Source organism: Nonlabens sp., from assembly GCF_018401815.1.
GTDB lineage: Bacteria > Bacteroidota > Bacteroidia > Flavobacteriales > Flavobacteriaceae > Nonlabens.
In genome coordinates, this window is the sequence record NZ_JAGYKG010000003.1 from 230,686 (window position 1) to 346,028 (window position 115,343).

Below are 115,343 nucleotides of genomic sequence, written 5' to 3' on the forward strand. Positions count from 1 at the left end.
AAGCACTTGAGGGAACTTACAATGCCGTGGCTCCCAATCCTGTGAGAAACAGGCCCATGATGGAGCTTATAGGAAAGGTTGTAGCTAAGCCTTTGTTGTTACCTAATGTGCCTAAAGTTATCATGAAATTAATGCTAGGAGAAATGTCTTCCATAGTTCTCGCTAGTCAGCATGCGAGTAGTGAAAAAATCCAAGAAAACGGTTATCAGTTTCTCTATCCAGATCTTGAAGGAGCATTAAAAGAGTACCTTAAGTAAAAACAGTAGTTCCTTGACCAGACCCCATCCTTTTTTAGGTGCTCCTTTCTTTTTTCTAATTATCTGAACAACTCCAACACCTTATGTTGCTTGATTGAAGCTGATGTGATTACCATAAATAGGATTATAACTGTTTTTTTTTAGTAGAAGTTCTAGATCCTGTGTACTATGTATTTCTAATTAGGCATACTCGGCAAACCAGTTGTATAATTACCGATATTTGTTTGAGCTTTTTTAAAGCTCCTGTATTCTGTAAATCGATACTTACCGTAATTCCTTACAGAGATTCTTACTTGTCTGATGTTTTTTTTTACGCACCTCCTTTGGTTGGTAATGCTGCAAACATTTTACTTGTTCTTTCATGTCAGAGGTATTTTAGCAGCTTTAAGCGATCACTAACTGTTCGTGTTTGAAAGAGGAGAGACCCGTATAGAGATCCATAAAATCAGGTTAACAAGCTTTTGTGAATAAGGAGTACTTAGTGAATCCAGTTCTCGATCATACATAAAAAAGCCTTACTATTAATGATGGCAAGGCTTTTATGAAAAATATACTGTAGGTAATTACTTAGTAGCTACTAAATTTACGGTTAGTTTAATATCATCAGAAATTGCTTTGTCAGCGACGATATCTGTAAAAGTGCTAGAACCGTACTGTATCCCCCAGTCTGTTCGATCAATGGTGAATTCTTCACTAGTCAACATCATTTTATTCCCGTCGTATTTTACAACTACAGGAAAAGATACGTTTTTAGTAACATCTTTAAGCGTAAGATTTCCTTCTAACATAGTTTTAGCTCCTGCAGTACTTAATCCTGTTACAACAAACTTTGCTGTAGGGAATTTAGGAGTGTTAAAGAAATCTGTTTCTTTACCTTCTACAGTTCCTTCTAAGTGAGATTTTAGATTTGATGCAGCTTCTCCTTGAAGATCAGTTACTTCAATAGAGGTCATGTCTATGGTAAACGTTCCACTTTCTACGGCTTCAGCATTCACTTTTATCATACCGCTGGATAGGGCTATGTTACCCGTGTGGTCTTCGGTAGGTTTGGAGCCTACCCATGCAATATTAGATACTTCTGTATCTACAGTATAAGTAACTGCTTCCATAGTAGCTTCTGCAGCTTCAGCTTCAGCTGTGGCATTTACTTCGTTTTGGTTGTCTTTACAAGCAACAGTAAATGCGATTACCGCTGCCATACTTGTGATTTTTAATAAATTGCGTTTCATGTTTAAGTGTTGTTTATTTGATACAAAATTACATGTATATACAAATAAGTAAGTTAAATCTATATTAATTAATTGTAGTGACATTTTGACACAACGATTGGTATGGCAGCACTTTTGCCTTAACGCGGCTAGGCAGGTGAAGATGATTGTGACTATTGCGCTTTCGCGAAAGCGTAAACATTAGAAGCACCTCTATAAAAATGTGTTGAATTTATTTAAAATATACCGTCAGAAAATGGCAAAGGAAAAACAAGAGAAGAACTTGAAAGAGCAGGAAGCACCAGAAATAATGGAGCAAGAAACAGAAGAGATTCAAGAAGAAGTACAGGAGGAACGAAGTGAGCTTGAAATTCTTGAAGAGCAATTGCAAGTAGAGAAAGATAAATTCCTACGTCTCTTTGCAGAATTTGAGAATTTTAAAAGACGTACCGCAAAAGAACGTATGGAACTTTTTAAAACTGCTGGAGAAGGGGTTTTAAAGGACATGTTGCCAGTGTTAGATGATTTTGACAGAGCGATGATCGAGATCAACAAATCTGAAGATGAACAACTCACCAGCGGTATTAAATTAATTTCAGGTAAACTGCGCAATACTTTAATTAATAAAGGCTTGGAAGAGTTGGAGGTTAGAGCGGGAGATACTTTTAATGCTGATATACATGAAGCAATTACCCAAATACCAGCACCTAGTGATGATATGAAAGGTAAAATCGTAGATGTGATTGAAAAAGGATATAAATTAGGAGACAAAATTATTCGTTTTCCAAAAGTAGTGATAGGACAATAATTATGGCAGATTTTTATGATGTATTAGACATTCAAAAAGGAGCAACTGCTCCAGAGATAAAGAAGGCCTACAGGAAAAAAGCCATTCAGTACCACCCAGATAAAAACCCAGGTGATGCAACTGCAGAAGAGAACTTTAAAAAAGCTGCAGAAGCTTATGAAACCTTGAGCGATCCTCAAAAGAAGGCGCGGTATGACCAGTTAGGACATCAAGCATATACTTCCGGAGGTGCTGGCGGATTCGGCGGTGGTTCTGGAGGATTTGACATGGACGATATTTTTAGTCAATTCGGGGATATATTTGGTGGCGGTGGCGGCGGATTCTCTGGTTTTGGAGGATACGGAGGTAGTCGTGGTGGACAGCGCAGGGTAAAAGGTAAGGATTTACGTATCAGAGTGTCTCTTACGTTAGAAGAAGCAGCAAATGGGGTTGATAAAAAAGTAAAAGTAAAACGCAAAAAGCAAGCTCCGGGAGTCACTTATAAAACTTGTAGTACGTGTAATGGTAGTGGTCAAGTAACCAGAATTCAAAATACTATTTTGGGACGTATGCAAACGGCAGCGCCATGTAATGCATGTGGTGGTGCCGGGCAAAGCATTGATAATAAACCTGATGGAGCTGATGCTCAAGGGTTGGTTGCTAGTGAAGAAACCGTAACTATTCAAATCCCAGCAGGAGTAGAATCAGACATGCGTCTTAAAGTGTCGGGAAAAGGCAATGATGCGCCTGGAAATGGAATAAGTGGTGATCTGTTGGTAGATATTGAAGTAAAACCTCATGCAGAATTACAAAGGGAAGGAAATAACCTTCATTACGACTTATATGTAAGTGTGCCTGAAGCGATCATTGGTACTTCAAAAGAAATTCAAACGGTTACAGGTAAGGTACGTATACCTATAGAGGCAGGAATTCAAAGTGGCAAAATATTAAGATTACGCGGTAAAGGAATGCCTAGTCTCAATGGTTACGGAACTGGGGATCTGCTAGTACATGTCAATGTATGGACACCCCGCAGCTTAACTAAAGAGCAAAAGGAATTTTTTGAGAGCATGATGACAGACGCTAATTTTGAACCAGCTCCAGAAAAAGGTGACAAATCTTTTTTTGAAAAGGTAAAAGACATGTTTTCTTAAAGAAAACTTAATGATTTAGAGAAATTTGTATATCTTTACGTTAACAAAAGGTCAACCAACCCTTTGTTATTTTTCTTTTTCATAGCAATTTTTCCCACCTCTTGTTGAAACAAGAGGTGGGTTTTTTTATGGCATTTTTTTATGGATATGATGAGATGCAGCGGCATCCTATCCTATTCTTCTTTTTATCATGACCTTTTGATAAATTTTCCTATTAAAATATTCTAAATACTTAGTAATACCATATCCTTCTTGTTAATTTAGCGCAATTATTTACTTCATGGGAAACGCGCTAGAAGCTATACATATAAAAAAGGATTATGGAAATTATACAGCACTTAATGACGTGTCTATTTCTGTTCCTAAGGGAAGTGTTTATGGATTGTTAGGTCCTAATGGGGCTGGTAAAACATCACTAATCAGAATTATTAACCAGATCACCATGCCAGATGAAGGCCACATCTTGCTCAATGGGGAACGATTACAACCCCGACATATTGAAGATATAGGATACATGCCAGAAGAGCGCGGTCTTTACAAGTCAATGAAAGTAGGAGAGCAGTGCATTTATCTCGCTCAATTAAAAGGATTAACTACAACCCAGGCAAAAGAACGATTGAACTATTGGTTTGAAAGATTCGAAATACAAGACTGGTGGAATAAAAAACTTCAAGAACTTTCTAAAGGAATGGCTCAAAAGGTACAGTTTATAGTAACCGTGATGCACGAGCCTAGTCTGTTGATTTTTGATGAGCCGTTTTCTGGATTCGACCCGGTGAATGCCAATCGTATTAAAGAGGAGATTTTAAAACTGCGAGATGATGGAGCAACCATTATCTTTTCTACACACCGTATGGAAAGTGTTGAGGAAATGTGCGATCATATTGCATTGATCCACAAATCAAATTTAGTGCTCGAAGGTAAATTAAGTGAAATCAAACAACACTATAGAGATCGCAACTACGCGGTGTCTTTGATATGTGAAAATATTGATATGGCATTTCAACAAATCCCATCAGAATTCAATCCTCAACCTATAGTTTTATCTGGTTTAGATCACACCTTAGATGTGCAAATTAAAATACCCAAAGAAGTAGATGTGTCTATCGCATTAAATCGATTACTACAACTAGGCGAACTCACCCATTTTAGTGAGGTGATACCAAGTGTGAATGATATTTTTATTAAAACGGTACAGCAGCATGGATAAACTGTGGCTTATCATAAAGAGAGAATACCTTAATAAGGTAAGGAATAGGACATTTATCATTATGACGTTTGTAAGTCCGGCACTATTTGTTGGTGTAGCGTTATTGATAGGATGGTTGACGAGCATCAACTCTGATACCACCAGAAAAATTGCGGTACTCGATCAAACAGATTATGACTATGCAGCACTTTTTAAAGAGGATGACCGAAGTGAATACATACATCTAGTAGGTGTTTCTAAAGAAGCCGCAATTGCTGCTAGTAAGAAGTCAGATTACTATGGATTGCTACTTATTGAAGCCAGAGAAGGGCAGTTGGCAACTATTAGCTTTTATTCTGATGATTCTCCTGCCCAAGGGTTTTTAGAGTCTATTGAACACAAAATCAACCAAAAAGCTACTGCAAATAATCTAGAAGATGCTGGGATCAATCTTACTATTATTGAGCAACTTACTGTAAATAAGGAATTGCAGTTACAAGACTTTGCTGGTGAAAAAACCAGTAAAATGTCGGGATGGATTAAAATCGCAGCAGGTGGAGCCGCAGGATATTTATTAATGATGTTTATCATTATATATGGTAATATGGTAATGAGATCTGTAATAGAAGAAAAGACCAATCGCATTGTAGAAATTATTGTAAGTAGTGTAAAACCTATTTATTTGATGATAGGAAAGATTACAGGTACTTCTCTTGCAGGAATCACGCAGTTTTTGATTTGGGTGTTTGTAGGCTTTATTCTCATGCTCGTTGCCACTACTTTTTTAGGAGTTGATGCTTTTTCAAATCCAGCAAATGCAGATGTGATGCTCCAAGCCCAAGACATGAGTAAGATGGAATTAATTTTTAACGACATCGCTCAGCTTCCTCTTTTGAAATTATTAGTATGTTTCTTTATATACTTTATGGGCGGTTACTTCCTATATGCTTCTATTTATACGGCTATAGGTGCAGCTGTTGATAATGAAACAGACACACAACAATTTATGCTGCCAGTCATAATTCCCTTAATGCTGGCGATATATGTAGGCTTCTTTTCGGTAATGGATCATCCTCACGGAACTATTGCCGTTATTTTTTCATATATTCCGCTTACTTCTCCTATAGTGATGTTGATGAGAATACCATTTGGTGACATTGCTTGGTGGGAGATAGCTTTAAGTATGTTGTTGTTGTATGCAAGTATTATAGGTGTTGCGATGCTTGCAGCAAAGATTTATAGAATAGGAATATTGATGTACGGTAAAAAGACCAACTGGAAAGAACTTTATAAATGGTTGCGTTACTAATTATGGAAATAGATTGGGATAAAATAGAGGAGTTTTTCACCTATCCTATAGTAGGATCAAGAAATTCAGAAGGGTTTCATTTTGATACTTGGATGCTTATCCTAGCTGTTTTTGCGATTTTTGTTACCACTTTAATATTAAGGGGAATTAAAAAAGTGATTACCCGAAAAATGGATACTACAGATAAATTAAAGTTTGATAGTGTTTTTAAGTTTTTTAATTACCTGGTTTATATTATAGTCGTCATCACTGTATTTCATTCTAGCGGAGTACAACTTACGGGACTTCTAACGGCCAGTGCTGCCTTATTTGTGGGGCTGGGTTTTGCCTTACAAGACTTGTTTAAAGATATTATTGCAGGAATCACCATTCTTACAGACCGATCTGTCTTAGTAAATGATGTGATTGAAATGAATGGTAAAGTGGGGCGTGTTTTTGAGGTCAAGCTTAGAAGTACTAGAATTGTTACTAGAGACGATAAGATTTTAATTATCCCTAATCATCTCTTTATGTCAGAGTCTGTTTATAACTATACTCAAAATCACCCAAAAACTAGGGAGCATGTGCTAGTAGGCGTTGCTTATGGAAGTGATACAGAGTTAGTAGAAAGGCTTTTGGTGAGTTGCGCAGTTCAGCAAAAAGGAATTCTTAAAAGTCCAGAACCATTTGTAATGTTTAATGATTTTGGTGATAGTTCTTTAAATTTTGGGATTTATTTTTTTGTAAAAGACTCCTTTGCAGAGCCTCGAATTAAAAGCGCTTTGCGTTTTGCTATTGACAAAGCCTTTAGAGAAAATGGGGTTAGCATTCCTTTTCCACAAAGGGACTTACACATTATTTCTCGATCCTCTGTCAATGAAGAATCTAATACTATCAAGGATGAAGAGTCACCGATATGATTAAAATCAGGTACGATAGTGGTGTTTGTTTTCGCTTTCGCGAAAGCGTTCTGCTAAGGAACCGATTGATTTACAGCAGCGTATAGTTAGTTCCTTCAGCGTAAATCTGAAAATAGCTTTAAAAGATGTCGAGCTTTGTAAATGTGCCGCTTAAAGTAGGTGAAGGAACTTATATCGTACCATTTCTAAATGATATCGTAAAAGAAAATGTTTAATTTGCTGATTTTTGATCGAATGCTTACGAACGTTTTGAAATAGGTGGAGGTTATTCTGTAACAAGAAGCGCATATTTAATTAAAAGTAAAAAAATAGAGGAGGTGGCGGCAAGCCGTGGCGGCTCGTAGTTAGGGTTCCATATGCCACCACTGCAGTCCAACTGTTACCATTGCCTTATCTCAATTAGTTCATAGTGGTAAATGGATGGTGGTGCTTTGCTTTGGGAGCCACTAAAATGAATTTAACATACAAGGTCAATGATTAAAGTAACCTTCAACGCTGAGCTAGATGGGATGTATGTTATACAGCTATTTAAAACAAGGAGCCTACCCCAAGAGGTGCAGCTGGGAAGGTTGTTAAGACAGTTGACAGGATTGGTCCAGGATAGGATATATTTTTATGTAACATATTTCAGCTTATATTTAGGCAGTCTATACTTTTATAAAAGACATGGGTTGGAGAGATACTAATACTGATGATGTAGTCGCGCTCAATTATAGCAACACATTTTACTCATGACTAGAATTAAAATTTAAAATTTAATAATGGCAACTATTCTCCTTATAGAAGATGAAAGCGCAATACGTCGCGTGTTAGGTAACATCTTAACTGAAGAAAATAAAGATTACGTGGTAACCGAGGCTGTTGACGGTCTTGAAGGAATAGAGCTCATTAGAGATAATGATTATGATCTGGTCCTTTGTGATATTAAAATGCCGAAAATGGATGGTGTTGAAGTTCTCGAAGCTATGAAGAAAATAAAGCCAGAGATTCCTATAGTAATGATTTCAGGACATGGAGATTTAACTACTGCTGTAAACACTATGCGATTAGGTGCTTTTGATTACATTTCTAAACCCCCAGACTTAAACAGACTTTTAAATACAGTGCGCAATGCTCTGGAAAAGAAAAGTCTTGTCGTAGAAAACAAACGCCTTAAGAAAAAAGTAAGTAAAAATTACGAAATGATAGGGGACAGCGAGTTGATCTGGATCATTAAAAATATCATCGAAAAAGTCGCTCCTACAGACGCTAGAGTTCTTATTACTGGTGAAAATGGAACAGGTAAAGAACTTGTAGCGCATTGGTTGCATGAAAAAAGCAATCGTTCCAACGGGCCTTTTATAGAGGTGAATTGTGCCGCTATTCCTAGTGAGTTAATAGAAAGTGAACTTTTTGGGCATGTAAAAGGCAGTTTTACTGGAGCTAATAAAGACCGTGCAGGGAAGTTTGAAGCTGCAAATGGCGGAACGATTTTCCTAGATGAAATAGGCGACATGAGTACAAAAGCTCAAGCGAAAGTGCTTCGAGCACTTCAAGAAAATAAAATACAACGCGTAGGTAGTGACAGAGATATTAAAGTAGATGTTAGAATCCTTTCCGCTACAAACAAAGATTTAAAACAAGAAATAGAAAACAAAAAGTTTAGAGAAGATTTATACCACAGACTTGCTGTTATTCTTATTAACGTACCTCGACTTAACGATAGGCGAGAAGATATTCCTCTTTTAATCAATTATTTTGCAGAAAAAATAGCAAAAGAACAAGGGACACCAGTTAAAAAGTTTAAGGATAAGGCCATCCAATTGCTACAAGAATACGACTGGACAGGAAACATACGCGAGTTGCGCAACGTTGTAGAACGTTTAATTATTTTGGGAGGTGATCAAATTAGCGAAAAAGATGTACAACTTTTTGCTAGTAAATAAATACTTATAAGCTTTAAAAAATGAATAAAATATACCCCATAGGATTACTTGTTTTAATAGGTTCCGCTTTCGCGAAAGCGCAAACCTTACCAACTTCAAAGTCAGATTCACTGATGTTGAGAAGCATCTATGACTTCAACCTTACAGAGTCTAAAAGTTATGAATGGCTGGATTATTTATCGAACACCATAGGGGGCAGGTTGTCAGGATCTCTGCAAGCAGAACGAGCAGTATCTTATACCGAAAAGGAGCTTAAAAAATTTACAGACAGAACAGAGTTACAATCCGTACTAGTTCCAAAATGGACCAGAGGCACGCCAGAATTTGCTTATATACAGCTGAATGATCTTTCTACGATCAACGTAAATGTATGTGCGTTAGGAGGGTCTATTCCAACTAGAGAATCTGGGGTGAAGGCTCCGGTAATTGAAGTGACTTCTTTACAAGAGCTGGAAAAGCTAGGAAGAAAACAAGTAGAAGGTAAAATTGTTTTTTACAACCGACCTATGGATCCTACAAAAATTCAGACGTTTGAGGCCTACGGGGGATGTGTGGATCAACGATATAGTGGTGCAGAAGAAGCCGCTAAATACGGTGCTGTTGCAGTAATCGTTAGGTCCATGAATTTGAAACTAGATGATTACCCGCATACAGGAGCTATGAGTTATGGTGATGCAGCTGTCGAAGATTATATTCCAGCAGCTGCGATCAGTACAAATGATGCCGAAAAGTTGCACACTTACCTTGCCCTCGATAAGAATTTACAGTTTTATTTAAAACAAGATTGCACCATATGGGGGGATGTCGAAAGTCATAATGTGATAGGAGAAATTAAAGGAAGTACCTACCCTAACGAAATAATTATCGTAGGAGGTCATTTGGATTCCTGGGATTTAGGTGATGGTAGTCATGATGATGGTGCTGGAGTAGTGCAGTCCATGCAAGTATTGCATACCTTAAAAGCATTGGGTTATCAACCCCAACGCACGATACGAGTAGTTCTTTTTATGAATGAAGAAAATGGATTAAAAGGTGCTCGAGAATATGCAAAACAAGCGGTGATTAAAAAGGAGAATCACATTGTTGCTTTAGAAAGTGACTCTGGAGGTTTTACGCCCAGAGGCTTTAGTTTTGACACTAGTGATGATCAAATGAAAATTATAGCATCCTGGAAGCCCTTATTTAAACCGTACTTGATTCATTATTTTGAACAGGGCGGTAGCGGTGCAGATGTTGGACCTTTAAAAGCTCCTGGAACAACTTTAGCAGGCCTACGACCAGATTCTCAAAGATATTTTGATTTTCATCACGCAGCAAGTGATACCTTTGACGCGGTACATAAGCGGGAGTTGGAATTAGGAGCGGCTACCATGACTAGTTTGATCTATCTTTTTGATCAATATGGAATAGTTGATAAAAGGTTGGATTAGAGAGCATGTGTATGGCACATTCGCTCTACTTTTACGCCTTTTGATAACTCATTATGGCTTTAAAAGATTACACTAAAGAATTTCCTAAAAACCTCCATATAGCGGTACCTATTATGGTAGGTCAAATTGCCCATCTTTTAGTCGCCTTAGCAGACAACATCATGGTAGGGGAGCTGGGTGCTGCGCAGCTAGCAGCGGTGTCATTAGGTAATACCTTGATTTTTATAGCTCTTTCGGTAGGAATAGGTTTTTCATTTTCGGTCACACCACTTGTTGCAGAGGCAGATGCTCAGGGAAATACACACAGAGTAAGCGCTGTTTTTCATTTAGGTTTTTTGATGTCGTTGGTCATGGGGGTTTTGTTAACGCTTCTGATGTTCCTCAGTGAACCCATACTTTATATGCTTGATCAACCTAAAGAAGTTGTTGATTTAGCCATACCTTATATGCGTTGGGTAGCACTTTCCTTAATACCCTTAATGATGTTTCAGGCGGTAAAACAGTTTATAGACGGTCTTTCTAAGACTACCTATTCCATGATCGCATCTATAGTAGCCAACATTATTAATGTATTGTTGAATTACGTTTTTATCTATGGGAAATTTGGGTTTCCGAGGTTAGAAGTGGAAGGAGCAGCGATAGGAACATTTGTGGCAAGGATATTAATGTTTTTAATACTTACTGTTTTACTTTTTTTTAATCAAAAGTTCAGAGGTTATTTTTCTTTATTAAAGAATTATTCTTTTGGGGTCATAACTAAACTATTTCATCTGGGGCTTCCTACAGCGCTTCAAATGTTGTTTGAGGTTTCGCTCTTTACTGCTGCCATTTTCTTATCGGGTACATTAGGTACGAATAGTCAAGCGGCAAATCAAATCGCATTAAACTTATCTGCATTGACCTTTATGATAGGAGTAGGTTTAGGAGTAACTGCTACTATTAGAGTAGGTAATCAAAAAGGACTTGGTCACTTTTCAGATTTAAAGAGAATTGCTAGTTCTCTATTTCTGTTGACCTTTATGTTTGAATTGGTCTTCGCCTTTTGTTTTTTGTTCTTTAGGAATCAATTGCCCTATATCTATATAGATAATATAGACGTAGTTGAATTGGCTTCAAACATTTTAATAATTGCGGCATTCTTCCAATTAAGCGATGGATTTCAAGTAGTGTTATTAGGGGCTTTGAGAGGCTTTCAAGATGTCTGGATTCCCACGTTTATTTGTTTTATAGCGTATTGGATAGTTGGATTTCCATTTTCATTTATTTTGAGTACCTATTATGACTTTGGAGTTCAAGGTATATGGATGGGGTTATTAATTGCTTTATCGCTTTCGGCTGTTTTAATGTATTTAAGATACAGGTATTTATTGAGCACTTATGAAGTCACAAAGAAGTAAGGATACGTGACAATCCTAGTTCAGAAGGTTTTCATCGGTTTCATTTTTACATTTTTTATAATTAGTTACCTGTAAATGAGCTTATTGTTTTTTATTTCAAATTATTTTGATTTTATCATTATAAAAGTTTGGTTGGTAAGAGATGTCTAGCATTTGCACCTGGCTTAGGAAAATACAAGGATGTTTAATTGAGGCAAATGTTCTTCAAAGCTGAAAATCAACAACAACAAAATCTCAACAGGATTTTGGTTTTAGATTTTGTAAAGATGTTCATTGAGATATTGATTGACAGCACAAATTAGTTATCGCTTTAAGTGATAAATTATAGTTATATAATAATAAACTTAGATAAGCACAAATGCTAATTATAATGGGAAAACGTTATTAAATGATCTTTAAAAGATTCTATCGATGAAGAGTTTGATCCGGCTCAGATAATCGCCAGCGCACAGGCTTAATATGTCGAGGGGCAGCATTCAGCGCCTTTCCATGATGATGGTGACCGCGCATAAGGCAAATGCAGCAGCACCCACTTCATTACTGAGATAGCCTGAATAGTAATTTAATAACACCCCATAGTATTATTGAGTCGCATGGATTTGATAATTAAAGGTTACGGTGGGCTAGATGAGTAAGGTGTCCCGGATATTTTTTGTGATGGTGAGGTGTAAGAACACATGGCTGGCTGAGTAGGTAGGGGTCCCAGGATCCCCCACACTGGTACTGAGACACGGACCACTCCTGCGGAGGTGTTATAGGTCATTGATAAATGCATGAGACTAATCCAGCCATGCCGCGTGTAGGTAAAGACGGCTCTATGGGTTGTAAACTACTTTTGTACAGGTGGAAGAAACCCTTTACGTAGAGAGTTGACGGTACCGTAAGATTAAGCACCGGCTGAACCCAGGCCAGCAGCCGCGTAATACGGAGGGTGCAAGCGCGTTATCCGGAATCATTGTTTAAAGGGTCCGTATGGGCCATGTTTTCAGCGGTAGCAGGCCAGTAACCTGGCACGCCATTGATACTAGTCTTGAATTGTGAAGTGGTTAAATGGTGTGTGGGGAAGCGGTGGAATGCTTAGATATTGTTAGAATAAGTCGATTTGCGAAGCGCAGATCATCAACAATATACGACGCTGATGGATTATGCTTGGTAGTAATGTGATTAGATACCCGGTAGTCCACGTGTAAACGATGGTTACCAGCTGTTCAGGTCAGATTGAGTAATGAGCGGCCAAGCGAAAGTGATAAGTAACCCAATTGGGGAGTACGTTCGCAAGAATGAAACCCAAAGGAATTGATTTGGGCCCGTGCAAGCGGAGGCATGTGGTTGAATTGATGATACGCGAGAACCACTGTGGCCAAATGCAGGCTGATAGGCTGGAAACAGACTTTCGACAGAACTCGAAAAGGTGCTGCACGTTGTCGTCAGCCTGTGCCGTGAGGCACAGTTAAGTCCTGAGAACGAGCGCAAACCCTGTTACAGCCACAAAGAGTCATGTCGGGGACCTAGTGAGATCGCTTGCAAACCGGGGAGGAAGGTGGGGATGACGCCAACCACTCACGCTCCACATGTCCTAGCCACACGTGCCATGTTTGCAGGGATAGAGGAGCAAAGCACTCGGTGAGAAGGGAGCGAATCTTCAAACCCGCATTCAGCGTCTGATCAGTCTGCAACTCGACTACGTGAAGCTGGAACGCCAGTAATCAAAATATCAGCCATATGATGCGTGAACATGTCCCTGGCCTTGCGCCACACCCGCCCGCCGCTTCATGGAAGCTGGGGTGCCCAAGTCGGTGACCGCAAGGAGCTGCCTAGGGTAAAACCTTGGTAATCAGCTATGTCAGACAAGGTAGCTACCGAAGGCGCTGAAACATCTCCTTCTGAGTTTGAAATAACGAAACTACAAGAGTGATGTTTTAAAGATTTACTTAATTAGTGTGTGCTTATTTATTTCATATTATGAATTGCCAACATAGAATCGGCGAGGTTTTGTCTGTCGATTTAGAGTCTCATAGCTCAGCTAATTAGAGCGCTACACTGATAATGTAGAGGTCGGCAGTTCGAGTCTGCCTGAGACTACTTTTTATGTGGTTGTTTACCATATTTTGTTCATTTAAACAATTATGGGAAACTTTAGATGTTGAGATGATATTCAGTATTCATAATTTTGGATTTACTTCTAAATTTCTGAAATGGGGATTGGCCTAGCTGATAGAGAGTGCCCTGCCTTGCACGTGCAGGTCACTGGTCTGACCTGATATTCCCTCCACAGGTGTATTTTATACAAACGTTCATTGGTTATATTAAAAGATTAACGAGTAATGATTAATTTCTATGTATTATATAGTAAAATAAAATAGGCTTTACCCCTATCGTTGGGGGTAAATTGAATATCATAAGCAAAAATTATACGTATGGGGAATGCCTAGGCCTCAGAGGTGAGCGCGGCTGGGACGGATAAGCTGCGATACAGGGATCGCACATGTGAATTGATCCGTAAATTTCAAATGGGGCAACCTGCATATTGAAGATATATCATCCGTAAGGCTAAACCCAGAATCATTAAAGACCTAAGTAGCCAGAGGAGAGAAAACAACAGTGATCTGGCCAGTAGTAGCGAGCGAACGCGAATAGCCCAACCAATGATGTTACGGCATTGTTGGGGTTGTAGGACCGTAATATTTGATGTGCAATGAATAGGAATCTTTGGAAAAAGAACCAAAGAGGGTATAGTCCTGTACTGGTAAGCTGTACGCCATTGATAGCGGCATCCTGAGTAGTGCGGGCGTGAAACCCTGTATGGAATCAAGGGGACCATCCATACGCTTAATACCCGGTGAGACCGACAGTAACCAGTACCAGGAGGGGAAAGGTGAAAAGAACCTGAATAAGGGAGTGAAATAGATCCTGAAACCACATGGCCATAAAGGAGTCATGGAGCCCTGACGTTAAGTCAGGTGACGAGTGCCTTTGCATGGATGGGAGAGCCCATTACTACTGTTGTTAGTAAGTATGATTTCAGATCCAGCCAAGTGAAAGCGAGTCTGAATAGGGCGTATAGTTGGGGCAGTGGTGACGCGAAACCGTGTGTGATCTACCCATGGCAGGGTAAGCTGTAGTAACATACAGTGAAAATTCGGAACCAGTTGACGCTGAAAAGCCTTCGGATGACCTGTAGGGGTGAGCGCCAATCAAACTCGAAATAGCCTGTACTCCTCGAATGCATTTAGGCAGCGTTAATTGTTTATAGAGGAGAGCTACTGATCACGTGTGGCTTCACCGCCTACCAATTCCTGACAAACCTGAATGCTAAAATAGTGGTTAAGGTGAGGGCAGAAGGGTATAAGTGTCCATGTCCGAGCGGGTAACCCAGATCAGCTTTTCAAGGTCCATCAAGGCAGAAGTTGACAAAACGAGGTTGTACTGCATAGACAGCTAGGGATGTTGGCTTGGAAGCAGCCATTCATCAAAGAGGGCAACAGCCTACCAGTCGAGCGGTACGGAAGGATGGCACCGGCATAGCCATACTACCGAAGCAAGGAACTGAAAAAGAGTGGTAGGGAGTAATTTGCACGTGTTGAAGATGATTCGTGAGAGTTGCTGATGGAAACAAATGTAGCATAAAATGATAAGGAGTGAGAAACCCTCACCGAAAGACCAAGGCTTCCCCAGCCATGCTAATCGTATTGAGGTTGGCCGGGTCCCAACGCGCACCTGGCTAAAGTGATAACAGGTTAATATCTTCAAAATTTGCCCAACAAAAGTGACGGAGGTGTGAATCCAGGTACCGACGGAATAGTACGTTGAACTAATTTTTAAGATTGAGAGAAAATGGTGAGGTTAATAATTGATTGATAACTAGAGGAGCAACTTCCGTAAGAAAAATAAGTGAAGCAGCCCACCAAACTGACACAGGTGCTGGGATGAGAATCTTATGTGGTCGAGTGATCGCGCATAAGGAATTAGGCAAATTGATTCCGTAACTGGGAGAAAGGTCCCCATAGTTTATATAGGGCAGGAAAAGATCCAAGCGACTGCTATCAAAAAACATGGTAATTCTGCTAAACCCAGACATGAGTAGGGCCTGACACCGCCCGGTGCCGAAGCAAGGAGAGAGGCTTACTCCCCCGCCGCTTTTACCAGGCGAAGATCTCAATCAGTCTCTGGTAAATATGCGCCGTAACTATAACGGTCCCATGTGAAGTGAAATCCCTTGTCGGCAAGTTCCGACCTTTCTGCACGAATGGTGTAACGATTTGATACTGTCTCAGCGATATCGGGAATTGTAGTATCGGTGAAGATGCTGATTACTCCACATGGGACGGAAAATCTTCGTGTACCTTACTATAGCTTAGTAACACTCTGATGTCGTGTGGGATAGGTAAGACATCGTGGAAGCATTATCGCCAGGTAGCAGGAGTCATTGCTGAAATACCACCTTTGCTTATTTGAACGGCAACCTTCTGCCAAGCGGAGCACGTTTGCGGGTAGTCGGACTGGGGTGGTCGCCCAAAAGAGTAACGGAGGCTTCTAAAGTAGTACCCCAGCACGCTTGAATCGTGCGTAGAGTGCAATGTGGCATAAGGGTGCTTGACCAGGTGACACACAGGCCGATCAGGGTTGGAAACAAGTGAGCATAGTGATCCGTGGTCTGTACAGCGCCACTGCCCAAAGATAAAAGGTACGCTGGGATACATAGGCTGATCTCCCCAAGAGCTCACATCGATTGGGGTTTGGCACCTCGATGTCGGCTTCCACAACCCAAAGGCTGAGAATCCTGGCAGTTGGGCTGTTCGTCGCATTAAAGCGGCACGCGAGCTTAACAGAACGTCGAGATGTCAATCTCCCATCTGCAGGGGGTGGAAATCTATAATCTGGATCTTTAGTATGAGAGGACTGAGTTGACTGACTGCTAATCACCAGTTGTTCCAAGCCAGGAGCATTGCCAGTAGCTACGTCGGGTGGATAAGCGCTGAAAGTACAGAGCAGAAACGCATCACAAGATGAGATTTCTTTAAAGGGTCGTGGAGACTACTGGCGTTGATAGGTCACAGTGTAAAGGCAGTACGTTGGCAGCTGACATACCACCACCCGTGTTTAGGTATTCAAATCTTTTTATTTACTTGTTTATTTCAATATGTCAACTTATACAGTTGACGTAATGCCAGCTGAACCATTACAGGGTTATAGCGATGGGGCCCACCTCTACCTTCCGGAACAGGTTAGTTTCCATTTGCGCAGATGGTACTGCTATTTGTGGGAGAGTATGTCGCCGCCTTCTTTTTAAACCCTTGTCCTAACGGATGAGGGTTTTTTTATGCCATAAATCAAAGCATCAACCAAAAATGAATTGCTGTAAATGAGGCTAGTCAAACGGTGGTTCCAATTACCTATAGGTTTCTAATTTTGCAACCTATCTGATAAAGTGGGTATACCTCTGGTTCTTTTGGATCTGCTTCAGTTGCTATCTTAATTTGTAGTTCTGTAGGCGATCGAATTGACGGAAGTGGTCAACATGTCTAGATATGTTGTTTGTTCTTTGAGAATTGAATTTTTTTAGAAGGGGTTTCCCAGGTTGTTCATAATATAAAATTACCTTACCTTCTGCATAGCAGAAGATCACCTCGTATGGATCGACTCCTTTAAATTCTGGACAATAAATAAATAACCTCCTTGTCTAGAGGATAGGTTTTTTTATACTGTATTAAGCTATATGTTGAGGGATCACTTGTGCCTTTTCTGGTTGTTGTAGCAGTGAATCATTTGTTATCTTATTGTTGGTTTCTTATGATAACGGGTGTTTAAGAATTCTAGTCTCCTACGTAAAAGACGCTTCGTGTCTTTGCTTATTTATTCCCAATAAGTTTTAGGGAGGTGTAGGGTTGTTATAGAAGTTGGTGTATGCTCATGCATAAGGCCTAGGATACACCAACTTTTATTAATTTTTGGAACACTTACTTAAATAGAGGGAAGTTCTTGGCTATTTGGTTCACCTCGTTACCAAGCTCTTCTATTGGTGGGTTTTCTTTATTACTGATACACCTGTCGATAATGTCGACAATCTTAACCATGTCATTTTCTACAAATCCTCTCGTAGTTATGGCTGCGGTACCCACTCTGATACCACTAGTTACAAATGGAGACTCTGTATCAAAGGGAACCATGTTTTTATTTAATGTGACATGTATTTTACCCAAAAGTTCTTCAGCTTCCTTACCGGTGATTTTTTTATTTCTCAGATCGATCAACATCATGTGATTATCGGTTCCTCCAGATATGATGTGATAATCTCTTTTTACAAATTCTTGAGCCATCACCTGGGCATTTTTGTTCACCTGATGAATGTATTGTAAAAACTCATCGGTCAAAGCTTCTTTAAATGCTATTGCCTTTGCTGCAATAATGTGCTCCAATGGTCCCCCTTGATTACCGGGAAATACACCACTGTTTAATAAACTGGACATCTTTTTAAGTTTTCCATTTTTTAATTTTTCTCCAAATGGATTATCAAAATCTTTCCCCATGATGATGAGACCTCCTCTAGGTCCTCTAAGGGTTTTATGTGTAGTAGTCGTACAAACATGAGCATGTGGTACGGCGTCCATAATGACCCCTTTTGCTATAAGTCCTGCAGGGTGAGCAATATCTGCCAATAGGATGGCGTTTACTTTGTCTGCAATTTCTCTAAATCTTTTGTAGTCAATGGCTCGGCTATAGGCTGATGCTCCTGCTATAATCAATTTGGGTTGCTCCTTTACAGCAATTGCTTCAATTTTATCATAGTCTAATAATCCGGTTTCCTTTTCAACACCGTAAAATGAATTTTTGTAAATTTTTCCAGAAAAATTAACAGGCGACCCGTGTGTTAAATGACCACCATGAGAAAGATCAAAACCCAATATTTTATCCCCAGGATTTAAGCAGGCATGATAAACAGCTGTGTTGGCTTGAGAACCCGAATGAGGTTGAACGTTGGCGTACTCAGCATTAAAAAGCTTTTTAGCTCTTTCAATGGCGATGTTCTCAATTTCATCAACCACTTCACATCCACCATAATACCTTTTACCAGGGTAGCCTTCAGCGTATTTATTAGTTAAAATAGAACCAGCAGCTGCCAGTACATCATCACTTACGTAATTTTCACTAGCAATTAATTCGATACCTTGTGTTTGACGAATTCTTTCTTTTTCAATAAGATTGAAAATTTCTTGATCCTTATGAGCCATTTTTGAACAAATTTAGATGACAAAAATAAGCTACTTATGCTATCATCCAATTCTTATATAATATATTTGAACATACTTTTTAACAAGAAATCAAGATCATATGGCTACTAAAACTAACGACCCAAAAAGAAACTCTTGGATAGGATATAATAGAGATACTCATTTCCCTATTCAAAATATACCCTTTGGTGTTTTTCTAACTAGAGACAACGTCATTACTATAGGTACCCGTATTGGTGATTATGCTATTGATTTGGGGGCACTTCAGGAAATGGGCTATTTTGATATGGTGCCTCTTACCGATGATATGTTCATGCAGGATACCTTAAATGATTTTATATCAGATGGTAAAAAAACGTGGAGGCTCGTTAGAAATAGAATTGGTGATATTTTCGATAAAAACAATCCCGAATTAAGAGATCATAAAGAACATAGAGATAGAATTATTTTTGCTATGGACGAAGTGGAAATGCAACTACCTGTGCTTATAGGTGATTATACCGACTTCTATAGCAGTAAAGAGCACGCCACTAATGTAGGTACCATGTTCAGAGATCCAGATAATGCGTTGCTGCCTAATTGGTTGCATATGCCTGTAGCGTACCACGGGAGATCCAGTTCCATCATTCCATCAAATATTCCTATTCATAGGCCACAAGGTCAAACCATTACTGCTGGTTCAGACCAGCCTGTTTTTGGCCCTTCTAAGCTGCTTGATTTTGAGTTGGAAATGGCTTTTATCACCACAGATGCTAATAGCTTAGGACATCCCATTCCCGTAAAGGAGGCCGAAGATTATATTTTTGGTATGGTAATGCTTAATGACTGGAGTGCTAGGGATATTCAAAAATGGGAATATGTGCCATTAGGGCCCTTTCTTGCAAAAAATTTCGCGAGTGCTATTTCTCCATGGATCGTAACTTTAGAAGCTTTAGAACCTTTTAGAACAGAAAGTCCTAAAAGAGAAAGGCCTGTATTGGATTATCTGGATTCTAAAAAGAACAGTAGTTTTGATATTCATCTAGAAGTAGACATCACTCCTCAACAAGGCCGACCTACCACCGTATGTAAATCTAATTTTAAACACCTGTACTGGAACATCTCTCAACAATTAGCGCATCATACTGTAAACGGCTGTCCAGTTAATAGTGGTGATTTGATGGGTAGCGGAACTATTTCGGGTCCGACACCAGATTCTTATGGTTCGATGTTAGAGTTGAGTTGGAGAGGAGAAAAACCAGTCCAGCTTAATGACGGCACAGAACGCAGGTTTATTGAAGATTACGATACGGTAACCATGAGAGGGTATTGCCACAAAGGAGATTTAAGAATCGGATTTGGAGAAGTGTCCAATAAGATCCTGCCTGTATATCAGCCTAAATCTAAATAAATGAAAAGAGTATGCATCCTTTTAGCTGTTGTCATCTTTGAAGTTTCCTGCAGTAGCGTTAAAAAAACAGAAATCGCTATCAATGAAGGGGATTACGATCAGGCGATCAACATTGCCGTAGATAACTTAGTGTCGGGTAAGAACTCCAAAAGAAATCAAGAGGTTATCCCACTTCTAGAGAGGGCGTTTAAAAAAGCAACAGAACAAGATCAAATGCAACTTAAAAGATGGCAATTAGATCCTAATCCTGCGGTGTTAGAACCTATTTATGAAACCTATCTAAGAATGGATAGGCGACAAAATAGAATACGGCCCCTATTACCACTTCAAGTATTAAATCTTAATCGAGTAGCGCTATTTGAGTTTCAAGATTATAATTCAGAGATTTTATCTTCTAGAATGATTCTCAGTGATTATTTATTGGATACTTCTAAAAAAGCGTTGGCAGTTGCTAACATAATGGAATCTAGAAAGGTGTATAATGATCTTAAGTATTTGGATAAGATCAATCCTAACTTTAGAGATACACGCGCTTTGATACAACAAGCCTTAGAACAAGGAACACATTACATACTTGTAGGGTTGCAAAATCAGTCAGAGACGGTATTGCCCGTAAGGCTAGAGGAAGAATTACTCAATTTTTCGACGTATGGTATTAATGATCAGTGGACCCAATATCATAACAATAAGATCAATGCGCTAGATTACGATTATCATCTGGACATCATCATCGATAGAATTGTTGTTTCTCCCGAGCAGGTACTTCAAAAAGAATTGGTAAAGGAAAAAGAAATCAAAGACGGCTTTATTTATGAGTATGATGCTAACGGAAATGTTAAAAAAGATAGTCTTGGAAATGATATTAAAAAAGACAAATTCATAACAATCAAGGCAAATGTGATTCAAAACACCCAATTAAAGGAATCTAACGTCAATGCAATAGTTCAATTAAAAGATAAAAGAACACTTCAAATTGTAGATCGATTCCCAGTGAGCAGTAGTTTTGTGTTTACCTATATGTATGGTTCCGTATATGGTGACAGAAGGGCTTTGGAGGCAAATTACCTAGAGACTCTGAATCCGCAATCGGTGAACTTCCCACCAGATGAACAAATGGTTTATGATACAGGAGAAGACCTTAAGTTCAAGATAAAACAGATTTTAAATAGGCTGCAGTACCATTAGCTTGGTGATTCCGCTTTCGCGAAAGCGAGCTAAAAAGAAAGATCACATCCATGGCAGTCTTAAGAAATACTTCACAATTCAACTCCTATCTTTGAAAAGATCCAAAATCAATGAGCTTGAACCATAAACCTTATCAATCTATTAAACATTTCTCTGCGTTACTGTCAGATTATCTCGATGAAAAGGAGCTGTTAAAATCATTGTATCACAGGTTTCCTAAAATAGAGAACTTTAACGATCAGATTTTAGAAAAACAATCTGAGTGGAGCAATTCACAGGAAAAGAGAGAACTCTTATCTGACGTATTATTAGATCAATATGCGTTTATTGAGGATAAGCAGGAGAGTATTCAAAATATAACATTACTTAGGGATCAAGCAACCTATACCGTAACTACTGGACATCAACTTAATTTGTTCACCGGGCCGTTGTATTTTTTGTACAAGATTATTTCGACCATTAATTTATGTCAACAACTTCAACAGGAGTATCCTGCTTTTCATTTTGTACCTGTCTACTGGATGGCTACCGAAGATCATGATTTTGAAGAGATACAGTATTTTAATTATAGTGACAAAAAAGTAGTTTACAATCGTGAGGCCACAGGTGGAGTAGGAAGGTTATCTACTGACGGATTAGAGGATGTTTTGGCTGTCTTTAAAGATCTTTTAGGAAAACATGATCACGCTCTAGAGGTGTTAAGCCTTTTTAAAAAAGGATATGTAGAACATAAAAACCTTGCAGATGCTACTAGAGCGATCGCCCATGAATTGTTTAAAAAAGAAGGTTTGGTGATCATCGATGCCGATAATGAGCGGTTGAAGTCCCTAGCAATACCTTATTTTAAAGAAGAGCTGGTTTCAAAAGCTAGTTTTAATGCAGTTAGTAAAACACTAGAAACCTGGCCAGATCAATATAAAGTACAAGTCAATCCTCGAGAGATCAATTTATTTTATTTGACAGGCGACTATCGCAAACGCATTATAGAAAAGGATGGGACCTACCATATAGACGAAATAGGAATAAGCTTTACCCAAGATGAAATTCTTAAAGAATTAGAAACCTACCCAGAACGTTTTTCGCCTAATGTCATTATGAGGCCTCTTTATCAAGAAGTAATACTACCTAATTTATGCTACATAGGTGGAGGAGGCGAAATAGCGTATTGGTTAGAATTAAAAGGGTATTTCGATTCACTACAAGTTACCTTTCCGATCTTATTATTGCGCAACTCAGCTCTTTTAATAACAAATAAGCAATTGGATAAGTTGGAGAAGATGTCATTAGAAGTTTGGGATCTTTTTGAAGAAGATCACACGATCACCAACCAACTTACTCATAAAATCAGCGCTATAGAAATTGATTTTTCTGAGCAGAAGCAGCATTTAAAGCAACAATTTGTTGCGCTTCACCAGCTAGCAACTCAAACAGACCCCTCGTTTGAAAATGCAGTAAAAGCTCAAGAGCACAAGCAAATAAAGGGGTTAGAACATTTGGAAAACAGGCTGTTAAAGGCTCAAAAACGCCAATTACAGGACCATCTAGAAAGAGCACTACAGCTTAAAAAAGAACTTTTCCCTAACGGTAGTTTACAAGAAAGGCACACTAATTTCTCTGTTTTGTATCAAGAATACGGACCAGAATTTATCCATAACCTCAAAGAACATTTAGATCCGCTAGATTTAAGATTTACCCTTATTCAACTTTAATTGACGCACCACTTCTGTGCCTATTGAACTGGGTAAAATTCTTTTGAAAACACGTTAACAAAAGTGTTTGACATCTATAGGGTTTAGTTATTAAAAAAGTAAATTTGCTCATGCAACACGACAAGATATTAATAGTAGACTTTGGATCGCAATACACGCAGCTCATTGCGCGCAGAATAAGAGAGTTAAACATCTATTCGGAAATCCATCCCTTCAATAAAGTACCATCTAACCTAGATGACTATAAAGCAATAATTCTTTCTGGAAGCCCTATGTCGGTTAGGTCTGAAGCCGCTTTCCATATCGATTTGAATGAGATAAGGGGCAAGAAACCACTTTTAGGTGTTTGTTATGGAGCACAGTATTTGGCTCATTTTCACGGTGGAGAGGTCGGTGCTTCCAGCACCAGAGAATACGGGCGTGCCAATCTTTCTTTTATCCAAGAAGATCCATTTTTAGAAGGAATAGAAGTGGGAAGTCAGGTGTGGATGAGCCATAGCGATACCATTAAAAGATTGCCAGAAAATAGTGTGTTACTGGCGAGTACGCATGATGTTCAAAATGCGGCCTATAAAATGGAGGGGGAAATGACTTATGCGATACAGTTCCATCCCGAAGTGTATCACTCTACTGATGGAAAAAAGTTATTAGAAAATTTCTTAATCAATATTGCTCACGTAACTGCAGACTGGACACCTGATAGTTTTGTTGAAGAAACCGTAGAAAAATTACAAAATCAACTTGGTGAAGATCGTGTTGTCTTAGGGCTTTCTGGAGGAGTAGATTCTTCGGTAGCAGCCATGTTACTGCATAAAGCTATAGGTAAAAACCTCTATTGCATATTTGTGAATAACGGTTTGTTGCGTAAAAATGAATTCACTCAGGTGCTTCAACAATATGAAGGTATGGGTTTGAATGTAAAAGGAGTTGATGCTTCGGCACGATTTATGGAGGCTCTGGCTGGAGAAAGTGATCCAGAATTAAAACGCAAAGCTATAGGACGTGTTTTTATTGAAGTTTTTGATGATGAAGCACATGAAGTCAAAGATGTAACTTGGCTTGCTCAAGGTACTATTTATCCAGACGTCATTGAAAGTGTCAGTGCCACTGGAGGTCCTAGCGCTACCATTAAATCACATCATAACGTAGGTGGGTTGCCTGATTTTATGAAGCTTAAAATTGTAGAACCTTTAAAGGCATTGTTTAAAGATGAAGTACGTCGAGTAGGGAAGTCTTTGGGAATGGCGGCAGAACTTTTAGGAAGACATCCTTTTCCAGGACCAGGTCTTGCCATTAGAATATTAGGAGACATCACGCCAGAAAAAGTAAGCATCCTACAAGAAGTAGATGCCGTTTTTATCAATAACCTTAAAAAATGGGACCTATACGATAAGGTATGGCAGGCAGGTGCTATTCTCTTACCGGTCAATAGTGTAGGAGTTATGGGAGATGAACGAACCTATGAAAAATGTGTAGCTCTTAGAGCTGTTGAGAGTACCGATGGAATGACTGCTGACTGGGTGAACCTACCTTATGAATTTTTACAAGCCACTAGTAATGAAATAATAAATAAGGTAAAAGGCGTTAATAGAGTGGTGTATGACATCAGTTCAAAACCACCAGCAACTATAGAATGGGAATAATAAGAATATGAAATATATAGTAGTTATCGTTTGTATGTGTTTCGCTTTCGCGAAAGCGAATGCCGCATGCATGCAAAATTACCAACAGCATATTGTAGCGCAAGGGGAAACGATTTATACACTAACAAGAATGTATAAGGTCACTTCTCAAGACTTGTTATCGCTTAATCCAGATTTAAAATCTGGATTGAAATATGGTCAAGTCCTTTTAATTCCAGCTCCAAATAAGGTGCTTACACAACGTAAAATTAAAAAGTATAAGAGTCACCATGTAGGTCGTAAAGAAACGCTATACAGCCTTTCTAAAAAATATGAAATAACAGAGCTCGATATTAAAGAATCGAATAAAGAACTGTATTCTAACCCCCTGAGAAAAGGAGATCGCATTCAAATACCGGTTTTTGAAGATGTAGAAATTTCCCTGTCTAAAATCAAAGAAGTGGTATCAGATCCTGCAAACTTACCAGACGGTAAGTACCTAGTGAAGCCAAGCGAGGGAATGTATCGCATCGCTTCTAAATATGGTATTAAAGTAGATTCCCTTCACCAACTCAACCCAGAAGTAGGGGCTTTAAGACCTGGGATGATATTAAATGTACCTAAGAATGTTTCTTTGATTACTTCAGAGGATAAGGACAATCAAGGGCCGGTAACACCAGCTATTGAAGATAATCAAATGATGCAATATGTGCTACCTAATAACATGAGTATGTATTTGCTTAAAAAGGTAGCCGGTGTAAGTGAAGATTCTTTGATCTCTCTGAATCCACAATTAAAGGAAGGACTACAAGAGGGGATGAGCGTTACTATTCCTAATCCTAACTATGGAAAGGTCACAGATTTGAAACTAGAGACTTCTGGCGTTGCTAGGTTAGTAGATAGTTTGAACAATTTTAAAAAGCAGCGACTTGCCATCATGCTTCCCTTCTCTCTCCAAAAAATAGACGAAACCACTAGTGATCGAGATAACTTAAAAAGCGATCGTACGATGCGTATTGCACTAGATTTTTACAGTGGTTTGAAGATCGCGATTGACAGTGCCAATGCTTTGGGAATACCTGTTATTTATGACGTTTTTGATACTCAAAAAAATATTCAAACCACTCAGAATATTTTAAAACAAACTGATTTTACCGAATATAACACTGTCATTGGCCCTTTGATGTCTGTTAATGTGGTAGAAACCGCCAAGGAGCTAAAGGATAAAGGTATTCCTGTTATTTCTCCCTTAACCAATACAGAAGTTAGGTTATACCGCAATCTGTTTCAAGCACGACCTAGTGACCAGGTGCTCAAGGAAAAACTCCAAGAGTATTTGGCAACATATGCTGTGGGTAAGAACGTTATTATCATTACTGATAACGATCGTCCCGAACTTAAAAAGGAATTTACCTCGATCTTACCCGGTGCAACCGTCTTAGTTCCCAATACAGACAAAAACTATATTTATAGTGCGGAATATAGTAAAAAATTAAAATCAGACACAGAAAATGTTATTGTACTAGCTATAGAAAATGAGGTTTTAATTACCGATGCGGTAGTAAATTATGCTGCAAAAACAGCTGCCTATCAAATAACCATGTTTGGTTTAGAGAATTTTGAAGATATGGGCTTATCTAACACAAAATTAGCGAGTCTTAATTATATATTTCCCCGCATGTTTAAAGAAAGCGATACTACCAACTCCTTTATCGAGAAGTATGTTTCCATTCATAAGATCACCCCTAACTCTTATGCAACAAGAGGTTTTGATGTAACACTTGATGTTATTTTTAGGCAAGCAAGCGCCGCTGATTTATATGAAAGCGCCTTTATAAATGCTAAAACGCAGATGACCGAGAATAAATTTGATTATTCCAAAAAGTTCTTTTCTGGGTTTTACAATGATGCTATTTATATGTTACAATATCAAGAAGACCTGAGTATAAAAGAGCTACATATTAATGGATTACAAAAGAATTATAAGTAATGACTTCTATTGTAACCTATCAAGGTGATCTTAGGTGTGAATCAACCCATTTAAAAAGTGGTGATTCCTTTACTACCGATGCTCCTTTGGATAATCATGGCAAAGGTGAAGCTTTTTCTCCTACAGATACTGTAGCAACAGCTCTAGCAAGTTGTATGCTCACTGTAATGGCTATTAAAGCAGAAGAATTGGGAGTGAACCTTCTTGGGAGTGCGGCAAAAGTGACCAAATTCATGTCGTCAAGTCCTCGTCGTATTGCTCAAATAGATGTGGAACTGGAGATGAAGGGAACTTGTGATCAAAGGACACAATTGATATTAGAACGAGTGGCAAATACGTGTCCAGTGCTTAATAGCTTGCATCCTGAATTGATTAAAAATATTATTTTTAATTGGGGTTAAATGAACGTAGTACTTTTTTGTTTTTCATTCGTTCTCTTTTTCTTTACTGATCCAGTAGAAAAATTCACTTATAAAGAACGCCCACAACTTTCTTGGAGTGATTTTAAAGGACTACCACCCCAAAATACATCACATGCTGCTAGTGTCAATAGCGGAATAAGCTACCTTCTTACCACCACAAAAAGTGACGGGGACTTATTGATTGATGTAGCTGTCACCACTAGCTTCTATCCTCAACTGAGCTGGAAAAAGAATAGCAATGAAAACAATCCCAGCCTTTTAAAACACGAACAGGTGCACTGGGATATTTCAGAATTATATGCTCGGAAACTAAGAGCCGCCTACAAAAAGTATATTCCCAAAAAAAATATAAAGAAGGAAGTTGATGGAATATTTCAAAAATTGGAAAACGAACGTCAGCAAACACAACATGCTTATGACCGAGCAACTAAGCATGGATTACTAAAAGAGGCACAAGAAAAATGGTCTGCTCAAATTAGAGAAGAACTTTTTAAAACCAGCTTAGAAGCTTAGGGTATTAAAGTTCAAAATATGCTGTAAACGAGGTGATGACATGTGGCACTTCATTTATTTCAAAATTAAGAGTTACTTGAAACCCTTTAAGGTGTTTATAAATATGTAGCCTTCCTTTTCTGATGTTATACAAGCCAGTCGAACCGCGACAAAAGCACATCCTACTAAAACTCACTTTTGCCTCAGTTAATAACTCATCCGTTAGTTTCAATTCATTGACATTGTCATCGATTTCTATAAATATTATTTCTGAATAGGAGTCATCTGCCAGTTGAGGATCTTCGTTTTTGCTGTATTCAAATTTTAATACGAGTCTGCCTTTAGCAGACTTTAATTGATAATAGCTATTTTTAAATTCGTCTTCCAGAACCAGAAGCGCTGTGTCTTTTAACACTTCAAAAGAGCAACTCCCTTCTGTGGGACATTTGTACAGCGCCACCAAGCTGTTATCTGAGACGTTCTTGGTTTTGCAAGAAGTCAATAAGATCCACATAAATACTAGTTGACAGCAAGTGCGCATGACTTAAGAATTTAGATTTTGAATGTTTATGGTTGAGTGGTTTTTTACTTTTTAGCTAAAGTACTTCTTGTACTCGATGCATTGCGATAGTCAAATGATCAAAAACTACTTCCCAAAAAATTGAAAGAGATCAACCAAGTTGCCCTCGCAAATGCTATTAAATGTGATCATTTTCTCTTATCATTGTGTTTTAAAAATAGTTCTATGTTTCAAAATTATCGTTGGTGCCTGTCCATACTTGTATTAAATCTGAGTATGGTCGTTCCTAGTATGGCGCAAAATACAAAAACCTCTTGGTCTTCGGTCAGTGTTTCTCAACTACAAAATGATCCCTTATGGTCCAGAAAATCTGAGCCTACTATTGCTACCTATTATAGGGTTGATATGGAAGCACTGAAAAACAAGTTAGCAGATGCCCCACAAAGAGGTGCTAGTTCCAACCCTTCCAATACGATTATTGGATATCCCACTTCTAATGGAATCGAGTTTTTCCAAGTAAAAGAAGCCAGTGTTATGGCTCCAGAGTTACAGGCTACTTATTCCGATTTTAGATCTTATGTAGGTCAGAGCATTAGTGAGCCGACCAACCAAATTAGATTTTCAATTACATCTCAAGGATTCCATGGGATGCTGTTCTCTCCTAAATTAGGGACAGAGTTTGTTGATTCATATACCATGAATAATGCTTCAGTGATTGTTTATAAGAAGAAAGATCTTGTTGATTTAGGAGAACGATGGGAATGTCATGTAGACGAAAATTTAGGGGCAAGTCAACGATTTTCAGGTCCAGAATCACCTATAGATCTGAAGAATGCTAATGATGGTATTTTAAGAAATTTTAGGTTAGCCATTTCTACCACTGTCGAATACTCAGATTTTCATTGGATGAGAGCAGGAATTCCAGCAACCGCTTCAGATGCTGATAAAAGAATGGCAGTAATGGGTGCTATGGTAGTCACTATGACCAGAAATAATTTTATCTACGAGCGTGATTTGAGTATAACGATGACTTTTGTAGCAAATAACGATCTTTTAATTTCTATTGGATCTGATAATTTTTCCAATACCAATCCAGGGGCCATTCTAGGAGAAAATCAAACGGCTATAGATACCACTATAGGGTTTGCTAACTATGATATAGGTCATATTTTTTCTACTGGTGGTGGTGGTTTAGCTTCTTTAGCATCCCCCTGTACCAGTAGAAAAGCTCAAGGAGTAACAGGAAGGAGTGCCCCAATTGGCGACCCCTTTGATGTTGATTTTGTAGCTCATGAAATAGGCCACCAAATGGGAGCGCCGCATACATTTAATGGAGATGCTGCAAATTGCGCCGGAGGCAATAGATCTGCAAATAGCGCATATGAACCGGCGAGTGGAACGACGATCATGGCCTATGCAGGAATCTGTCCTCCTCAAAACATTCAAAACAACAGTGATGCATACTTTCACCAAACCAGCTTACTCAGTATATTTAATAATGTGTTTAATGGTCTCAGTACATGTGCACAACTAAATATCACAGGAAATGCGCCTCCTAACGCAATTGCCGATGCTGATTATACCATTCCTTTAGGGACGCCGTATAGATTGGTAGGGAATTCTACTGATACTGATGGGACATCTACACATACCTATACCTGGGAACAATTTGATTTAGGGCCTGCCGGTATACCCCTTGAAAACAACTTAAATGGCCCTCTAGTAAGGTCTTTTGAAGGTACAAATGAACCAGTAAGAATTATTCCTAGATTAGAAGATATTATCGCCTTTGGCGGTAATTCTACCCAGTGGGAAAAGCTTCCTTTTGCAACAAGACCTATGAATTTTGTGCTCACCGTTAGGGATAACGACACCAGAGGTGGGCAGACCGATGCAGACCAAATGACCATCCAGGTGGATGCAAATGCAGGTCCATTTAGTGTAACCTCTCCTGGTAATAATGGAACCGTATGGCTACCTAACACTACAGAAACAATTACCTGGAATGTCGCAGGAACTAATGCTAATAGTATTAATACCTCCTTTGTAAATATCATATTGTCTACTGATAGTGGTAGGACATTTGACACCGTACTTGCCAGTAATGTACCCAATACAGGTTCTTATGATCTGTTGGTACCCAGTGGTATTGTCGCTCCTAATTGCAGACTCATGGTAGAAGGTGCTGGAACTATTTTCTTTGCCATTAATAATGTGGATTTTAATATTAATGCAAGTGTTCAAACGGTTTGTACTACCTATCAATCTGGAATAGTAAACACTGCCATCCCAGATAACGATAGCAATGGAATTAGCGCTACTATAAATGTTCCTGTAACACAAAATGTAGCAAGTATCAAAGTTGGTGTAGATGTGTCTCATACGTATATTTCTGACATGATCATAGGTATTTCTAATCCTTCTAGCAGCAACCTTGCTTTGGTTTGGAATAGAGAATGTGCCAATCAAGCGGGTTTGAATGCTACCTTTGAAGATGGAGCTCCTGCGATACTTTGCAGGCAGCCAACTGTAGGTAATTTTAATCCATCAAGTACCTTTTCTGTTTTTGACAACTTGCCAGCAAATGGGGATTGGACGTTAACTGTTAGTGATGATGCAGTCCAGGATTTTGGTACACTGAATAGCTGGTCTATAGAAGTTTGTACCTTAATGGTGACTCCATTGAGTAATGAGTCTTTTGAGCTAGATGATGTATCCATTTATCCCAATCCTAGCAGAGGTAGCTTTACTATTCTATTTGATCATGCTTCAAGCAACCTAGTGGAGCTTGATATTTTTGATTTAAGCGGTAGATCTGTTTTTAAAAGATCCTATGAAACTTATTCAGGCTTTAATCAGAACATTAATCTAAATGACGTTTCTTCAGGGATGTATCTTGTTCAAATTAAGGATGCTAACAGATCTATTACTAAAAGGATTGTTATAAAATAAACAGCTGTGCAACCTCAATTATAAAAGCCAGTACCTACGTACTGGCTTTTATGCCTCTAAGCATTTCTTTTTTAGGTTAAAAGTTCTCGTTTCTCTTAGACAAAACACCTATTTTTGCATCTGTTTTTAAAATTGTTAAAACAGAACTATGGCACATGCAAAGTACATATTTGTAACCGGTGGGGTAACTTCTTCTTTAGGAAAGGGAATTGTCGCCGCTTCTCTAGCAAAATTACTGCAAGCCAGAGGTTTAAGAGTGACTATTCAAAAGCTTGATCCGTACATAAATGTCGATCCAGGAACACTGAATCCTTACGAGCATGGTGAGTGTTATGTCACAGAAGATGGTGCTGAAACAGATCTTGACCTAGGTCATTACGAGCGTTTCCTCAATGTAACTACTTCTCAATCCAATAATGTCACTACGGGTAGAATCTATCAAAGTGTCATCAATAAAGAAAGACGTGGCGAGTTTTTGGGTAAAACCGTGCAGGTCATTCCTCATATTACGGATGAAATCAAAGAACGAATTCAATTACTAGGAAAGTCTGGAGACTATGATGTGGTCATCACAGAGATAGGTGGAACAGTAGGTGATATTGAGTCCCTTCCTTACATAGAAAGTGTACGACAGCTGCAATGGGAGCTTGGTGAACACAATTCCTTAGTGATTCACTTGACCTTGATCCCTTATTTGAGAGCAGCAGCAGAGTTAAAAACAAAGCCTACTCAGCACAGTGTGAAAACACTTATGGAAAGTGGAGTACAGGCGGATATTTTGGTGTGTCGCACAGAATACGAGCTTTCTGATGAGATACGTACCAAGCTGGCGCGTTTTTGTAATGTAAAACAGGAAGCGGTGATTCAGTCTATTGATGTGGAGACCATCTATGATGTTCCTAATAAAATGTTATTGGAAGGACTTGATCGTGTGGTGATTAAAAATCTTAAAATTGAGACAAAGGACCAACCTGACTTAAGAAGCTGGAATGAATTTGTCCAGAGACATAAAAACCCTAAGAGTACCGTGACCATTGGATTAATTGGAAAGTATGTAGAGTTGCAAGACTCTTATAAATCCATATTGGAAGCATTTATTCACGCAGGAGCAGCTAATGAAGTAAAAGTTAATATTGAATCCATACACAGTGAATATTTAGAAGTTAAAAATGTAGCAAAAAAATTATCTCATCTTGATGCTGTTCTCGTGGCACCAGGCTTTGGGGAACGAGGGGTGGAAGGTAAGATAGAAGCGGTACGTTACGCTAGAGAGCACCAACTACCATTTTTTGGTATTTGTTTAGGAATGCAAATGGCGGTAATTGAATACGCTCGCAACGTTTTAGGTATTCAGGATGCCAATTCTATAGAGATGGATGAGAACACAAGTAATCCAGTTATTTCCTTGATGGAAGACCAGAAAACTATTCTCGACATGGGTGGAACGATGCGTTTGGGTGCTTGGGATTGCCAACTTTCAGGAGGGAAGATCAGAGAAATATATGGCAGTAACGCAATAAGTGAGCGTCACAGGCATCGCTATGAGTACAATAATGAATACCGTGAGCAACTCGAACAAGCAGGTTTAATGACCACAGGTGTCAATCCTAAATCCAATCTTGTTGAAACTATAGAGGTGGAAGATCATCCTTGGTTTATTGGAGTGCAGTACCATCCAGAATATAAAAGTACGGTGGCCGCACCACATCCGTTGTTTACTTCATTTGTAAAGGCTGCAGCAGCCTATAAAAAAAATAAAAAATAAGTGAGTTTTTCCGCTTTCGCGAAAGCGAGAAAATTACAAACTACAGTTACACTATTAAATTAATCGCCTGACAGGGCAAAAGTATGGAAGAGAAAAAGACGGACTGGAAAAGCATGCTAGGATTAGCACTTATATTTGCTATAGTGGCATTTATGCTTTTCAGAAACCAAGCAGAGAAGAAGCAAGTTGAAGAACCTACACCAGCTACAGAAATAGCAGCTGAAACCCCGTCTACATCAGTAATTCAAAATGAGCTTCCAGCGACTCCAGTTGCATCAGAAGGTGAGGTTATCGAATTTAACAACAACCTTGTAGATTTTAAAATCAATACAAAAGGCGCACTGATCAACGAGGCTTTGTTAAAAAACTTTAAGACCTATGATTCGCTACCCGTTTATTTAGTAAAAGGAGGCGACCATAAGTTTGATCTGGAATTGATGACTAAGGATGGTCGTCAACTGCATACACAAGACTTGATTTTTACTCCTGTGATTTCTCAAAATGGGGATAATGACGTCCTAAGTCTTAAAGCAGATGTTGGAAATGGAGGTACTATTGAATTTCGTTATGAGTTGAAGCCCGACGATTATATGGTGGACTTCAATATTCGTTCGCAAGGACTTGCTCAAGCTGCAAATACCTCGGAAGAAGTAGCATTGACTTGGGAATTACAAGCATACCGCCGTTCTAAAGGTATGGATAACGAAAGCCGTTACACCGAAATCAAATTTGAATACGACGACGGAAGTGATGACTATACCGGTCAAGGAGAAACCGCCGAAGAAGAAGCAGAGCGTATTACCTATATCGCGTATAAAGAACATTTTTTCTCTTCGATTTTATTGACAGATACTCCTTTTAAAAGTGGCGTATTGCAGTCCTACAACAATTTTTCTGCAAATGACCAACAAAACGAGTTGACTAAAAGATTCACTTCTAAATTGCAGTTGGAGTACAATGGCGGCGAGTTGGCTTACAACATGGATTGGTATTTTGGACCCACCGATTACGATATTCTGGATGGATATGGGCGCAACCTTGATGAGGTAGTAGATTTAGGTTGGGGGATTTTTGGAGTGATTAATGAATGGGCGATCAGACCTTTATTTACGTTACTAAGTAGTCCAGAAAAAGGATTGGGCATTCCGTATGGGATTGCGATCATTCTGTTGACCATTTGTGTGAGACTGGTATTGTCTCCTGTGTTGTATAAGAGTTACTTGACTCAAGCCAAAATGAAGATCCTGCGACCTGAACTGAATAAGATTTCAGAGAAGTATAAGGATAATGCCATGAAAAAGCAGCAGGAAACCATGAAGGTTCAAAATGAGGCAGGCGCGAGTCCGCTGAGTGGTTGTTTGCCGGCGTTGTTACAAATGCCCGTTTTCTTTGCGCTGTTTAAATTTTTCCCGACCGCATTTGAGCTGCGACAAAAAAGCTTCCTTTGGGCAGACGATTTATCCAGTTATGATGAAGTTGTTACATTGCCATTCAAAGTTCCTTTTTACGGAGATCACGTTAGTTTGTTCCCTATTTTAGCATCGATCTCCATATTCTTTTATATGCAAATGACTACAGGTCAGAGCATGCAAGCAACTCAGCAACCTGGAATGCCTAACATGAAGTTTATCATGTATTTATCTCCATTGTTCATGCTAGTGTTCTTTAACAACTACGCTAGTGGATTATCACTTTACTATTTTGTCTCTAACTTAATTACCATAGGGATTATGTTAGTAATCAAGCATGTGATTATTGATAAGGATAAGGTTCTTGCTAAAATTGAAAAAGCAAAAGCCAAGCCTAAGAAAAAGAAAAGTCGTTTTGCAAGTAAAATGTCTCAAATCATGGAGCAAGCGCAAGCGCAACAAGAAGATAAAAAGAAACTCAAGTAATATTTTTCTTGATTAACATTCTTAAATCCTCAATCTTTTGATTGGGGATTTTTTTTGGTTTAAAATTAAAAGTACATTTAAATTAAGGAAAACCGTAGAGTAATAGAATGGAGATTGATTAAAGTTGAGTTGATATTCTATTTTAAAACAGGAAAAGTTGCAGCTTGGAGTTTTTAAAAATATTAGATGTCGAAGACTAAAAAAATAGGTAAAATTATACTAGTTATGATACAGATCATTAATTAAAAAGAGTAATGGATTCATACAGCTCGTTGATCGATTAATGGACTGAGAGCAATAATATGAAAATAACTAATCATCATATGGAATCATATTTAAAAGTTGGTGGAGATGTGGATCACCTTCAACGTATGGGAACACCAGAAGAGAAAACTCTTGAAAATCAAAAAATCATGGGAGTAATGGATGAATTAATTTACGAGCTAAAGCTGCTTAAAGGTAAACTTGCCTCAACAGAATATGTTAAAGAAATTGAATTTAAACTTAAAAACCTTTGCACAGATGAAGCCGTAATCACCAAGATTAAAAATTCAAAACCATTTAGGTAAAAAAAATAGCTTTATTTTAAAAAACATTTAATTACAAACTTCCCGAACCTATTTAGATAATGCCAACACAAATAGTTGGCTTGTCAAATTCAAATAGCTTTCAAATAATAAAAAATAGTTACTACCAGCTGCCTACTAAAATACTGCCTACTGATTCAAAACTGCCTAGTTACTTCAATTCCTTCTTCAAGAACCTAGCCGTATGACTCGTTTTATGCTTTGCAACTTGTTCTGGGGTTCCTTTGGCAACTATAGTTCCTCCGCCACGCCCACCTTCTGGGCCTACGTCTATTATATAGTCGGCTATTTTGATAACGTCCATATGGTGTTCAATGACCAGAACGGTAGTTCCTTTATCTACTAGCTGATTCAAGACATCCATAAGCACTCGTACCTCTTCAAAATGAAGTCCAGTGGTAGGCTCATCTAATATATAGAATGTGTTTCCAGTATCCCTTTTAGAAAGTTCGCTGGCTAGTTTGATGCGTTGTGCTTCTCCCCCAGAAAGTGTGGTAGATTGTTGTCCTAAAGTAATATAACCCAGTCCAACGTCTTTTATGGTTTTAGGTGGAACATAAAACAGTTTCTTATAAATTTTATATTAAATAACCCTTATAATGATACAAAATTGATTTATATTTACCCTTATAATATAACATTTTAAGTTATGGGTGTTGAAAGTAATTTTAAAAGAAATTTATTAACCGATTTAAACATCTGGAAAAAGAACGAAAATCGTAAACCATTAATTTTAAGAGGAGCAAGACAAGTAGGAAAGACAACATTAGTCAAACAGTTCTCTAATAGTTTCTCAAATACAATTCATTTGAATTTGGAGAGAAAAGAAGATGTCTATTTTTTTGAAACTTTTAATGACGTGGAAACTATTATCAATGCATTGTTTACTAAGTATCGTATTTCATTTGATAAAAAAAAAGAAACGCTTTTGTTTATAGATGAAATTCAAGAATCGGTTGATGCCATTTCCTTACTACGTTATTTTTACGAAGATGTTCCAGAGTTACATGTCATAGCAGCTGGGTCTTTATTGGAGCATGTAATGAAAAATGTCAAAAGTTTTCCTGTAGGTCGAGTTCAGTATTTGTACCTACATCCTTTTAATTTTGTGGAGTATTTGAATGCAAAATCGCATACTGGAGCTGTAACTTCATTAAATGTAATACCTGTTGAGGAATATGCTCATTCCACATTACTCAAATTATTTAATGAATATGCGATAATAGGAGGAATGCCAGAAGTGGTAACAACTTATATCCATACAGAAAGTATTTCAGACCTCGCTTTAGTTTATGAAAATATATGGGAGACCTATAAAAATGATGTCGAGAAATATGCTAGTAATAAAACAGAGGCACGAGTAATCAATCACATCATGTCCACGGCTAGCTCTTATGTAGATCAACGCATCAAGTTTCAAAATTTTGGTAATTCTAATTACAGGTCGAGAGAAGTTGGTGAAGCATTACGTAATCTAGAGGACGCTAAAGTGATGCAGCTTATTTATCCCTCTACTAACGTAACTCCACCAATACTATCAGATTTTAAAAAATCACCTCGATTGCAATTTCTTGATACAGGACTTGTAAATTATGAGCTCAACATACAAGCCGATATGCTAGCTTTTGATGACTTAAGTGATATGTATAAAGGAGCAATTATACCTCACCTCATCACACAAGAAATGATATCTTTAAATACCTATAAAAATAGAAAGCCAAATTTTTGGGTAAGAGAAAAAGCTCAATCTTCCGCAGAAGTAGATTTAATTTATAATTATAAAGGCATCGTATTTCCTATCGAAATTAAATCAGGAAAAGTAGGGAAACTACGCTCATTACATCAATTTGTAGACAGGTCTTCACATCCATATGCCATACGTGTTTATGGGGGGAAATTTAGCATAGAAGAACATAAAACAATCAGTGGTAAATCTTTTTACTTAATGAATCTACCATACTATTTAACTACTTTAATAGAGTCCTATATGGCTTACTTAATAGAGATAGTTTCGCAACAAAACCTCGAAGAATAATACCAAAATATGTTTTGAGCAAAGTGAAGCTAGAAGATAAGAAAATAGGTGTAGTCTAATTTCTTTGGAGTTCATTTCATTCTTTTTTTTATAACTGTTTAGATTAAAAATCACCTATTTAGCTAAGCTCCTTCTTCAAGAACCTAGCCGTATGACTCGTTTTATGCTTTGCAACTTGTTCTGGGGTTCCTTTGGCAACTATAGTTCCTCCGCCACGCCCACCTTCTGGGCCTACGTCTATTATATAGTCGGCTATTTTGATAACGTCCATATGGTGTTCAATGACCAGAACGGTATTTCCTTTATCTACTAGCTGATTCAAGACATCCATAAGCACTCGTACATCTTCAAAATGAAGTCCAGTGGTAGGTTCATCTAATATATAGAATGTATTTCCAGTATCTCTTTTAGAAAGTTCGCTGGCTAGTTTGATGCGTTGTGCTTCTCCCCCAGAAAGTGTGGTAGATTGTTGTCCTAAAGTAATATAACCCAGTCCAACGTCTTTAATGGTTTTGAGTTTCCGATAAATCTTTGGGATCGCTTCAAAGAAATCTGTAGCTTCATTGATGGTCATGTTGAGGACATCGCTTATGGATTTTCCTTTATAACGTATCTCTAGCGTTTCTCTGTTGAATCGTTTCCCTTGACAGGTTTCACAAGTCACATAAACATCAGGTAGAAAATTCATTTCTATAACTCTAAGTCCGCCACCTTTACAAGTTTCACAACGCCCACCGGTAACATTAAAACTAAAGCGACCTGGCTTATAGCCTCGTATCAATGCTTCAGGGGTTTTGGCAAAAAGGGATCTAATCTCGTCAAAAGTTTTGGTATAAGTGGCGGGATTGGATCTGGGCGTTCTACCTATAGGACTTTGATTGATATCTATGACTTTATCACAATTGTCCAGTCCTTTGATGCTTTTATACGGCATGGGGATCTTTACTCCATTAAAGAAATGCGCATTCATAATAGGGTAGAGCGTCTCGTTGATTAAAGTAGATTTACCACTTCCAGAAACCCCTGTAATTCCTATCATTTGTCCTAAGGGAAGGTCTATAGAAACGTCTTTTAAATTGTTTCCCGTACAGCCTTTTAAGGATATGTACATTCCATTTCCTTTACGACGTGTCTTAGGAACTGCAATTCCTCTTTTACCGTTCAGGTATTGAGCGGTAAGTGTATCGTGTTTTAATAGTTCTTCGGGTGTACCTTCACTAATGATTTCACCACCGTATTTTCCAGCTCGAGGTCCGATATCGATGACGTGATCTGCGCGCAGTATCATGTCTTTATCGTGCTCTACAACAATGACAGAATTACCGGTATCCCGCAAAGAGATAAGTGAGTTGATCAGTTTTTCATTGTCTCTTTGGTGCAAGCCTATACTTGGCTCATCCAGTATATACAGCACGCCCACGAGTTGCGAGCCTATTTGTGTGGCAAGTCGTATGCGCTGTGCTTCACCACCAGACAGCGATGGAGCACTTCGGTTGATAGATAAATAATCCAAACCTACATCCAGTAAGAACTGTAATCGTTCTCTTATTTCTTTTAATAACTCTGTAGCTATTTGTTCTTGCTTTCGCGAAAGCGTCGCGTTTAACTGATCAAACCAGTCTACCAGCGCTACGATGTCCATATTGGCTAGTTCCGCAATATTTTTTTCGTTGACAAGGAAATAAAGCGACTCTTTGCGCAATCTCGACCCCTCACAATCTGAACAGGTGACGTTATCCATAAATTCTTTTGCCCAACGTTGAAGACTGGTACTGTCGTTATTCTTATAGGTTTGCTCTATAAAAACGGCCAATCCCTCAAAGTCTATTTTGTAATTGCGTTTAACACCTAGGTTCTTACTGTCCAACTCCAAGCTTTCTTTACCTCCGTACAAAATCATTTCAATAGCTGCGTCAGGAACTTTTTCTAAGGCATCTGTCAGTTTAAAATCAAACTTTTGTGCGATCAATTCCAGTTGCTGATAAATCCAATTTTTCTTATTGTCAGGATAAGGTGCCAGACCACCTTTGGCAATTGAAAGACTGCGGTCAGGAATGATTTTGTTTTCGTTGACTTGGTACAAGGATCCTATACCATTACACTTAGGACAAGCCCCTTTAGGGCTGTTAAAGGAGAAGTTATTAGGTTCTGGTTCAGGATAGGAGATTCCGGTTTCTGGGCACATTAACGTACGAGAGAAAAAACGACCCTCTTTCTCACCCTGAGGAACAATCATCGTGATGTCGTTACCGTGATACATAGCCGTTTTTATAGACTCATCCAGTCTTTTGATATCTTGTTCAGTACCGCCTACTTCTAACCTGTCGATGACGATTTCAATGTCGTGGACCTTGTAGCGATCTAGCTTCATACCTTTCATAAGGTCTAGAATCACGTTATCCACACGTACTTTAATAAAACCTTGTTTGGCAATTTGTTCAAAGAGCTCTCGGTAATGACCTTTTCTGCCACGTATCACAGGCGCCAAAATAGTGATGCGCTGACCCTCGTATTCTTCAATAATAAGATCGCGTATTTGCTCATCACTATAGCTTACCATTTTCTTACCCGTGTTGTAAGAATAGGCATCGCTGGCACGGGCGTAAAGCAACCTTAGAAAATCATAAATCTCTGTAATAGTTCCTACGGTACTCCGCGGACTCTTACTCGTAGTTTTTTGCTCTATGGCAATCACAGGAGAAAGTCCGTCTATTTTATCCACATCTGGACGCTCCATCCCGCCTAGGAACTGTCGGGCATAAGCACTAAATGTTTCAATATAGCGACGTTGCCCTTCAGCATAAATGGTATCAAAAGCAAGTGATGATTTACCAGAGCCAGAAAGACCCGTAATAACGACCAGTTGTTCTCGGGGTATGTTTACATCAATGTTCTTAAGATTATGAACACGTGCGCCTTTTACCTCGATGATTTCGTCAGAATATGCCATAGTTTTTTACAAGAGCGCGAAGTTACCTATTTAAGCACTATATTTTATTTAAAGCTACCTTAAAATCTAGTAGAGCGTTTTGGAATGTAACAGCAAAATAACACCCATCTCTTGTCGAAGTAAGAACAATGGGGCTTGCTGGAATCAGTCTCGGTTTTGAGTCTCAGTCTCAGTCTCAGTTTTCAGTAGGTAGTAGGCAGGTTGATTTGCGAGCAAGCTCACCAATTGGAGTAGGCAGTAGTCTATAATTGTAGCTTTTGAAATTATTTTCCTCACTTGATGCGGAATCAGTCTCAGTCTCAGTTTTCAGTAGGCAGGTTGCATTCCAGTAGGCAGTGGGCAGTATGCTATAATTGTAGCTTTGGAAATTATTTTCCGCACTTGATGCAGAATCAGTCTCAGTCTCAGTTTTCAGTAGGCAGGTTGCATTCCAGTAGGCAGTGGGCAGTATGCTATAATTGTAGCTTTTGAAATTATTTTCCTCACTTGATGCGGAATCAGTCTCAGTCTCAGTTTTTAGTAGGCAGGTTGATTTGTGAGCAAGCTCAGCAATTGGAGTAGGCAGTAGGCTATAATTGTAGCTTTTGAAATTATTTTCCTCACTTGATGCAGAATCAGTCTCAGTCTCAGTTTTCAGTAGGCAGGTTCCATTCCATTAGGCAGTGGGCAGTAGTCTATAATTGTAGCTTTTGAAATTATTTTCTGCACTTGATGCGGAATCCTTTGCATTTCCCGAGAGTTTTTTGACTAGGCTTTCCCTTCTCACATCCCACCAGTGCAACGAAAGGAATGCATCATGTCCGCCCTGTGCTGAGCTTGTCGAAGTAAGAACAATGGGTGTTTGCGCCTGATTACAAAACCTATGGGAACAAGCTCCTATGTTCAACTTCAAAATCAAATGATAACCAACTTATTTTTTTCATAAATAACAAGCTTACTTATCTAAAAGTAAAGTATATTTGTCTTAATAATAAAAATACTTTACGTTATGAGATCTAATTTTTTAAAGAATTTCTGTGAATTTGAAAAGAAAGGCGGCACTTTTCCCCTTATTTCTTATCAGTTGAAATGGATCGGATGGGCAATTGCCATCTCTGCAGTAGCAGCACTGATATCAGTTAAAATTTTGGACAGTTCACAAGCAGCATTTTATAAGCAGTTATTCATGCATGCCCTATTGATAGGTTTATTTATGATCGTGATTACTAAAGACAAAGATGAAGACGAGCGCATTAATGAGTTGCGCTATCGCGCCTTTTCCTTTGCTTTTGTATTGGGCACGGCGATGGTATTGCTCATGCCGCTTGCAGCTATGGTTTTAGATGCTCTCGCGGGTAGATTGCCTCTAGAATGGGAACAAGATCAAAGCATCTTTTTTATCATGTCTTCGTTCTTGTTTTATTACTTGATGTATTTCCAGATTTTTAAAAGGCAGCTGTAATGAAAAATACGGTAAACGTGCAGCGCGCCATCCACAAAATGACGCAAGCAGACCTGTCTGAGGCCATTGGCGTCTCTAGACAAACCATTAATTCTATTGAAAAAAATAGATACGTTCCTTCTACGCTACTGGCTTTAAAAATTGCGCGTTTATTTAAAGTTGCAGTAGAGGATATTTTTGAGTTGGACGAAAAAGAGTAACGGGATTAAGGAATTACCTTTAAATCTGTAACTGGAACTTCTATTCCGAATAGGCTGCGCTTTCGCGAAAGCGGAAATCCTCCAGCGGTCATCTCCCAATTGGACCATGTTACTTCTATTCCATCTAACGGAATAATACGCACCCACATTTTAAAGGCAATGGGCTGGTAATTCTCATCTACTTCCCATAGGTAACTGTCTCCTGGGGTAGTGCCTCCAGAATGGTAGGTTACCAATAGTTTTTGCTTGCCATTTTCTTCAACCAGTTCTCTAGTAGTTCCTATATCAAATATTTTATGAGGCGCCACCACCCAAAAACTATCATTATTAAAATGAAATGCCGCATCGTCTATAGCTGCCTGTTGTTCTTCTCCTTCTAGTCGTTTTCCATTTTTAAAAGCAAAACTTATTTCAGGGTACTGCGTTTGGTAGAGAACGCGATAATCCTCCCAGTAGACAGCTACCATATTTTGTTGGAGTTTCCATTCATACCTATGATCACCTCTAAAGGTCCAGTGAATTTCCTTAGCTTCAGTAAACTCTTTGTGATGAATGGCGTCTAATAGTTTAAAAGCCATCTCATCTGCTGGGGTACCCGGAATTCCTTTTGGAATATCGTCGTTATATACCAGTTTTAAAACTATAAAGGTGACAAGAAGGAACGCCACAAAAGCTAAAATACCTTTTAATAAATAACGAAATGTCTTTTTCAACTGTTTAGGATTAGTAGATGATAGGCAAAGATAACCTTTAGGAGGAACATGGCATATTCCAAATAGAGTGGGATCAACTACCTATCTATTCCATAAATATACCACTACCCATGAATGCCGCACTGCAGCCGTCTAAAAATGAACTGCTTGGGAAGCAGCAGTTGGCGCAAAAAATAAATCCCTTAAACGTTTAGATGTTTAGGGATTGTATAAAGGAGTAAAGCTGCGGTATTACTTGGTTCCAAACTTTTCTTGGTAATCAATAATGGATTGATTTACAATTTTTAGCGCTTTTTCACGACCTTGAAATTCTTCCACCTCTACCGTTTTGTTTTCTAGTTTTTTATAATCTTGGAAGAAATTACGCATTTCTTTTTTCCAAAATTCTGGCAGTTCGCTTACGTCATTAAAATGAGCTACAGACATATCGTTTGCGGCAACAGCAATGATTTTGTCATCCATTTCTCCACCGTCTAGCATCTGCATGACCCCTATTACTTTTGCTTTAACAAGACACATTGGTACGATCTCAATTTGAGAAAGAACTAAGATGTCCAACGGGTCATTATCATCACAATAGGTTTGCGGAATAAAACCATAATTAGTGGGATAATACATGGAAGAGTAGATCACACGATCTAAGATAAGCATTCCAGATTCTTTGTCCAGCTCGTATTTTGCTCTGGTGTTTTTTGGGATCTCTATAATTCCTATTACATGTCCTGGTGCATCTGCTCCATAACTTACGTCGTGCCAAGCGTGTTTCGTCATTGTATTGTTTTTTTAAACGGCTGCAAAAATAGGAGGTATTGAGCTTTCGCGAAAGCGAAATAGCATTAACTTACGGCAAATGCCTAACTTATTTATTTGGTCTCAAGTTACGATAAGGGTTGCGACACCTCTTTTAAGCATAAACCCATGTTAAATGCGTGTTAGAACTCTTCATGTTCCCTTTTTGTCAATTATTTTTAAACTATGGCACAAGAAAGAGTAGGTTTTAAGTTTGAGTTGTATACTGCAGAGGAGAAGGATCCTTTTAACAAGCTTTTTGATATTTTTAAAGAATTGATCACGCATACCTCTGGAGACTTTGATGAGGCTATAGATTGGTTGCGAGAATTAGATAAAGAATACAAGCTTACCACGGCAGCCTATACGATCGAAGACTTTATCGAGGACTTGAAAGCGCGTGGTTATATTCAAGAGGAGTTGGATCCAAATGACGAGAGTCAAGAAACTGGAGAAGAAGGGGATGGGGATCGACCAGGACGTTTTTCCATAACTGCCAAAACAGAACAGTTGCTACGCAAACATGCACTGGACCAAATTTTTGGGAACATGCGTAAGGGCGCTAGTGGCAATCATAAAACAGGAAAATTAGGTCAGGGAGATGAGCACAGCGGTGATTACCGACCTTATAGATTTGGTGATGGATTGGATCGCATTTCCATGACTGAGAGCCTGCGCAACGCTCATATCAATCATGGGATGGGCAATTTTAACCTGACTGAAGAGGATCTCGTAGTAGAAGATTCTCAGTTTAAAGCACAAATGAGTACGGTATTGATGATCGATATTTCTCATTCCATGATTCTTTATGGAGAAGATCGCATCACTCCAGCAAAAAAAGTAGCCATGGCTCTGGCAGAGTTAATTACTACTCGGTATCCAAAGGACACTTTAGACATCATTGTTTTTGGTAATGATTCTTGGCCCATTAAAATAGCCGATCTTCCTTACCTTAAGGTAGGTCCTTATCATACCAACACTGTGGCAGGATTACAACTAGCTATGGACATCTTGAGAAGAAAGCGCAATACCAACAAACAGATCTTTATGATTACAGACGGCAAGCCTAGTTGCTTGCGATTAAAAGATGGTACCTATTATAAAAATTCCAACGGTCTGGACGAATACATTGTCGAGAAATGCTATACCATGGCCGCACAAGCGAGAAGGTTGCATATTCCTATTACCACCTTTATGATTGCAAACGACCCTTACTTGCAACGTTTTATTGATCAGTTTACAGAAGCTAATCAAGGAAAAGCATTTTTTACAGGACTGCAAGGACTGGGCGAGATGATCTTTAGTGATTATGAAGCGAATAGAAAAAAACGTCTCAAGTAATCCCTTATAGTAAAAGCTGCAGTAATTGGTAAATCTATAGGCACCATCAGAGTAAGCTGAGGTTGCATAATAGATGCCAAAAGGGTCTTTTAAATACCTTTACTGTTGAGGTCCAACCCAGTGTCTTTCTTTAGAAAAAATCATTCCCCTTGTTACCTCTAATACGTACAGCATCTCTGATCGCCGCATCCTGTTATGATTCAGCAGCACAATTTATGACGCCGTATAGCTCCATTAGCTGGATTAAAATTACTCCATCCCGCACCAGTTTCGGTACAAAAGGGTAAGTTGATAGTTGTCCATATCCAACCTGATAAAAAGTCAAATCGATTCCTATGATTTAACGGTGTGGGATTTTAATTTAGAATGTGCTACTCTTCACTAAGAATACTTCATCACAGGGATTTTTGTAAAGTGCGACTAGTTAGTTCTCTTTTAAGAAAAGGAAGATTTGTAAAAGCATTTTTATATATTTGAGCTTCTTATTTAAAAACAAAAAAAAATGAAAACAATCTATCTTTCTTTAGTTGCTTTGCTTGTAGCAACCCTTACAGCCACTGCCCAAGACCTTTCTTACGGAGTTATAGGTGGGGTGAATTTTTCTAAAATCGACAACTTAGGAGGTACTGGTTCTGAAGCTAACAGGTTGGGATTCCATATAGGAGGAGTCGCCGAATTGGCATTTGCTGAAAAATGGTCTTATGAGGCTAGTTTGCTGTATTCAGTTGAGGGAGAAGAATTTGATAATGCTGCAGGAACAACAACAGAGGTAAAATTGCAATACATCAATGTACCGCTACAATTCAAATACTATGCGTATAAGAATTTTAGTATTCACTTTGGTCCACAAATAGGTTTTTTACTTAAAGGAGAACAAGCTGCAGGTGATGGGGATGCTGTAGAGATAGCGGATACGGTCAATACTAATTTTGCTGGTACGGCAGGATTTGGGTATGATTTAAAAAAATACAACCTGTATCTTAAAGGAACGCTAACCTATGGTTTTTCTGATATCATAGACAACGAAACTGACGGAATTAACAGGACTCAGCTTCCTGGAACCGTTCACTTATCAGTAGGTTATAAGTTCTAAGAAGAAGATGAACAGGTGGTGTTAAAAAAATGCGGCCAAAGGCCGCATTTTTTTTGCTCCGTCACGAGCTCTTTTTTAAATTTCCATCCTCTTCAATTCGTTGTAATTGCGTTGCAATTTGCGCAGTAAAATACCATAGATCAATTGATAGATCAAATACATCACCACACAAATTATCAAGAACACGATAAAGGAAGCCCCTAATGCCATTAGGTAAAAGGCTGTTTCATGTCCTGCCATTTCAGGACTCGCTAGGAGTTCGGTAACCTTAGGGTCATTAGGAATCACTAAAACGGTAGCTATCATTCCTACCAACATCATATAGGTTAAGTTGTACCAAATGTACCATTTCATCGTGCGTCGGGTCTTTAGAATCTTATTCATAAGACTGCTAGTAGGTTGCGAAATAGAGATGTGCTTATAATTGGAATAAAATACATAGATAAACGTGATAATCACTACATAATGAAAAATCATTGAACCGTAATAAAAAGGGGCTCCCATCATTTCAATCGTATGGTTTTCTTGATTTGCTAAATGGGATACAAGACCCAAAACAATAAACACAACAAATTCAATCATCGCGATGATCAACAGCCATTTGACTATTCCTGAGGATGTTCTCGCTAGCAATCCAGTGAGTTGTTCTTTAGTAAAACGAGGCGAGTTATCAGTTTGTGACTGCCAGTTTTGTTTTAATATATCTAGTTGATCCATGATTTTATGGATTTATAATGTTAGTTAATTTTGTTTTGATCCTGTTCATCTTCACTCTTGCATTTACTTCAGAGATCCCCATGGTTTCAGCTATTTCTCTGTAATTTTTATCCTCTAGATATAGAAAAACCAATGCTTTTTCTATATCGTTCAATTGTTTTACCGCTCCGTAAAGCAACGTCAGCTGCTCCATTTGTTCGTCCTCCTCGTTTTGGTCTTCTATTTTAAATTGTACCGACTCATAATCTTGAGTTGTTACCCTTCTCGTAGATTTGCGATAAAGGGTTATTGCGGTATTTAAGGCTACTCGATACATCCAAGTACTGAATTTTGAGTCCCCTCTAAATTTGGGGTAAGCACGCCATAATTGTACGGTTACTTCTTGAAAAAGATCCTTGTGTGCATGCTGGTCATTTGTATACAGCCGGCATATTTTATGCACTATATTCTGATTCTCATCCAGTTGTTTGATAAATTCTTCTTCGAGTTGCTTACTCACGTGGTGACGGTATGGTTGTTTGATAAGTCATTTCTTTTTTAGAAATGTTACACTTCGGTAATAGGATCCCTTTTTTAATCTGTTATAGCTGTAGAGCTACTGAAGGTTCCTCCACAAATATAGGGCCCAAAGTCGTATAGAGGCGTTAATTACTGCACCATTACCATCCAAAAATATAATGAAAAGACCAATTTCTTTGCTTCTTTAAGAAAAGATGCTGCTTCGTTCGTTCCCCCACCTCTTTAAATTTATCTTTGGTAAAATATAGAATCATGAATATACCACCATCAAAAGTTCCACGAGTTATTGTTGTAGGGGGCGGATTTGGAGGGGTAACGCTTTCGCGAAAGCTCGTCCAACAACATGTTCAAGTCGTACTTATAGACCGCCACAATTACCACAATTTCCAGCCGTTGATGTATCAGGTGGCTACTTGTGCTTTGGAACCTGATTCTATAGCCTTTCCATTAAGGGGGCTTGTCAAAGACACCACTAATTTTATATTCCGACTCGCTGAAGTTGTTGCGGTAGATCCCCTTCTCAAGGTGCTCAAAACCTCTATTGGAGAGGTGACTTTTGATTACTTGGTCATCGCTACAGGAACTGCAACCAATTTTTTCGGTAACCAAGTGCTAGAAGAAACGGCTTTACCAATGAAAAGTGTTCCTCAGGCGTTAGACATCAGAAGTTACATGCTTCAAAACCTAGAAAAGGCTACCTTGACCAGCGATGCAGAAGAACAAAAGAAGCTTATGCGCATCGTGATTTCTGGAGCAGGTCCGACTGGAGTAGAATTGGCTGGGGCCTTTGCCGAATTTAAAAAAGGCGTGCTTCCTCATGACTATCCAGAACTCCTTCCCGAGCACATGGAAATTCATTTATTAGATGGCAGTAGCCGAGTTTTGGCTAGTATGAGTGAGAAAGCTTCGCAAAAAGCCGAAAAATATTTGAAAGAGCTTGGGGTAAATGTCCACCTTAATGTAATGGTGAAGAGCTATAAAGAGGAAACGGTTTTAACCAATACAGATTTAAAAATTGAAGCACTCACATTTATATGGAGCGCTGGAGTGATTGGAAATCCGGTACCGGGGATTCGAGAAGAAAGTATCGATCAAAAATCACAGCGTTTTCTCGTCGATCGCATGAATAGGGTAAACGGGTGTGAAACTATTTTTGCCATAGGTGATGTGGCTTTGATGAAAACACCTGAATTTCCACAGGGACACCCTCAAGTGGCACAACCAGCAATACAGCAAGGCAAGTTACTGGTCAAGAATTTTAAACGATTACTACTCGATCAACCACTTAAAGAATTTTCTTATTTGGACAAAGGGAGTATGGCCACCATAGGAAGAAATAAGGCCGTGGCCGATATAAAATCAGTGACTCTAGGTGGTTTTTTAGCTTGGATGGCGTGGTTGGGAGTACACCTGTACTTCTTAGTAGGAGTAAGGAACAGGTTAGTGGTGTTTTTAAACTGGGTGTACAGCTACTTCAACTTTGACCGAGCAGCACGATTGATTATGAGACCGTATCAAAAGAAAGACATTTCTGATGAGTAGCATTCCTTTTAAATCTATTAGAATTAAACAGCAGTAAGAGCCTTGTAGCCTACAATTATCGCTTAAATTACCTATAAATAGGACTTCCTTTAGTACCTTTGTACCATCTGTTCTACTACCTGTGGAATTGATAATAAGACCTAATTTATAATAAAAAACCAATCCGTATGAGTAAGTATGACGTTGCAGTAATAGGTTCTGGACCTGGTGGATATGTAGCCGCAATACGATGTGCACAGCTAGGTATGAAAACTGCTATTATCGAAAAATACCATAGCTTAGGGGGGACTTGTCTTAACGTAGGATGTATACCTTCCAAAGCACTGTTAGATTCTTCTCACCATTATGACGATGCCATGAAGCATTTTGAAGAACATGGTATTGAGATTCCAGGAGAGATAAAAATTAATTTCGAAAAAATGATTGCGCGTAAAAAGCAAGTGGTAGATACCACATGTGATGGTGTGCAGTATTTAATGAAAAAAAACGAGATTGATGTCTTTACGGGTATGGGGTCTTTTGTCGACGCGACTCATATTAAAATAGACGGTGAGAAATCAGAAACTATTGAAGCTGCCAATACTATTATTGCTACAGGTTCCAAGCCTGGAAGCCTTCCTTTTATAACTCTAGATAAAGAAAGAGTCATCACTTCTACAGAAGCATTATCTCTTAAAGAGATTCCTAAACACCTAATCGTTATAGGCGGTGGAGTGATAGGACTTGAGCTAGGTCAAGTATATAAGAGACTAGGAGCTGAGGTAACGGTTATTGAATATATGGACCGCATTACTCCAGCGATGGATAAGACCCTTTCTAAAGAATTGATGAAGGTGCTTAAAAAACAACAAGTGAAATTCCACCTTTCTCATGCAGTAAATAAAGTAGAGCGCAATGGTGATGCGGTTAAGGTAACGGCCAAAAATAAAAAAGGCGAAGACGTGGTATTTGAAGGAGATTATTGCCTTGTTGCTGTTGGAAGACGCCCTTATACAGATCAATTAAATGCAACGGCAGCTGGTGTTAAGATCAATGAACGAGGTCAGGTAGAAGTCAACGAGCAGATGCAAACGAATGTACCTAACATCTATGCAGTAGGAGATGTGGTACGTGGCATCATGTTGGCACATAAAGCTGAGGAAGAAGGAGTTTTTGTCGCAGAAGTACTTGCGGGTCAACAACCTCATATCAATTATAACCTCATCCCTAATGTCGTCTATACCTGGCCAGAAGTAGCCAGTGTAGGTAAAACAGAAGAAGAATTAATAGCAGCAGGAATAGCATTCAAAGCTGGTTCTTTTCCTATGCGTGCCTTAGGAAGGTCACGTGCCTCTGGAGATGTGGATGGCTTGGTTAAAATTCTTGCTGATACAACTACCGATGAGGTCTTAGGGGTACACATCATAGGAGCTAGAGCAGCTGACCTTATTGCTGAAGCAGTTACCGCTATGGAATTTAGAGCTAGTGCTGAAGATATCGCAAGAATGTCTCACGCGCACCCTACTTATGCCGAGGCGGTGAAAGAAGCTGCTCTTGCTGCAACAGCTGACAGAGCGCTACACGTTTAATAGTGGTAAATTGAGTATGGTTCCAGCCGATTCCTTAAGAGTCGGCTTTTTTTGTAAACATAAACTAGTAGTCGAGCAATTACAACTGAAGCTCAACTCCCATGCTTTTAAAACGAACGGCACCCACCTCCGGAGCGTGCAGTTGCTTCAAGGAGGCCAACCAACGGATCAAAACAGGTCTCCAAAGCGTTCTTGTACCGCTTTTACAACTGCGGGAGGACACTTCAACACGGTTGGATCGAGCATCACAGACTCCTGCGGAACCCCATTAGCACAGCGTTATGGAACGCATTCCTCCTTTGCCGATGTCCTGATCTATAATGCAGCTCTTGGGTTCTTAATTTTTAGAACAAAAGGGTGTTGATGCAGGAGTTGTAGGATCCAATCATACCCCTTATAAGGATGGTTTTCTTTAGTGGGGCAGCAGTTATAGGATCATTCCTGTTCAATTTCCAGATTTGGTTTAACCAAAATATGTGGGGGACTCCTATACTTCTTAGGATATTTCATTATGGGTACGAGGGGGGTTACCTTGGTGTTTTTAGGATAGGTATGTGGAATTGGTAGTATATTTGTTGCGCTATGAAACAAAGACAACTACATCAGTTTCCATTACTTGATGCTGCAAGTTTTAAAAAGAACTTGCTGTCGTTTTATGCTGCCGAAAAATACCTGGTGTATTTAGAGAGCAATCAAGGCAGTTTAAAATTTGATTCTTATGCCAGCTTAATCGGGGTAGGAGCTATAGATCACATCACCTGTAAAAGCGGAACCGCATTTGAGCAGTTAAACACTTTTAGAGCTGCTCATCAAGACTGGATGTTTGGTTTTTTAAGTTACGATCTAAAAAACGAGCTGGAAGATTTAGAGAGCACCCATCAAGACCTTTTGGAGGTTCCAGAGGGATGCTTTTTTGTACCCGAGTTGGTGTTTGAAATTTCGGAGAAGCAAGTAAGGCTTCATTCCTTTATAGCCTTACAGAAGGAAGCGCAGGAGTTGATTCAAAAAATACAAGAGCATTCTTTTTCCAAACCAACATCAACTTCCCAAAAGGCGGTATTAAAAGCCAAAGATTCTAAAGAAGCTTACTTGCAAAAAGCGTATCAGGTGCTGGATCACATTCATAGAGGGGATATTTATGAAGCTAATTTTTGCACTCAATTTTATGCGGAAGATGTGGTAGTGGACGCGCAAAAGGCCTTTTATGATTTGAACAGCATTAGTGAACCTCCTTTTGCTGTCTATGCCAGATATCAGTCTTTTTATGCGATATGCGCAAGTCCAGAACGCTATTTAAAAAAGACGGGGAACCAACTCATTTCCCAACCTATCAAAGGCACTGCAAAAAGATCTGCCGACTCCGTAGAAGATGAATCCCTTAAAGCAGCTCTTTTTAATGATCCTAAGGAGCGATCTGAAAACGTGATGATCGTTGACTTAGTGAGAAATGACCTTTCTAAAACAGCGGTAAAAGGAAGTGTTGCCGTAGAGGAACTTTTTGGGATCTACAGCTTTAAGCAAGTACACCAAATGATCAGTACCGTAACGGCCGAGTTAGATTCAAAATATACGGCTATTGACGCCCTCAAGACCACCTTTCCTATGGGTAGCATGACCGGCGCACCTAAGATAAGTGCTATGGAAATCATTGATAAAAACGAATCCTTTAAAAGAGGATGGTACAGCGGGGCGATAGGGTACTTTACTCCTCATGACGATTTTGACTTTAATGTGGTGATACGTACGATCTTATACAATGAAGATAGAAAAGCACTTTCCTTTTCGGTAGGCAGTGCACTTACCGCTGCTGCCATTCCCGAAAAGGAATACGAGGAGTGTTTGCTTAAAGCTAAAGCATTATTTGAAGTGCTCGCACTTCAAGGCATTGACTTTGATTAAATTTGCACTATGCTAGCAGCATTTAAAAAACATATCAGCAGTCATTTTCCAGAATTGTTTTCGGTTCCTATTGCTATAGCGATAAGTGGCGGCAAAGACAGTACGGTTTTGGCGCATTTACTGCAACATGTGGATATCAAATATGACTTGATACACTGCAATTTTAAGTTGCGTGGTGCAGAAAGTGATGCAGATCAAGTCTTTGTAGAAAACCTGGCTAAAAAATGGGGATGCCACCTTTATATAGAGTCGTTTGAAACAGAAAAAATAGCGAAGTCTAAAGGTATTTCTATTCAAATGGCAGCTCGAGAGTTGAGGTACCAAGCTTTTGAAGACATTGCGGCGCGTCACCACCTCCAGCACGTGTTGGTAGCCCATCACCTGGACGACCAATTAGAAACTTTTTTGATCAATTTAGGCCGTGGTGCAGGACTTCATGGGCTGACTGGAATACGGGAGCGCAATGGTATTATTGCGAGACCTTTGTTGGTTTTTAACAGCAGTCAGATCAGCGATTTTGCGGTAGAAAATAAAATCGATTGGCGTGAAGATAGCAGCAATAGCAAGACTAAATACGTACGCAATCAACTGCGGCATCAAGTGATTCCTTTGCTTGATGTGGCCTTACCCCATTTAAAAGATAATTTTTCCAATACGTTGCAGTACCTGAAGGGGGCTGAATTATTAGTAGAGGTAGAGGTGGCACGCTTTCGCGAAAGCGGAACAACAACAACACTACAAGGAAACCTAGAAATCTCTATAGAGAAAATCAAAGCTACTGCACAACCAGAAGCCTACCTTTTCGAATTGCTAAAAGAGCACCACTTTAATCTTCCCGATGCCTTAGGACTACTGGATGCAGCTAATGGTAAAAGCATTTTATCAGGCAGCAAAAGACTGACCAAAGATAGAAAGCAGCTGGTGTTAAGCACAGTGGCCGATAGGAATCCTATTTATATGGAAATCCACCCATCTACGGAAAGGGTACCGTTAGATGGCTACCAATTGGAGATCAAAAACATACGTACAAAGGACCCGATGAAGCATATAACACCGGCTGTTCCTAGTTCTAAAGTGGTACTTGATGCAACAGGATTAGAATATCCTTTAGTTTTGAGAAATTGGCAGCATGGAGATCGCATGCACCCTTTTGGAATGAAGGGCAGTAAATTGATCAGCGATTTGTTAACTGACTGCAAAATTCCTTCTTTAGAACGAGAAAAAGCACTAGTATTGACAAGTGGTAGCACCATCTTATGGCTGGTAGGGTTCAGAGCGAGCCAACACCACAAAATTACGAGTAGCACTACATCTATAATTGAAATATCCTCAGACTTATGAAAAAGCTTCTGTTTGCAGTAATAGCTTTAATTTCACTACAACTAACCGCACAACAAGACCCTACTTCTTGGTCTACGGAAGTTAAAAAAGGTTCAGATCAGGAATATGAGCTGATCACTACGGCTGTCATAGAGCCGGGATGGCACGTGTATTCACAAACCACATCTCCAGAAAATAGAGGGCCAATTCCGACGACCTTAAGCTTTTATGAGGTAGAAGAGCAAATAGAACTGCTAGGAATTAATGAGGAAACTGGATCGTATAGAGAATATTCCCCTGTATGGGAGTTTCCGGTATACCAGTTCTCTGACACCGCTGTTTTTAAACAAAAAATAAAAGTTCTTGATACCGAGTTAACCTACATCCTTGCCGAAGTATTTTTTATGACCTGTGATGAAGAACGGTGTTTGCGGCCTAAAGGCGTTCCTCTTATTTTTAAATTGGACCCTAATGCCGCTGTCCCACCTAACGTTGCTGACGTCATTGAAACCTATCTGGACGAAGAAAAGGACCCTATCTTAGCCATGGCTCCAGAAGTTTCCTCTTTTCAAGTTAAGGAACCGCACCAAAAAGAAGAAGTTCAAAAAGATCAAGACGCCAAAAAAAAAAATGATCCAGAGGTAGCCGATCAAGAGGATAAAAAAGACCGCAGTCTTTGGACTATTTTTATTGTAGCATTCCTTTCGGGATTTGCAGCACTTCTCACTCCTTGCGTTTTCCCTATGATACCGCTTACGGTAAGCTTTTTTACCAAGCAGAGCAAAAACAGGGCAAAAGCTATTTCGAATGCGATACTCTACGGTGTTTTTATCATCGTTATTTATGTGCTTTTAGGTACTGTTGTGACCGCTATTTTCGGTTCAGAATCCTTGAACCAGCTCAGTACCAATGTGTATTTTAATGTGGCATTCTTCCTGATATTAGTAATTTTTGCGGCTTCCTTTTTAGGAGCTTTTGAGATCACGTTGCCACAATCTTGGGCTAACAAAGCAGACGAAAAAGCCAATAAAGGCGGTATTGTGGGGATCTTTTTTATGGCACTAGCTCTTGCGATTGTCTCCTTTTCCTGTACCGGGCCTATTGTTGGTTCCCTTATTGTAGAAGCCGCTTCTAAAGGGGGCCTAGCTCCAGTAATTGGAATGCTGGGGTTCTCACTAGCTATAGCCTTACCCTTTGCCTTGTTTGCTATTTTTCCTGGATGGTTGAACTCACTCCCAAAATCTGGGGGATGGTTAACTACCGTAAAAGTGGTGTTAGGATTTTTAGAATTGGCCTTGGCTTTTAAATTCTTATCGGCAGCAGATTTGGTTTTTCAAACGCATTATTTAGAGCGGGAAGTGTTTTTGGCATTGTGGATAGCTATTTTTGGAGGGCTAGCCCTATATCTTTTAGGTAAAATTAACATGCCGCATCACGGTCCAGAATCCAGCATATCTGTAGGCAGGTTGTTTCTAGGATTGATCGTATTGACTTTTACCATCTACATGATTCCCGGGCTTTGGGGAGCGCCTTTAAAAATAATTTCTGGATTCCCACCACCATTGAACTATGCCGAAGCACCATATGGTGTAGGATATACCAAGTTGGAGGCAAACCTAGAGCTTCCAGAAGGAGCACATCTAACGGTTCACGACATCACCGCTTTTCATGATTATGAACAAGGACGGGCATATGCCCAGAAAGTGAATAAGCCTATTCTGCTAGATTTTACAGGTTGGGCATGTGTGAATTGTCGCAAGATGGAAGAACGGGTGTGGAGCGAGCCTGCGATTTTAACTATGTTGAAAACTGATTTCGTACTCATCTCCCTTTATGTGGATGATAAAAACAAGCTTCCTAAGGAACAACAATACCGCTCTGAAGTCACTGGAAAGAAAGTGCGCACTATTGGAGATAAATGGATGGAATTTCAGAAAAAAAATTATCAAGTGGCGGCACAACCTTTATATGTGATCAAAGATAAAGATGGAAACGATAAAGGTCAACCTATTGCCTATACTCCAGAAGCCGACCGTTATGAAGCTTGGTTGAGAAAGGGCTTGGAGAAATAGTCCATTTAATTAAAGAATATCTAAAAACCGATTCTGATAGGAATCGGTTTTTTTGTTGCTTATAGTTATAGTTCAATACAACACTATAAAACAAACTCTTGGTATAGTAGCTTTGATGCTGCTTATATGTGGAAAGGAAGAAGGGGAAAACTTTCGGGAACTCTAAAGGATTCTGCATCAAGTGCGGAAAATAATTTCAAAAGCTACAATTATAGCCTACTGCCTACTGCCTAATGTAATGGAACCTGCTTACTGAAAACTGAGACTGAGACTGATTCCGCATCAAGTGCGGAAAATAATTTCAAAAGCTACAATTATAAAATACTGCCTACCCCAATTGGTGAGCTTGCTCGCAAATCAACCTGCCTACTGAAAACTGAGACTGAGACTGATTCTGCATCAAGTGCGGAAAATAATTTCCAAAGCTACAATTATAAAATACTGCCTACTCCAATTGGTGAGCTTGCTCGCAAATCAACCTGCCTACTGAAAACTGAGACTGAGACTGATTCTGCATCAAGTGCGGAAAATAATTTCAAAAGCTACAATTATAGCATACTGCCTACTCCAATTGGTGAGCTTGCTCACAAATCAACCTGCCTACTGAAAACTGAGACTGAGACTGAGACTGATTCCGCATCAAGTGCGGAAAATAATTTCAAAAGCTACAATTATAGCCTACTACCCACTGCCTACTGGAATGCAACCTGCCTACTGAAAACTGAGACTGAGACTGATTCCGCATCAAGTGCGGAAAATAATTTCAAAAGCTACAATTATAAAATACTGCCTACTCCAATTGGTGAGCTTGCTCACAAATCAACCTGCCTACTGAAAACTGAGACTGAGACTGATTCTGCATCAAGTGCGGAAAATAATTTCAAAAGCTACAATTATAAAATAATGCCTACTCCAATTGGTGAGCTTGCTCGCAAATCAACCTGCCTACTGAAAACTGAGACTGAGAATGATTCCGCATCAAGTGAGGAAAATAATTTCAAAAGCTACAATTATAAAATACTGCCTACTCCAATTGGTGAGCTTGCTCACAAATCAACCTGCCTACTGAAAACTGAGACTGAGACTGAGACTGATTCCGCATCAAGTGCGGAAAATAATTTCAAAAGCTACAATTATAGCCTACTACCCACTGCCTACTGGAATGCAACCTGCCTACTGAAAACTGAAAACTGGATAGTGGAAATAAGACAAAAAAAAAGGATCGCATCAGCGACCCTTTTTATTATCATAAGTACCAGTAACATTAGTTGACTTTAAAAGTAACTCTTCTTACTAATTGTCTCGCATCTGTACTGTTTTTATCTACAGAAGCGTCTTCACCGTCACCATTCTGAGTCAAACGACTGGCGTCAATTCCAGCAGCGGCAAGTACATCACTCACCATTTTTGCACGACGCTCTGATAAGCTTTTGTTGTATTCAGGGCTTCCTATTTCATCAGCAAAACCAGTAAGCGTTGCCGTAGCACTTGGATGGTCCTTCATGTATTGAACGATGGTATTGATTGCTCCTAAAGAATAGGTAGTAGGTTTGGTACTGTTAAACCTGAAGTACACATTTACATAACCTTCATTAATCAGTTGTTTGATCTGATTTTGGTTAGCAGCATTAGCGCTGTTAATAGCAGTTTGTACATCAGACTGGCTAGCGTAACGCGCATTTAAAGAGCTTTCCATATCATCTGGAATACCGTTTTTATTCATGTCTATAGCACGACCTTTACTGTCAACACGAACACCACTTTCTGTAGTATTGTCTCGATCTAAGTAATTAGGCACCCCATCTTGATCGTCATCAGCATTCTCTATGGCCATTTTTTCCATTTGAGCGGCAATAGCGTCTACTTTTGCCTCTATGGGATCTTGAGCAAAGTCTGCTGGATCAGTTCCTTCTCCTAAGTAAAAGGTAAGACCAACAGAAGCATTGATCATCAATCCTTCAAATCCGCGTACCTCAGTTCCTAGTACAGCACCATCCCATCCGTAATGATTACGAGTAGTTCCTATAATCGTCAAATCTGTAAAAACCGCGATGTTTTTTGTTACTCGGTATTGAGGAGCAATACCTGCCGTAAAATTCAAGTGATGGTCGGTGGCATCTGTTAAAGTGCGCGCATTAGAAGTAAGAAAACCTACCCCTATACCTCCATGACCTAGAATACCAAATCTAGAAGAAGCGCTTTTTAAGTTGACAAAGTCACCTAAATTCACGATTCCCTCTAATCCTACTCGGTAGTAGTCAGATTCAAAAGTTACAGAAGCATCAGCATCACTTTGTATGTTGTTGTAACCGAATTCCAAACCAACTCCAAAACTTCTAGTGAACATATAACGAACCCCTAGGTCCGCTTGCCATAAATCTGGAGTGCTGACATAACCGTCAACAAAAGGTCGTGTAGGCTTGTGAACACCTGCACCTACATCAATCGCCCATCTTTGAAATGTTGCGTTTTCATTAATTTCTGAAGATGTGGCATCTTCTGTTTGCGCTGCAGCTACCAAGCTGAAGAACAGTATGGTAAGAGTAAATAATTTTTTCATAATAGTTATATCTTGCTTTCGGTTACAAATATATAACTATATTCTGAAGGGCAATAGCTTTAAAACCTATAAATTGCCATTAAATAGGCCTACCTGTGTTTTTTAGAGGTGCTTAAAGCCGTTGTTGTTAAAAATCCCTACCTAATGCTAATCAGCAGGTTACTGGCATACAGCTGTTTTGAAGGCGATAAGGGTCATCTAAGTTTTTAATAAATGCGCCGCTCATTTTATTCTGTTAACTTTGTCAAGAACTTTTTTCTGTTGCTTTTATAGCTTTCAGGCTTCAAAAAATCCGTTGTAATGAATTCAAAAAAGATTTTAATCACTGGTGGTGCTGGTTTTATTGGTTCGCATGTGGTTCGTTTATTGGTCACCTCATATCCTGATTATGAGATTTACAATATAGACGCACTTACCTATGCAGGGAATTTAGAGAACCTTATAGACGTGGAACCGCATTCTAATTACCATTTTTTAAAAGCAGACATTACAGATGGTACTGCTATAGACCAGTTATTTCAGCGCTATAAGTTTGATAGTGTGATTCACTTAGCAGCAGAGTCTCATGTAGATCGGTCCATCATAGATCCGCTGTCTTTTGCCAAAACCAATGTCTTAGGAACCTTGAATTTATTAGAATCCTTTAAAAAGCACAGTGAGGTTAAAAAAGGATTGTTTTATCACATCAGTACTGACGAAGTCTATGGAAGCTTAGGAGCAACCGGCCTTTTCACGGAACACACTTCTTACGACCCCAATTCTCCCTATTCCGCATCTAAAGCGAGTTCCGATCACTTTGTAAGAGCTTATGGAGCCACTTACGGTCTTCCTTTTGTAATATCTAACTGCTCCAACAATTACGGATCCTTTCAGTTTCCTGAAAAATTAATTCCGTTGTGCATTAATAACATTATTAATTCAAAATCCTTACCAGTGTATGGAGACGGAAATTATACCAGAGACTGGTTGTATGTAGAAGATCATGCAACAGCTATAGCTACTGTTTTTCATAAAGGTAAAAATGGAGAGACCTATAATATAGGAGGGCACAACGAGTGGAAGAATATCGACCTGATCAAGTTGCTTTGTTCCAAAATGGATGCGCGGTTGGGCAGAGCAGCAGGGGAAAGTGAAAAATTAATCACCTTTGTTAAAGATAGACCAGGTCATGATGTGAGGTATGCGATTGACGCCTCAAAAATAGAACGAGAATTGGGCTGGAAACCCAGCGTGACCTTTGAAGAAGGATTGTCCAAAACAGTTGACTGGTATTTAAAGAATCAGGATTGGATGGAAAAAGTCATTAGCGGAGAATATCAACACTATTATAAGGAGCAGTATTCTTCTGATTAACAAAAATTAAACCGAATTTCACAAATGGATGTCGAGAATATTTTATACAAAGAAGAAAGCTTCCAAATTATTGGAGCATGTATGAAAGTCCATACTGCTTTAGGTGCGGGTTTTCTAGAATCTGTTTATCATGAAGCTCTAGAGAAAGAGTTTAAAAATCAGGAAATAGAATTTGACAGTAAGAGAAAACTTCAAGTTTATTATAATAATGTTCCTTTAAAAAAATAGTTTATAGCGGACTTTATCTGTTTTAATAAAATAATTATTGAAATCAAAGCAGCCTCATTTTTACATAAAGACACGGAAGCTCAAACTATCAACTACCTTAAATCCACTAATTATAAGTTAGGTTTATTGGTTAACTTTGGACAATCAAGTTGAACTTGGAAAAGAGTTATAAACACCAAATAATCCGCGCAAATCCGCCTTAATTCGCGAAAATCTTTAAAAAAATGAAAGGAATAATTTTAGCTGGTGGCTCAGGAACCAGATTGCACCCGTTAACCTTGGCGGTAAGTAAACAACTCTTACCTATTTACGACAAGCCGATGGTCTATTACCCACTGTCTGTGTTAATGGAAGCGGGGATTACAGAAGTACTATTGATAACTACCCCAAATGACCTTCCCAACTTTGAACGCCTCCTCGGTGATGGAAGTAAATTTGGCATTTCTATTACCTATAAAGAACAGCCTAGCCCAGACGGTCTCGCACAAGCATTTATTCTCGGTGAAGCATTTATAGGGAATGATCCGGTAGCACTGGTATTAGGAGATAATATTTTCTATGGTGCTGGATTTTCTGATGTGTTGGAACGCGCCGTACATCAAGTCACTTCAAAAAATGTAGCTGTCGTATTCGGCAATTACGTAAAAGATCCAGAGCGTTATGGGGTAGCCAGTTTTGACACTGAAGGAAACCTGGTGGGTATAGAGGAGAAACCAGAACATCCAGCATCCAACTATGCTGTAGTAGGTCTGTATTTTTATCCCAATTCGGTGATCCAAGTAGCCAAAGCATTAAAACCCTCCAAAAGAGGGGAGCTAGAGATCACGGCCGTCAATCAGTATTACTTAGCACACAAGAGTTTAGAAATGCAACTGCTCAGTCGCGGCTTTGCTTGGTTGGATACCGGAACGCATGAGGCGCTTACCGAGGCAACCGAATTTGTAAAAGCCATAGAAAAAAGAACAGGTCTTAAAATAGCCTGTTTGGAAGAGATTGCCCTGTCTCAAAAAAGAATTACTAGAGAAGCTCTTTATAATGGAGTCCAACACTTGAAGGGGGATTATTACGATTATATAAAAGAAGTGGTTCTTAGAAAAGAAACAAATTAATTAATAGTGTTGTAGTTGTTGTTCTGAGAGGACTGCTACAATAAAAAATAACTACCTACCTTTGTTCTTTACTTTTCGCAGAGACAACGAATAACAAACCACTATAAAATTGGAAAAAGATAAAATATTAATTACCGGAGCCGCAGGGTTTATAGGGAGCAACTTAGCTGAGTACTTTGTTAAAAAGGGTTATCATGTTGTAGGTCTTGATAATTTGGCTACGGGCCATTTACACAATCTCAATCCCATACTAGGCACACATAATTTTGAATTTATAAATGCTGACATCAGGGATATAGAAGTTTGTCACAAAGCCGTATCTGGGGTCACCTATGTATTGCATCAAGCAGCCTTAGGAAGTGTCCCTAGATCCATCAACGACCCCATTACTACCAATGAAGTGAATGTAGGGGGTTTTTTAAACATGCTGGTAGCCTGTAAAGAAGCCGGTGTCAAGAAAATGGTTTACGCGGCAAGTTCTTCTACTTATGGAGACTCAAAAGCCTTGCCTAAAGTAGAAGAGGTGATAGGCAAACCCCTCTCCCCGTATGCAATCACCAAATATGTCAACGAATTGTATGCAGACGTTTTTTATAAAACCTACGGGTTAAATACGATAGGCTTAAGGTATTTTAATGTGTTCGGTAGAAGGCAAGATCCTAATGGAGCCTATGCCGCGGTAATCCCCCTCTTCACTAAGCAATTGATGAATAAGCAATCTCCAACATTAAACGGAGACGGAACCTTTTCCAGAGACTTTACCTATATCGATAACGTGATACAAGCAAACGAAAAAGCCATGCTGGCAAATAGTAAAGAAGCCGAAAACACTGTTTTTAACGTCGCTTATGGAGACCGTACAGATTTAAATATGCTTGTTGACTTGCTTAAAACCTCCTTGTCTAAATACGATCCTGACATTAAAAACCTTGAGGTGATCAATGGTCCCCTAAGGGCTGGTGATGTTCCTCATTCTTTGGCTTCCATTGACAAGGCCAGAACTTTATTGGGATATGATCCTCAATTTGATTTAAAAGCCGGACTAGATCAAGCGGTAGATTGGTACTGGTCTAATCTATAATTATTAATACCGCTTTCGCGAAAGCAAAACAACCAACCATGTTCTTATGAGAAAAAAAATTACAATAATAGGATTAGGCTATGTAGGTTTACCTTTAGCCAGACTTTTTGCTACAAAATACAGTGTAATCGGTTTTGATATCAATAAATCAAGAGTTGCAGAGTTAAATACTGGCGTAGACAGTACGCTAGAAGTGGAAAATGAGGTGCTTTTAAAGGTGCTTAAAAAAGAAAAAAGCGATGAGAATGGCTTGTATTGTACCACAGAGAGTGACGATATTGCTGACTCTAATATATATATAGTAACGGTCCCTACACCGGTAGACAAGAATAACCGTCCCATATTAACGCCGTTGTACAAAGCGAGTGAAACAGTAGGTAACGTGTTAAAAAAAGGAGATATCGTAGTTTATGAGTCCACCGTATATCCTGGGGCTACAGAGGAAGAATGTGTACCTGTGTTAGAAACAATAAGCGGACTTCAATACAATAAAGACTTTTTTGTGGGATACTCTCCAGAACGCATCAATCCAGGAGATAAGGAACATACCGTAGATAAAATACTCAAAGTAACTTCTGGCAGTACTCCAGAAATAGGTGCTGAAGTAGATGCCCTGTATAACCAAGTGATCACCGCAGGAACGCATTTAGCACCAACAATTAGGGTGGCAGAGGCAGCAAAAGTGATCGAGAATTCGCAAAGGGATATTAATATTGCCTTTGTCAACGAATTGGCAAAAATATTTAATAAACTCGATATCAATACCCATGATGTTTTAGAAGCCGCTGGGACCAAATGGAATTTTCTTCCTTTTTCACCCGGTTTGGTAGGGGGACACTGTATAGGAGTAGATCCGTATTATTTAGCTCAAAAAGCACAAGAAGTGGGGTACCATCCAGAGATCATACTTGCTGGAAGGCGCATGAACGACAGTATGGGAAGTTATGTGGCTGGAGAAGTGGTTAAATTAATGCTCTCCAAAGACATTAGTGTTAAGAATGCTAAAGTCCTGGTTTTAGGAATGACCTTTAAGGAAAATTGTCCTGATGTGAGAAATACCAAAGTGATTGATGTGATTTCTAACCTTAAAGAATACGGGGTAACGGTGACTATTTATGATCCACTGGCACATCCTGACGAAGTAGCGCAGGAATACGGCGTGCGCAATTTAAAGGTGTTAAAAAAGGAGACGTATCACGCTATTGTTTTAGCTGTAGCTCATAACGAATTCTTAAGTTTGAATTTTGAAAAATTATTAGAGCCTCAAGGAGTCATTTACGATGTAAAGGGCGTTTTAGGATCTCGTGCAGATAAGCGATTGTAATATGAAAGTAAAAAATATTTGTTGTATTGGTGCCGGTTATGTAGGAGGGCCTACCATGACCATGATAGCCGCAAAGTGCCCGCACATCAAAGTGACTGTGGTGGATATCAATGAAAAACGCATCGCCGCATGGAACGATCCTGAGGTCAACAACATCCCTATTTATGAACCCGGATTATCGGATTTGGTAGGGCAAACTAGGGGGAACAACTTGTTCTTTTCTACCGATGTTAAGGCAGCCATTCAAGCAGCCGACATGATTTTTATCTCGGTCAATACCCCGACCAAAACCTATGGGGTGGGAAAAGGCATGGCGGCCGATTTAAAATACATCGAGCTGTGCGCCAGACAAATAGCCGAGGTGGCGACTTCTGATAAAATTATCGTCGAAAAGTCCACCCTACCCGTACGAACAGCAGAGGCCATAAGAAGCATCCTGGACCATACCGGTAACGGAGTGCAGTTTGACATACTTTCCAATCCAGAATTCCTGGCCGAAGGAACCGCTGTAAGCGATTTGTTGCACCCAGACCGAGTGCTTATAGGTGGCGAGCAAACAGAGAATGGAAAAAGAGCTCAAAAGGCCTTGGTGGACGTATATTCCAACTGGGTTCCTAAAGAACGTATATTGACCACTAACGTTTGGTCGTCAGAGCTTTCTAAGCTGACCGCAAATGCCTTTCTTGCACAGCGAGTAAGCAGCATCAATGCCCTGTCAGAATTATGCGAAGTGACCGAGGCAGATGTAACTGAAGTGGCGAGAGCCATAGGAACCGATACTCGAATAGGGGCTAAGTTTTTAAAAGCCTCAGTTGGTTTTGGAGGTTCTTGTTTTCAAAAAGACATTTTGAATTTGGTCTATATCGCTCAATCGTATGGACTACAAGAAGTAGCCGATTATTGGGAGCAAGTCATCATCATGAACGACCACCAAAAAAGAAGGTTTGCTAAAAAGATTGTTAAAACCTTATTCCATACCGTATCTGGAAAAAAAATAGCCTTATTGGGTTGGGCCTTTAAAAAAGATACCAACGATACTCGAGAGTCGGCAGCCATCTATGTAGCCGACTACCTCTTAAACGAACAAGCAGCAATTACGGTTTACGATCCCAAAGTAACCGCAGAACAAATCTACAGCGACCTTAATTATTTGGGTACCAGAACCGATGAGGAAAACCGCAGGCTTCTTCAAGTAGTTACGGATCCTCTACAAGCCGTAGATCAAGCACATGCGGTAGCGGTACTGACCGAATGGGACGAATTCCTAGACTACGACTGGAAAAAAATACACGAGCACATGTTAAAACCTGCATTTCTGTTTGACGGCCGCATGTTATTGGATCAAGAAATGCTTCAAACCATCGGATTTAAAACCTACACCATAGGAAAGGGCTAGCTAGATCGGTACCCCTGTTTTCCAAGCCCTTCCTCTGACGCCCTAAAAGTCAACAGGAGTTCCTAGTCAGCATCTGGCGCTCAAGTGCTTGCAGGAGATCAGGTGCTAAGCTTTTAAAAAGACCCCCACCGGCAGGGTAATTTTGTTGCAAAAATCTTGGTTGAAGTTTAAAAAATGAGTACTTTTGGTACTCAGTAACCGTTCAATAACCATGCTCGAATCCCTGATCACCTCAAAAACCCGCATTCGCATTTTGGTAAAGTTTTTTATAAACGCAGCCAACATGGGACATTTACGTGGTTTGGCCGAGGAGATGAAGGAATCCACCAACGCCATTCGTAAGGAACTAAACAACCTTTCCGAAGCCGGCTACCTGGAAAAAGAAGCCGTACAAAACCGCATTTCTTACAAAGCCAACACCAAACACCCTTTATTTGCCGTCCTTCAAAAAATCGTCTTCCAGCATTTGGGACTCGATGCCCTAGTGGTCATGATCTTGGAGCGTATGGGTGAGGTCAAAAAGATTGTGGTGATCGGCGATTATGCCGAAGGAAACGATTCGGGAACCATAGAAGTGGTAGTGGTAGGCGATGCCCTAAACACCAAATACATCGAACAGCTGGCCATTAAAATTGAAGAACAAATCAACAGAAACGTACAGTTTTTAATCACTCAGGAATATAAAGGGAACGGGTTGGTCATATATGAAGCTCTTGAGAAGGAGAAAGTTTAAAGCTCAAAGGTGAAAGCTCAAAGTTTTTGGTTTTATATAATATTATAATTCAAATCAAACTCCCTTTCCTTGGGAAAGGGCTGGGGATAGGATAAAAGCTCAAAGCTCAAAGGTGAAAGCTCAAAGTTTTTGGTTTTATATAATATTATAATTCAAATCAAACTCCCTTTCCTTGGGAAAGGGCTGGGGATAGGATAAAAGTTTAAAGCTCAAAGTTTAAAGCTCAAAGTTTTTGGTTTTATATAATATTATAATTCAAATCAAACTCCCTTTCCTTGGGAAAGGGCTGGGGATAGGATAAAAGTTTAAAGCTCAAAGCTGAAAGCTCAAAGTTTTTGGTTTTATATAATATTATAATTCAAATCAAACTCCCTTCCTTGGAAAGGGCTGGGGATAGGATAAAAGCTCAAAGCTCAAAGCTCAAAGGTGAAAGCTCAAAGTTTTTGGTTTTATATAATATTATAATTCAAATCAAACTCCCTTTCCTTGGGAAAGGGCTGGGGATAGGATAAAAGCTCAAAGCTCAAAGCTCAAAGGTGAAAGCTCAAAGTTTTTGGTTTTATATAATATTATAATTCAAATCAAACTCCCTTTCCTTGGGAAAGGGCTGGGGATAGGATAAAAGCTCAAAGCTCAAAGGTGAAAGCTCAAAGTTTTTGGTTTTATATAATATTATAATTCAAATCAAACTCCCTTTCCTTGGGAAAGGGCTGGGATAGGATAAAGCTCAAAGCTCAAAGGTGAAAGCTCAAAGTTTTTTTATATAATATTATAATTCAAATCAAACTCCCTTTCCTTGGGAAAGGGCTGGGGATAGGATAAAAGCTCAAAGCTCAAAGGTGAAAGCTCAAAGTTTTTGGTTTTATATAATATTATAATTCAAATCAAACTCCCTTTCCTTGGGAAAGGGCTGGGGATAGGATAAAAGCTCAAAGGAAAAGAAAAAATGCTATAGAAATTAGATAAGTATGGAATTAGGATTTAAGAAATTGGATGTTTGGAGGAAGGCGATTGATTTTGCGGACAGTGTTATTGACTTAACGGAAAATTTAAACACCCAAGCCAAACACTATCGATTAATAGAGCAGGTAGAAGCTTGTAGTGCATCGGTTTCGGCTAACATAGCTGAAGGTAAGGGAAGAAACTCCAATAAAGAGTTTATAGAGTTTTTATACATTGCCAGAGGATCTTTATATGAAACGATCTCATTTCTAAGTCTTTTTGAAAAAAGAAAATGGATTACAAAAGAGCAATTAAATAAATTAGAAGAAGCGGCAGTTGAAATAGCTTCAATGATAAAAGGATTAATTAATGCCATCGCTAAAAACTTAAAATAAAGACCATGACTCTGAACTTATTTCTTTCAGCTTTAAGCCACGGCCTTTCAGTATATAGCTTTTAGCTTGCAGCTTTCACCTTTCACCTTTAATTATGAATTGGCACGTACTATACACCAGAGCCCGAAACGAAAAAAAAGTCGCTGAGCGATTAGCGCAATTAGGCATCGAAGTATATTGTCCCATGAAAACGGAAATCAAACAATATAGCGATAGAAAAAAAAAGGTAACCACCCCCCTAATTCCTTCCTATATTTTTGTGCGACTGGAAGCGCATCAACGAGAACTAGTATTTCAAGCACCAGGAGTGGTGCGCTATGTCTACTGGTTGGGGAAACCCGCAACGGTACGAAATAAAGAAATCCTAGTATTGCAAGAACATTTAAAAGGAACACTCATTGCAGTGGAAGTCTCCGACTATAAAAAAGGAGATCTCATCAGCATTCCTGAAGGACCTTTTAAAGGAAAAGAAGGAAGGGTCACACAATTAAGTAAAAATAAATTACAGCTGGTGCTGAGCGAACTGGGGATGTTAATAACCCTGACTTTAGAAGGAAAATAATAGAAAGGCAGCCTTTCTAAAACACATAAAAAAAGTACCTTTGTCGCCTCTTAATATGGGACGGACCGGGCGAAGCCATGCGGAGTTGGAAGCTCTTTAAAAAATTACACAAATTAAACCGAATTAAACCGAATTTCTCGAATGGACTCCATAGATAAAATAGTTTATAAAGAAGAAAGCTTTAAAATTATTGGTGCTTGTATGAAAGTTCATCGTTCATTAGGTGCTGGATTCTTAGAGGCCGTTTACCCTGTGGAATAATGTATTACTATATCTACGTTTTAAGAAGTTTAAAAGACAATAATTTTTATACTGGTTACACTAGTAATCTGGAAAACAGAATTCTTGAGCATCAGAAAGGACAAGTTAAATCCACTAAATATAGATTGCCAATTGAACTTGTTTATTTTGAAGGTTGTATGAATCAACAAGACGCAACAAGTAGGGAAAAATATTTAAAAACAACTTATGGTAAAAGATATATTATAAATCGCATCAAAAAATATTTAGAAGCTATTCCACAGGGTTTATGAAGAAGCTTTGGAAAAGGAATTTCAAATCCAAAAGATCCCTTTTAAAAAACAAGTGAAATTGGAATTATTTTATGACAATCAGAAATTGCAAAAGCATTACAGAGCAGACTTCGTATGTTATGATACGATCATTTTGGAAATAAAAGCGGTATTACAAATGCCTATAGTATTTAATGCACAATTGAAAAACTATTTAAAATGCACAAAAATGGAATTGGGAATGCTCATTAATTTTGGTACACCCTCTTTAACATATAAAAGAATATTAAATTCACCCAATTCGCAATAATTCGCATAATTCGTGAAAATCTTAATACAAGAAAAAAAACTTACAGTAAAGTCTAAATGAATAACAATGAAATAATTGTATACCAGCCCAATCATCTGCCCACTCATTTAGAGGTGCAGATTAAAGATGAATCGGTATGGTTGAATAGGCAACAACTTTCCTTGTTGTTTGATAGAGATGTTAAAACTATTGGGAAACATATAAATAATGCCTTGAAGGAGGAATTAAAAGGAATTGCAGTTGTCGCAAAATTTGCGACAACTGCAACGGATGGTAAAGTTTATCAGGTGGCGCACTATAATCTTGATATGACACTCTCTATTGGTTACAGGGTAAAATCAACAAGAGGGATAGAATTCAGAATCTGGGCCAATACTATTTTAAAAAAATATTTATTAAAAGGGTATGCATTGCACAACAGAATGGATATTTTGGAGCAAAAAGTAACTCAATTACAAGAGAGGAACAATCAATTTGACTTATTGCTAAGAACTACACTGCCTCCAAGCGAGGGTGTTTTTTATGATGGACAAATATTTGACGCTTATGAACTTATAGCCAAGATTATTAAATCGGCCAAAAAATCGATTATTCTCATAGATAATTATTGTGATGAAAGTGTATTGTTACTGCTTTCAAAAAGAGCACAGAAAGTGCATGCAACAATATATACACATAAAATAGAAGCTGCCTTGCAATTGGACTTAGATAAACATAACCAACAATATGCGCCAATAACTATTCAGGTTTTCAAAAATGCACATGACCGTTTTATTGTCATAGATAATGTTGAACTCTATCATATAGGCGCCTCTTTAAAAGACTTGGGCAAAAAATGGTTTGCTTTCTCAAAATTGAATATCGATCCTAAAGAATTACTTGGTAAATTATAACAGTGGTCAGGAAATGGTAAACCATTATCAACACAAAATAAACAATCCGCGTAATCCGCGCTAATCCGTGGAATCTTTTTTAAATAATCCTTGCATTCCCTTTTAAAACTCTCCAATCCTTTTAAAAATCTGTGAAAATTTAAAACAAACATGAAACAAATACAAAACAAAAAAATACTCATCACAGGTGGTGCAGGATTTATAGGCAGCCATGTTGTACGTTTGTTTGTTAATAAATATTCTGATTACCATATCTTTAATTTGGATGCTTTGACTTATGCTGGTAATTTAGAAAATTTAAAAGATGTAGAAACTGCAGAGAATTACACCTTCTTGAAAGCAGACATTTGTGACCGTAAACAAGTTGCTGATTTCTTTGAAAAATATAATTTTGATACAGTGATACATATGGCAGCTGAATCTCATGTTGATCGGTCAATCACCAACCCGTTTGCCTTTGTAGAAACCAATGTGATGGGAACTTTGAATCTATTACATGCTGCAAATAACTCATGGAAAAACAGTGATAAAAATCACCTGTTTTTCCACATCAGCACAGATGAAGTTTATGGGACCTTAGGTGATACAGGTTTATTTACTGAACAAACAGCTTACGATCCAAACTCACCCTATTCCGCATCAAAAGCCAGCTCCGATCATTTCGTCAGAGCTTTTGGCGAAACTTTTGGTTTACCCTATATCATTAGTAATTGTTCCAATAACTATGGCCCTAATCAGTTTCCAGAAAAGCTTATCCCTCTTTTTATAAATAATATTATCAATAATAAAGTTTTGCCGGTATACGGCGATGGGAATTATACCAGAGACTGGCTTTATGTGATAGATCATGCTATTGCCATTCATTTGATTTTAGAAAAAGGTAAAATAGGTGAAACTTATAATATAGGTGGATTCAACGAATGGAAAAACATCGACTTAGTAAAAACACTTTGCAAACAGATGGACGAGAAACTGAATAGACCGGCAGGTGAAAGTGAAAAGCTTATTACTTACGTCAAAGACAGACCAGGTCACGATTTACGCTACGCCATAGATGCTTCGAAAATAAATAAAGAATTAGGCTGGAAACCCAGTGTGACCTTTGAAAAAGGGCTTTCCAAAACCATAGACTGGTATCTAAATAATGAAGTTTGGTTGAAAAATGTGACGACTGGAGCTTATCAGAAGTATTATAGTGGGCAGTATTCTTAGAATTAGCACAAATTAAATCGAATTTCACAAATGGATTTCGAAAAGATTTTAAACAAAGCAGAAAGCTTTCAAATTATTGATGCATGCATGAAAGTGCATACTGCATTAGGTGCTGGTTTTATGGAATCTGTTTATCATGAAGCACTAGAGAAAGAATTCGAAAGCCAGGAAATAGAATTTGACAGTAAAAGGAAACTTCAGGTTTATTACAATGATGTTCCGTTGAAAAAATATTTTATAGCTGACTTTATCTGGTTTGATAAAATAATTATTGAAATTAAAGCTGCTTCATTTTTACATAAAGACACAGAAGCTCAAACTATAAACTACCTTAAATCCACTAATTATAAATTGGGTTTATTGATTAACTTTGGAGAATAAAGGTAGCTTGGAAAAGATTCTTAAACACTAAATAAAAATTTTGAAGAATGGATCTACGCAATTCGCGTAATCCTTTTCAATCCTAATAAAATTCTCGAAATTATTTTTAAAATTTGTGCAAATCAGTAAAACGACATGAAAGGAATCATATTAGCAGGTGGCTCAGGAACAAGGCTTTTTCCATTAACAATAGCGGTTAGTAAGCAACTATTGCCTGTTTACGACAAGCCAATGATTTATTACCCATTATCAGTTTTAATGTTGGCAGGTATTCGTGAAATTTTAATTATCACAACACCTCACGATAAGGAAGCTTTTTTAAAACTGTTGGGAGATGGATCTCAGGTTGGCTGTCAATTTGAATATGCCGCACAGCCAGAACCAAATGGATTGGCAGAAGCTTTTATTATTGGTGAAAAATTTATTGGAAAAGATAAAGTGGCATTGGTACTAGGTGACAATATATTTTATGGCAGCGGTTTTGGAGCCTTGCTTCGCAGCAAAACCAATATCAAAGGAGCTTCTATATTCGCTTATCCGGTGACCGATCCTGAACGTTATGGCGTTGTAGAATTTGATGAAAACAACAAAGCCATTTGTGTTGAAGAAAAACCTAATAATCCAAAATCTTCCTACGCAGTACCAGGTTTGTATTTCTACGATAACAGGGTTGTGGAATTTGCTAAAAAAGTAAAACCATCTGATAGAGGAGAAAAAGAAATTACTACATTAAATCAAATGTACCTTGAGAGGGGAGAACTGGAAGTGGGCATTATGACACGTGGAATGGCCTGGCTAGATACAGGTACTATAGACGCAATGGACGATGCTTCTGAATTTGTAAGAGTCATCGAAAAGCGTACCGATAAAAAAATAGCCTGTATTGAAGAAATTGCTTATTTACACGGTTTTATTAATAAAGAACAAGCGATTGAAGTTTCTAAAAAATATGGAAAAAGTGGCTATGGCGACTATATACTGAAAATTGTAACGACATAATGGAAAAAGCACGGATAATAGAGTTGCCAAAATTTTTAGACCCACGAGGCAATTTAAGTTTTTTTGAAAATAGCAATCAAATACCTTTTGATATAAAAAGGACCTATTGGATTTATGATGTACCAGGGGGTGAAATTAGAGGTAGTCATGCCTTTAAAAAATCATATGAATTTATTGTTGCTCTTTCTGGCAGTTTTGATGTAGTTCTAAATGATGGTGAAAAAGAAATGAAATACAGTTTAAATAGGTCTTATTATGGATTTTATGTGCCAAAACTTCTATGGAGAAGTATAGAAAATTTTTCCACAAATTCATTGGCATTAATAGTTTCGTCTATGTCATTTGATGCTAGTGATTATATTAGGGATTTTGACGAATTCAAAAGTATTAGAAATGAATTTAAAAAATAATACAGTATTTGATTGTTCTATAATCGATGTTTCTAAAGTCCATACAATCTCTGGAAATATTACGGTAATAGAAAACTCTATTAACATTCCTTTTGATGTAAAAAGGGTGTATTATTTATATGACATCCCGGGTGGTGAAGCACGTGGAGGGCATGCACATTATGAGCTGGAACAATACCTTGTTGCAGCCAGCGGCAGTTTTGATGTAATTTTAGATGATGGCAAAAATAGAAAATTAGTGAGTTTGAATAGACCAAATCTTGCACTTCATATTTTGCCGGGATTGTGGCGTGAATTGGATAATTTTTCTTCGGGCTCTATTTGTTTGGTTTTGGCATCTCATTTATACGATGAAAAGGATTATATTAAGAATTATAAAGAATATTTAGAATATAAATAATGAAATATTTTTGTCACAAACTATCAGATGTCCAATCTGAAAATATTGGAAAAAAAACAACTATTTGGCAATTCGCAGTTATTTTAAAAGGAGCTAAAATTGGTGATAATTGTAATATTAATTCACACGTATTTATTGAAAATGATGTGTTGATTGGTAATAATGTTACTATAAAATGTGGTAATTTCATTTGGGATGGTGTAAGGATAGAGGATAATGTTCAAATAGGACCCAATGTAACTTTAACAAACGATAAATATCCAAGGGCGAAAAATCCAAATTTTATTCCAAGTGTTTTAACAATTAAATATGGCTCATCAATTGGAGGTGGCGCAATCTTAACACCGGGACTAATAATAGGAGAGTTTTCTTTAATAGCCGCTGGAGCAGTAGTGACTAAAAATGTACCACCTCATGCTTTAGTTATGGGTAATCCGTCTAGAATAGTAGCTTACGTGGATGAATTTGGTAAAAAAATACCAATAGAAACTAAAGAATTTACTAATAAATTAGGCAATACTTTTAATATAAATGAATGATACGCTTGTTGTATTTTTTTTGTTAAGTAAACTATGAATATACCAATATAAAACAAATGATTAAATTTTTAGACTTACAAAAAATAAATGCTCAATATGAGCAGGAGTTAAAAGAAGCAGCAAACCGAGTAATCGATTCTGGTTGGTATTTAATGGGCAAAGAATTGGAAACTTTCGAACAAAACTATGCTAACTTTTGTGGCGTAAAATATGCTTTAGGGGTTGCAAATGGGTTGGATGCTCTTCGGTTAATATTTAAAGCCTATATAGAACTGGGGGGGATGCAAAAAGGCGATGAAGTAATTGTGCCTGCTAATACGTATATCGCTTCCGTTTTGGCAATTTCAGACAATGATTTAATTCCTGTTTTTGTAGAACCCAATAACAAGACCTATAATTTAGATTCATCAAAATTGGAAGCTGCTATCACAAGCAAAACAAAAGCTATATTAACCGTTCATTTGTATGGCCAAAATTCTATTGATCAGCAAATGTTGGATATATGTGCTAAGCATAACTTAAAATTAGTGGAAGACAGCGCACAATCCCATGGCGCTTTATGGAACAGAAAAGTATCTGGTTCCATAGGGGATGCGGCCGGCCATAGTTTTTATCCAGGGAAAAATTTAGGGGCTTTAGGTGATGCTGGTGCGGTAACCACCAATGATGAACCTTTGGCAAAAACTATCACCGCATTGCGGAACTACGGCTCACATAAAAAGTATGAGAATATATATCAAGGTTTAAACTCAAGATTGGATGAAATTCAGGCAGCATTTTTAAATGTGAAGTTAAAATACATTAAAAAGGATATTTTAGAAAGAAGATGTATGGCCAACTATTACTTGGAACATATAAAAAATCCGGCAATCATTTTACCCGAAGTACTAAATGAAGAAGGTCACGTTTGGCATTTATTTGTAATTCGAACATCAAAAAGAGATATTTTACAAAAATATATGAATGATAATGGTGTCCAAACATTAATTCATTATCCCATTCCACCACATCTACAAAAAGCATACAGACATTTAGGCTATAAAGCAGGAGACTTTCCAATAGCCGAAGAACTGGCTAAAACGCTAATCAGTTTACCGTTGTGGGTGGGTATGGACGAGAAAACTTTGAAAGTGGTAACTGATAAAATATGAGTAAAATTAAATCTTTGGTTAAAAATAGTATCCCAAAGCCTTTATTTAGAATTTTAGGAAGGTGGAAAAAAAATTTTTTCTATAAAAAGTTTGACAATCAATACAATCGTATTCTAAAAGAACTCAAACAGAAAAGTAAAATTAAGATTGCATTTTACATATTCAATGCCGACACCTGGAAAGCAGATACTGTATATCAAGCATTTGAAAAAAGTGACAAATTCATCCCTTATCTAGTTATCTGTCCATTAATTAATAAAGGCGATAGCTTTCTTCAACAACAATTTGAACAATGCCTCAGTCTAGTTAAAAAGAATAGGTATAGATATATTGTTGGTTTTAAAGGTTTAAAAGAATCTGAAATAGTTAAAACTCAAATACCAAATTTTGATATAGTATTCTTTTTGAATCCTAACAATTTGTCAATTAGGCCTTACAGAATTTTACACAATAAAAATTCTTTAAATTGTTATATACCTTACTCTTTCAATATTGACAATTTGATGGATTATGAATTTAATAACTTTAAGCTCAATCTGATGTATAGATTATTTGCACTCACCCCTTATCATCAAAAAATGTATCAGGAATATAGTGATAAGAAAGGGTCTAATACTTTTGTGTCAGGATTTCCTCAACTGGATCGCTTTTTTAAAAATACATCTTCCAATCCGTGGAAAAATCCAAAGTCAACACGTAAAAAAATTATTTGGGGACCCCATTGGACAATTCCAGGAAAGCAGGAAACTGGCTTAGATTGGAGCTGCTTTTTAGATTATGCTGAATTTATGCTACAATTGGCTGATAGGTATAAAGAAGTAATAGAGTTAGCATTAAAACCGCATCCTTTTTTATTTCAGTTGCTTTCTAAAGAAGAAAACTGGGGTAAGATCAAAACAGATGCATATTTAACGAAGTGGGAGCTAAGAGAAAACTGCCAAATACATTGGGGTGATTATTTAGATTTATTTATTCATTCAGATTCACTTATACATGATAGTGGTTCTTTTACGGTTGAATATTTATGTGTTGATAAACCTGTAGCTTACACTAGTAATCGTAATAACTATATTGAAAGATTTAACCAAATAGGCAGAAAAGCGATTTCTACACATGAAATTATTTCAAATAAAAATGATTTAGAAAAATTTATAACTTCGATATTAGAAGATAAGGATCCATTTAAAAATCCTCGAAGCGATTTTCAAATTAACACATTAAAAGCAGACGGTAAAGCAGGAAAAAGAATTGTAAAACATTTAGAAAAAATATTAAGATGAAGATACTAGATTGTACAATACGAGACGGGGGTTATTATACCAACTGGGATTTTTCAGATCAAGTGGTAAATACTTATCTAAAAGCTTTTAACGACTTACCAGTGGAGTATTTAGAAGTTGGATACCGCTCTAAACAATTAGAAGGTTATTTGGGTAAATATTTTTATTGTCCAGTTCCTGTGTTGAAAGAACTAAAAGCACAAAGCAATAAGAAGTTAGTTATAATTTTAAACGAGAAGGATGTTCGAGCAGAAGATGCTGAGGAATTATTGCTGCCCGTTAAAGATTATATAACTATGGTTAGAATGGCTATAGACCCTAAGAACTTTAAAAGAGCATTAATATTGGCGAAAAAAGTTAAAGAACTTGGCTTTGAAGTCGCTTTCAATGTCATGTATATGTCAACCTGGAAAGATGAAAAAGATTTCCTAGGGTTAATACCCAAGGTCGATGGTGTGGTGGATTACTTTTATATGGTAGATTCCTTTGGTGGGGTGTATCCTGAAGATGTAAAAGAAACTATTGCCTTGGTACGTTCAAAAACAAATGTTAAATTAGGTTTCCATGGACATAATAACTTAGAAATGGCTCTTGCCAATACACTTGTGGCTATTGAAGAAGGAGTGGATATTGTAGATGCTACCATCACCGGTATGGGGCGAGGAGCAGGAAATTTAAAGACAGAATTGTTACTCACTACTTTGCAGGCTAAAGGCAAAGTGGATTTTGATTACAACGAGCTGAGCAAAGTGGTTGACTCCTTTTCTCAACTACAAAAGAAATATGAATGGGGAACAAATTTACCCTATATGGTTTCAGGAGCAAATTCCTTACCCCAAAAACAAGTGATGGAATGGGTTAGTAAACGCTATTATTCGTTCAATTCTATTATAAGAGCCTTGAATAACCAAAGTCAAGGAAAAGAAGATAATCTCACCTTACCAAAATTAACAACCAACGATACCAAATACCAAAGCGCTTTAATTGTTGGTGGCGGACCAAGTCCTGTAGAACATTCAGCTGCTATAGATCAGTTTTTAATCCAGAATCCTGATGTTTTAGTGATTCATGCGAGTTCTAAAAATGCTTTGAGTTTTACTGAAGTGCCTAACGAACAAATCTTTTGTTTGGTGGGCAACGAGGGTCACCGTATGGAAGAAGTATTCGGAGAAAGAAAGATTGAAGGCAAATGTATTTTACCTCCTTTTCCAAGAAAAATGGGGACATATATACCTAAAGCATTAGAAAACAATGCTTTTGAATTAAAAGAAGTAAGTTTTACCGAAGAATTTAAGGATTCACACACTGCAATAGCACTTCAAACTGTTTTAGATATTGGATTAAAAAGAGTATATTTAGTAGGCTATGATGGTTACAGTAAAGACATTAGTCAAAAAGAACAAGAACTTTTTATTGAAAATGAATACATGTTTAGCAAAGTAAAGGAGGATGTAGAGTTAATTTCTTTGACTTTAACTAATTATACAGTTTTACAAAAATCTGTTTATGCCTTTTTAAATGAATAAAGTTAGTGTTTTTTTACCAACAAGATCTGGTAGTGAGAGAGTTGTAAATAAGAATACAAAAAGATTCGCAGGAGTTGAAGGAGGCTTATTAGCTATTAAACTTGGACAGTTAGTTAAGTGTGATAATATTGATGAAATTGTGCTTTCAACAAACGATGAAAAATCAATAGAAATTGCAGAAAATTTTAAAGTAATCTCTACTAAGTTAAAGGTTATTCTAAGACCAAATGAGTTAGCTTTAAGTACAACAGATTTAGTAGATTTAGTTAACTATGTTCCAACTATATGTAATAACGAACACATACTTTGGACACATGTAACGTCTCCTCTTGTTGATACGCTTGATTATAGTTATGCAATTGAACTATATTTAAAAAATATAAACGAAGGTTATGATTCATTAATGAGTGTAAAAGCAATACAAAACTTTATGTGGTCAGAAGAAGAAAATAGAGTCACCAATAAACAACAAGACGATGACAAAAAATGGCCACGTACACAAGACCTAATAAAAATGTATGAAGTAAATTCAGCTGTTTTTATAGCTCCGAAAAGAGTTTATAAAATTGAAAAAGACAGAGTAGGAATAAAACCATTTCTTTTAGAACAGAATCAAATACAATCAACTGATGTTGATTGTGAAGAAGACTTTAAACTTGCCGAAATACTTTATGAAAAGTTCAAATATAATTAAAACCATATTTTGGGATTTCGATGGTGTTTTAATGAATTCCAATGCGGTTCGGGATAAAGGATTTGAATTGGTATTAGCCGATTACCCTAAAGACCAAGTCAAACAACTCATGGATTTTCACCAAGCCAATGGAGGCTTATCGAGGTATGTCAAATTCAGGTATTTCTTTGAAGAAGTTAGGGGTGAGGAAATTACTGATGAAGAAGTTCAAATTTGGGCAGATAAATTCTCAGAAATCATGTATGCCAACTTAATAAATGAAGATTTACTCATCAAAGAAACCAATGATTTTGTTAAAGCCAATTACCAAAAGTACCAAATGCATATCGTATCCGGTTCAGATGGCAAGGAGCTCAGAAAAATATGTAAAGGGGTTAGGATAAATCAATACTTTAAAAGCATTGAAGGCTCACCAACTCCTAAGAAAAAACTGGTCGCCAATATTTTAGAAGAACAAAATTATAAGCAAGAAGAATTTATTTTAATCGGCGACTCGATTAATGATTATGAAGCTGCAAAAAATAATGGAATATTTTTTATGGGCTACAATAGCAAAAAAGTAGCTCCATTGTCTGATATGAGAATGTTTTAATGACATTAAAATCAAAAGCCACCTCAGGATTTATATGGAATGCAGTGGAGCGCTTTTCTGTAACGATAGGTCAATTCGTCATAGGAATAGTACTAGCTCGACTTTTAACTCCGGAGGATTTTGGATTAATTGGGATGTTATCCATTTTTATTGCAGTTTCGCAGGTCTTTATACAAAGTGGTATGGGATCGGGGCTTATCCAAAAGCAAGACAGGTCTGATGAAGATTATTCAACCGTTTTTATATTCAATCTAGTAGTTAGTGTTGTTTTATACGTACTGTTATTTGTATCAGCGCCATATATTGCCTCGTTCTACCAAATGCCGTTATTGACTTCACTGACACGTGTTTTAGGGATTATATTAATCATAAACGCGCTTTCAATTGTACAGCGAACTAAATTAGAGATTGAAGTTAACTTTAAATTGTTGGCCAAAGTCAATGTTATTGCCATGTTGATAGGTGGTGGAATTGGCGTAGCAGCTGCTTTTTTAGGCTATGGTGTATGGTCATTGGTTATTCAAACTATTTCTATATCTACAGTAACTGCCATAGGACTTTGGATAATAGGTAACTGGAGGTTGTCGTTAATTTTTTCAAAGACTTCCTTTCAAAGCCTTTTTGGCTACGGGTCAAAATTGCTGATGGCTGGGATATATGCAACAAGTTTAAAAGAAGCTTATAATTTGGCAATTGGGAAATTTTATATGGCATCACAATTAGGGTATTTCAGTGAAGCTAAAAAGTTTGCAGAAGCACCTTCAGGTTTAATTTCGAGCATATTACAAAAAGTAACTTTTCCAATTCTTTCATCACTTCAGCATGATAAAAAAAGACTGGTATCAGTATATAGTAGAATTATAAAAACTGCTGCATTTATAACTTTTCCCACATTGCTTTTGCTTGCCGTAGTTGCTGAACCACTAATTTCTGTGTTATTAGGAGAGAAGTGGCTCCCTGCTGTTCCCTTACTTCAATGGTTTTGTTTGGCGAGGATAGTAACTCCTATGAGTATTGTTAATTTAAGTGTTTTAAATGCTATTGGTAGATCAGATTTATTTTTAAAAGTAGACCTTATAAAAGGACCTATGATTATTATTGCGTTGTTAATTACTATACCTCTAAGTATAGAGGCAGTAATCATTAGCCAAGTATTTACCTCATTTTTTTCATACCTTATTAACACATATTATTCTGCTAAGTTTTTCAATTATGGAGCTTTGAAACAATTAAGAGATATTAGTAAAACAATAATTGCGAGTGTTTTAATGACGTTAGTTACTGTGGTTGTTATATACTTTATTCAAGATACATACCTTAAAATATTGGCAGGTGTTATTGTTGGGTTTTTTACCTTTCTATCAGTAGCATACCTGTTAAGAATAAAAGAATTAAATGAAATCAAAAACATAGCTAAAGAAAGATTATGGAGAAAGTAGAACCTTTAGTAAGTATTTTAGTTCCGTGTTATAACCATTCTAATTATGTAAAAGAATGTATTGTAAGTATTATTAATCAAACATATACAAATTACGAACTTATTGTAATAGATGATGGGTCAACAGACAATTCTGTAGAAATTTTGGAGAAGTTATCGAAAGAGTTTAATTTCAGATTATTTGCGCAAAAAAATAAAGGCATTTCAGCTACCTTAAACAGAGGGATTAAAGAATTTTCGTCGGGAAAGTACATCACATTTTGTGCATCAGATGATTTTTGGGCAGAAAATAAGCTTGAAAAACAGGTTCGTTTTATGGAAGAGAATTCAAATATACCTATGTGTTTTGGTAAGGTTCACTATGTTGATGTAAATTCAAAAATCATCGATCGTTTGGATAGAAGAAACGATCGACTAAAAGGAGGTAGATTATTTGATGATATACTTCTATTTAAAATCCATCCGCCAGTTAATTACATGTTCAAAAAATCAATTTTTGATGAAGTAGGGTATTATGATGAGTCTGAAATCGTAGAAGATTATGATATGAATTTAAGAATTTCAAGTAAATATAGTATAGGGTTTATTGATGAATATCTTTCTTTTTATAGAGTAGGCAATTCAATTGAAAGGTTTGATAGGTTTATCAGTGTGATTGATTCTCAGATTCGTATTTTAAAAAAGTACAAAAATAAGGAAAAATACAGTAAAGCAGTTTCAAAGTCTTATTTAAGAAGATCTTTGTTAAAAGCAAAAAAGAAAAACCATAAATTTAGTGCAATAAGTGATATAATAAAATCTGGTAGAATAATTGACCGTTACATGCTGATAATAATATACAACTTAGTATTTAATTGGAACGAATGAAAGCTATTTTAAAAAGTTCCTTCTTAATTTTTATATTATATCTATATCTTTTTCAGCCTCCTGTAATAGATAAATATTACTTTATTGCTGCGGAGATTTTTTTGGTAATATATTTAATAATTCTAAATAAAATAAAATTAAACGATTATAAATTCTTTAAATCTGATTTAAAAATTCTAGGTGTAATAGTTCTTTATGCCATAATAAGAGATCTTTTAGCTCTTAAAGAAGTATATTCATTTAGGTTTATGGCTTGGGGATTTCAATCTTATATTTTGGGTATTATTATTTGTAAGTATTTTATCCAAAATAATTTAGACCTTTTAAAGTATCTATTTTATACATCTTTGACAGCTTCAATAATTACTGCTGGTCTAGTTTTCTTTCCAGCTTTTGATAATTGGTATAATTCAGTAAGGATAAATCTAAATGAACTAGAGGCTTATAAAAACTTTGATTTTAGATACAGGAGTTATGGTATATCTGAAAATTTAACATTTACATATTCTTTTGTAATGGGATTGTTTGCTTCTTATTCTTTAATCAAACTTAGAAAAAATAGTTTTTATATTATTTCATTTATTTTCTTTTTGTTTGCGGTTATCTATAACGCAAGAATAGGATTTGTACCAGTTATATTGACTTTAATTTATATAATTTGTAATAAAAGTTACTATAAAAGTTTATTAAAGGCGTCTCTTCTTTTAACTGCTATTGTTTTTTTTATTAGATATAGATATCCCTATGTTACTGATATAGCTTTAAATAATAAAAAATGGGTTTTAGAGTTTTTTTATTCAATTTCTGATTTAATTTTTAACACTAATTATTCAAGAGTTAATACGTTGTCTACGCTTGGTGGTGATTTCATCGTTTTTCCTAAAACCTTGATAGGTTTGATATTTGGAGAAGGAGAGTCACTCTTTGGAAGGTCTGATGTGCAATCGAGTGATGTTGGTTATATCTTGCAGATTTATTATGGAGGATTTTTCCTTTTGTTTTTGCTAGGTATTCTTTTTATAAATCAGGTAAAAAGATTTTCTTCTTACTACTCTTTTAAAGATTGGTATTTTTTTATTTTTTTTAGCTCTATTTTAATCTTAAACTTTAAAGGTTTTATTTTCTCAGCTACTCCAGGGGGAAGAATACTAATTTTGATCTATTTGTATAAAATTTTAGAAATAAAGCTTAAAAATTCTAATAATGTAATTATTTCTAGAAAATCTTTTTAATTCCAAATTAATGAAACAATATTTTTTAGCAATGTAGAGACAATAATCTAATTTCCAAAAACTAAAAATGAAATTTATAACTAAAATTTTTAATTTTTTTCTAAAATCATTATATGCGATGCTCGATCATGTTGGGTATGCTAAATGGATTGGAGTCAATATGGGTAATAATATACATATCTATGGTAATCCTTTATCAATGTTTGGGACAGAACCTTGGTGTATTACTTTAGGAAATAATGTGCACATCACTAGAGAAGTTTTGTTTATTACCCATGATGGTGGTACGTTGTTATTTAGAGATAAAGTACCAGATTTAGAAATAACAAAACCAATAACAATAGGTAACAATGTTTATATTGGCGCAAGAAGTATTATAATGCCCGGGGTTGTAATAGGTAATAACTGTATTATTGGGGCAGGATCTGTAGTTACAAAAAACATACCTGATAATTCTGTTTATGCAGGTGTTCCAGCGAAGAAAATAAAAGCTTCAGAAGAATATTTTGAAAGCCTAAAAGAAAAATCACTAAAACTAGGTCATCTTAATGCAGTTGATAAAGACAAGGCTTTAAAAGAATATTATAATTATAAGAAATAACTTATGTTAAAAAATAAAACCTTACTCATCACTGGGGGTACAGGATCTTTTGGGAATGCTGTACTAAAACGCTTCCTTCATACTGATCATTTTTCTGAAATCCGTATTTTTTCACGAGACGAGAAGAAACAGGATGACATGCGTAAGCAGCTGAATAACGAGAAGTTAAAATTTTACATTGGAGACGTCAGGCAATACGATAGCCTGGAGCGGGCTACAAGAGATGTAGATTACATCTTTCATGCCGCTGCACTAAAGCAAGTGCCTTCCTGTGAATTTTTTCCTTTAGAGGCAACCCGAACCAATGTTTTGGGAACTCAAAATTTAATTGATGCGGCAGCTTTCAACAAGGTAAAGAAAGTAATTTGCTTAAGTACGGACAAAGCGGCATATCCCATCAATGCAATGGGGATATCTAAAGCCCTGATGGAGAAAGTAGCTACAGCTGCTTCTAGAAACTTAAAAGAAACTACGGTCTGCTTGACACGCTATGGCAATGTGATGGCATCCAGGGGTTCAGTCATTCCGCTTTTTCTAGAGCAGATTAAAGCAGGTAAGCCATTAACCGTCACTGATCCTAAAATGACACGCTTTCTTATGTCTTTAGACGAAGCTGTAGAACTGGTCCTGTTTGCTTTTGAAAATGGAAACGCTGGTGATTTGTTTGTCAATAAAGCCCCGGCTGGAAATATCGGTGACTTGGCACAGGCCGTAAAAGAACTATGCAAGGCGGATAATGAAATCAAAATCATTGGTACCAGACACGGTGAGAAGCTCTACGAAACACTGTGTACCCGGGAAGAAATGATTAAGGCTGAAGATATGGGAGATTTCTATAGAATACCTGCAGACAACAGAAACTTAAACTATGAGCAGTACTTCTCTGAAGGCGAAGAAGCTATTTCTGCCATAGAAGATTATAATTCTCATAACACAGAACAGCAAGGTGTAGAAGGCATGAAAAAATTGTTAAAAGAACTGCCAATAGTACAGGAAATGATGCCTAAGTAAATCTATTTCGCAAGCTTTTTAAAGGTAATAACCATACTACTATAAGATAATGTTTATTTATCTGGAAAGCGGTTAGATATAAAAAATATGTTTTGTCTTTCTAAGTGTAGACGAAGGTATTAACAAAAGTGTCTCGACTGCTCTCGACGTGACACTTTCAGTTTAATTTAGGTTTCATATTAGACATGAAAAAGCATTAAAAATAATAAAATGAACATACTAATAACCGGCGCTAAAGGTTTTGTTGGTAAAAATCTGGTGGCAGAACTTAATAATATCAAAGAAGGAAAGGTAAAACATCCACTACTTTGTAAAGACCTGCGTATTTTTGAATACGACAGACAAACCGAACCTTCCTTATTAGATGAATATTGCAAAGATGCCGATTTTGTGTTTCATTTAGCAGGAGTAAACAGGCCTAAAGACCCCAAAGAATTTATGGAAGGAAACTTTGGGTTTACAAGTGAATTGCATGAGAAACTAAAGACATATAATAACACTTGTCCCATCATGATTTCATCATCCATACAGGCGGAGTTGAATAATCCGTATGGTGAATCCAAAAAAGCAGGAGAAGATTTGTTATTGAATTATGCTAAAGACACTGGTGCAAAAGTATTTATTTACCGTTATCCTAATGTTTTTGGAAAATGGTGCCGTCCCAATTATAATAGCGCGGCAGCTACCTTTTGTCACAATATCGCACACAACCTTCCTATTACGGTGAATGATCCAAATGTTAACATGACGCTGGTTTACATAGATGATGTGGTTCAGGAACTACTAAATTGTCTAGTTGATAAAGCCAATAAAACCGGAGACTATTACAAAGTTGGAGTAGAACATCAGATTAAATTAGGTGAGATTGTCGAATTGATTCAATCTTTTAAGGAAAGTCGATCCACACTGCAAGTCCCTCATTTATTAGACGCTTTCACTAAAAAGTTATATTCCACTTATTTAAGCTATTTACCGGAAGATCAGTTTTCCTATCCTTTAAAAATGAACGTGGATGAACGTGGATCGTTCACTGAATTTATTAAATCTCCAGACAGAGGTCAGGTTTCCATTAATATTTCTAAACCAGGCATAACGAAAGGGAATCACTGGCACCATACAAAAAATGAAAAATTTCTGGTGGTGTCCGGTTCCGGGGTCATACGCTTTAGAAAAGTAGATGAGCCCTCAGATGTTGTTGAATACGTGGTGTCGGGAGAAAAACTTGAAGTAGTGGATATTCCTGTAGGATACACTCATAATATCGAAAATTTAGGGGATACAGACATGGTAACGGTGATGTGGGTCAACGAAATATTCGACCCAGAGCAACCGGATACGTATTTTGAAATTGTATAAAGATAGTATAGTAAAATGCAGCCAAAACTTATTAAAGGAGGTCATCATCAGGATAAAAGGGGTCAAATTCACTATAATAATGAATTTGACGCCTCAGCAATAAAGCGAATCTACACCATTGAAAATATAGACACCTCATTAATCAGAGCCTGGCAGGGACATTCTATTGAAAGAAGATGGTTTTCAGCTATTCAAGGAGCATTTCAAATCAAGCTTATAAAAATTGATGATTGGGAAAAACCAAATCCAAAACATAAGAGTTCTATATTTGAATTAAATGAGGGTTTAGATATCTTATGCGTGCCGCCAGGATTTGTAAGCAGTATTCAGGCACTTAAGAAAGACTCAAAGTTATTGGCGATGTCAGATTATTTACTTGGAGAAGTTAGTGATGAATATAGATTCGATAAAAATTATTTTACAACACAATAGAGTAATGAAAAAATTAAAAGTGATTACGGTTGTTGGGACGCGACCAGAAATAATTAGACTTTCAAGAGTATTAATCGCATTAGACCAATCTTCTGCAATTGAACATATTTTAGTCCATACCGGTCAGAATTACGATTACGAATTGAATGAAGTTTTTTTCGAAGATTTAGGCATCCGTAAACCCGATCATTTTCTTAATGCGGCAGGATCCAATGCCACCACCACGGCTGGACAGATACTAATCAATATTGACCCAATTCTAGAAGAAGAACATCCAGATGCCTTTCTAGTCTTAGGCGATACGAATTCCTGTTTGTGTGCCATTGCGGCCAAAAAAAGAAAAATTCCTATTTTTCATATGGAAGCTGGAAACCGTTGTTTTGACCAACGTGTGCCCGAAGAAACCAACAGAAAAATAGTAGACCATATAAGTGATATTAATATGACCTACAGTGATATTGCCAGGGAATATTTATTGCGCGAAGGCTTGCCAGCCGACAGAATCATAAAAACGGGCTCTCCCATTTACGAAGTGGTGGCTGCGTACAGCAAACAAATCGACGATTCAAAGGTATTGGCGACATTGGGATTACAAAAGGAAAATTATTTTGTCGTTTCAGCGCACAGGGAAGAAAATATCAATTCCGGCAATTTTATAAAGTTGGTTGAAAGTTTGAATGCCATTGCGGAAACATACGGATTACCGATTATTGTTTCAACACATCCACGCACAAGAAATAAAATTAATGAAACAGGGGTTAAATTTAACTCCTTGATTCAATTAATGAAACCTATGGGATTTCATGATTACAATCATTTGCAAAAAAATGCCAAAGTAGTGTTGTCGGATAGCGGTACCATTTCAGAAGAATCCTCCATTATGAATTTCCCGGCATTAAATATACGGGAAGTCCACGAACGTCCTGAAGCCATGGAAGAGACTTCCGTAATGATGGTTGGATTAAATCCTGAACGCATTATGCAGGCTTTGGAAATACTAAAGACACAAAAAAGGGGTGAAGAAAGAACGTTGCGACCGGTAGCCGATTATTCTATGCCAAATGTGTCTGATAAAGTGCTGAGAATTATTTTATCTTATACTGATTATGTGAATAGGGTAGTTTGGAATAATTGATTTTAATTTATGGTTAAAGATAAAAATATATTATACGTTGGCGGGTTTGAATTACCGGATAGAAATGCAGCTGCTCAGAGGGTTATAGCTAATGCTAAATTATTTTCAACATTAGGCTATAAAGTATTTTTTATTGGTGTTTATACTAATTCTAGTTATAATCCTCTAATAAAAAAAAGGGTAATTGAAGGCTTAGAATATCATTCTAAACCTCAAAAATATCCTTATTCAAAAAGTGATTGGTTTAAATTTATTACAGATTTAAAGTTTGTCAGGAATGTAGTAGAGAATGATTTAAAAGCTAATGTTGACATAATCGTGGCTTATAATTACCCAGCAGTTTCTTTATGGAAGTTATTAAAATATTGTAATAAAAATAATATTAAACTTATAGCTGATGTCACAGAATGGTACCAACCGGAAGGCAATCTGTTTTTTAAATTAATTAAAGGTTTTGACACCTATTTACGCATGAATATCTTACATAAAAGGGTCGATGGATTAATAACAATTAGTAAATATTTAACTGAATTCTATAAGTCAAGTAATAATATAATTCAATTACCACCATTGATTGATAAAAATTCGCAAAAGTGGAACAAAGTTGATTATATTCCAAATGATATTTGTAATTTAATTTATGTTGGGTCACCTGGCAATGGAATTAAAGATAGTTTGGATACAATTATTCAATCGTTGTCAAGAATAAAGAGCAGGACAAGAGATTTTAATTTAAAAATAATTGGAATTACTAAAGAGGAATACTTTATAAATTTTGGCGTTGAAATAATTCCAAAAAATATTATTGACAATGTCTTTTTTGAAGGCCGTAAATCACACAGAGTTGCCATTGAAGAAATTAAAAACTCAGATTATTCAATATTTTTAAGAAAAAATAATCTTGTAAATAAAGCAGGATTCCCAACTAAGTTTGTGGAGTCGATTTCATGTGGTACTCCTGTGTTGACAAATGAATCTAGTAATATTACACAATTCTTAAAAGAAGGAGAATTAGGGTACTTAATTGATAGTAGTACAGATAATAAATTGGATATATCTTTAATTAAAGCGATTAATAGTGATAAAGAATTATTAATTGAAATCAAGAATAAGTGTTATTTATATAATAAGTTTCATTTTAATTCTTATAAGAATGAATTTAATGGTTTTATAAATAATTTGTTTAATTAAATTATGTTAAAGAAGCTAATTCGTATCACCACCGTTCCAATGTCTTTAGAAAAGTTGCTGGAGAACCAGCTACGTTTTATGAAGCAGTATTATAATGTTACTGCAATTTCATCCGACAAGGTTAATTTAGAGCGTGTGGCAAAATTGCAGGAAGCATCTACATTTCACGTGGAAATGACCCGTAAAATTACGCCTTTTAAAGATTTGAAGGCGGTATGGCAGTTGTACAGCTATTTCAAAAAAGAAAAACCATTGATGGTGCATACGCATACCCCAAAAGCGGGAACATTGGGTATGTTGGCAGCTAAATTGGCGGGTGTGCCGCATCGTTTGCACACCATCGCAGGTTTGCCCTTGTTGGAAGCTACCGGCAGTAAAAGAAAACTGCTAAATGCCGTTGAAAAAGCAACCTACGCTTGCGCCACACATATTTACCCAAATTCTTTTGGTTTAAAAGAAATCATCATCCAGGAACAATTTTGCAAACCAGCGAAACTAAAAGTCCTTGGCAATGGAAGCTCTAACGGTATAGACACTGCATATTTTAATCCCGAAAATTTTTCAGCGCAACAAAACCAAGAGTTAAAAAACAGCTTGGGCATACACCCAAATGACTTTGCTTTTATTTTCGTTGGCCGTTTGGTAGGCGATAAAGGCATCAATGAATTGGTCGCGGCATTTAAAAAAGTTCAAAGGCAAAAGTCAAAAGTCAAAAGTTTGAATAAAGGCGATATAAAGTTTTCAAATAACGAGCAAAATTCATCTACCGGTTTACAAAACCGACAACTCACAACTCATAACCCAAAACTTTTACTAGTCGGTCCCTTAGAAACAGACCTCGATCCGCTTCATAAAAACACCTTGCTTGAAATAGATGAAAACCCAAACATTATTTCGGTAGGTTATCAAAAAGATGTTCGTCCCTATTTGGCAATCAGCAACTGTTTGTCATTCCCCAGTTACCGAGAAGGTTTTCCCAATGTGGTGATGCAGGCCGGCGCTATGGGATTGCCCAGCATTGTCACCAACATCAACGGTTGCAATGAAATCATCATAGAAGGACAAAACGGCACCATCATACCGGTGAAAGATACGAATGCTTTATACAATGCCATGAAAAAAATGATAGCGGATGACAATTATGACAAACAGTTACAACAAAACGCCCGCCCAATGATTGTTTCACGTTACGAGCAACACTTGGTTTGGGAAGCCATTTTAGCCGAATATAAAAGACTGGAAAAAAATGTATAAATCTTTTTTTAAACCTTTTATTGATTTTTTGGCTAGTTTTTTAGGCTTGCTAATATTGAGTCCGATATTCCTGATAGTTACTTTAGGATTATATCTTGCCAACAACGGCAAACCCTTCTTTTTTCAGTTACGCCCGGGTAAGGATGGGAAAATCTTCAAGATTGTAAAGTTCAAAACCATGAACGATAAAAAGGATGCTCAAGGCCATTTACTGCCGGATTCACTAAGGCTCACAGCAGTAGGAAAATTTGTTAGAAAAACCTCTTTAGATGAAATACCTCAATTACTTAATGTCATTAAAGGTGATATGAGTTTAATTGGTCCAAGGCCATTATTACCAGAATATCTACCTTTATATAATAAAGAACAAAAAAGAAGACACGAAGTAAAGCCAGGCATAACGGGTTGGGCACAAGTGAATGGTAGAAATGCTATTTCTTGGGAGGAAAAGTTTAATTATGATGTTTGGTATGTGGAAAATCAATCTTTTTTATTAGATTTAAAAATTATCTTAAGGACTATAAAAAAGGTTTTTATTTCTGAAGGAATCAATACCGCAGGTCAGGCTACTACAAAACCATTTAAAGGATAAGATGAAAAACATCGCGATAATAGGTGCTAGTGGGCTCGGTAGAGAGGTCTGGACATTGATCAATGCCATCAATCAAGTTGAAGATACTTATCAGGTAATAGGGTTTTATGATGATGAGTTTGTAGAGGAGTACGATGTCATAGCAGGTATTCCATGTAAAGGGACAGTGACAGATTTACTTATCGACTTACCAGAAGACACTTCTATTACTTTTGGAATGGCAAATCGGCAGATTGTTAGTGAGATTTATAATACGCTTTCGCAAAAGCGTAACTACAGTTATCCCTCATTAATTCATCCTAATGTAAGTATAGAATATGGAACAGTATTAGGTATTGGTAACGTACTTGCTAATGGCACTATCATTTCTTGCCAAGTGAACATAGGTGATTTTAATTTTTTCAATTCTCTGTGTGCAGTAGGGCATGATACTGTGATAGGTAATTTCAATAGTTTTATGCCTAGGATTCAAATTTCTGGAGATGTCACTATAGGCGATTTCAATTCATTTTCTATGGGAGCAAGTTTTGTTCAAAGTAAGAAAATGGGCGACAACAATACAATACTAGCAAATTCATTATTAACAAAAAGCATTAAGAACAACAGGAAATATTTTGGTATTCCTGCTAAAAGGCTCGATCTTTAAAAAAAATATAAAAATGGAAGATTTTATTAACAATTTTGCAGAACAGATTGATGAAACTGAAAGAAATGAATTTAGTAAAGATACTAAATTTAAGGATCTAGATGAATGGGACTCAATGATTGCTCTTTCGATCATAGCAATGATGGATGAAGAGTATGAAATTACCATAAATGGTGACGATATTAAAAACGCAAACACTATTGAAGACTTATATAAATTAGTTAACGCTTAAATATGTCATTATCTCAAGTTGCAAATATTTCAATAGATGCCATATATACATCTGTTCCTAAAGTTAAGATGGATAATTTAAATGATGATTATATTGGACGTCAGCAAGGAGAGAAAATTCTAGATAATACTGGTATTAGATATAGACATATAGCAATTCATGAAACAGCAGCCGATTTATGTTATGATGCAGCTCAAAAGTTGATTTCAGAAAATAAAATTGATAAAGATAATATAGAGTTTTTGGTTTTTGTTTCTCAAACGCCAGATTACGTATTACCGGCAAGTGCTACTATACTGCAAGATAGACTAGGTTTAAAATCAACAGTGGCTGCCTTTGACGTTAATTTGGGATGTTCTGGTTATGTTTATGGGTTATCTATAATTTCTTCTTTATTATCTAATTCTTTCAATAAGGATGCACAAGCGTTGTTATTGGTAGGAGACACTATTTCTAAATTATGTAAACCATCAGACTCTGCTACATATCCTTTATTTGGTGATGCAGGAAGCGCAACCCTGTTAGTTAAATCTAATGAGGGGCAGAAAATGACATTTGATTTAAACAGCGATGGATCTGGTTGTGAGGCAATCAAAGTACAAGAAGGTGGGTTCAAATCTAAAGATAAGCATGGAGAGAAAACCTTATACTTAAATGGTATGGATGTTTTTTCTTTTGGTATAACAACGGTTCCTAAGGCTATTAAGTCATTCATGCTCTCTCAAGAAGCTGTTGTTGAAGATTTTGATTATTTCATTTTGCATCAAGCAAATAAATTTATGAATGAGAAAATCAGAAAAAAAATAAAAGCAACTGAAGAACAAGTGCCTTATTGTCTATTTGATTATGCAAATACCAGTTGTAGTACTATTCCTTTAACTATAACAAGTCAACTAATATCAATAAGTACTAAAGTAAAGCTTTTTTTATGCGGTTTTGGAGTAGGGCTTTCTTGGGCCAGCGCAATAGTTGAATTAACTGCGGACTGTAAGATTAATAATAGTATTTATAATGGATAAAAATACTTTTTCACTTGATGGTAAAACTATATTAGTTACTGGTGCAAGCAGTGGTATAGGTAAGTCAATAGCTATTGCATGTTCGAACTTTGGAGCAATAGTGTTGTTGCTGGGTAGAAATATTAATCGTTTAGAACAGTCAATGTCATTGTTAAATGGTAAGGGGCATTCCTATTACTCAATAGATTTAAACAAAAGTGAAGATGTATTAAACCTTTGTAATGATTTGCCTAAAATAGATGGTGTTGTTCACTCTGCTGGAATTGTAGAGTCTCAGTTATTTAGTTTTTTAAAAGAAGATTCTTTGCGAACTATTCTTGATACTAATCTAATCGCTCCGGTAATGCTTTCTAAACATTTAATTAAGAAAAAGAAAATTAATAAAGAATCATCTATAGTATTTATTTCTTCTATTTCGGGCCCTGCGATTACTTATATAGGGAATAGTTCATACGCAGCAAGTAAGAGCGCTATTTGTGGTATTGCAAAAACAATGGCCTTAGAACTTGCTCCTAAAAAAATAAGAGTAAATACTATATTACCTGCCATGATAGAAACTGAATTGATAGATTCGATTGACAGTAGCTCAGAAGACATAGAATTAGACAAGAAAAATTATCCGCTTGGTGGTTATGGTTCTCCAGAGGATGTCGCTTCAACGGTCATATTTCTTCTATCACCAGCATCAAAATGGATGACTGGAACAGATATTAAACTAGATGGAGGACTTACATTAAGATGATGGAATCATATATAAATCATATAAGCTATTATTTACCAGAAAAAATTCTAACTAATGATGATCTTGCAACTGAATTTCCAGAATGGTCTGTTGAGAAAATAGCTAAGAAAATAGGTATTAATGAACGCCATATTGCTGCAGATGATGAAACATCTTTAGATATGGGTATTAAGGCTTCAAATTTATTATTTCAGGAATATGATATAGACGCTAGCTCTATTGATTACTTATTATTCTGTACCCAAAGTCCTGATTATTTTTTACCTACAAGCGCCTGTATCATGCAGAATAAGTTGGGTTTGAGAAAATCTTGCGGTGCGTTAGACTTTAATTTAGGTTGTTCTGGGTTTATATATGGATTGAGCCTTGCAAAAGGGTTGATAGCCTCGGGAATTGCAAATAATGTTTTGTTAGTTTGTGGTGAGACTTATAGCAAGTTCTTGAACAAGTCTGATAAAGGTAATCGTACCATCTTCGGTGATGCAGCCAGCGCTTCTTTAATTTCTAATGAAGTATTTGGATTATCAGCAAAGATTGGAGGCTTTGATTTAGGAACAGATGGTTCTGGAGCTGAGAATCTAATTGTTAAAGCTGGAGGAATGAGACAACCTAAAATGACAGCACAAGAGGTAGATGATGATTATGGAAATACTACTTCCGATGCTGATCTATTTATGAATGGGCCAGAAATATTCAATTTTACCTCGCTTAACGTTCCTGAACTTGTCAGAAGTAATGTTAGTAAGAATGCATTACAAATGGAAGATATTAACCATTTTGTTTTTCACCAGGCAAACGCTTACATGTTGAATCACCTGAGAAAAAAAATCAAGGTTGAACAAGATCGTTTTCCTGTACGTATGAATTTTTGTGGGAATACTGTTTCCTCAACTATACAAATAGCCTTGCGGACGTTGCAAGATGAAGAAGCTATAAAAACTGGTGAAAAAATATTGTTAGCAGGTTTTGGCGTAGGATACTCTTGGGGAGCCGTTACCATTGAATTATGTTAGTGTTGATTAAGGTATGAAATCTGTATTTGATTTTATACTATCCATAATACTACTTTTAGGATTATTACCCCTAATAGGAATAGCTTTACTTTTTGCCGCATTATCAACAAAATCTTTTGGCCTATTCACTCAACAACGCATAGGCCAACAGGCTAAGCCATTTACCATCTACAAACTCAAAACCATGCATGATGGGAAGGTGACTAAGATCGGCACCTTTCTTAGAAAGTTTAAAATCGACGAGCTCCCACAACTCATCAACATCCTGAAAGGGGAGATGTCGTTTGTAGGACCACGTCCCGATCTTCCTGGATACTATGACCAACTTATAGGAGATGATAGAAACGTACTAGAGCTGCGCCCTGGCTTAACCAGTCTGGCGGCTATTAAATACCGCAACGAAGAAGAATTGCTGGCACAATAGCCCGACCCGGACGGGTATAACGATCACATCATTTTTCCTGATAAAGTAAAAATGAATTTAGAATACCTGGAACAACGCAGTTTTTGGTATGATGTAAAAATCATCCTCTTAACTTTAAAATCTCTTTTCAAGTAAACTACCTTTACCAAATAAATTAAAACGATGTCTTTAGATAAAATATGGCTGTCTTCCCCCCATATGGGAGGAACGGAGCGAAATTACGTGACCGAAGCTTTTGATACCAATTGGGTAGCCCCTTTAGGACCTAATGTTACTGGATTTGAAAAGGATCTAGAAGCTTATCAAGGCGAAAATACTCATGTGGCAGCTCTATCTAGTGGTACGGCAGCCATACATTTGGCCTTGATTCAAGCCGGTGTAGGGCCTGGAGATGAGGTGATTTGTCAAAGCTTTACCTTTTGTGGCACGACCAATCCAGTACAATACCTGGGTGCCACTCCTATCCTAGTGGACAGTGAAGAGCAGACTTGGAACATGTGTCCGGTTGCCTTAAAAGAAGCGGTAGCGGACCGCATTGCTAAAGGTAAAAAACCCAAAGCCATTCTTGCGGTGCATTTATATGGGATGCCTTATAGGGTAGAGGAGATCCACGCTTTCGCGAAAGCGAACCAAATACCTGTTATAGAAGACAGTGCCGAAGCTTTAGGCAGCACGTATAAAGGCCAAAAATGTGGCACCTTTGGGGATTATGGGATCTTGAGCTTTAATGGGAATAAAATCATTACGACCAGTGGTGGTGGTGCCATGGTGTGTCCTACTAAAGAAGTAAAGGATACAACCATATTTTTAGCCACTCAAGCACGGGATGAAGCACCGCATTACCAACACAGCCAAGTGGGGTATAATTATAGGTTAAGCAACATCAGTGCCGGTATAGGTCGCGGCCAAATGCAAGTGCTGGACAAGCACATCGCCTTACGTCGTGGGATGCATCACTTTTATCAAGAGCTGTTTAACGGCATCGCTGGTGTGCGAGTGCATGCAGCGCACGACCCAGCTGTTTTTTCCAACCACTGGCTCAGCGCTATAGTGGTAGATCCTTCCTTAACTGGAGGCATCAGCAGAGAAGATATCAGACTCGCATTAGACAAACAACACATAGAATCCCGACCCTTATGGAAGCCCATGCATTTACAGCCTCTATGCAAAGATTTTCCTTACTATGGAGGTAAGGTTGCTGAGACCTTATTTGAAAACGGATTGTGCCTGCCCAGCGGCTCCAATCTTACAGAAGAAGACAGGGGGAGGATTGCGGTGGTTGTGAGGGGAGTTTTCGGTTTGTAGTTATCGGTTAGCTATTGTCAGTTCTAAACTTAAAGTTGAAAAGTGAGCATTATAATTAAAATACGATCTTTGTAAAAGTAAACTTTTAAAAATATTGAGTATGACACAACGCCAAGCCTTACAGTTATTCGAAAACAAAAAAGTACGCACTCTTTGGGATTCGGAACAGGAGAAATGGTATTTCTCAATTGTAGATACTATTGCTGTTTTGACGGATTCTCAAAATGCGAGAAAATATTGGAGTGTTTTAAAAACACGACTAAAAAAAGAAGGAAGCGAGTTGACTACAAATTGTAGTCAACTGAAAATGCAATCTTCAGACGGTAAATATTATAAAACCGATGTGGCAGATACCGAGCAGCTTTTCAGACTGATACAATCGATACCTTCACCAACAGCGGAACCTTTTAAGCTTTGGTTGGCACAAATAGCATCAGAACGCTTGGATGAGATGCAAGATCCTGAACTGACTATCGATCGTGCCTTAGAACAGTATTTGCTATTGGGTTATTCAGAAAGTTGGATCAATCAACGACTGAAAAGTATTGAAATCCGAAAAGAACTGACCGATGAATGGAAAAACAAAGGGCTGAAAGAAGGAGTTCAATTTGCCACATTAACCGATATTATTACCAAAGCCTAGTCAAATAAAACGACGAAAGAGTTTAAAATCTTGAAGGGATTGAAAAAAGAAAACCTGAGGGATAATATGACTAATACGGAGTTGATTTTAAACATGTTGGCAGAGGCTTCTACCAAAGATATTTCACAAGCCGTAAATCCTAAAAGTTTTGATGAGAGTCAAAAAGTGGCTCAACAAGGAGGTAATGTAGCCAAAGTAGCTCTCCAAGAATTGGAAGCAAGAACAGGTAAAAAAGTTGTAACAGGATTGAATGCAAAACAGGTTTTGCAAGAGAAAAATAAAAAACAGTAATCGATTTGCAAAGAAGAACAATCTAGAGACGCACCCACCCCATTATCAAAACAGCCATACAGGGTACAATTACGGCATGAGTACTATTTGTGCAGGAATTGGTCGAGGCCAAATGGAAGTATTAGGTGCTCATGTTGTTTTAAGGAGAGCCATGCATGATTTTTATGTGGGATTGTTCCAAGATATTTCAGGAGTTACCGTTTTTACAGCTCCTAATGACGATTATTTTGCTAATTATTGGTTGAGTGCAATTTTGATAAATCCTATTATAACGAACGGGATTACTCGTGAAACTTTGCGTTTGGCTTTTGAAGCCGCCAACATCGAATCTCGTCCGTTGTGGGAACCCATGCATTTGCAGCCGGTGTTTGAGAAGTATTCTTATTATGGAAACAAAGTTGCGGAAACACTATTTGAAAATGGATTGTGTGCCCTCAGGTTCCCCAATCTTACAGAAGAAGACAGGAATAGAATTGCCAAGGCAATTAAAGCGATTTTTGAATAATCGATTAATATTTTAACATTCACTTAAGCTGATAGCATTCAGCAATTAGCTTTTCGTTAATACCATATCCGCTCTTAGCGGATTTTTTTGTTTTCAAGCACAATACACCGCCTTAGGGTGGTTTTTTTTTGCTTTTTTTTTACCGCTTCGCGAGTTTGGGAGTTAATAGTTTAATAGTTTGGGAGTTTAAAAGTTTAATTTAGTCATCGTCATCGTCTTAGTCTCAACACCTAAACCTTAAACCCTCAACTCCTCAACTGGTTAAAGTTTATATAAAACAGTTTCTGTTTAGTCTAATAAACAAAAAAAGCATATATTTGTATAATAGAACAAACAAAAATGGAATCTTTAGTAGGTAAATTTTATAAAAAATTAGACGCAACTGATACAAGCTTTGTTAGGGATACGATGCATAAAGTCAATTGGGAGGCAAGACTTGTGGGCATAAAAGGGGCTAGAGGTATTGGTAAAACAACCTTACTTTTGCAATACATCAAGCTTCATCTGTCAGATCAATTAGAAAAAACACTCTATGTGAGTTTGGATTCGATTTGGTTTAACACCAATTCACTGATAGACTTAGTAGATTATTTTACTAAAAGAGGGGTGGAACATCTTTTTTTAGATGAGGTTCATAAGTACCCGGGCTGGTCTCAAGTAGTAAAAAACATATATGACGACTATCCTAGTTTAAAAGTTGTTTTTACAGGTTCTTCTTTGTTAGAAATTTTAAATGCAAGGGCTGATTTAAGCAGAAGAGCTGTAGTGTACGAAATGCAAGGATTTTCTTTTAGAGAATATTTGCGGATGGAAACAGGTGTTGATTTTGATATCCTATCGTTAGAACAACTATTAAATAATCATGTCAACGAAGCACAAAAAATACATCAAAAAATAAAACCATTCCAGTATTTTGAAACCTATTTACAACAGGGCTATTATCCATTTTACAGAGAACAACCAAACTTGTATGATATTCGCCTTGGTGAAGTAATTAACATGATGTTAGAAATTGAGTTGCCACTGCTTAGAGGAGTAGAATTGGCTTATATAGCTAAAGTAAAACAACTTTTAGTGATCATTGCCGAATCTGTACCCTTTATGCCAAACGTGAGTAAACTGAGTGAAAAAATCAATATCAATAGAGCCACCTTATTGTCCTATTTACATTACTTGTCCGAAATTGGATTAACTCGTAATTTATTTAAAGAATCATACGGAATTAGTAGATTACAAAAACCATCAAAAGTGTATTTAGAAAACACGAATCTAGTTTACATATTAGCCAAAAATAATGCAAATTTAGGAAATATTAGAGAAACCTTTTTTATGAATCAATTGGTTTACAATCATAAAGTTACCTATACAGCGCAAACCGATTTCAAGGTGAACGATACTTATTTTTTTGAAATAGGAGGCAAGAACAAAACAAATAAACAGATTGCTACACTCGAAAATTCGTATCTGGTTGTTGATGATATCGAGTATGGATTTGAAAATAAGATTCCATTATGGCTTTTTGGTTTTATGTATTAATAAATAGTATAAAAGTAATATGATTCGTTTTTTTTGATGTTGTTTTTTCATTTTTTGGCTTGCTACTTTTGAGTCCATTTATCATCATTTTATGGGGTATTGTTGTAAGCTCCCCCAAAAATAGTACGGAATAAAAGTAGAAAAACTAATAATTTTAAACCGTAAAAAAAGCACGAGAAAAAGTAGATTTAATCCAGAACAAATCGCAAAGATTTTAAAGAAGTTTGAGAAGGTCAGAGTGCCAATGGCTAAAAGCCAAAAGCTAACAGCCAGTTTTCAACGTCTTCGTCACTTCCAAGCCATTCCCCTTTGGGGGCTAGAGGGAAGCCAACAGCCCGTTTTCAACGTCATAAAAATCCCCATTGCCGCAAAAGAGGGTTTGTTGAAAACATTCGGTTCTTTCAGAAAATGTTAAAAGAAAGGCAACTGAGCGGAGCCGAAGTAGCCTGCACTGAGCGGAGCCGAAGTAGCCTGCACTGAGCGGAGCCGAAGTGAAGGAAAACATTTACACGATTCAAAGAGTAAACATTAAAGGGCAAATAAACGAATAATTACAAAAATGCACATTAGAATATGCATTTTTATAATATTTTTGCACAATAGAATATGCAATATGATCACTTTATTAGAACAGTCAGACCGATTAATAGCGAGTGTAAACCTCGATTTTAAGCGCTATTTATTTGATGTCATTAAATGGAGTAACCGTTTAATTGGCATTAAGGGAGCAAGGGGAACAGGCAAAACCACGCTATTGCTGCAATGGGTAAAAGCGCAACACCTGCCGGTTGAGAAAGCAGCTTATTTTTCATTGGATGACTTGTACTTTACTGCACATACCTTAAAAGATACCGTTACCCAATTCCATAAAAATGGAGGTGTCATTTTGGCATTGGATGAAGTGCACAAATATAAAAATTGGTCGTTGGAAATAAAAAACATATATGATTTCTTCCCCGACTTAAAAATTATTTTTACGGGTTCTTCCATTATTGATATTTCTAAGCAAGAAGGCGATTTAAGCAGAAGGGCATTGATGTATGAACTGCCGGGCTTATCATACAGGGAGTACTTATCCTTGCAGGGTATTATTGATTTACCCATAATTAGTTTAGACGAGTTACTTTTTAATACCGTCAAAGTTAAAATGATGATTCCTAAAGATTTTCGCCCGCTGGCCCATTTTGGCAATTACTTAAACTACGGTTATTACCCATTTGGTTTAGCGGATGTGCCATCGGTTCACCAACGCATCAATCAATTGATAAGAACTATCGTGGAAGTTGATATGGCCGAATTGAAAGATTTCGATATTCGCAATGCCAGAAAATTGTTGCAGCTGGTTTATATAATTGCCCAACAAGTGCCGTTCAAACCAAATATAACGACCTTGGCAGCCAAAACGGGCATTCACAGAAATTCTTTAAATAATTACTTGTATTATCTGGAACAAGCCAAAATAATATCTTTACTGTTTTCTGCGGGCATTAGCACTGCAGTTTTACAAAAGCCTGAGAAAATATTCCTGAACAATACAACTTTGTTGGCCGCCCTTGCTGAAGAACAGTCTAATATTGGGACGGTTCGCGAAACTTTTTTTCTATCGCAGTTACGGTCATTACATAAAGTGCAGCTGCCAAAACATGGCGATTTTTTGGTGAATGGCATATATACCTTTGAAGTGGGAGGTAAAGGAAAAAGCCAAAAGCAGATTAGTGGGCTGGAAAATGCGTGGATTGTAAAGGATGATATGGAACTCCCAATGTTGAATACGCTTCCCCTATGGATGTTTGGGTTGCTATATTAAATGAGTTAACCGTCACCCTGAGCAAGTTTGTGCTGAGCGGAGTCGAAGTACCTGCACTGAGGGAAGTCCAAGTAGCTTGTGCTGAGCGGAGTCGAAGTACCTGCACTGAGCGGAGTCGAAGTACCTGTGCTGAGCGGAGTCGAAGTACCTGTGCTGAGAGTAGTCGAAGTACCTGTGCTGAGCGTTGTCGAAGTACCTGCACTGAGCGGAGTCGAAGTGCCTGTGCTCAGCGTTGTCGAAGTGCCTGTGCTGAGCGGAGTCGAAGTATCGATGGGAAACGATTAAACGAATAAAAAATGTTAAACAGAATCCTCTCACTTATCATGCTCCTCTTACTTTCCCCCATATTCATAATGGTAGCCCTACTCATATTCTTCGAAGACGGCTTTCCTGTTTTTTTTAAGCAGAACAGGGTAGGCATCAACTATTCGTTTTTCAACATATACAAGTTTCGCAGCATGAAAAAAAACACACCAAATGTGGCCACCCATTTGTTAACCAACCCAGAACAGTATGTCCTTAAAATTGGACGCTTACTGCGCAAGTTAAGCTTGGATGAATTGCCCAATTTAATCAACGGATGCATCACTTTTATCAAGAGGTGTTTAACGGCATCGCGGGTGTGCGAGTGCATGCAGCACACGACCCAGCTGTTTTTTCGAACCACTGGCTCAGCGCTATACTAGTAGATCCCTCAAAAACAGGAGGCATTACAAGATAAGATATTAGGCTTGCTTTAGAAAAAGAAAACATAGAATCCCGACCCTTATGGAAGCCCATGCATTTACAACCCCTATGCAAAGATTTTCCTTACTATGGAGGTAAGGTTGCTGAGACCTTATTTGACAACGGGTTGTGCCTGCCCAGCGGCTCCAACCTCACCGATTCCGATCGCTCCCGAATACGTCAAGTCATTCACCATTGCTTTCAACCATAACTCACCGCCCTAAGGCGGTTTTTTGCCTTCGAGAGCCTCAGGCACCGGCAGCAGAAACCCGGTGGCTGAGGTGTTCATTGAGGTTCTCGAAATGCACTCGAAGCCCGGTGGCTGAGGCACTCGAAGCCACGGAACTGGCACTAGATCCCGAAGCCCGGAGGCTGGCACCGGCACTGGGACTAGCACTGGGACTGGCACTGGGACTGGGACTGGCACTGGGACTGGCACTGGCACTGGCACCGTGACTGGCACTGGGACTGGCACTGGGACTGGGACTGGGACTGGGACTGGAAACCCGAGGCCTTATGCCTTCGAGAGCCTCAGGCACCGGCACCGGCACTGGCACTGGGACTGAGACTGGGACTGAGACTGGGACTGGCACCGGCACCGGCACTGGCACTGGCACTCGGACTGGCACCGGCACCGTGACTGGCACTGGCACTGGGACTGGGACTGGCATTGGCACTGGCACTGGCACTGGGACTGGGACTGAGACTGGGACTGGCACTGGCACCGGCACTGGCACTGGCACTCGGACTGGCACCGGCACCGTGACTGGCACTGGCACTGGGACTGGGACTAGCACTGTGACTGGGACTGGGACTGGGACTGGGACTAGCACTGGGACTGGCACTGGCACTGGGACTGGGACTGGGACTGGCACGGGCACCGTGACTGGCACTGGGACTGGGACTGGGACTGGGACTGGGACTAGATCCCGAAGCCACAACGACCAAACACACAGTAAACGCATTAACGTCATTTTAAAGTGTATTTCATCGATTTTATTGTTGCAACAGGTGATCCTATTATAGCTATAGTTACATTTACTACCTTCTAGGCAGCTAAAGGCCTGTACCACCCAAAAAAATCTATCATGAAAGTAACCATATGGAGTCCTGTCGCACTTCTTTTTTTGGTAATGGCAAGCCATGCCAGTGCCCAAGTGGATTTCCCCCCTGATGTAGATGATACCGCACCCATTTCGGGATGGTTCATAGCTGCTGTAGCCGCTGTTGCACTTGGTATTCAAAAAGCCCGCCCAAAAAAATAACTTCAATTTTACCTAATCTTACCTAATAAAAAGGTACATTTTAATGTAACTTTGCAGGCTATATGAAAATTGAATACCTCAAAAACAGAATCGCACAGGTATTTTGGAATGGAGATAACAGCCTTCAATTCAAAAATTTTAGGTACTTGCCTCGTTGGATAGTAGTTGCTATCGACTTGGTATTGGTACTCTGTTCTGGCTATTTCTCCTTTTTCCTTATTGAAAACTTGAATTCGACTTTTTATGAAGTGTTGTCCATCAACCAACAAGTCGCATTCCTACTATTGGTTTACCTGGGTTCTTTTTTTACATTTAGTACGTATTCCGGTTTGATACGCCACAGTACTTTTGTTGATGTTTTTAAAATCGTGATGGCCTGCTCCTTGGCCATGTTGTTTTTAATCGCTATCAATTTCACGTATTATTTTTTATACGGTCAAGAGGTCTTTTTAATGCCTTTTTTAATAGTGCACCTGTCCATCACGTTTACGGCTCTTTTTTCTTTTAGGTTGGCCGTAAAAAAAGCCTATTCTTTCTTCTCCAATACCAATCTTAAAGGCCATGACGTGCTTATTGTAGGGGTTAACGACGACAGCATCGCCTTGGCGGAAGCTTTAACCACCTCCCAAAACCAAAATTTTAATTTGATGGGATTTGTCTCTTTTAAAAAGGACCACCAACGCATCAAGATTTTGGGAAAACCCATCATCAAATACGGCAGCAGCTTTTATAAAATCATCGCTCCCATGAAAGTCACGGGATTGATCATTGCGGGTACGCCGCTATCGCTAAAGAGAAAAAATGAGTTGGTGGATCAAGCCCTGGCTCATGACCTAAAAGTCTTTTATGTGCCCGACATCACCCAATGGGTGGATCAAGAAGACCTTAGTTTAAAAATTAAAGAGATTCAAATTGAAGACTTGCTGGAAAGGCCAGTCCTGCATCTAGAAGATGCTGAAATCTCTAAGTATTTGAACGATCGCGTGGTATTAATTACTGGTGCTGCGGGCTCTATAGGAAGCGAAATCTCCCGACAAGTCTCCAACTACCATCCCAAATGCCTGTTGATATTGGATCAAGCAGAATCTCCGTTGTACGATTTGGAATTGGAGTTAAAGGAACACTTTCCAACCATCTCTTATAAGGTCATCTTGGCCGATGTGCGTCAGAAGGATCGCTTGGAACAAATTTTTAAAGACCACAGCATTTCTGTTGTTTTTCACGCGGCGGCTTATAAGCATGTTCCCATGATGGAAGAGCATCCCAAAGAAGCGGTTCATGTCAATATTTTAGGAACGGTACACCTGGCAGATCTCGCAGTGGCCTATAAGGTGGAGCGTTTTGTGATGGTCAGTACCGATAAAGCCGTAAACCCAACCAATGTGATGGGAGCCAGCAAAAGGGCTGCCGAAATGTATGTGCAGTCCTTACAACAACACATTCCTGCCCACACCAAGTTCATCACGACTCGTTTTGGAAATGTATTGGGCTCTAACGGATCTGTGATTCCTTATTTTAAAAAGCAAATTGCAAACGGTGGTCCGGTAACCGTTACTCATCTGGATATCATACGTTATTTTATGACCATCCCAGAAGCCTGTCAGTTAGTGCTTCAAGCAGGTACTATGGGAAAAGGAGGGGAGGTATTTGTGTTTGATATGGGACCGCCTGTAAAGATCATGGACCTTGCCAAACGCATGATCAAACTCTCTGGGCTACAACCTTATGCCGATATTGATATACAAATCATCGGTTTGCGACCTGGTGAGAAATTATATGAAGAGTTGTTGACCGACGCTTCTACCAGCTTGCCTACCCACCATCATAAAATAATGATCGTTAAAGATCAAACCATGCCTTATGAAAAACTTGTAACTCACCTAACCCAAATCACAACAGCATTGCAACAGGAGAAGGACGAAGCCGTCGTGCATCAAATCAAACAACTGGTTCCTGAATTTATTAGTAAAAACAGCGTTTTTGAGCTACTGGATCACAACGCAACTCTTTAGAATTTCTTACCTTTACCCACATGAAACATAACTTATTTAAAGCAGTTCTGCTTATTCTTGGCATTGCGTTGATTTCTTCTTGTGTACCCAAGAAACGTCTCTTGTACCTGCAAGATATTGATACCTCCTTAACTGATAACGAACTGAATTACCAATCCATCATTAAAAAGGACGACATTCTACGAATTAGTGTTACTAGTGAAAATATGGAGCTGGTGCAGCCCTTTAACCAACTGATCGGAATCACCAATCAAAGCAGTTTAAACGGAATTGGACAACAAGGACAGTTATTTGGGTATTTGGTGGACAACCATGGAACGTTGGTGTTCCCTCTTTTAGGAACTATAGAAGCCGCAGGAAAAACCCGAGAAGAAATGACCGTTTTTTTACAATCCAAAATTAGGGAGGGCTTTGTCAAGGACGCCGTGGTAGATGTGAGGATCGTCAATTTTAAAGTGACCGTGCTGGGAGAGGTCAACCGACCTGGTACCTTTAACCTGGACTACAACCGCATCACCTTATTACAGGTACTCGGGCAAGCCGGTGATTTGACCATTTACGGCAATAGAAAAAACATTACTATTTTAAGAGATGTGGATGGGGTACAAACTTCTCATCGGGTTGATTTAACCACTTCAGATTTTATAGATTCTGACTTTTACTACCTGCAGCAAAACGATGTAGTGGTGGTAGAACCCAACTATGCGCAAGTACAAGCGGCTGGTTTTAATAGAAATGCCTCTCTTTACGTTTCTATAGCTTCCATCTTGTTATCCCTAATTGTGATTATTTCCAGAAATTAAGACCTCACTATGAACACCACCAATTTTGAAGAGCAACAAGACGTAAATTTAAAAGATCAAGTATACCAATACCTCAAGTATTGGCCCTGGTTCCTCTTGAGTGCTATTGTTTTTGTCGTTGCGGGATTTATCTATTTAAGGTATGCCACCAACCAATACCAAGCCACAGCAAAAATTGTATTAAAAGATGCCAAAGGAGGCGGAGGTCTTTCCGAACTTTCGGCTTTAGATGACCTCAACCTTTTAGGAAGTTCGTTCAATACGGTAGAAAATGAAGTAGAGATTTTACATTCTTACCGATTGATCCGACAAGTAGTTCACAACCTGGATTTAAATGTGGTCTATTCCCAAACCGGAAGGATCAAAGCCTCTGAAGTGTATAAACAAAGCCCTGTAACGCTGACCATGTTGGACGATACCGCTGCAGAGGGGTTGGAAACCTCCATGACTTTGGTGCTAGAACCTGTAGATGCAACCACCTTTAAAATCAAAAGCCTAGAAGCAGACCAATACGAGATCCAATCCTATGGAGCCGAGTTTGCTATCCAAGATTGGAATGTGGTGGTAGTGCCCAACCACCCGAATTTTGGCGTTTGGGGAGCAGGAACTGCCGAGGAACTAGAAGCAGCCAGGGAGCTGTTTATTGCGATTCACCCCATCCGAAAAATAGCCGAGTCCATCAAATCAAGGTTGAGCATCGCTACAACAGATCAACGATCCAGTGTATTGGAGTTGAGCATCACCGATCCTGTAAAAGAAAAAGCTGAAGACCTGCTCAATAACCTGGTCATGGTGTACAATCAAGATGCCATTAAAGACATCAATGAAGTGGCTCAAAATACGGCCCAATTTATTGAAGAGCGTCTTGTAGAAGTACAGAAAGACCTCGACAGTTTGGAACGAGGCATACAACGCTTTAAAACCTCCGAAAATCTTACGGATCTGGTGGCAGAATCCGAAATCAACCTACAATTTTCTGCTGGTTTGGGCAGGGAGGTGGTGGAAGTAGCAACTCAGTTAAAAATAGCAAAGTTACTACAAGTCAAATTACAAGAACAGAACTTGGATTTTATTCCAGAAAATGTAGGCTTAGAAAATTTGGACCTGCAACGGGCATCGGCTACCTATAATGTCTTGATTCAAGAATACTTGAGGTTTCAAGAAAATGCCACTTCTGACAATCCGGTGCTTAGAAGATTAGCTACTGAAATTGCGAGTTCCAAAGAAGCTATTTTACTTTCTCTGGACAACGTGATCAGCGCTATTCAATTACAACAACAAAGCTTGAATAAAGAACTCAACAAGGTCTCGGGTAAAATATCAGATGTGCCTGAAAATGAACGGGTCAACAGGGATATTGAAAGAGAACGGGTAGTGGTCGAGTCGGTTTATTTATTGTTGATTCAAAAAAAGGAAACTACCGCCATCTCGCTTGCGGTAACTGCTCCTAAAGCCAAAGTGGTTGACTTTGCTATGGCATCGCTCACGCCAGTGTCCCCAAAATCCAATATCATTTACCTCGCCACACTGCTATTGGGCTTATTGCTTCCAGGAGCAATCATCTATGGTCGCTCGATTTTTTACAATAAAATAGAATCCAGAACAGATCTAGAACGCAAGTTGCCCAACACCACCATTCTCGGAGAAATTCCTAAAATCGATCAAGAGACGAGCAATCACATACACTTGAACGACCGTTCTATCGCAGCAGAATCTTTTAGAATTATAAGGACGAACTTGCAATACAAGCTTAATGCGGTGCCACACGATAGGACTAAAGTAGTATTGGTCACCTCTACCATTAAAGGGGAAGGAAAGACCTTAACCTCCTTTAATCTTGCCAATACCTTTGCTTATAGCGGTAAAAAGGTCCTGCTGATAGGAGCCGATATCAGGAACCCGCAACTGCACCGGTACTATGATCAGGTATCCAAAAGAACCCCTGGGGTGACGGAGTTCCTTACTGATGATCAAAAAAAGTTAAAGGAGCTGACCTTTACTTCTGTTACCAATGCCAATCTGGACCTTTTAGTGTCCGGAGCCATCCCGCCTAATCCAGCCGAACTTTGGATGCAAGATAGAACCACTAGCTTATTTGATGAGGCTAAGGAGCACTATGATTTGGTAATTATCGACAGTGCACCGACCATATTGGTGACCGACACCTTGCTCATCAGCAAGTATGCTGATGTGGTCGCTTACGTGGTTCGAGCCAATTATACCGATAAAGACCTGTTAGAATTTATAGCCAATTCCGTTAAAGAAGGCAAACTGACGAATATAGCCTTTGTATTGAATAATGTAAAGATGGATCAGTTTGGGTATGGTTCTAAATATGGGTATAAGTATGCGTATAAATACGGTTATGCTTACGGTGAAGATAGAGTGACTTTTTGGGAGGCTTGGAAGAACAAGTTGCAAAAGAAGGGAAGCTAGAAATAAAAGACCCTTTTATTAAAGATCAAATACCTGCTTGTGGTGTTCCACAAGCTTTTTGAGGGAGGGAAGATGTTTTTTCTTGATCTTGATGTTCTTGATTTTTTCTAAGTGAGTCAGGTGATGCGCATCCGTCCCTAAGTATTCATACAGGCCTTTGTCCAAAAGGGAAATCGCCTTTGCATGTACTTGTTCACCATAATGATCCGAAAGCGACAGCAGGTTGAGTTGCAGTTCAAAACCTCTATTTTTTAAATCTGTTAAGCGATTCACGGAATGCAGGTAAGCATAACGTTCTGGGTGCGCCAAAATAGGGATCAGTCCTTTTTGGCACATCTTAAATACCCAAGTCTCCAAAGGATCAGGACGTTGAAAATAGGACAGCTCGGTAAGCAGGTAGTTCTTGTGCAGGCACAAGTAGGCTCCCTCTTCTATCAGTTGATTCCACTGCCCATCCATCATGTATTCGGAAGCGGCGTTGCGTATAAAACCTCTGGCAGCCGTAGCCTCTAATGCTTTGGTTGTTTCTTGAAAGTTGGCAGTAATCGAGGCGACATCATTCTGATAATAATCCTCCATCGTATGTGGTGTAGCAATCGCATTACGCACTCCTATATCTTTCATGGCCTGAATCATGTTGATCGTAGTTTCTAGATCAGGAGCTCCATCATCGATACCCGGCAACAGGTGGTTATGAATGTCGGTAATTCCTTCTAAAAAGTCGATGAGGTACACCGATCTGTGGAAAAAAATCATGAATTCAAGCGTTTTAGCAGCTGTTGCACTTCGGGCAGTTGATATTCTATGGGGAATAATTCTTCCAAGATCGCAATTTGTTTTGTATTTATTTTTAAAGAATTTTGCAGGTGAATGCTCCCTTGGAGTATGGCGCCCTTTTTAAAATAAAGCCCGGCAAGGCGGTACTCTAAGGCTACTTCTTCAGGATAAAAATCCAAGCCACTAGCTAGAGTAGAAACAGCACTATCTATTTCCCCTAGGTGCAGCAGCAAGTCGGCTCTTTTGATCCAGGTAGAAAGCTCGTAATTACCTAGTTCTAATGCTCTCCGGTACCCGTATTCGGCTTCTTCTATAAAATTAAGCTGTGTATTGATGTCGGCATACTTGGTCCAGTACAAGGCGTTATCGGCATCTATATCGGTGGCTTGTTCTATATAATCCAAGGCGTTTTGATAGTCCAGTCGGTTGGTGTAAAAATGAACTAAAGCCAGCCAGCCTTTATCCAGTAATGGATCTTCTTGAACACACTGGTTGTAGTACGCTACCGCCTTGTCGTCCACCCCTAATTTTTCAAAACACTTCCCTAACCGAAGATACGCAAAGGAGGTAGGGTCGTCTAAAGTCAGTGTGATTTGATAATTTTCAATAGCTTCGTTATAACGGCCTAATTTTTCTAGGACCTTGCCTTTTTCTAAGTAGGCCCCTATAAATTGATCGTCGGAAATAAGGGCAAATTCAAATGCAGAAAGGGCTTTTTCGTACATTTTTAAGTCAAAATATTGTTTACCTATTTGATGCCAGGCCACCTCACTATAAGGATTCTTATCCAGATACAAATGTAAGAAGTCTATGGCTTGCTGGTGTTCTTCTAGAAAATCAAAACAATAGATAATGTTGTACAGCGCCGAGTCGTCGGTATCATCGAGTTCTAGACATTTCATAAAGTTGACCTTAGCATTGGAATAATCGTCTAAAAACAGAAATTCCATGCCTATTAAATTATACACATCTGCGTGATCCAACGTCAGGTCCAACGCCTTTTTAAGAAGCTCAATAGCTTGATCGTGGCGTTCGGTCTTGGAAAAGATGTTGGCTTTTTGAATATAGATTTCAGGGTGTTGTGGTTCCATCTCAAAAAGCTCCTGGAGCAACTGCTCTGCTTGAGGAAATTGGTTGTCAAATATATATACCTCTGCTTTAAAGAGCTTTAAATTAACCGAAGTGGGATGCTGAGAGATTCCTAGTTGTATGGCTTTACGAGCCAATGCCATTTTACCCTCTTCCAGGTAGTGCTCTATTATTTCATCAAACTCGTCACTGTCAAAGAATCCAATTCGGTTGGATGTTAACATGAGCTCAAACTTTTTGATGCTTAACCCTCCGTCATTATTTAAATCAAAATTCATACCCCTCCTATTTAGAATTTTTGTTCTACTAAGTTCTATTTTTTTGTCAAAGCCGCCGCAAAATTGGGCGGTGTCTTGTCAACAACTTATAAACACAGGCTGTTATGGCGCTGGTGCGTAAAAGGATTCGATTACTTCGAGCAGTATCGTACAGGCATAATCAATTTCAGAAAGGCTAATGCTGTAGGGAGGGGTTATGCGTATGGCTCTTTTTTCATACAGCAATAAAAAGAAAATCACCCCCCGGCGTCTGCATTCTTCGACGATTAAAGCAGTATAGGTATCGTCTGGGAGCAGGGCAGCTAGCATCAGGCCTTTACCTCGTACCTCTCGTATAGCTGGGTGTTGTAAGCTTTCGCGAAAGCGAGATTCTTTAACCGCCATCTCGTTCATATACCCGCCCTGTTCTATTTCTGTCAAGGTGGCAAGTGCTGCCGCAGCAATGACGGGATGCCCTCCAAAAGTCGTTATATGCCCCAACATAGGCGACTGCTTGAAGTGCGACATGTGTTCCCTGCTGGCAGTTAATGCTCCTATAGGAAGCCCCCCTGCAAGCCCTTTGCCCGTAATGACCATGTCTGGAACGATCTGATGTTGCGTAAAATAAAACATACTTCCCGTACGACCAATTCCAGGCTGGATCTCGTCTATAAGTAGTAAAGCACCCATGTCTTTGCAGCGTTTACTCAACTCTTGCATCCATATCTTACTTGGTATCTTAAACCCAGCCCCACCTTGAATGCTTTCTATAATAACGGCAGCGGTGCTTGTGGTGATCCACTTTAAGTCCTGCAGGCAGTTGAAGTTGATGTGTGTGATGTCGGGCAGTAAGGGCCGGAAAGGAGCTTTGCGTTCTTCATAATCCATGAGGCTTAAGGACCCCATGGTATTGCCGTGATAGGCTTTTTTCATCGCTATGATCTGAGAACGACCCGTTACACTGCGCGCCAGCTTCATGGCAGCCTCAATAGCCTCGGTGCCACTGTTCACCAAGTAAGTAGTCTCTAATGGAGCAGGTAGTAACGAGGCGATTTTTTTGCACAATTGCACCGAAGGGTCTTGTGCATACTCTCCATAGACCATGACGTGCATGTACTTGTCGACCTGTTTTTTTATGGCTGCTACGATCACGGGGTGGCAGTGACCTAGTGGTAATGCACTTACTCCTGCTACCATATCTAAGTAGCGACGACCTTGTTGATCGTAAATATAATTTCCTTTTGCATGATCGATTTCCATTCCTGGAGCATAAGGTGTGGTCTGCGCTTGATACTGGTAAAAATCATCCTTCATGGCCTGCCTTCTTTTTTCTAATGCCATCTGCCGTGTCGCTAGCTCTGGTTTGTAAATCGCTTCCTTTTAACCTGGAATTCTTATTAATTTCTAACTTTTGGTCTTGTTTAAAAAAGTCTTCTTCTATTTTTGGTAAGGGGATGCCCTGAATAGCGGGAAGTACCGGAACTGGTTGTCCTTTAAATAAGCCTTCTTTTGTTGTTATTATTTCGTCCCCACGCCAGATAAAACCTCTTAGAGTACGCGCATTCTCTGGCAACTCCTCTGGAGGGTAGGTGATGTCTTCCACATGGTCGAAGGTGGTGATCACCGACATCTCTTGGGCTTCAAAAAGAACTTCCATTCGGCCACTGGTTCCTTTGTTAATGCCTATTAATTGCTGTTGTTCATTACGAGAATAAATAAGATTCTCTACATTTTTGTTGATGTGCACCACCTCAAGCGCACTGGAGTCATTAAACTTGCCTAGCAGCTCTTTTCCTTTGATCTGATTAAAACCTCCACTGCTGTCTTGATCGATAATAAAAGCGTTGTAGAACACGTGTAAACTGTCGAGTCTCTCTGTTTTAGTATTGCTTTGAATATGTATGCTGTCGCCTGTCATTTGACTGTTACCGCTCCACAAAACCGGTTGGGTAATCATCTTGGTAAGTCCGGTACGCTGTCTGGTAATGATAGAATCACACCTGCCGCTTAAATCACTTTTAAACAGCCTTACATCATAAAAGCCTCGTACGATTCGGTCATCTGCGGGACCAGTGACCATCAATGTATCAGCGTGTATATACACACTGTCTTGTTCTTGAACAGAAATAGCAACGGCTCTCTTGGTGATGAAAACCGAGTCTTTTGCTCGAAACACCTCGGCATAATGTCCTTTGATGATGGACTTATTGATGGTGTCGGTCACTACAATATTGTTGGTAGCACTCGCGAAAGACCTCCCTCTATTAAAGTACAAGCTGTCTCCTGTTACTGTACGGTTGTTGTAATCTATCCTAGAGTTTTTGATAAAGTAACCTTCGTCGGCTCGGGTGTCGTAAAAACCTCGTTCGCAATAAACCGTACTCGTTGTTCCTTTTATAATAGAGGGTCCATACATATACGCATGCCCTGTTTCGGTATAAAAATTAAGGTGATCACTGTCTATAGTATATTCGGGATTGGTCACTGTTACATTTTCTAGAAACTGGTACCTGTTCTCAGCTATAAAATAGCGTCCTATCCTGCTTTTTAGGGTACTAGCAGTATCGGTTACCGTACCACCACTTCGATAATACGCCTGCTGTTTGGAACGATCAAAAAATAAACTATCAGTTGTTAAAGTAGTGCCAGGGTTGTTCATCTCCACATGGCCACTGGCAAAAGCAAATTCTGTTTTGCCGTTATATTCGGCATAGGTAGCACTCATTTTTATAGAATCTCCTTGATTCATGCGCACATGATCAAAAATCCTTATAAAATTATCCTTGCGATAAAACACAGCACGATCACACCACATTTGAATTCCTTTGTGTTGCACATATACTTGATTGTTGCCAGTTCCAGCATAAACAACAGCTCCAGGAAATAGGGCTTCATTTATTTGGCTAAAGCCACCTCCACTTACCTTAATCAAAGAATCGTTTGCTGTTGGCTGACTGATACCTAAGTGCATACTGCATGCTACAAGAAGGCCAATTAAATTTTTCAAATACTCGTTTTTTGGTGTTTAAAATTACAAAATGATAACCACATATCAGATAGAAGTCGTCAGGGAACTATAAGCATTATAGAAGCATGTAGTTGTAGCTTGGCCGTTCCAAACATGCTTTAAAAATAAACTTCTTTAAGAATCAATAACCATAACGCCTAACTGCTGTTACTTGGCGCTCAGGAACCACGTATCTGGCTGGTGGGTTAATTGTTCATTAAAAACGTTAGATCTTGAGATGGTTCTGGTTCCTATAGCACTTTCGGTCAACGCATTGATTTCGTAACGTATCAAATTCCAGCCTTCATTTATCTTAAGATGATAGTCATCAGTTCTTTGGTAGGTTGCCTCGGTGCCGTCTTCAAATATATTCTCTGTAGTTAAGCTGCCTTTTATGGAAAAAGCGGCTGTGGCATAGAGGTAATAATAAAGATGTCCAGTTTCTGGTACCGCATCCTTAGTGCCGATCACGTATTTTGTAAAATTCTGACTGGAAGCAGGATAGATATAGGCACTTCTATTGGAACCGCTGACTTCAAATCTGTAATACTTACCAGCAAAAGCTAGCGGCACCTCTTTTCCTGTAAATGACAATTCATCGGCGTTGGGAAAGCTTTCCAATGCGGTGGAATACTTGAGTTGATAGGTGGCAACTGGAGAAGCGTTATAGGCCTTAAAAGCCTTTTCTGTTGTTTGATCAAAGTCTGCAGGCAGCTCGATTTTAAAACTTCCATCTTTTTGTAAAACCCCTGCAAAGGAAGGCTCGACGAAATATCCCATAATGTTAATACCGCCAGTGATGGAATCGGGGTTGTGGACTTTATTTTCTAAAATAACCGCAGTCGCAGAACGGGTTGCTTCTGGAACCTCTTTTTTGTCATTAGAGGTGTGGCATCCTACTAGTGTTAGGAAGAGAAAAAATAATAGAGCGTTGTACATTATCTGGTTTTATTGGATTGGAACATGGAATCTAAAATCAAATTGATGCCTTGGAAAATAAAAACTACCGCCAAGATAGCAAAGGCTACTCCAGGCATTAAAAATATAATAGGATGCGCTGATCCAGCTCCTATATAAATAAGAATAGGTCCAGAAAAAAGAAATAAAACACTTAGTGCAAGTCTTTTAATTCCTTTTACGAGAACTTCTCTATCAGTTGATGTTTGTTTCATAATTAACAAAGTCCTTGTTGGGCAATAGCATTTCTTACACTGCCATGATCAAGCAGTAATTGTCGTGCTATCTCATAGGTTACTCCAATCTCTTCCATAATCATGCGGGTGCCGCGATCGACCAGTTTGTCATTACTTAACTGCATATCCACCATTTTATTCCCTTTTACATGACCTAATTGTATCAGAACACTGGTGCTGATCATATTGAGAATCATTTTTTGAGCGGTTCCAGCTTTCATTCTACTACTTCCGGTTATAAACTCTGGACCTACAGACACCGCAATAGGAAAGGAAGCTACTTGATCCAAAGGGCTGCCTACATTGCAAGTAATGCAGGCAGTGGTGATGCCCTGGCTATTGCACTGCTCCAGCCCGCCTATAACATAGGGAGTGGTGCCGCTTGCAGCAATACCTACCACCACATCCTTTGGATTGACATTAAAGTTGCGCAAATCTTTAAAAGCTTGTTGCGCATCGTCTTCTGCATGTTCTACTGCCTTCCTTATCGCAAGGTCTCCTCCAGCAATAAGGCCTATGATGGTATCATCGCTTACGCCAAAAGTAGGAGGGCACTCACTGGCATCTACTATTCCTAGTCGGCCACTGGTTCCCGCACCTATATAAAAAAGCCGGCCACCACTAGACATTTTTTTAACAATAACCCCTACTAAAGCTTCTATGTTAGGAATCACTTTTTCTACGGCAAGGGCCACCGTTTGGTCTTCCTTATTAATGCTTGTTAATAAAGCTCTCGTACTCATCTTTTCCAGATCATGGTAATGAGATTCTTGTTCTGTAATTTTTTGGAAGGTCATAAGAATCGTTTTACGGAGGGGCCACCTGAACTAGGAGCACCCCCTTTTTTATTTTTTATAACAACAAACAATCAGAAGCAGGCCTGTCTTAATAGGAAACCGTTTTGACAATTTCTAGTCCGTATCCTATAATTCCGATGCGTTTGCTCTGTTCAGAATTGGTCATCAACTGGATTTTGCTGATCTCCAAATCGTGAAGGATTTGAGCTCCTATCCCGTAATCTTTGTTGTCTAAATTACGTCTAGATGCTTTGAGACCCCCATTTTCTTGTAGGTATTTAAGTTCTTCTAACCTGCCCAGCATATTCTCTGGTTCAAATTGCTGATTGATAAAAACAATAGCACCTTTTCCTTCTTTGTTTAAAAGATCAAACATGGCGTCTATTTTACGGTCGGCATTGCTGGTTAGGGTAGAGAAGAGGTCGTTATTTACTTGCGTAGAATTCATACGGGTAAGTACGGGCTCATCATTTTTCCATTCTCCTAAAGTCAGGGCAACATGAATTTGATTATTGGTGGTTTGTTGATAAGCACGCAGGCGATACTCACCAAAACGCGTCTTTAACATAAAGTCTTCTTTCTTTACGATTAGACTGTCGTGTTTCATGCGATAAGCGACCAAATCTTCAATAGATACCAATTTCAGGTCGTGTTGTTTGGCAACTTCTACCAGTTCAGGCAGGCGTGCCATGGTCCCGTTTTCATTCATGATCTCTACAATAACTCCTGCAGGCTCATGACCGGCAAGTCGTGCAAAGTCAATAGCAGCCTCTGTATGACCTGTTCTTCTCAGTACCCCACCATCTTTTGCTCTTAACGGGAATACATGACCTGGTTTGCTTAAGTCGTGAGGTTGTGTGTCTTTGTTAATGATGGCTTGTATGGTTTTGGCTCTATCACTGGCACTTATTCCAGTAGTGACACCATGTCCCCTTAAATCTACCGATACCGTAAAAGCGGTTTCCATAGGATCAGAATTATTAGTGACCATCATAGGAAGCTCTAATTCTTTACACCTGGATGGTGTAAGAGGAGCACAGATCAACCCTCGTCCATGAGTAGCCATAAAATTGATCATTTCTGGAGTCACAGATCTCGCACTCGCTAGAAAGTCTCCTTCATTCTCTCGATTTTCATCATCGACTACAATGATGACTTTTCCATTTCTAATAGCTTCTATGGCGTCTTCAATTCGATCCAACTGAATCGCTTGAGAAGTTTTTTCTTCGGTAATCATAAACCTTAATCCTTTGCTGCAAAGATAAGGATTAAGCCGGTGCACTAGGAGGTTTTGGGTGTTTTTTAAAGGTGGTCAAGAGTTGGGTAAAGCTGAATTCGTTACTAAAAATTCCTTGATCTGTAGTGGCTCTATACGTGAGGTAAATGCCCATAGGAAATATAATAATCGTACTCATCCACGCTCCAATCCAGGCAGGAAAAGCACCTTCAGCTGCCGCTTTTTCTGCAAAAATACCTATAAAGTGATAGGTCAGAAAAAACAAAGTAGCCACTACGAGAGGTAATCCCATTCCGCCTTTTTTTATAATAGCTCCTAGTGGTGCGCCAATAAAAAACAAGATGACGCAGGCCACTCCTAAAACATATTTTTTATGAA

The 115,343-nt window shown here is 38.2% G+C and carries 98 protein-coding genes, 1 tRNA gene, 2 rRNA genes and 6 pseudogenes (2 of these 107 only partly in view); 86 read left to right on the forward strand and 21 right to left on the reverse strand.

Annotation, left to right across the window (positions count from 1 at the left end):
* Positions 1 to 257 carry the 3' end of a TIGR01777 family oxidoreductase gene (locus KG732_RS07680; RefSeq protein WP_213522135.1) on the forward strand. Its footprint begins 655 nt before the window's first position, so only the last 257 of its 912 coding nucleotides appear in the window; its start codon lies beyond the left edge, outside the window; it ends in the stop codon at positions 255 to 257.
* Positions 258 to 820: 563 nt separating this feature from the next.
* Here the strand turns inward: KG732_RS07680 and KG732_RS07685 are convergent.
* Positions 821 to 1,486, reverse strand: a complete 666-nt coding sequence (locus KG732_RS07685; RefSeq protein WP_213522137.1) for a YceI family protein — start codon at positions 1,484 to 1,486, stop codon at positions 821 to 823.
* Between the two features lie 235 nt (positions 1,487 to 1,721).
* Here KG732_RS07685 and KG732_RS07690 point away from each other — a divergent pair, with 235 nt between their 5' ends.
* The 11 genes from KG732_RS07690 (at position 1,722) to KG732_RS07740 (ending at position 16,663) form a co-directional block, all read left to right on the forward strand.
* Entirely contained in the window at positions 1,722 to 2,273 is a 552-nt protein-coding gene (locus tag KG732_RS07690; protein ID WP_213522139.1) for a nucleotide exchange factor GrpE, read from the forward strand.
* A complete protein-coding gene (dnaJ, locus tag KG732_RS07695; RefSeq protein WP_213522491.1) occupies positions 2,273 to 3,406 on the forward strand; it encodes a molecular chaperone DnaJ in 1,134 nt (377 codons plus the stop codon). Before KG732_RS07690 ends, dnaJ begins: the two co-directional genes overlap by 1 nt.
* A gap of 280 nt (positions 3,407 to 3,686) precedes the next feature.
* Complete coding sequence (locus KG732_RS07700) at positions 3,687 to 4,616, forward strand: ABC transporter ATP-binding protein (protein WP_213522141.1); 930 nt, start codon at positions 3,687 to 3,689, stop codon at positions 4,614 to 4,616.
* A complete protein-coding gene (locus KG732_RS07705) occupies positions 4,609 to 5,904 on the forward strand; it encodes an ABC transporter permease (protein WP_213522143.1) in 1,296 nt (431 codons plus the stop codon). The genes KG732_RS07700 and KG732_RS07705 overlap by 8 nt, the downstream gene beginning before the upstream one ends.
* A complete protein-coding gene (locus KG732_RS07710; protein WP_300980388.1) occupies positions 5,889 to 6,803 on the forward strand; it encodes a mechanosensitive ion channel domain-containing protein in 915 nt (304 codons plus the stop codon). Before KG732_RS07705 ends, KG732_RS07710 begins: the two co-directional genes overlap by 16 nt.
* Positions 6,804 to 7,564: 761 nt before the next feature.
* On the forward strand, positions 7,565 to 8,728 hold the full coding sequence (locus KG732_RS07715) for a sigma-54 dependent transcriptional regulator (RefSeq protein WP_213522152.1): 1,164 nt from the start codon (positions 7,565 to 7,567) through the stop codon (positions 8,726 to 8,728).
* A 20-nt stretch (positions 8,729 to 8,748) separates the two neighbouring features.
* Positions 8,749 to 10,158, forward strand: a complete 1,410-nt coding sequence (locus tag KG732_RS07720) for a M20/M25/M40 family metallo-hydrolase (protein WP_213522154.1) — start codon at positions 8,749 to 8,751, stop codon at positions 10,156 to 10,158.
* Positions 10,159 to 10,211: 53 nt separating this feature from the next.
* Positions 10,212 to 11,555 carry an MATE family efflux transporter gene (locus tag KG732_RS07725; protein WP_213522156.1) on the forward strand — a complete coding sequence of 448 codons (1,344 nt, stop codon included), beginning with the start codon at positions 10,212 to 10,214 and terminating at the stop codon, positions 11,553 to 11,555.
* A gap of 408 nt (positions 11,556 to 11,963) precedes the next feature.
* A 16S ribosomal RNA gene (locus KG732_RS07730) occupies positions 11,964 to 13,439 on the forward strand.
* A gap of 124 nt (positions 13,440 to 13,563) precedes the next feature.
* Positions 13,564 to 13,637 (forward strand) — tRNA-Ile (locus tag KG732_RS07735).
* A gap of 314 nt (positions 13,638 to 13,951) precedes the next feature.
* A 23S ribosomal RNA gene (locus KG732_RS07740) occupies positions 13,952 to 16,663 on the forward strand.
* Together the 16S and 23S rRNA genes with 1 tRNA gene alongside form the textbook arrangement of a ribosomal RNA operon.
* Before the next feature lie 849 nt (positions 16,664 to 17,512).
* Here KG732_RS07740 and glyA read toward each other — a convergent pair.
* Positions 17,513 to 18,784 (reverse strand): serine hydroxymethyltransferase, encoded by a 1,272-nt coding sequence (glyA, locus tag KG732_RS07745; protein ID WP_213522158.1) that lies wholly within the window; start codon positions 18,782 to 18,784, stop codon positions 17,513 to 17,515.
* Positions 18,785 to 18,884: 100 nt separating this feature from the next.
* On the opposite strand from glyA, the gene fahA reads away from it, so the two are divergent.
* The 7 genes from fahA (at position 18,885) to KG732_RS07780 (ending at position 27,615) form a co-directional block, all read left to right on the forward strand.
* Positions 18,885 to 20,174, forward strand: a complete 1,290-nt coding sequence (gene fahA, locus KG732_RS07750) for a fumarylacetoacetase (RefSeq protein WP_213522159.1) — start codon at positions 18,885 to 18,887, stop codon at positions 20,172 to 20,174.
* On the forward strand, positions 20,175 to 21,359 hold the full coding sequence (locus KG732_RS07755; protein ID WP_213522161.1) for a hypothetical protein: 1,185 nt from the start codon (positions 20,175 to 20,177) through the stop codon (positions 21,357 to 21,359).
* Positions 21,360 to 21,469: 110 nt separating this feature from the next.
* Positions 21,470 to 23,068 (forward strand): bacillithiol biosynthesis cysteine-adding enzyme BshC, encoded by a 1,599-nt coding sequence (gene bshC, locus KG732_RS07760; RefSeq protein ID WP_213522163.1) that lies wholly within the window; start codon positions 21,470 to 21,472, stop codon positions 23,066 to 23,068.
* A gap of 110 nt (positions 23,069 to 23,178) precedes the next feature.
* The gene (guaA, locus tag KG732_RS07765) at positions 23,179 to 24,711 is read left to right on the forward strand and encodes a glutamine-hydrolyzing GMP synthase (protein WP_213522165.1); all 1,533 of its coding nucleotides are present in this window, start codon (positions 23,179 to 23,181) and stop codon (positions 24,709 to 24,711) included.
* Positions 24,712 to 24,718: 7 nt separating this feature from the next.
* Positions 24,719 to 26,680, forward strand: coding sequence for a LysM peptidoglycan-binding domain-containing protein (locus KG732_RS07770; protein ID WP_300980389.1), 1,962 nt, complete (start codon positions 24,719 to 24,721; stop codon positions 26,678 to 26,680).
* Complete coding sequence (locus KG732_RS07775; RefSeq protein ID WP_213522167.1) at positions 26,680 to 27,081, forward strand: OsmC family protein; 402 nt, start codon at positions 26,680 to 26,682, stop codon at positions 27,079 to 27,081. The genes KG732_RS07770 and KG732_RS07775 overlap by 1 nt, the downstream gene beginning before the upstream one ends.
* Positions 27,082 to 27,615 carry a DUF922 domain-containing protein gene (locus KG732_RS07780; RefSeq protein WP_213522169.1) on the forward strand — a complete coding sequence of 178 codons (534 nt, stop codon included), beginning with the start codon at positions 27,082 to 27,084 and terminating at the stop codon, positions 27,613 to 27,615.
* A 4-nt stretch (positions 27,616 to 27,619) separates the two neighbouring features.
* Here the strand turns inward: KG732_RS07780 and KG732_RS07785 are convergent, their stop codons facing one another.
* On the reverse strand, positions 27,620 to 28,135 hold the full coding sequence (locus tag KG732_RS07785; RefSeq protein WP_213522171.1) for a hypothetical protein: 516 nt from the start codon (positions 28,133 to 28,135) through the stop codon (positions 27,620 to 27,622).
* A gap of 204 nt (positions 28,136 to 28,339) precedes the next feature.
* Between KG732_RS07785 and KG732_RS07790 the strand changes: the two genes are divergently transcribed.
* The 4 genes from KG732_RS07790 to KG732_RS07805 all read left to right on the forward strand — a co-directional run bounded on the left by KG732_RS07790 (position 28,340) and on the right by KG732_RS07805 (position 35,295).
* Positions 28,340 to 31,066: a zinc-dependent metalloprotease family protein gene (locus KG732_RS07790; RefSeq protein WP_213522173.1), complete on the forward strand. Its 2,727-nt coding sequence runs from the start codon at positions 28,340 to 28,342 to the stop codon at positions 31,064 to 31,066.
* A 148-nt stretch (positions 31,067 to 31,214) separates the two neighbouring features.
* Positions 31,215 to 32,831 carry a CTP synthase gene (locus KG732_RS07795; RefSeq protein WP_213522175.1) on the forward strand — a complete coding sequence of 539 codons (1,617 nt, stop codon included), beginning with the start codon at positions 31,215 to 31,217 and terminating at the stop codon, positions 32,829 to 32,831.
* A gap of 83 nt (positions 32,832 to 32,914) precedes the next feature.
* Positions 32,915 to 34,726: a membrane protein insertase YidC gene (yidC, locus tag KG732_RS07800; RefSeq protein ID WP_213522177.1), complete on the forward strand. Its 1,812-nt coding sequence runs from the start codon at positions 32,915 to 32,917 to the stop codon at positions 34,724 to 34,726.
* 323 nt (positions 34,727 to 35,049) lie between these two features.
* Positions 35,050 to 35,295 (forward strand): hypothetical protein, encoded by a 246-nt coding sequence (locus KG732_RS07805; protein WP_213522179.1) that lies wholly within the window; start codon positions 35,050 to 35,052, stop codon positions 35,293 to 35,295.
* Between the two features lie 169 nt (positions 35,296 to 35,464).
* Here KG732_RS07805 and KG732_RS07810 read toward each other — a convergent pair.
* Positions 35,465 to 35,893 (reverse strand): annotated as a pseudogene (locus tag KG732_RS07810) (excinuclease ABC subunit UvrA); the annotation flags it as partial.
* A 69-nt stretch (positions 35,894 to 35,962) separates the two neighbouring features.
* Between KG732_RS07810 and KG732_RS07815 the strand changes: the two are divergent.
* On the forward strand, positions 35,963 to 37,348 hold the full coding sequence (locus tag KG732_RS07815; protein ID WP_213522181.1) for an AAA family ATPase: 1,386 nt from the start codon (positions 35,963 to 35,965) through the stop codon (positions 37,346 to 37,348).
* 118 nt (positions 37,349 to 37,466) lie between these two features.
* On the opposite strand, the gene uvrA is transcribed toward KG732_RS07815, so the two are convergent.
* Positions 37,467 to 40,298 (reverse strand): excinuclease ABC subunit UvrA, encoded by a 2,832-nt coding sequence (uvrA, locus tag KG732_RS07820; RefSeq protein ID WP_213522183.1) that lies wholly within the window; start codon positions 40,296 to 40,298, stop codon positions 37,467 to 37,469.
* 988 nt (positions 40,299 to 41,286) lie between these two features.
* On the opposite strand from uvrA, the gene KG732_RS07825 reads away from it, so the two are divergent.
* Both KG732_RS07825 and KG732_RS07830 read left to right on the forward strand, forming a co-directional pair.
* Complete coding sequence (locus KG732_RS07825) at positions 41,287 to 41,739, forward strand: hypothetical protein (RefSeq protein ID WP_213522185.1); 453 nt, start codon at positions 41,287 to 41,289, stop codon at positions 41,737 to 41,739.
* Positions 41,739 to 41,939: a helix-turn-helix transcriptional regulator gene (locus tag KG732_RS07830; RefSeq protein WP_213522187.1), complete on the forward strand. Its 201-nt coding sequence runs from the start codon at positions 41,739 to 41,741 to the stop codon at positions 41,937 to 41,939. Before KG732_RS07825 ends, KG732_RS07830 begins: the two co-directional genes overlap by 1 nt.
* Positions 41,940 to 41,944: 5 nt before the next feature.
* Here the strand turns inward: KG732_RS07830 and KG732_RS07835 are convergent, their stop codons facing one another.
* Together KG732_RS07835 and KG732_RS07840 are read right to left on the reverse strand one after the other, a co-directional pair.
* Entirely contained in the window at positions 41,945 to 42,652 is a 708-nt protein-coding gene (locus KG732_RS07835; RefSeq protein WP_292901553.1) for a hypothetical protein, read from the reverse strand.
* A gap of 231 nt (positions 42,653 to 42,883) precedes the next feature.
* Positions 42,884 to 43,423 (reverse strand): inorganic diphosphatase, encoded by a 540-nt coding sequence (locus KG732_RS07840; protein ID WP_213522189.1) that lies wholly within the window; start codon positions 43,421 to 43,423, stop codon positions 42,884 to 42,886.
* Positions 43,424 to 43,627: 204 nt separating this feature from the next.
* Between KG732_RS07840 and KG732_RS07845 the strand changes: the two genes are divergently transcribed.
* Together KG732_RS07845 and KG732_RS07850 are read left to right on the forward strand one after the other, a co-directional pair.
* Complete coding sequence (locus KG732_RS07845; protein WP_213522191.1) at positions 43,628 to 44,782, forward strand: VWA domain-containing protein; 1,155 nt, start codon at positions 43,628 to 43,630, stop codon at positions 44,780 to 44,782.
* 502 nt (positions 44,783 to 45,284) lie between these two features.
* Entirely contained in the window at positions 45,285 to 45,875 is a 591-nt protein-coding gene (locus KG732_RS07850; RefSeq protein ID WP_213522192.1) for a porin family protein, read from the forward strand.
* A 75-nt stretch (positions 45,876 to 45,950) separates the two neighbouring features.
* On the opposite strand, the gene KG732_RS07855 is transcribed toward KG732_RS07850, so the two are convergent.
* On the reverse strand, positions 45,951 to 46,592 hold the full coding sequence (locus tag KG732_RS07855; protein ID WP_213522194.1) for a hypothetical protein: 642 nt from the start codon (positions 46,590 to 46,592) through the stop codon (positions 45,951 to 45,953).
* Between the two features lie 4 nt (positions 46,593 to 46,596).
* On the reverse strand, positions 46,597 to 47,091 hold the full coding sequence (locus KG732_RS07860) for a sigma-70 family RNA polymerase sigma factor (RefSeq protein WP_213522196.1): 495 nt from the start codon (positions 47,089 to 47,091) through the stop codon (positions 46,597 to 46,599).
* A gap of 272 nt (positions 47,092 to 47,363) precedes the next feature.
* Here KG732_RS07860 and KG732_RS07865 point away from each other — a divergent pair, with 272 nt between their 5' ends.
* From KG732_RS07865 to KG732_RS07890, 6 genes are all read left to right on the forward strand, one after another.
* Positions 47,364 to 48,653, forward strand: coding sequence for an NAD(P)/FAD-dependent oxidoreductase (locus KG732_RS07865; protein ID WP_213522198.1), 1,290 nt, complete (start codon positions 47,364 to 47,366; stop codon positions 48,651 to 48,653).
* 167 nt (positions 48,654 to 48,820) lie between these two features.
* Positions 48,821 to 50,221: a dihydrolipoyl dehydrogenase gene (gene lpdA / locus KG732_RS07870; RefSeq protein ID WP_213522200.1), complete on the forward strand. Its 1,401-nt coding sequence runs from the start codon at positions 48,821 to 48,823 to the stop codon at positions 50,219 to 50,221.
* Between the two features lie 10 nt (positions 50,222 to 50,231).
* Positions 50,232 to 50,585, forward strand: coding sequence for a hypothetical protein (locus tag KG732_RS07875; RefSeq protein WP_213522201.1), 354 nt, complete (start codon positions 50,232 to 50,234; stop codon positions 50,583 to 50,585).
* 218 nt (positions 50,586 to 50,803) lie between these two features.
* Entirely contained in the window at positions 50,804 to 52,120 is a 1,317-nt protein-coding gene (locus tag KG732_RS07880) for an anthranilate synthase component I family protein (RefSeq protein WP_213522203.1), read from the forward strand.
* 9 nt (positions 52,121 to 52,129) lie between these two features.
* Entirely contained in the window at positions 52,130 to 53,461 is a 1,332-nt protein-coding gene (gene tilS / locus KG732_RS07885) for a tRNA lysidine(34) synthetase TilS (protein ID WP_213522210.1), read from the forward strand.
* Positions 53,458 to 55,512 carry a protein-disulfide reductase DsbD gene (locus tag KG732_RS07890; protein ID WP_213522212.1) on the forward strand — a complete coding sequence of 685 codons (2,055 nt, stop codon included), beginning with the start codon at positions 53,458 to 53,460 and terminating at the stop codon, positions 55,510 to 55,512. The genes tilS and KG732_RS07890 overlap by 4 nt, the downstream gene beginning before the upstream one ends.
* Positions 55,513 to 56,776: 1,264 nt before the next feature.
* Here the strand turns inward: KG732_RS07890 and KG732_RS07895 are convergent.
* Complete coding sequence (locus KG732_RS07895; RefSeq protein WP_213522214.1) at positions 56,777 to 58,072, reverse strand: OmpA family protein; 1,296 nt, start codon at positions 58,070 to 58,072, stop codon at positions 56,777 to 56,779.
* A gap of 300 nt (positions 58,073 to 58,372) precedes the next feature.
* Here KG732_RS07895 and rfbB (KG732_RS07900) point away from each other — a divergent pair, with 300 nt between their 5' ends.
* The 48 genes and pseudogenes from rfbB (KG732_RS07900) to KG732_RS13080 all read left to right on the forward strand — a co-directional run.
* A complete protein-coding gene (gene rfbB, locus KG732_RS07900; protein WP_213522216.1) occupies positions 58,373 to 59,425 on the forward strand; it encodes a dTDP-glucose 4,6-dehydratase in 1,053 nt (350 codons plus the stop codon).
* A gap of 24 nt (positions 59,426 to 59,449) precedes the next feature.
* Positions 59,450 to 59,806, forward strand: a pseudogene (locus KG732_RS13070) (GxxExxY protein).
* 71 nt (positions 59,807 to 59,877) lie between these two features.
* Positions 59,878 to 60,762 carry a glucose-1-phosphate thymidylyltransferase RfbA gene (rfbA, locus tag KG732_RS07915; RefSeq protein ID WP_213522219.1) on the forward strand — a complete coding sequence of 295 codons (885 nt, stop codon included), beginning with the start codon at positions 59,878 to 59,880 and terminating at the stop codon, positions 60,760 to 60,762.
* A gap of 109 nt (positions 60,763 to 60,871) precedes the next feature.
* Positions 60,872 to 61,843 (forward strand): SDR family oxidoreductase, encoded by a 972-nt coding sequence (locus tag KG732_RS07920; protein WP_300980390.1) that lies wholly within the window; start codon positions 60,872 to 60,874, stop codon positions 61,841 to 61,843.
* 46 nt (positions 61,844 to 61,889) lie between these two features.
* On the forward strand, positions 61,890 to 63,167 hold the full coding sequence (locus KG732_RS07925) for a nucleotide sugar dehydrogenase (protein WP_213522221.1): 1,278 nt from the start codon (positions 61,890 to 61,892) through the stop codon (positions 63,165 to 63,167).
* 1 nt (position 63,168) lies between these two features.
* A complete protein-coding gene (locus tag KG732_RS07930) occupies positions 63,169 to 64,563 on the forward strand; it encodes a UDP-glucose 6-dehydrogenase (protein WP_213522223.1) in 1,395 nt (464 codons plus the stop codon).
* A 283-nt stretch (positions 64,564 to 64,846) separates the two neighbouring features.
* Entirely contained in the window at positions 64,847 to 65,296 is a 450-nt protein-coding gene (locus KG732_RS07935) for an ArsR family transcriptional regulator (RefSeq protein ID WP_300980391.1), read from the forward strand.
* A 968-nt stretch (positions 65,297 to 66,264) separates the two neighbouring features.
* Positions 66,265 to 66,633: a four helix bundle protein gene (locus tag KG732_RS07940; RefSeq protein ID WP_213522225.1), complete on the forward strand. Its 369-nt coding sequence runs from the start codon at positions 66,265 to 66,267 to the stop codon at positions 66,631 to 66,633.
* 94 nt (positions 66,634 to 66,727) lie between these two features.
* Entirely contained in the window at positions 66,728 to 67,195 is a 468-nt protein-coding gene (locus KG732_RS07945) for a UpxY family transcription antiterminator (protein WP_213522227.1), read from the forward strand.
* A gap of 141 nt (positions 67,196 to 67,336) precedes the next feature.
* Positions 67,337 to 67,456 carry a GxxExxY protein gene (locus KG732_RS07950; protein ID WP_300980392.1) on the forward strand — a complete coding sequence of 40 codons (120 nt, stop codon included), beginning with the start codon at positions 67,337 to 67,339 and terminating at the stop codon, positions 67,454 to 67,456.
* A complete protein-coding gene (locus KG732_RS07955) occupies positions 67,456 to 67,728 on the forward strand; it encodes a GIY-YIG nuclease family protein (RefSeq protein WP_213522229.1) in 273 nt (90 codons plus the stop codon). The genes KG732_RS07950 and KG732_RS07955 overlap by 1 nt, the downstream gene beginning before the upstream one ends.
* A 7-nt stretch (positions 67,729 to 67,735) precedes the next feature.
* Complete coding sequence (locus KG732_RS07960; protein WP_213522231.1) at positions 67,736 to 68,017, forward strand: GxxExxY protein; 282 nt, start codon at positions 67,736 to 67,738, stop codon at positions 68,015 to 68,017.
* A gap of 56 nt (positions 68,018 to 68,073) precedes the next feature.
* Positions 68,074 to 68,910: a RhuM family protein gene (gene rhuM, locus KG732_RS07965; protein WP_213522233.1), complete on the forward strand. Its 837-nt coding sequence runs from the start codon at positions 68,074 to 68,076 to the stop codon at positions 68,908 to 68,910.
* Positions 68,911 to 69,060: 150 nt separating this feature from the next.
* Positions 69,061 to 70,122, forward strand: coding sequence for a dTDP-glucose 4,6-dehydratase (rfbB, locus tag KG732_RS07970; RefSeq protein ID WP_213522235.1), 1,062 nt, complete (start codon positions 69,061 to 69,063; stop codon positions 70,120 to 70,122).
* 30 nt (positions 70,123 to 70,152) lie between these two features.
* Complete coding sequence (locus KG732_RS07975; protein ID WP_213522242.1) at positions 70,153 to 70,503, forward strand: GxxExxY protein; 351 nt, start codon at positions 70,153 to 70,155, stop codon at positions 70,501 to 70,503.
* 135 nt (positions 70,504 to 70,638) lie between these two features.
* Positions 70,639 to 71,502 (forward strand): glucose-1-phosphate thymidylyltransferase RfbA, encoded by an 864-nt coding sequence (rfbA, locus tag KG732_RS07980; RefSeq protein ID WP_213522244.1) that lies wholly within the window; start codon positions 70,639 to 70,641, stop codon positions 71,500 to 71,502.
* On the forward strand, positions 71,502 to 71,912 hold the full coding sequence (locus tag KG732_RS07985; protein WP_213522246.1) for an FdtA/QdtA family cupin domain-containing protein: 411 nt from the start codon (positions 71,502 to 71,504) through the stop codon (positions 71,910 to 71,912). Before rfbA (KG732_RS07980) ends, KG732_RS07985 begins: the two co-directional genes overlap by 1 nt.
* Positions 71,896 to 72,312 (forward strand): FdtA/QdtA family cupin domain-containing protein, encoded by a 417-nt coding sequence (locus KG732_RS07990; protein ID WP_213522248.1) that lies wholly within the window; start codon positions 71,896 to 71,898, stop codon positions 72,310 to 72,312. Before KG732_RS07985 ends, KG732_RS07990 begins: the two co-directional genes overlap by 17 nt.
* Positions 72,312 to 72,851 carry an acyltransferase gene (locus KG732_RS07995; RefSeq protein ID WP_213522250.1) on the forward strand — a complete coding sequence of 180 codons (540 nt, stop codon included), beginning with the start codon at positions 72,312 to 72,314 and terminating at the stop codon, positions 72,849 to 72,851. The genes KG732_RS07990 and KG732_RS07995 overlap by 1 nt, the downstream gene beginning before the upstream one ends.
* Before the next feature lie 56 nt (positions 72,852 to 72,907).
* On the forward strand, positions 72,908 to 74,002 hold the full coding sequence (locus KG732_RS08000; protein WP_213522252.1) for a DegT/DnrJ/EryC1/StrS aminotransferase family protein: 1,095 nt from the start codon (positions 72,908 to 72,910) through the stop codon (positions 74,000 to 74,002).
* Positions 73,999 to 75,282, forward strand: a complete 1,284-nt coding sequence (locus tag KG732_RS08005) for a CDP-glycerol glycerophosphotransferase family protein (RefSeq protein ID WP_213522254.1) — start codon at positions 73,999 to 74,001, stop codon at positions 75,280 to 75,282. Before KG732_RS08000 ends, KG732_RS08005 begins: the two co-directional genes overlap by 4 nt.
* Complete coding sequence (locus KG732_RS08010) at positions 75,279 to 76,808, forward strand: aldolase catalytic domain-containing protein (protein ID WP_213522256.1); 1,530 nt, start codon at positions 75,279 to 75,281, stop codon at positions 76,806 to 76,808. Before KG732_RS08005 ends, KG732_RS08010 begins: the two co-directional genes overlap by 4 nt.
* Positions 76,801 to 77,502 (forward strand): hypothetical protein, encoded by a 702-nt coding sequence (locus KG732_RS08015; RefSeq protein ID WP_213522264.1) that lies wholly within the window; start codon positions 76,801 to 76,803, stop codon positions 77,500 to 77,502. Before KG732_RS08010 ends, KG732_RS08015 begins: the two co-directional genes overlap by 8 nt.
* Positions 77,480 to 78,094 (forward strand): HAD family hydrolase, encoded by a 615-nt coding sequence (locus tag KG732_RS08020; protein ID WP_213522266.1) that lies wholly within the window; start codon positions 77,480 to 77,482, stop codon positions 78,092 to 78,094. Before KG732_RS08015 ends, KG732_RS08020 begins: the two co-directional genes overlap by 23 nt.
* Positions 78,094 to 79,533, forward strand: coding sequence for a lipopolysaccharide biosynthesis protein (locus KG732_RS08025; RefSeq protein WP_213522268.1), 1,440 nt, complete (start codon positions 78,094 to 78,096; stop codon positions 79,531 to 79,533). The genes KG732_RS08020 and KG732_RS08025 overlap by 1 nt, the downstream gene beginning before the upstream one ends.
* Positions 79,521 to 80,399 carry a glycosyltransferase gene (locus KG732_RS08030; RefSeq protein ID WP_213522269.1) on the forward strand — a complete coding sequence of 293 codons (879 nt, stop codon included), beginning with the start codon at positions 79,521 to 79,523 and terminating at the stop codon, positions 80,397 to 80,399. The genes KG732_RS08025 and KG732_RS08030 overlap by 13 nt, the downstream gene beginning before the upstream one ends.
* Positions 80,396 to 81,631: a hypothetical protein gene (locus tag KG732_RS08035; protein WP_213522271.1), complete on the forward strand. Its 1,236-nt coding sequence runs from the start codon at positions 80,396 to 80,398 to the stop codon at positions 81,629 to 81,631. Before KG732_RS08030 ends, KG732_RS08035 begins: the two co-directional genes overlap by 4 nt.
* Before the next feature lie 67 nt (positions 81,632 to 81,698).
* On the forward strand, positions 81,699 to 82,232 hold the full coding sequence (locus KG732_RS08040; RefSeq protein ID WP_213522273.1) for a DapH/DapD/GlmU-related protein: 534 nt from the start codon (positions 81,699 to 81,701) through the stop codon (positions 82,230 to 82,232).
* Between the two features lie 3 nt (positions 82,233 to 82,235).
* Positions 82,236 to 83,243: a polysaccharide biosynthesis protein gene (locus KG732_RS08045; protein ID WP_213522275.1), complete on the forward strand. Its 1,008-nt coding sequence runs from the start codon at positions 82,236 to 82,238 to the stop codon at positions 83,241 to 83,243.
* Positions 83,244 to 83,453: 210 nt separating this feature from the next.
* Positions 83,454 to 84,599 carry a capsular polysaccharide biosynthesis protein CapF gene (locus KG732_RS08050; RefSeq protein WP_213522277.1) on the forward strand — a complete coding sequence of 382 codons (1,146 nt, stop codon included), beginning with the start codon at positions 83,454 to 83,456 and terminating at the stop codon, positions 84,597 to 84,599.
* 15 nt (positions 84,600 to 84,614) lie between these two features.
* A complete protein-coding gene (locus KG732_RS08055) occupies positions 84,615 to 85,031 on the forward strand; it encodes a WxcM-like domain-containing protein (protein ID WP_213522279.1) in 417 nt (138 codons plus the stop codon).
* 4 nt (positions 85,032 to 85,035) lie between these two features.
* Positions 85,036 to 86,166: a non-hydrolyzing UDP-N-acetylglucosamine 2-epimerase gene (gene wecB / locus KG732_RS08060; RefSeq protein WP_213522281.1), complete on the forward strand. Its 1,131-nt coding sequence runs from the start codon at positions 85,036 to 85,038 to the stop codon at positions 86,164 to 86,166.
* Between the two features lie 9 nt (positions 86,167 to 86,175).
* Positions 86,176 to 87,357: a glycosyltransferase gene (locus KG732_RS08065; RefSeq protein WP_213522283.1), complete on the forward strand. Its 1,182-nt coding sequence runs from the start codon at positions 86,176 to 86,178 to the stop codon at positions 87,355 to 87,357.
* 3 nt (positions 87,358 to 87,360) lie between these two features.
* Complete coding sequence (locus KG732_RS08070; RefSeq protein ID WP_213522285.1) at positions 87,361 to 88,611, forward strand: glycosyltransferase family 4 protein; 1,251 nt, start codon at positions 87,361 to 87,363, stop codon at positions 88,609 to 88,611.
* A complete protein-coding gene (locus KG732_RS08075) occupies positions 88,604 to 89,203 on the forward strand; it encodes a sugar transferase (protein ID WP_213522294.1) in 600 nt (199 codons plus the stop codon). The genes KG732_RS08070 and KG732_RS08075 overlap by 8 nt, the downstream gene beginning before the upstream one ends.
* Before the next feature lies 1 nt (position 89,204).
* Complete coding sequence (locus KG732_RS08080) at positions 89,205 to 89,849, forward strand: hypothetical protein (RefSeq protein WP_213522296.1); 645 nt, start codon at positions 89,205 to 89,207, stop codon at positions 89,847 to 89,849.
* Between the two features lie 13 nt (positions 89,850 to 89,862).
* Positions 89,863 to 90,081: an acyl carrier protein gene (locus KG732_RS08085; protein WP_213522298.1), complete on the forward strand. Its 219-nt coding sequence runs from the start codon at positions 89,863 to 89,865 to the stop codon at positions 90,079 to 90,081.
* 2 nt (positions 90,082 to 90,083) lie between these two features.
* Positions 90,084 to 91,100: a 3-oxoacyl-ACP synthase III family protein gene (locus KG732_RS08090; RefSeq protein WP_213522306.1), complete on the forward strand. Its 1,017-nt coding sequence runs from the start codon at positions 90,084 to 90,086 to the stop codon at positions 91,098 to 91,100.
* Positions 91,093 to 91,842 carry an SDR family NAD(P)-dependent oxidoreductase gene (locus KG732_RS08095; protein WP_213522308.1) on the forward strand — a complete coding sequence of 250 codons (750 nt, stop codon included), beginning with the start codon at positions 91,093 to 91,095 and terminating at the stop codon, positions 91,840 to 91,842. The genes KG732_RS08090 and KG732_RS08095 overlap by 8 nt, the downstream gene beginning before the upstream one ends.
* Complete coding sequence (locus tag KG732_RS08100; protein WP_213522310.1) at positions 91,842 to 92,855, forward strand: 3-oxoacyl-ACP synthase III family protein; 1,014 nt, start codon at positions 91,842 to 91,844, stop codon at positions 92,853 to 92,855. Before KG732_RS08095 ends, KG732_RS08100 begins: the two co-directional genes overlap by 1 nt.
* A 13-nt stretch (positions 92,856 to 92,868) precedes the next feature.
* Positions 92,869 to 93,414 (forward strand): annotated as a pseudogene (locus KG732_RS08105) (sugar transferase).
* 27 nt (positions 93,415 to 93,441) lie between these two features.
* Positions 93,442 to 94,584 carry a DegT/DnrJ/EryC1/StrS aminotransferase family protein gene (locus KG732_RS08110; RefSeq protein ID WP_213522312.1) on the forward strand — a complete coding sequence of 381 codons (1,143 nt, stop codon included), beginning with the start codon at positions 93,442 to 93,444 and terminating at the stop codon, positions 94,582 to 94,584.
* A gap of 100 nt (positions 94,585 to 94,684) precedes the next feature.
* Positions 94,685 to 95,518, forward strand: a pseudogene (locus KG732_RS08115) (Bro-N domain-containing protein).
* Positions 95,519 to 95,536: 18 nt separating this feature from the next.
* A pseudogene (locus KG732_RS08120) lies at positions 95,537 to 96,023 on the forward strand (DegT/DnrJ/EryC1/StrS family aminotransferase); the annotation flags it as partial.
* A gap of 339 nt (positions 96,024 to 96,362) precedes the next feature.
* A complete protein-coding gene (locus KG732_RS08125; protein ID WP_213522316.1) occupies positions 96,363 to 97,559 on the forward strand; it encodes an AAA family ATPase in 1,197 nt (398 codons plus the stop codon).
* A 613-nt stretch (positions 97,560 to 98,172) separates the two neighbouring features.
* On the forward strand, positions 98,173 to 99,366 hold the full coding sequence (locus KG732_RS08130; RefSeq protein ID WP_213522318.1) for an AAA family ATPase: 1,194 nt from the start codon (positions 98,173 to 98,175) through the stop codon (positions 99,364 to 99,366).
* A gap of 353 nt (positions 99,367 to 99,719) precedes the next feature.
* Complete coding sequence (locus KG732_RS13160) at positions 99,720 to 100,052, forward strand: sugar transferase (RefSeq protein WP_367271492.1); 333 nt, start codon at positions 99,720 to 99,722, stop codon at positions 100,050 to 100,052.
* Positions 99,941 to 100,303 (forward strand): annotated as a pseudogene (locus KG732_RS13080) (DegT/DnrJ/EryC1/StrS family aminotransferase); the annotation flags it as partial. The gene KG732_RS13160 and the pseudogene KG732_RS13080, both read left to right, overlap by 112 nt.
* 37 nt (positions 100,304 to 100,340) lie before the next feature.
* Here the strand turns inward: KG732_RS13080 and KG732_RS08140 are convergent.
* Positions 100,341 to 100,631, reverse strand: coding sequence for a hypothetical protein (locus KG732_RS08140; protein ID WP_213522322.1), 291 nt, complete (start codon positions 100,629 to 100,631; stop codon positions 100,341 to 100,343).
* Positions 100,624 to 101,046 carry a hypothetical protein gene (locus KG732_RS08145; protein WP_213522324.1) on the reverse strand — a complete coding sequence of 141 codons (423 nt, stop codon included), beginning with the start codon at positions 101,044 to 101,046 and terminating at the stop codon, positions 100,624 to 100,626. The genes KG732_RS08140 and KG732_RS08145 overlap by 8 nt, the downstream gene beginning before the upstream one ends.
* Before the next feature lie 134 nt (positions 101,047 to 101,180).
* On the opposite strand from KG732_RS08145, the gene KG732_RS08150 reads away from it, so the two are divergent.
* The 4 genes from KG732_RS08150 to KG732_RS08165 all read left to right on the forward strand — a co-directional run bounded on the left by KG732_RS08150 (position 101,181) and on the right by KG732_RS08165 (position 106,608).
* Positions 101,181 to 101,357 carry a hypothetical protein gene (locus tag KG732_RS08150; protein WP_213522326.1) on the forward strand — a complete coding sequence of 59 codons (177 nt, stop codon included), beginning with the start codon at positions 101,181 to 101,183 and terminating at the stop codon, positions 101,355 to 101,357.
* A gap of 62 nt (positions 101,358 to 101,419) precedes the next feature.
* Positions 101,420 to 103,369: a nucleoside-diphosphate sugar epimerase/dehydratase gene (locus KG732_RS08155; protein WP_213522328.1), complete on the forward strand. Its 1,950-nt coding sequence runs from the start codon at positions 101,420 to 101,422 to the stop codon at positions 103,367 to 103,369.
* A 20-nt stretch (positions 103,370 to 103,389) separates the two neighbouring features.
* Entirely contained in the window at positions 103,390 to 104,172 is a 783-nt protein-coding gene (locus KG732_RS08160; protein ID WP_300980395.1) for a polysaccharide biosynthesis/export family protein, read from the forward strand.
* A 9-nt stretch (positions 104,173 to 104,181) separates the two neighbouring features.
* The gene (locus KG732_RS08165) at positions 104,182 to 106,608 is read left to right on the forward strand and encodes a polysaccharide biosynthesis tyrosine autokinase (RefSeq protein ID WP_213522337.1); all 2,427 of its coding nucleotides are present in this window, start codon (positions 104,182 to 104,184) and stop codon (positions 106,606 to 106,608) included.
* An 18-nt stretch (positions 106,609 to 106,626) separates the two neighbouring features.
* On the opposite strand, the gene KG732_RS08170 is transcribed toward KG732_RS08165, so the two are convergent.
* The 9 genes from KG732_RS08170 to KG732_RS08210 all read right to left on the reverse strand — a co-directional run.
* A complete protein-coding gene (locus tag KG732_RS08170) occupies positions 106,627 to 107,364 on the reverse strand; it encodes a CpsB/CapC family capsule biosynthesis tyrosine phosphatase (RefSeq protein ID WP_213522339.1) in 738 nt (245 codons plus the stop codon).
* The gene (locus tag KG732_RS08175; RefSeq protein ID WP_213522341.1) at positions 107,361 to 108,752 is read right to left on the reverse strand and encodes a tetratricopeptide repeat protein; all 1,392 of its coding nucleotides are present in this window, start codon (positions 108,750 to 108,752) and stop codon (positions 107,361 to 107,363) included. The genes KG732_RS08170 and KG732_RS08175 overlap by 4 nt, the downstream gene beginning before the upstream one ends.
* A gap of 102 nt (positions 108,753 to 108,854) precedes the next feature.
* Positions 108,855 to 110,045: an aspartate aminotransferase family protein gene (locus KG732_RS08180; protein WP_213522516.1), complete on the reverse strand. Its 1,191-nt coding sequence runs from the start codon at positions 110,043 to 110,045 to the stop codon at positions 108,855 to 108,857.
* Positions 110,035 to 111,738 carry an OstA-like protein gene (locus KG732_RS08185; RefSeq protein WP_300980396.1) on the reverse strand — a complete coding sequence of 568 codons (1,704 nt, stop codon included), beginning with the start codon at positions 111,736 to 111,738 and terminating at the stop codon, positions 110,035 to 110,037. Before KG732_RS08185 ends, KG732_RS08180 begins: the two co-directional genes overlap by 11 nt.
* 168 nt (positions 111,739 to 111,906) lie before the next feature.
* Entirely contained in the window at positions 111,907 to 112,677 is a 771-nt protein-coding gene (locus tag KG732_RS08190) for a hypothetical protein (protein ID WP_213522343.1), read from the reverse strand.
* A complete protein-coding gene (locus tag KG732_RS08195; RefSeq protein ID WP_213522345.1) occupies positions 112,677 to 112,910 on the reverse strand; it encodes a DUF6095 family protein in 234 nt (77 codons plus the stop codon). Before KG732_RS08195 ends, KG732_RS08190 begins: the two co-directional genes overlap by 1 nt.
* A gap of 2 nt (positions 112,911 to 112,912) precedes the next feature.
* A complete protein-coding gene (murQ, locus tag KG732_RS08200) occupies positions 112,913 to 113,728 on the reverse strand; it encodes an N-acetylmuramic acid 6-phosphate etherase (RefSeq protein WP_213522347.1) in 816 nt (271 codons plus the stop codon).
* Between the two features lie 88 nt (positions 113,729 to 113,816).
* The gene (gene ribB / locus KG732_RS08205; RefSeq protein ID WP_213522349.1) at positions 113,817 to 114,965 is read right to left on the reverse strand and encodes a 3,4-dihydroxy-2-butanone-4-phosphate synthase; all 1,149 of its coding nucleotides are present in this window, start codon (positions 114,963 to 114,965) and stop codon (positions 113,817 to 113,819) included.
* 31 nt (positions 114,966 to 114,996) lie between these two features.
* Positions 114,997 to 115,343, reverse strand: the final stretch of a protein-coding gene (locus KG732_RS08210) for an LptF/LptG family permease (RefSeq protein WP_213522351.1). It continues 1,096 nt past the right edge of the window; 347 of the gene's 1,443 nt are visible here — the last part of the coding sequence; the start codon falls outside the window, past its right edge; it ends in the stop codon at positions 114,997 to 114,999.

Excerpts from the sequence above, each read along its gene's own strand:
- ribB (WP_213522349.1), bottom strand. The coding sequence starts at position 114,965 with ATGATTACCGAAGAAAAAACTTCTCAAGCGATTCAGTTGGATCGAATT.
- KG732_RS08050 (WP_213522277.1), top strand. The coding sequence starts at position 83,454 with ATGAACATACTAATAACCGGCGCTAAAGGTTTTGTTGGTAAAAATCTG.
- KG732_RS08080 (WP_213522296.1), top strand. The coding sequence starts at position 89,205 with ATGAAAAACATCGCGATAATAGGTGCTAGTGGGCTCGGTAGAGAGGTC.
- murQ (WP_213522347.1), bottom strand. The coding sequence starts at position 113,728 with ATGACCTTCCAAAAAATTACAGAACAAGAATCTCATTACCATGATCTG.
- KG732_RS07975 (WP_213522242.1), top strand. The coding sequence starts at position 70,153 with ATGGATTTCGAAAAGATTTTAAACAAAGCAGAAAGCTTTCAAATTATT.
- glyA (WP_213522158.1), bottom strand. The coding sequence starts at position 18,784 with ATGGCTCATAAGGATCAAGAAATTTTCAATCTTATTGAAAAAGAAAGA.
- KG732_RS08055 (WP_213522279.1), top strand. The coding sequence starts at position 84,615 with ATGCAGCCAAAACTTATTAAAGGAGGTCATCATCAGGATAAAAGGGGT.
- KG732_RS07705 (WP_213522143.1), top strand. The coding sequence starts at position 4,609 with ATGGATAAACTGTGGCTTATCATAAAGAGAGAATACCTTAATAAGGTA.
- KG732_RS08110 (WP_213522312.1), top strand. The coding sequence starts at position 93,442 with ATGTCTTTAGATAAAATATGGCTGTCTTCCCCCCATATGGGAGGAACG.
- KG732_RS07715 (WP_213522152.1), top strand. The coding sequence starts at position 7,565 with ATGGCAACTATTCTCCTTATAGAAGATGAAAGCGCAATACGTCGCGTG.
- KG732_RS08085 (WP_213522298.1), top strand. The coding sequence starts at position 89,863 with ATGGAAGATTTTATTAACAATTTTGCAGAACAGATTGATGAAACTGAA.
- rfbA (WP_213522244.1), top strand. The coding sequence starts at position 70,639 with ATGAAAGGAATCATATTAGCAGGTGGCTCAGGAACAAGGCTTTTTCCA.
- KG732_RS07700 (WP_213522141.1), top strand. The coding sequence starts at position 3,687 with ATGGGAAACGCGCTAGAAGCTATACATATAAAAAAGGATTATGGAAAT.
- guaA (WP_213522165.1), top strand. The coding sequence starts at position 23,179 with ATGCAACACGACAAGATATTAATAGTAGACTTTGGATCGCAATACACG.
- rfbB (WP_213522216.1), top strand. The coding sequence starts at position 58,373 with ATGAATTCAAAAAAGATTTTAATCACTGGTGGTGCTGGTTTTATTGGT.
- KG732_RS07775 (WP_213522167.1), top strand. The coding sequence starts at position 26,680 with ATGACTTCTATTGTAACCTATCAAGGTGATCTTAGGTGTGAATCAACC.
- KG732_RS07930 (WP_213522223.1), top strand. The coding sequence starts at position 63,169 with ATGAAAGTAAAAAATATTTGTTGTATTGGTGCCGGTTATGTAGGAGGG.
- KG732_RS08015 (WP_213522264.1), top strand. The coding sequence starts at position 76,801 with ATGAATAAAGTTAGTGTTTTTTTACCAACAAGATCTGGTAGTGAGAGA.
- KG732_RS07880 (WP_213522203.1), top strand. The coding sequence starts at position 50,804 with ATGAAACAAAGACAACTACATCAGTTTCCATTACTTGATGCTGCAAGT.
- KG732_RS08070 (WP_213522285.1), top strand. The coding sequence starts at position 87,361 with ATGTTAAAGAAGCTAATTCGTATCACCACCGTTCCAATGTCTTTAGAA.
- KG732_RS08180 (WP_213522516.1), bottom strand. The coding sequence starts at position 110,045 with ATGAAGGATGATTTTTACCAGTATCAAGCGCAGACCACACCTTATGCT.
- KG732_RS08045 (WP_213522275.1), top strand. The coding sequence starts at position 82,236 with ATGTTAAAAAATAAAACCTTACTCATCACTGGGGGTACAGGATCTTTT.
- KG732_RS07845 (WP_213522191.1), top strand. The coding sequence starts at position 43,628 with ATGGCACAAGAAAGAGTAGGTTTTAAGTTTGAGTTGTATACTGCAGAG.
- wecB (WP_213522281.1), top strand. The coding sequence starts at position 85,036 with ATGAAAAAATTAAAAGTGATTACGGTTGTTGGGACGCGACCAGAAATA.
- KG732_RS07795 (WP_213522175.1), top strand. The coding sequence starts at position 31,215 with ATGGCACATGCAAAGTACATATTTGTAACCGGTGGGGTAACTTCTTCT.
- rhuM (WP_213522233.1), top strand. The coding sequence starts at position 68,074 with ATGAATAACAATGAAATAATTGTATACCAGCCCAATCATCTGCCCACT.
- KG732_RS07725 (WP_213522156.1), top strand. The coding sequence starts at position 10,212 with ATGGCTTTAAAAGATTACACTAAAGAATTTCCTAAAAACCTCCATATA.
- lpdA (WP_213522200.1), top strand. The coding sequence starts at position 48,821 with ATGAGTAAGTATGACGTTGCAGTAATAGGTTCTGGACCTGGTGGATAT.
- KG732_RS08035 (WP_213522271.1), top strand. The coding sequence starts at position 80,396 with ATGAAAGCTATTTTAAAAAGTTCCTTCTTAATTTTTATATTATATCTA.
- tilS (WP_213522210.1), top strand. The coding sequence starts at position 52,130 with ATGCTAGCAGCATTTAAAAAACATATCAGCAGTCATTTTCCAGAATTG.
- KG732_RS07890 (WP_213522212.1), top strand. The coding sequence starts at position 53,458 with ATGAAAAAGCTTCTGTTTGCAGTAATAGCTTTAATTTCACTACAACTA.
- KG732_RS08020 (WP_213522266.1), top strand. The coding sequence starts at position 77,480 with ATGAAAAGTTCAAATATAATTAAAACCATATTTTGGGATTTCGATGGT.
- KG732_RS08090 (WP_213522306.1), top strand. The coding sequence starts at position 90,084 with ATGTCATTATCTCAAGTTGCAAATATTTCAATAGATGCCATATATACA.
- KG732_RS08040 (WP_213522273.1), top strand. The coding sequence starts at position 81,699 with ATGAAATTTATAACTAAAATTTTTAATTTTTTTCTAAAATCATTATAT.
- KG732_RS07690 (WP_213522139.1), top strand. The coding sequence starts at position 1,722 with ATGGCAAAGGAAAAACAAGAGAAGAACTTGAAAGAGCAGGAAGCACCA.
- KG732_RS07850 (WP_213522192.1), top strand. The coding sequence starts at position 45,285 with ATGAAAACAATCTATCTTTCTTTAGTTGCTTTGCTTGTAGCAACCCTT.
- KG732_RS07780 (WP_213522169.1), top strand. The coding sequence starts at position 27,082 with ATGAACGTAGTACTTTTTTGTTTTTCATTCGTTCTCTTTTTCTTTACT.
- KG732_RS08010 (WP_213522256.1), top strand. The coding sequence starts at position 75,279 with ATGAAGATACTAGATTGTACAATACGAGACGGGGGTTATTATACCAAC.
- KG732_RS07990 (WP_213522248.1), top strand. The coding sequence starts at position 71,896 with ATGAATTTAAAAAATAATACAGTATTTGATTGTTCTATAATCGATGTT.
- KG732_RS08000 (WP_213522252.1), top strand. The coding sequence starts at position 72,908 with ATGATTAAATTTTTAGACTTACAAAAAATAAATGCTCAATATGAGCAG.
- KG732_RS08165 (WP_213522337.1), top strand. The coding sequence starts at position 104,182 with ATGAACACCACCAATTTTGAAGAGCAACAAGACGTAAATTTAAAAGAT.
- KG732_RS07935 (WP_300980391.1), top strand. The coding sequence starts at position 64,847 with ATGGGACATTTACGTGGTTTGGCCGAGGAGATGAAGGAATCCACCAAC.
- KG732_RS07865 (WP_213522198.1), top strand. The coding sequence starts at position 47,364 with ATGAATATACCACCATCAAAAGTTCCACGAGTTATTGTTGTAGGGGGC.
- KG732_RS07985 (WP_213522246.1), top strand. The coding sequence starts at position 71,502 with ATGGAAAAAGCACGGATAATAGAGTTGCCAAAATTTTTAGACCCACGA.
- KG732_RS07755 (WP_213522161.1), top strand. The coding sequence starts at position 20,175 with ATGAAAAGAGTATGCATCCTTTTAGCTGTTGTCATCTTTGAAGTTTCC.
- bshC (WP_213522163.1), top strand. The coding sequence starts at position 21,470 with ATGAGCTTGAACCATAAACCTTATCAATCTATTAAACATTTCTCTGCG.
- KG732_RS07895 (WP_213522214.1), bottom strand. The coding sequence starts at position 58,072 with ATGAAAAAATTATTTACTCTTACCATACTGTTCTTCAGCTTGGTAGCT.
- KG732_RS07825 (WP_213522185.1), top strand. The coding sequence starts at position 41,287 with ATGAGATCTAATTTTTTAAAGAATTTCTGTGAATTTGAAAAGAAAGGC.
- KG732_RS08005 (WP_213522254.1), top strand. The coding sequence starts at position 73,999 with ATGAGTAAAATTAAATCTTTGGTTAAAAATAGTATCCCAAAGCCTTTA.
- KG732_RS08130 (WP_213522318.1), top strand. The coding sequence starts at position 98,173 with ATGATCACTTTATTAGAACAGTCAGACCGATTAATAGCGAGTGTAAAC.
- rfbB (WP_213522235.1), top strand. The coding sequence starts at position 69,061 with ATGAAACAAATACAAAACAAAAAAATACTCATCACAGGTGGTGCAGGA.
- KG732_RS07925 (WP_213522221.1), top strand. The coding sequence starts at position 61,890 with ATGAGAAAAAAAATTACAATAATAGGATTAGGCTATGTAGGTTTACCT.
- KG732_RS08195 (WP_213522345.1), bottom strand. The coding sequence starts at position 112,910 with ATGAAACAAACATCAACTGATAGAGAAGTTCTCGTAAAAGGAATTAAA.
- KG732_RS07950 (WP_300980392.1), top strand. The coding sequence starts at position 67,337 with ATGGACTCCATAGATAAAATAGTTTATAAAGAAGAAAGCTTTAAAATT.
- rfbA (WP_213522219.1), top strand. The coding sequence starts at position 59,878 with ATGAAAGGAATAATTTTAGCTGGTGGCTCAGGAACCAGATTGCACCCG.
- KG732_RS08065 (WP_213522283.1), top strand. The coding sequence starts at position 86,176 with ATGGTTAAAGATAAAAATATATTATACGTTGGCGGGTTTGAATTACCG.
- KG732_RS07855 (WP_213522194.1), bottom strand. The coding sequence starts at position 46,592 with ATGGATCAACTAGATATATTAAAACAAAACTGGCAGTCACAAACTGAT.
- KG732_RS08190 (WP_213522343.1), bottom strand. The coding sequence starts at position 112,677 with ATGTACAACGCTCTATTATTTTTTCTCTTCCTAACACTAGTAGGATGC.
- KG732_RS08125 (WP_213522316.1), top strand. The coding sequence starts at position 96,363 with ATGGAATCTTTAGTAGGTAAATTTTATAAAAAATTAGACGCAACTGAT.
- KG732_RS07940 (WP_213522225.1), top strand. The coding sequence starts at position 66,265 with ATGGAATTAGGATTTAAGAAATTGGATGTTTGGAGGAAGGCGATTGAT.
- KG732_RS08155 (WP_213522328.1), top strand. The coding sequence starts at position 101,420 with ATGAAAATTGAATACCTCAAAAACAGAATCGCACAGGTATTTTGGAAT.
- KG732_RS08100 (WP_213522310.1), top strand. The coding sequence starts at position 91,842 with ATGGAATCATATATAAATCATATAAGCTATTATTTACCAGAAAAAATT.
- KG732_RS07770 (WP_300980389.1), top strand. The coding sequence starts at position 24,719 with ATGAAATATATAGTAGTTATCGTTTGTATGTGTTTCGCTTTCGCGAAA.
- KG732_RS08175 (WP_213522341.1), bottom strand. The coding sequence starts at position 108,752 with ATGAATTTTGATTTAAATAATGACGGAGGGTTAAGCATCAAAAAGTTT.
- KG732_RS07710 (WP_300980388.1), top strand. The coding sequence starts at position 5,889 with ATGGTTGCGTTACTAATTATGGAAATAGATTGGGATAAAATAGAGGAG.
- uvrA (WP_213522183.1), bottom strand. The coding sequence starts at position 40,298 with ATGGCATATTCTGACGAAATCATCGAGGTAAAAGGCGCACGTGTTCAT.
- KG732_RS07685 (WP_213522137.1), bottom strand. The coding sequence starts at position 1,486 with ATGAAACGCAATTTATTAAAAATCACAAGTATGGCAGCGGTAATCGCA.
- KG732_RS07815 (WP_213522181.1), top strand. The coding sequence starts at position 35,963 with ATGGGTGTTGAAAGTAATTTTAAAAGAAATTTATTAACCGATTTAAAC.
- fahA (WP_213522159.1), top strand. The coding sequence starts at position 18,885 with ATGGCTACTAAAACTAACGACCCAAAAAGAAACTCTTGGATAGGATAT.
- KG732_RS08075 (WP_213522294.1), top strand. The coding sequence starts at position 88,604 with ATGTATAAATCTTTTTTTAAACCTTTTATTGATTTTTTGGCTAGTTTT.
- KG732_RS07790 (WP_213522173.1), top strand. The coding sequence starts at position 28,340 with ATGTTTCAAAATTATCGTTGGTGCCTGTCCATACTTGTATTAAATCTG.
- KG732_RS07955 (WP_213522229.1), top strand. The coding sequence starts at position 67,456 with ATGTATTACTATATCTACGTTTTAAGAAGTTTAAAAGACAATAATTTT.
- KG732_RS08150 (WP_213522326.1), top strand. The coding sequence starts at position 101,181 with ATGAAAGTAACCATATGGAGTCCTGTCGCACTTCTTTTTTTGGTAATG.
- KG732_RS07840 (WP_213522189.1), bottom strand. The coding sequence starts at position 43,423 with ATGACGAAACACGCTTGGCACGACGTAAGTTATGGAGCAGATGCACCA.
- KG732_RS08170 (WP_213522339.1), bottom strand. The coding sequence starts at position 107,364 with ATGATTTTTTTCCACAGATCGGTGTACCTCATCGACTTTTTAGAAGGA.
- KG732_RS07945 (WP_213522227.1), top strand. The coding sequence starts at position 66,728 with ATGAATTGGCACGTACTATACACCAGAGCCCGAAACGAAAAAAAAGTC.
- KG732_RS07830 (WP_213522187.1), top strand. The coding sequence starts at position 41,739 with ATGAAAAATACGGTAAACGTGCAGCGCGCCATCCACAAAATGACGCAA.
- KG732_RS08095 (WP_213522308.1), top strand. The coding sequence starts at position 91,093 with ATGGATAAAAATACTTTTTCACTTGATGGTAAAACTATATTAGTTACT.
- KG732_RS07785 (WP_213522171.1), bottom strand. The coding sequence starts at position 28,135 with ATGCGCACTTGCTGTCAACTAGTATTTATGTGGATCTTATTGACTTCT.
- KG732_RS07995 (WP_213522250.1), top strand. The coding sequence starts at position 72,312 with ATGAAATATTTTTGTCACAAACTATCAGATGTCCAATCTGAAAATATT.
- KG732_RS07805 (WP_213522179.1), top strand. The coding sequence starts at position 35,050 with ATGGAATCATATTTAAAAGTTGGTGGAGATGTGGATCACCTTCAACGT.
- KG732_RS08030 (WP_213522269.1), top strand. The coding sequence starts at position 79,521 with ATGGAGAAAGTAGAACCTTTAGTAAGTATTTTAGTTCCGTGTTATAAC.
- KG732_RS13160 (WP_367271492.1), top strand. The coding sequence starts at position 99,720 with ATGGTAGCCCTACTCATATTCTTCGAAGACGGCTTTCCTGTTTTTTTT.
- KG732_RS07720 (WP_213522154.1), top strand. The coding sequence starts at position 8,749 with ATGAATAAAATATACCCCATAGGATTACTTGTTTTAATAGGTTCCGCT.
- yidC (WP_213522177.1), top strand. The coding sequence starts at position 32,915 with ATGGAAGAGAAAAAGACGGACTGGAAAAGCATGCTAGGATTAGCACTT.
- KG732_RS08160 (WP_300980395.1), top strand. The coding sequence starts at position 103,390 with ATGAAACATAACTTATTTAAAGCAGTTCTGCTTATTCTTGGCATTGCG.
- KG732_RS08025 (WP_213522268.1), top strand. The coding sequence starts at position 78,094 with ATGACATTAAAATCAAAAGCCACCTCAGGATTTATATGGAATGCAGTG.